108 protein-coding genes and 1 other RNA gene (2 of these 109 cut by a window edge) are annotated in these 115,343 nt (G+C 54.4%); 67 read left to right on the top strand and 42 right to left on the bottom strand.

All coding sequences use genetic code 11. From position 1 onward, the window contains the following. From AC6I8N_RS15325 to smpB, 7 genes are all read right to left on the bottom strand, one after another. Positions 1-1,597, bottom strand: partial view of a hypothetical protein gene (locus tag AC6I8N_RS15325; RefSeq protein WP_497829412.1) — the 5' portion only. It extends 782 nt beyond the left edge of the window; the window shows 1,597 of its 2,379 coding nt (coding positions 1-1,597); it begins with the start codon at positions 1,595-1,597; the stop codon falls past the left edge of the window. Next, positions 1,597-2,349 (bottom strand): SDR family NAD(P)-dependent oxidoreductase, encoded by a 753-nt coding sequence (locus AC6I8N_RS15320; protein WP_497829411.1) that lies wholly within the window; start codon positions 2,347-2,349, stop codon positions 1,597-1,599. The genes AC6I8N_RS15325 and AC6I8N_RS15320 overlap by 1 nt, the downstream gene beginning before the upstream one ends. Next, positions 2,350-3,642, bottom strand: a complete 1,293-nt coding sequence (locus AC6I8N_RS15315; RefSeq protein ID WP_497829410.1) for an FAD-binding oxidoreductase — start codon at positions 3,640-3,642, stop codon at positions 2,350-2,352. Next, the gene (locus tag AC6I8N_RS15310; RefSeq protein WP_497829409.1) at positions 3,636-5,114 is read right to left on the bottom strand and encodes a UbiA family prenyltransferase; all 1,479 of its coding nucleotides are present in this window, start codon (positions 5,112-5,114) and stop codon (positions 3,636-3,638) included. Before AC6I8N_RS15310 ends, AC6I8N_RS15315 begins: the two co-directional genes overlap by 7 nt. 333 nt (positions 5,115-5,447) lie before the next feature. Beyond that, positions 5,448-5,768 (bottom strand): hypothetical protein, encoded by a 321-nt coding sequence (locus AC6I8N_RS15305; RefSeq protein WP_497829408.1) that lies wholly within the window; start codon positions 5,766-5,768, stop codon positions 5,448-5,450. Positions 5,769-5,932: 164 nt separating this feature from the next. Further along, positions 5,933-6,313, bottom strand: a transfer-messenger RNA (tmRNA) gene (ssrA, locus tag AC6I8N_RS15300). 43 nt (positions 6,314-6,356) lie between these two features. After that, positions 6,357-6,839, bottom strand: a complete 483-nt coding sequence (smpB, locus tag AC6I8N_RS15295; RefSeq protein ID WP_021184401.1) for an SsrA-binding protein SmpB — start codon at positions 6,837-6,839, stop codon at positions 6,357-6,359. Between the two features lie 159 nt (positions 6,840-6,998). Between smpB and AC6I8N_RS15290 the strand changes: the two genes are divergently transcribed. Both AC6I8N_RS15290 and AC6I8N_RS15285 read left to right on the top strand, forming a co-directional pair. After that, a complete protein-coding gene (locus tag AC6I8N_RS15290; RefSeq protein ID WP_013510141.1) occupies positions 6,999-7,433 on the top strand; it encodes a type II toxin-antitoxin system RatA family toxin in 435 nt (144 codons plus the stop codon). Continuing rightward, positions 7,426-7,716 carry an RnfH family protein gene (locus tag AC6I8N_RS15285; protein WP_497829407.1) on the top strand — a complete coding sequence of 97 codons (291 nt, stop codon included), beginning with the start codon at positions 7,426-7,428 and terminating at the stop codon, positions 7,714-7,716. Before AC6I8N_RS15290 ends, AC6I8N_RS15285 begins: the two co-directional genes overlap by 8 nt. Positions 7,717-7,768: 52 nt before the next feature. On the opposite strand, the gene bamE is transcribed toward AC6I8N_RS15285, so the two are convergent. The 3 genes from bamE to nadK all read right to left on the bottom strand — a co-directional run bounded on the left by bamE (position 7,769) and on the right by nadK (position 10,931). After that, the gene (gene bamE, locus AC6I8N_RS15280; protein ID WP_021184399.1) at positions 7,769-8,116 is read right to left on the bottom strand and encodes an outer membrane protein assembly factor BamE; all 348 of its coding nucleotides are present in this window, start codon (positions 8,114-8,116) and stop codon (positions 7,769-7,771) included. A 189-nt stretch (positions 8,117-8,305) separates the two neighbouring features. Next, on the bottom strand, positions 8,306-9,967 hold the full coding sequence (recN, locus tag AC6I8N_RS15275) for a DNA repair protein RecN (protein WP_497829406.1): 1,662 nt from the start codon (positions 9,965-9,967) through the stop codon (positions 8,306-8,308). Between the two features lie 85 nt (positions 9,968-10,052). Then, on the bottom strand, positions 10,053-10,931 hold the full coding sequence (gene nadK / locus AC6I8N_RS15270; protein WP_021184397.1) for an NAD(+) kinase: 879 nt from the start codon (positions 10,929-10,931) through the stop codon (positions 10,053-10,055). 122 nt (positions 10,932-11,053) lie between these two features. Between nadK and grpE the strand changes: the two genes are divergently transcribed. After that, positions 11,054-11,632: a nucleotide exchange factor GrpE gene (grpE, locus tag AC6I8N_RS15265; protein WP_208723784.1), complete on the top strand. Its 579-nt coding sequence runs from the start codon at positions 11,054-11,056 to the stop codon at positions 11,630-11,632. Positions 11,633-11,678: 46 nt separating this feature from the next. Here the strand turns inward: grpE and ung are convergent, their stop codons facing one another. After that, complete coding sequence (gene ung / locus AC6I8N_RS15260; protein ID WP_021184395.1) at positions 11,679-12,356, bottom strand: uracil-DNA glycosylase; 678 nt, start codon at positions 12,354-12,356, stop codon at positions 11,679-11,681. A 266-nt stretch (positions 12,357-12,622) separates the two neighbouring features. Here ung and grcA point away from each other — a divergent pair, with 266 nt between their 5' ends. Beyond that, positions 12,623-13,006 carry an autonomous glycyl radical cofactor GrcA gene (grcA, locus tag AC6I8N_RS15255; protein WP_497829405.1) on the top strand — a complete coding sequence of 128 codons (384 nt, stop codon included), beginning with the start codon at positions 12,623-12,625 and terminating at the stop codon, positions 13,004-13,006. A 207-nt stretch (positions 13,007-13,213) separates the two neighbouring features. Here grcA and srmB read toward each other — a convergent pair whose 3' ends face one another. After that, complete coding sequence (gene srmB, locus AC6I8N_RS15250) at positions 13,214-14,542, bottom strand: ATP-dependent RNA helicase SrmB (protein WP_497829404.1); 1,329 nt, start codon at positions 14,540-14,542, stop codon at positions 13,214-13,216. Positions 14,543-14,698: 156 nt separating this feature from the next. Here srmB and trmN point away from each other — a divergent pair, with 156 nt between their 5' ends. After that, positions 14,699-15,448 (top strand): tRNA(1)(Val) (adenine(37)-N(6))-methyltransferase TrmN, encoded by a 750-nt coding sequence (gene trmN, locus AC6I8N_RS15245; protein WP_497829403.1) that lies wholly within the window; start codon positions 14,699-14,701, stop codon positions 15,446-15,448. On the opposite strand, the gene nadB is transcribed toward trmN, so the two are convergent. Further along, positions 15,433-17,052: an L-aspartate oxidase gene (gene nadB, locus AC6I8N_RS15240; RefSeq protein WP_497829402.1), complete on the bottom strand. Its 1,620-nt coding sequence runs from the start codon at positions 17,050-17,052 to the stop codon at positions 15,433-15,435. The genes trmN and nadB overlap by 16 nt on opposite strands. 444 nt (positions 17,053-17,496) lie before the next feature. Between nadB and rpoE the strand changes: the two genes are divergently transcribed. From rpoE to acpS, 11 genes are all read left to right on the top strand, one after another. Next, positions 17,497-18,075, top strand: coding sequence for an RNA polymerase sigma factor RpoE (gene rpoE, locus AC6I8N_RS15235; protein ID WP_010617748.1), 579 nt, complete (start codon positions 17,497-17,499; stop codon positions 18,073-18,075). A gap of 27 nt (positions 18,076-18,102) precedes the next feature. Further along, positions 18,103-18,759: an anti-sigma-E factor RseA gene (rseA, locus tag AC6I8N_RS15230; protein WP_497829401.1), complete on the top strand. Its 657-nt coding sequence runs from the start codon at positions 18,103-18,105 to the stop codon at positions 18,757-18,759. Further along, on the top strand, positions 18,759-19,715 hold the full coding sequence (gene rseB / locus AC6I8N_RS15225; protein ID WP_021184388.1) for a sigma-E factor regulatory protein RseB: 957 nt from the start codon (positions 18,759-18,761) through the stop codon (positions 19,713-19,715). Before rseA ends, rseB begins: the two co-directional genes overlap by 1 nt. After that, positions 19,712-20,176 (top strand): SoxR-reducing system protein RseC, encoded by a 465-nt coding sequence (gene rseC / locus AC6I8N_RS15220; RefSeq protein WP_497829400.1) that lies wholly within the window; start codon positions 19,712-19,714, stop codon positions 20,174-20,176. The genes rseB and rseC overlap by 4 nt, the downstream gene beginning before the upstream one ends. 217 nt (positions 20,177-20,393) lie before the next feature. Continuing rightward, complete coding sequence (lepA, locus tag AC6I8N_RS15215; protein WP_021184386.1) at positions 20,394-22,193, top strand: translation elongation factor 4; 1,800 nt, start codon at positions 20,394-20,396, stop codon at positions 22,191-22,193. Positions 22,194-22,202: 9 nt separating this feature from the next. Next, on the top strand, positions 22,203-23,174 hold the full coding sequence (gene lepB / locus AC6I8N_RS15210) for a signal peptidase I (protein WP_497829399.1): 972 nt from the start codon (positions 22,203-22,205) through the stop codon (positions 23,172-23,174). Between the two features lie 109 nt (positions 23,175-23,283). Further along, positions 23,284-23,964 (top strand): ribonuclease III, encoded by a 681-nt coding sequence (gene rnc / locus AC6I8N_RS15205; RefSeq protein ID WP_021184384.1) that lies wholly within the window; start codon positions 23,284-23,286, stop codon positions 23,962-23,964. Positions 23,965-24,009: 45 nt separating this feature from the next. Continuing rightward, positions 24,010-24,915: a GTPase Era gene (era, locus tag AC6I8N_RS15200; RefSeq protein WP_021184383.1), complete on the top strand. Its 906-nt coding sequence runs from the start codon at positions 24,010-24,012 to the stop codon at positions 24,913-24,915. Between the two features lie 3 nt (positions 24,916-24,918). Beyond that, the gene (recO, locus tag AC6I8N_RS15195) at positions 24,919-25,647 is read left to right on the top strand and encodes a DNA repair protein RecO (RefSeq protein ID WP_497829398.1); all 729 of its coding nucleotides are present in this window, start codon (positions 24,919-24,921) and stop codon (positions 25,645-25,647) included. Positions 25,648-25,706: 59 nt separating this feature from the next. Then, positions 25,707-26,438: a pyridoxine 5'-phosphate synthase gene (pdxJ, locus tag AC6I8N_RS15190; RefSeq protein WP_021184381.1), complete on the top strand. Its 732-nt coding sequence runs from the start codon at positions 25,707-25,709 to the stop codon at positions 26,436-26,438. Next, positions 26,438-26,818, top strand: a complete 381-nt coding sequence (acpS, locus tag AC6I8N_RS15185; RefSeq protein WP_021184380.1) for a holo-ACP synthase — start codon at positions 26,438-26,440, stop codon at positions 26,816-26,818. The genes pdxJ and acpS overlap by 1 nt, the downstream gene beginning before the upstream one ends. On the opposite strand, the gene AC6I8N_RS15180 is transcribed toward acpS, so the two are convergent. After that, positions 26,815-27,063, bottom strand: a complete 249-nt coding sequence (locus AC6I8N_RS15180; RefSeq protein ID WP_208723793.1) for a YfhL family 4Fe-4S dicluster ferredoxin — start codon at positions 27,061-27,063, stop codon at positions 26,815-26,817. The two genes, acpS and AC6I8N_RS15180, sit on opposite strands and share 4 nt — an antisense overlap. 426 nt (positions 27,064-27,489) lie before the next feature. On the opposite strand from AC6I8N_RS15180, the gene AC6I8N_RS15175 reads away from it, so the two are divergent. Further along, positions 27,490-27,825 carry a glycosyltransferase family A protein gene (locus AC6I8N_RS15175; protein WP_497829397.1) on the top strand — a complete coding sequence of 112 codons (336 nt, stop codon included), beginning with the start codon at positions 27,490-27,492 and terminating at the stop codon, positions 27,823-27,825. Positions 27,826-28,050: 225 nt separating this feature from the next. Here the strand turns inward: AC6I8N_RS15175 and AC6I8N_RS15170 are convergent, their stop codons facing one another. Next, on the bottom strand, positions 28,051-28,890 hold the full coding sequence (locus tag AC6I8N_RS15170; RefSeq protein ID WP_021184377.1) for a MurR/RpiR family transcriptional regulator: 840 nt from the start codon (positions 28,888-28,890) through the stop codon (positions 28,051-28,053). A gap of 201 nt (positions 28,891-29,091) precedes the next feature. Here AC6I8N_RS15170 and yfhb point away from each other — a divergent pair, with 201 nt between their 5' ends. Further along, positions 29,092-29,730 (top strand): phosphatidylglycerophosphatase C, encoded by a 639-nt coding sequence (yfhb, locus tag AC6I8N_RS15165; protein ID WP_497829396.1) that lies wholly within the window; start codon positions 29,092-29,094, stop codon positions 29,728-29,730. 52 nt (positions 29,731-29,782) lie between these two features. After that, positions 29,783-30,280, top strand: a complete 498-nt coding sequence (gene tadA / locus AC6I8N_RS15160; protein WP_021184375.1) for a tRNA adenosine(34) deaminase TadA — start codon at positions 29,783-29,785, stop codon at positions 30,278-30,280. Here the strand turns inward: tadA and mltF are convergent. Continuing rightward, positions 30,277-31,737, bottom strand: a complete 1,461-nt coding sequence (mltF, locus tag AC6I8N_RS15155) for a membrane-bound lytic murein transglycosylase MltF (protein WP_497829395.1) — start codon at positions 31,735-31,737, stop codon at positions 30,277-30,279. The two genes, tadA and mltF, sit on opposite strands and share 4 nt — an antisense overlap. 269 nt (positions 31,738-32,006) lie before the next feature. On the opposite strand from mltF, the gene purL reads away from it, so the two are divergent. Then, the gene (gene purL / locus AC6I8N_RS15150) at positions 32,007-35,897 is read left to right on the top strand and encodes a phosphoribosylformylglycinamidine synthase (protein WP_497829394.1); all 3,891 of its coding nucleotides are present in this window, start codon (positions 32,007-32,009) and stop codon (positions 35,895-35,897) included. A 227-nt stretch (positions 35,898-36,124) separates the two neighbouring features. Here the strand turns inward: purL and AC6I8N_RS15145 are convergent, their stop codons facing one another. Continuing rightward, positions 36,125-36,343, bottom strand: coding sequence for a hypothetical protein (locus tag AC6I8N_RS15145; protein ID WP_152521885.1), 219 nt, complete (start codon positions 36,341-36,343; stop codon positions 36,125-36,127). 133 nt (positions 36,344-36,476) lie between these two features. Between AC6I8N_RS15145 and AC6I8N_RS15140 the strand changes: the two genes are divergently transcribed. From AC6I8N_RS15140 to glnB, 4 genes are all read left to right on the top strand, one after another. After that, a complete protein-coding gene (locus AC6I8N_RS15140) occupies positions 36,477-37,904 on the top strand; it encodes a sensor histidine kinase (protein ID WP_021184372.1) in 1,428 nt (475 codons plus the stop codon). 3 nt (positions 37,905-37,907) lie between these two features. Then, entirely contained in the window at positions 37,908-38,576 is a 669-nt protein-coding gene (gene qseG / locus AC6I8N_RS15135; protein WP_497829393.1) for a two-component system QseEF-associated lipoprotein QseG, read from the top strand. Beyond that, complete coding sequence (glrR, locus tag AC6I8N_RS15130) at positions 38,576-39,907, top strand: two-component system response regulator GlrR (protein ID WP_021184370.1); 1,332 nt, start codon at positions 38,576-38,578, stop codon at positions 39,905-39,907. The genes qseG and glrR overlap by 1 nt, the downstream gene beginning before the upstream one ends. Before the next feature lie 78 nt (positions 39,908-39,985). Then, entirely contained in the window at positions 39,986-40,324 is a 339-nt protein-coding gene (glnB, locus tag AC6I8N_RS15125) for a nitrogen regulatory protein P-II (RefSeq protein WP_007886217.1), read from the top strand. Positions 40,325-40,385: 61 nt separating this feature from the next. On the opposite strand, the gene hmpA is transcribed toward glnB, so the two are convergent. Continuing rightward, complete coding sequence (gene hmpA / locus AC6I8N_RS15120; protein ID WP_208723800.1) at positions 40,386-41,570, bottom strand: NO-inducible flavohemoprotein; 1,185 nt, start codon at positions 41,568-41,570, stop codon at positions 40,386-40,388. A gap of 338 nt (positions 41,571-41,908) precedes the next feature. On the opposite strand from hmpA, the gene glyA reads away from it, so the two are divergent. Next, the gene (gene glyA / locus AC6I8N_RS15115; RefSeq protein WP_013510106.1) at positions 41,909-43,162 is read left to right on the top strand and encodes a serine hydroxymethyltransferase; all 1,254 of its coding nucleotides are present in this window, start codon (positions 41,909-41,911) and stop codon (positions 43,160-43,162) included. A 184-nt stretch (positions 43,163-43,346) separates the two neighbouring features. On the opposite strand, the gene AC6I8N_RS15110 is transcribed toward glyA, so the two are convergent. From AC6I8N_RS15110 to AC6I8N_RS15090, 5 genes are all read right to left on the bottom strand, one after another. Further along, entirely contained in the window at positions 43,347-44,363 is a 1,017-nt protein-coding gene (locus AC6I8N_RS15110; protein ID WP_497829392.1) for an ABC transporter ATP-binding protein, read from the bottom strand. Next, positions 44,356-45,360, bottom strand: coding sequence for an ABC transporter ATP-binding protein (locus AC6I8N_RS15105; RefSeq protein ID WP_497829391.1), 1,005 nt, complete (start codon positions 45,358-45,360; stop codon positions 44,356-44,358). The genes AC6I8N_RS15110 and AC6I8N_RS15105 overlap by 8 nt, the downstream gene beginning before the upstream one ends. A gap of 16 nt (positions 45,361-45,376) precedes the next feature. Continuing rightward, positions 45,377-46,228, bottom strand: a complete 852-nt coding sequence (locus AC6I8N_RS15100; protein WP_497829390.1) for an ABC transporter permease — start codon at positions 46,226-46,228, stop codon at positions 45,377-45,379. Then, complete coding sequence (locus AC6I8N_RS15095; protein WP_021184365.1) at positions 46,225-47,163, bottom strand: ABC transporter permease; 939 nt, start codon at positions 47,161-47,163, stop codon at positions 46,225-46,227. The genes AC6I8N_RS15100 and AC6I8N_RS15095 overlap by 4 nt, the downstream gene beginning before the upstream one ends. Before the next feature lie 90 nt (positions 47,164-47,253). Beyond that, on the bottom strand, positions 47,254-48,846 hold the full coding sequence (locus AC6I8N_RS15090; RefSeq protein WP_497829389.1) for an ABC transporter substrate-binding protein: 1,593 nt from the start codon (positions 48,844-48,846) through the stop codon (positions 47,254-47,256). A 296-nt stretch (positions 48,847-49,142) separates the two neighbouring features. Here AC6I8N_RS15090 and AC6I8N_RS15085 point away from each other — a divergent pair, with 296 nt between their 5' ends. The 5 genes from AC6I8N_RS15085 to AC6I8N_RS15065 all read left to right on the top strand — a co-directional run bounded on the left by AC6I8N_RS15085 (position 49,143) and on the right by AC6I8N_RS15065 (position 53,933). Next, a complete protein-coding gene (locus AC6I8N_RS15085) occupies positions 49,143-50,138 on the top strand; it encodes a GntR family transcriptional regulator (protein WP_021184363.1) in 996 nt (331 codons plus the stop codon). Then, complete coding sequence (locus AC6I8N_RS15080) at positions 50,125-50,820, top strand: creatininase family protein (protein WP_021184362.1); 696 nt, start codon at positions 50,125-50,127, stop codon at positions 50,818-50,820. Before AC6I8N_RS15085 ends, AC6I8N_RS15080 begins: the two co-directional genes overlap by 14 nt. Positions 50,821-50,851: 31 nt before the next feature. Beyond that, positions 50,852-51,931, top strand: a complete 1,080-nt coding sequence (locus AC6I8N_RS15075; RefSeq protein WP_497829388.1) for a ketopantoate reductase family protein — start codon at positions 50,852-50,854, stop codon at positions 51,929-51,931. Further along, on the top strand, positions 51,931-52,695 hold the full coding sequence (locus AC6I8N_RS15070; protein ID WP_021184360.1) for an SDR family NAD(P)-dependent oxidoreductase: 765 nt from the start codon (positions 51,931-51,933) through the stop codon (positions 52,693-52,695). The genes AC6I8N_RS15075 and AC6I8N_RS15070 overlap by 1 nt, the downstream gene beginning before the upstream one ends. 101 nt (positions 52,696-52,796) lie before the next feature. Next, complete coding sequence (locus AC6I8N_RS15065) at positions 52,797-53,933, top strand: 3-phenylpropionate MFS transporter (RefSeq protein ID WP_497829387.1); 1,137 nt, start codon at positions 52,797-52,799, stop codon at positions 53,931-53,933. Here AC6I8N_RS15065 and csiE read toward each other — a convergent pair. Beyond that, a complete protein-coding gene (csiE, locus tag AC6I8N_RS15060; protein ID WP_021184358.1) occupies positions 53,930-55,198 on the bottom strand; it encodes a stationary phase inducible protein CsiE in 1,269 nt (422 codons plus the stop codon). The two genes, AC6I8N_RS15065 and csiE, sit on opposite strands and share 4 nt — an antisense overlap. Positions 55,199-55,355: 157 nt before the next feature. Here csiE and AC6I8N_RS15055 point away from each other — a divergent pair, with 157 nt between their 5' ends. Next, a complete protein-coding gene (locus AC6I8N_RS15055) occupies positions 55,356-55,982 on the top strand; it encodes a DUF1007 family protein (protein ID WP_415175662.1) in 627 nt (208 codons plus the stop codon). Continuing rightward, the gene (locus AC6I8N_RS15050; RefSeq protein ID WP_497829386.1) at positions 55,973-56,953 is read left to right on the top strand and encodes a nickel/cobalt transporter; all 981 of its coding nucleotides are present in this window, start codon (positions 55,973-55,975) and stop codon (positions 56,951-56,953) included. The genes AC6I8N_RS15055 and AC6I8N_RS15050 overlap by 10 nt, the downstream gene beginning before the upstream one ends. A gap of 53 nt (positions 56,954-57,006) precedes the next feature. Here AC6I8N_RS15050 and suhB read toward each other — a convergent pair whose 3' ends face one another. Further along, the gene (gene suhB / locus AC6I8N_RS15045) at positions 57,007-57,810 is read right to left on the bottom strand and encodes an inositol-1-monophosphatase (RefSeq protein WP_021184355.1); all 804 of its coding nucleotides are present in this window, start codon (positions 57,808-57,810) and stop codon (positions 57,007-57,009) included. A gap of 118 nt (positions 57,811-57,928) precedes the next feature. Between suhB and trmJ the strand changes: the two genes are divergently transcribed. The 5 genes from trmJ (at position 57,929) to sseB (ending at position 62,794) form a co-directional block, all read left to right on the top strand. After that, positions 57,929-58,672: a tRNA (cytosine(32)/uridine(32)-2'-O)-methyltransferase TrmJ gene (gene trmJ, locus AC6I8N_RS15040; RefSeq protein ID WP_208723811.1), complete on the top strand. Its 744-nt coding sequence runs from the start codon at positions 57,929-57,931 to the stop codon at positions 58,670-58,672. Between the two features lie 133 nt (positions 58,673-58,805). Further along, entirely contained in the window at positions 58,806-59,303 is a 498-nt protein-coding gene (iscR, locus tag AC6I8N_RS15035; protein ID WP_021184354.1) for a Fe-S cluster assembly transcriptional regulator IscR, read from the top strand. 89 nt (positions 59,304-59,392) lie between these two features. After that, the gene (locus AC6I8N_RS15030; protein WP_497829385.1) at positions 59,393-60,565 is read left to right on the top strand and encodes an IscS subfamily cysteine desulfurase; all 1,173 of its coding nucleotides are present in this window, start codon (positions 59,393-59,395) and stop codon (positions 60,563-60,565) included. Positions 60,566-60,633: 68 nt separating this feature from the next. Beyond that, complete coding sequence (gene pepB / locus AC6I8N_RS15025; protein ID WP_415175658.1) at positions 60,634-61,920, top strand: aminopeptidase PepB; 1,287 nt, start codon at positions 60,634-60,636, stop codon at positions 61,918-61,920. A gap of 106 nt (positions 61,921-62,026) precedes the next feature. Beyond that, positions 62,027-62,794, top strand: a complete 768-nt coding sequence (gene sseB / locus AC6I8N_RS15020) for an enhanced serine sensitivity protein SseB (RefSeq protein ID WP_021184351.1) — start codon at positions 62,027-62,029, stop codon at positions 62,792-62,794. An 80-nt stretch (positions 62,795-62,874) separates the two neighbouring features. Here the strand turns inward: sseB and sseA are convergent, their stop codons facing one another. Continuing rightward, the gene (sseA, locus tag AC6I8N_RS15015) at positions 62,875-63,717 is read right to left on the bottom strand and encodes a 3-mercaptopyruvate sulfurtransferase (protein WP_021184350.1); all 843 of its coding nucleotides are present in this window, start codon (positions 63,715-63,717) and stop codon (positions 62,875-62,877) included. A 258-nt stretch (positions 63,718-63,975) separates the two neighbouring features. Between sseA and ndk the strand changes: the two genes are divergently transcribed. The 11 genes from ndk (at position 63,976) to AC6I8N_RS14960 (ending at position 76,721) form a co-directional block, all read left to right on the top strand. After that, the gene (ndk, locus tag AC6I8N_RS15010) at positions 63,976-64,407 is read left to right on the top strand and encodes a nucleoside-diphosphate kinase (protein WP_007884899.1); all 432 of its coding nucleotides are present in this window, start codon (positions 63,976-63,978) and stop codon (positions 64,405-64,407) included. Between the two features lie 169 nt (positions 64,408-64,576). After that, on the top strand, positions 64,577-65,746 hold the full coding sequence (gene rlmN / locus AC6I8N_RS15005; RefSeq protein WP_013510084.1) for a dual-specificity RNA methyltransferase RlmN: 1,170 nt from the start codon (positions 64,577-64,579) through the stop codon (positions 65,744-65,746). Positions 65,747-65,824: 78 nt separating this feature from the next. Further along, on the top strand, positions 65,825-66,559 hold the full coding sequence (gene pilW / locus AC6I8N_RS15000; RefSeq protein ID WP_208723816.1) for a type IV pilus biogenesis/stability protein PilW: 735 nt from the start codon (positions 65,825-65,827) through the stop codon (positions 66,557-66,559). Further along, positions 66,549-67,574: a cytoskeleton protein RodZ gene (gene rodZ / locus AC6I8N_RS14995; RefSeq protein WP_497829384.1), complete on the top strand. Its 1,026-nt coding sequence runs from the start codon at positions 66,549-66,551 to the stop codon at positions 67,572-67,574. The genes pilW and rodZ overlap by 11 nt, the downstream gene beginning before the upstream one ends. Before the next feature lie 38 nt (positions 67,575-67,612). Then, a complete protein-coding gene (ispG, locus tag AC6I8N_RS14990; RefSeq protein ID WP_013510081.1) occupies positions 67,613-68,734 on the top strand; it encodes a flavodoxin-dependent (E)-4-hydroxy-3-methylbut-2-enyl-diphosphate synthase in 1,122 nt (373 codons plus the stop codon). A gap of 103 nt (positions 68,735-68,837) precedes the next feature. Then, positions 68,838-70,112: a histidine--tRNA ligase gene (gene hisS / locus AC6I8N_RS14985; RefSeq protein WP_497829383.1), complete on the top strand. Its 1,275-nt coding sequence runs from the start codon at positions 68,838-68,840 to the stop codon at positions 70,110-70,112. Between the two features lie 38 nt (positions 70,113-70,150). Continuing rightward, the gene (locus AC6I8N_RS14980; protein ID WP_021184346.1) at positions 70,151-70,768 is read left to right on the top strand and encodes a YfgM family protein; all 618 of its coding nucleotides are present in this window, start codon (positions 70,151-70,153) and stop codon (positions 70,766-70,768) included. Positions 70,769-70,787: 19 nt separating this feature from the next. Beyond that, on the top strand, positions 70,788-71,969 hold the full coding sequence (gene bamB, locus AC6I8N_RS14975) for an outer membrane protein assembly factor BamB (protein ID WP_208723819.1): 1,182 nt from the start codon (positions 70,788-70,790) through the stop codon (positions 71,967-71,969). 156 nt (positions 71,970-72,125) lie between these two features. Next, a complete protein-coding gene (der, locus tag AC6I8N_RS14970) occupies positions 72,126-73,616 on the top strand; it encodes a ribosome biogenesis GTPase Der (RefSeq protein ID WP_021184344.1) in 1,491 nt (496 codons plus the stop codon). 51 nt (positions 73,617-73,667) lie between these two features. Further along, positions 73,668-73,895 carry a zinc ribbon domain-containing protein gene (locus AC6I8N_RS14965; protein ID WP_021184343.1) on the top strand — a complete coding sequence of 76 codons (228 nt, stop codon included), beginning with the start codon at positions 73,668-73,670 and terminating at the stop codon, positions 73,893-73,895. Between the two features lie 396 nt (positions 73,896-74,291). Further along, positions 74,292-76,721 carry a glucose/quinate/shikimate family membrane-bound PQQ-dependent dehydrogenase gene (locus tag AC6I8N_RS14960; protein ID WP_497829382.1) on the top strand — a complete coding sequence of 810 codons (2,430 nt, stop codon included), beginning with the start codon at positions 74,292-74,294 and terminating at the stop codon, positions 76,719-76,721. 70 nt (positions 76,722-76,791) lie between these two features. Here AC6I8N_RS14960 and AC6I8N_RS14955 read toward each other — a convergent pair whose 3' ends face one another. From AC6I8N_RS14955 to xseA, 3 genes are all read right to left on the bottom strand, one after another. Next, positions 76,792-77,148, bottom strand: coding sequence for a protealysin inhibitor emfourin (locus AC6I8N_RS14955; RefSeq protein WP_497829381.1), 357 nt, complete (start codon positions 77,146-77,148; stop codon positions 76,792-76,794). After that, positions 77,124-78,137 carry a M4 family metallopeptidase gene (locus AC6I8N_RS14950; RefSeq protein WP_497829380.1) on the bottom strand — a complete coding sequence of 338 codons (1,014 nt, stop codon included), beginning with the start codon at positions 78,135-78,137 and terminating at the stop codon, positions 77,124-77,126. The genes AC6I8N_RS14955 and AC6I8N_RS14950 overlap by 25 nt, the downstream gene beginning before the upstream one ends. Positions 78,138-78,249: 112 nt before the next feature. Next, entirely contained in the window at positions 78,250-79,623 is a 1,374-nt protein-coding gene (gene xseA, locus AC6I8N_RS14945; protein ID WP_497829379.1) for an exodeoxyribonuclease VII large subunit, read from the bottom strand. Positions 79,624-79,793: 170 nt separating this feature from the next. Between xseA and guaB the strand changes: the two genes are divergently transcribed. Next, complete coding sequence (guaB, locus tag AC6I8N_RS14940) at positions 79,794-81,260, top strand: IMP dehydrogenase (RefSeq protein WP_013510071.1); 1,467 nt, start codon at positions 79,794-79,796, stop codon at positions 81,258-81,260. 72 nt (positions 81,261-81,332) lie between these two features. After that, entirely contained in the window at positions 81,333-82,913 is a 1,581-nt protein-coding gene (gene guaA / locus AC6I8N_RS14935) for a glutamine-hydrolyzing GMP synthase (protein ID WP_415175170.1), read from the top strand. Positions 82,914-82,972: 59 nt separating this feature from the next. On the opposite strand, the gene AC6I8N_RS14930 is transcribed toward guaA, so the two are convergent. Then, the gene (locus tag AC6I8N_RS14930; protein WP_497829378.1) at positions 82,973-83,866 is read right to left on the bottom strand and encodes an oxidoreductase; all 894 of its coding nucleotides are present in this window, start codon (positions 83,864-83,866) and stop codon (positions 82,973-82,975) included. A gap of 228 nt (positions 83,867-84,094) precedes the next feature. Here AC6I8N_RS14930 and AC6I8N_RS14925 point away from each other — a divergent pair, with 228 nt between their 5' ends. Further along, a complete protein-coding gene (locus AC6I8N_RS14925) occupies positions 84,095-84,877 on the top strand; it encodes a DUF3750 domain-containing protein (protein ID WP_415175168.1) in 783 nt (260 codons plus the stop codon). Positions 84,878-84,893: 16 nt separating this feature from the next. Here the strand turns inward: AC6I8N_RS14925 and AC6I8N_RS14920 are convergent, their stop codons facing one another. From AC6I8N_RS14920 to ppk1, 6 genes are all read right to left on the bottom strand, one after another. Beyond that, positions 84,894-85,073, bottom strand: coding sequence for a GDFGVC terminal motif YodC-like protein (locus tag AC6I8N_RS14920; RefSeq protein WP_021184335.1), 180 nt, complete (start codon positions 85,071-85,073; stop codon positions 84,894-84,896). A 76-nt stretch (positions 85,074-85,149) separates the two neighbouring features. Then, on the bottom strand, positions 85,150-86,583 hold the full coding sequence (gene mgtE, locus AC6I8N_RS14915; protein ID WP_497829377.1) for a magnesium transporter: 1,434 nt from the start codon (positions 86,581-86,583) through the stop codon (positions 85,150-85,152). A gap of 119 nt (positions 86,584-86,702) precedes the next feature. Further along, positions 86,703-86,888 carry a YfgG family protein gene (locus tag AC6I8N_RS14910; protein ID WP_036626450.1) on the bottom strand — a complete coding sequence of 62 codons (186 nt, stop codon included), beginning with the start codon at positions 86,886-86,888 and terminating at the stop codon, positions 86,703-86,705. Between the two features lie 193 nt (positions 86,889-87,081). Continuing rightward, positions 87,082-87,681 carry a tellurite resistance methyltransferase TehB gene (gene tehB, locus AC6I8N_RS14905; RefSeq protein ID WP_021184331.1) on the bottom strand — a complete coding sequence of 200 codons (600 nt, stop codon included), beginning with the start codon at positions 87,679-87,681 and terminating at the stop codon, positions 87,082-87,084. 12 nt (positions 87,682-87,693) lie between these two features. Then, positions 87,694-89,217 carry an exopolyphosphatase gene (gene ppx / locus AC6I8N_RS14900; RefSeq protein WP_021184330.1) on the bottom strand — a complete coding sequence of 508 codons (1,524 nt, stop codon included), beginning with the start codon at positions 89,215-89,217 and terminating at the stop codon, positions 87,694-87,696. A gap of 5 nt (positions 89,218-89,222) precedes the next feature. Next, positions 89,223-91,283: a polyphosphate kinase 1 gene (gene ppk1, locus AC6I8N_RS14895; RefSeq protein WP_208723829.1), complete on the bottom strand. Its 2,061-nt coding sequence runs from the start codon at positions 91,281-91,283 to the stop codon at positions 89,223-89,225. A 182-nt stretch (positions 91,284-91,465) separates the two neighbouring features. On the opposite strand from ppk1, the gene AC6I8N_RS14890 reads away from it, so the two are divergent. The 3 genes from AC6I8N_RS14890 to pstB are packed head-to-tail and all read left to right on the top strand — an operon-like array spanning position 91,466 to position 95,922. Beyond that, positions 91,466-93,547, top strand: coding sequence for an ABC transporter permease subunit (locus tag AC6I8N_RS14890; protein WP_497829376.1), 2,082 nt, complete (start codon positions 91,466-91,468; stop codon positions 93,545-93,547). After that, the gene (gene pstA, locus AC6I8N_RS14885; RefSeq protein ID WP_497829375.1) at positions 93,544-95,142 is read left to right on the top strand and encodes a phosphate ABC transporter permease PstA; all 1,599 of its coding nucleotides are present in this window, start codon (positions 93,544-93,546) and stop codon (positions 95,140-95,142) included. Before AC6I8N_RS14890 ends, pstA begins: the two co-directional genes overlap by 4 nt. A gap of 12 nt (positions 95,143-95,154) precedes the next feature. Continuing rightward, positions 95,155-95,922 carry a phosphate ABC transporter ATP-binding protein PstB gene (gene pstB, locus AC6I8N_RS14880; protein WP_208723832.1) on the top strand — a complete coding sequence of 256 codons (768 nt, stop codon included), beginning with the start codon at positions 95,155-95,157 and terminating at the stop codon, positions 95,920-95,922. Positions 95,923-96,023: 101 nt separating this feature from the next. Here pstB and purN read toward each other — a convergent pair whose 3' ends face one another. Further along, the gene (gene purN / locus AC6I8N_RS14875; RefSeq protein ID WP_021184325.1) at positions 96,024-96,662 is read right to left on the bottom strand and encodes a phosphoribosylglycinamide formyltransferase; all 639 of its coding nucleotides are present in this window, start codon (positions 96,660-96,662) and stop codon (positions 96,024-96,026) included. Further along, on the bottom strand, positions 96,659-97,699 hold the full coding sequence (gene purM / locus AC6I8N_RS14870) for a phosphoribosylformylglycinamidine cyclo-ligase (RefSeq protein ID WP_013510051.1): 1,041 nt from the start codon (positions 97,697-97,699) through the stop codon (positions 96,659-96,661). The genes purN and purM overlap by 4 nt, the downstream gene beginning before the upstream one ends. Before the next feature lie 241 nt (positions 97,700-97,940). On the opposite strand from purM, the gene upp reads away from it, so the two are divergent. The 3 genes from upp (at position 97,941) to hda (ending at position 100,717) form a co-directional block, all read left to right on the top strand. Next, the gene (gene upp / locus AC6I8N_RS14865; protein ID WP_021184323.1) at positions 97,941-98,567 is read left to right on the top strand and encodes a uracil phosphoribosyltransferase; all 627 of its coding nucleotides are present in this window, start codon (positions 97,941-97,943) and stop codon (positions 98,565-98,567) included. Positions 98,568-98,638: 71 nt separating this feature from the next. After that, complete coding sequence (gene uraA, locus AC6I8N_RS14860) at positions 98,639-99,922, top strand: uracil permease (protein ID WP_208723836.1); 1,284 nt, start codon at positions 98,639-98,641, stop codon at positions 99,920-99,922. A gap of 87 nt (positions 99,923-100,009) precedes the next feature. Continuing rightward, the gene (gene hda / locus AC6I8N_RS14855; protein ID WP_021184321.1) at positions 100,010-100,717 is read left to right on the top strand and encodes a DnaA inactivator Hda; all 708 of its coding nucleotides are present in this window, start codon (positions 100,010-100,012) and stop codon (positions 100,715-100,717) included. On the opposite strand, the gene arsC is transcribed toward hda, so the two are convergent. After that, on the bottom strand, positions 100,714-101,061 hold the full coding sequence (gene arsC, locus AC6I8N_RS14850; RefSeq protein ID WP_497829374.1) for an arsenate reductase (glutaredoxin): 348 nt from the start codon (positions 101,059-101,061) through the stop codon (positions 100,714-100,716). The genes hda and arsC overlap by 4 nt on opposite strands. A 2-nt stretch (positions 101,062-101,063) precedes the next feature. Then, positions 101,064-102,530, bottom strand: a complete 1,467-nt coding sequence (bepA, locus tag AC6I8N_RS14845; RefSeq protein ID WP_021184319.1) for a beta-barrel assembly-enhancing protease — start codon at positions 102,528-102,530, stop codon at positions 101,064-101,066. A 706-nt stretch (positions 102,531-103,236) separates the two neighbouring features. Between bepA and AC6I8N_RS14840 the strand changes: the two genes are divergently transcribed. The 4 genes from AC6I8N_RS14840 (at position 103,237) to AC6I8N_RS14825 (ending at position 107,612) form a co-directional block, all read left to right on the top strand. Then, positions 103,237-103,842: a DsrE family protein gene (locus AC6I8N_RS14840; protein ID WP_036626447.1), complete on the top strand. Its 606-nt coding sequence runs from the start codon at positions 103,237-103,239 to the stop codon at positions 103,840-103,842. A gap of 34 nt (positions 103,843-103,876) precedes the next feature. Further along, the gene (locus AC6I8N_RS14835) at positions 103,877-104,485 is read left to right on the top strand and encodes a DsrE family protein (protein ID WP_021184315.1); all 609 of its coding nucleotides are present in this window, start codon (positions 103,877-103,879) and stop codon (positions 104,483-104,485) included. 372 nt (positions 104,486-104,857) lie between these two features. After that, positions 104,858-106,450, top strand: a complete 1,593-nt coding sequence (locus AC6I8N_RS14830; protein WP_497829373.1) for a sensor domain-containing diguanylate cyclase — start codon at positions 104,858-104,860, stop codon at positions 106,448-106,450. Between the two features lie 103 nt (positions 106,451-106,553). Next, positions 106,554-107,612, top strand: coding sequence for an AI-2E family transporter (locus AC6I8N_RS14825; protein WP_021184307.1), 1,059 nt, complete (start codon positions 106,554-106,556; stop codon positions 107,610-107,612). 34 nt (positions 107,613-107,646) lie between these two features. On the opposite strand, the gene bcp is transcribed toward AC6I8N_RS14825, so the two are convergent. Together bcp and AC6I8N_RS14815 are read right to left on the bottom strand one after the other, a co-directional pair. Then, complete coding sequence (gene bcp / locus AC6I8N_RS14820) at positions 107,647-108,114, bottom strand: thioredoxin-dependent thiol peroxidase (protein ID WP_021184306.1); 468 nt, start codon at positions 108,112-108,114, stop codon at positions 107,647-107,649. A 145-nt stretch (positions 108,115-108,259) separates the two neighbouring features. Next, the gene (locus AC6I8N_RS14815; RefSeq protein WP_021184305.1) at positions 108,260-108,814 is read right to left on the bottom strand and encodes a glycine cleavage system transcriptional repressor; all 555 of its coding nucleotides are present in this window, start codon (positions 108,812-108,814) and stop codon (positions 108,260-108,262) included. Positions 108,815-108,957: 143 nt separating this feature from the next. On the opposite strand from AC6I8N_RS14815, the gene dapA reads away from it, so the two are divergent. The 6 genes from dapA to ypfH all read left to right on the top strand — a co-directional run. Beyond that, positions 108,958-109,836, top strand: coding sequence for a 4-hydroxy-tetrahydrodipicolinate synthase (gene dapA / locus AC6I8N_RS14810; RefSeq protein ID WP_013510033.1), 879 nt, complete (start codon positions 108,958-108,960; stop codon positions 109,834-109,836). Between the two features lie 13 nt (positions 109,837-109,849). Continuing rightward, positions 109,850-110,881 carry an outer membrane protein assembly factor BamC gene (bamC, locus tag AC6I8N_RS14805; RefSeq protein WP_021184304.1) on the top strand — a complete coding sequence of 344 codons (1,032 nt, stop codon included), beginning with the start codon at positions 109,850-109,852 and terminating at the stop codon, positions 110,879-110,881. Between the two features lie 143 nt (positions 110,882-111,024). Continuing rightward, positions 111,025-111,738: a phosphoribosylaminoimidazolesuccinocarboxamide synthase gene (gene purC / locus AC6I8N_RS14800; RefSeq protein WP_013510031.1), complete on the top strand. Its 714-nt coding sequence runs from the start codon at positions 111,025-111,027 to the stop codon at positions 111,736-111,738. Positions 111,739-111,909: 171 nt separating this feature from the next. Then, entirely contained in the window at positions 111,910-112,776 is an 867-nt protein-coding gene (gene ypfJ, locus AC6I8N_RS14795; RefSeq protein ID WP_497829372.1) for a KPN_02809 family neutral zinc metallopeptidase, read from the top strand. Next, on the top strand, positions 112,773-114,734 hold the full coding sequence (locus AC6I8N_RS14790) for a tRNA(Met) cytidine acetyltransferase TmcA (protein WP_497829371.1): 1,962 nt from the start codon (positions 112,773-112,775) through the stop codon (positions 114,732-114,734). Before ypfJ ends, AC6I8N_RS14790 begins: the two co-directional genes overlap by 4 nt. A gap of 73 nt (positions 114,735-114,807) precedes the next feature. Then, positions 114,808-115,343 carry the 5' portion of an esterase gene (ypfH, locus tag AC6I8N_RS14785; protein ID WP_497829370.1) on the top strand. Its footprint extends 163 nt past the window's final position, so only the first 536 of its 699 coding nucleotides appear in the window; it begins with the start codon at positions 114,808-114,810; its stop codon lies beyond the right edge, outside the window.

Below are 115,343 nucleotides of genomic sequence, written 5' to 3'. Positions count from 1 at the left end.
AATTGATCTGCTCACCAAACGAGTAAACGCCTCCACCGATTGGTTTTAGTGGTTCGTTTGATGGCGTGGGGGTGTTTCGGTGCTTAAGGTACAAATAACCACCCGAAAATGCGGTTGGTTCATAATTGGACAGCAAAATAGGCCAGCTTGCACCATCCTCAAGCGTCGGTAACCTATTATCAATAGGTTGAACGTTGAAGATAACATTATCTGGTCGATTGTCTCCAAGAAGGTGCATCTTATTTAATTCGGCCAGTTTAGGGGTGTAGACCGAATAACTTTGCAGGATAGGGCGTGGGTCCCACTTATTTCCAGACGCGAGCAGATAAGATTGATCGTAGGAATAAATATCAACGGTTCCTTCCAACTTCGGAATGGCTCCAAGCTTATTCAGTTGGTTTATCCGATCGTTAAAATCGTTTGTCAGTGCCTGGGGTGTCGATACGCGCTGTTTTAGCCCATTCCATGCGCCGGAAAACGTGTTCTTGGTATTGGCTCCAATGCTTTCAATGGGGTTTTGGGCATAGGAAAAATCGATGTAACCCCACACCAGCAAACAGACTGCGAGGAGGGGGGGGGCGATTCTGGTTGAGAGTAGCGTTCCTGCCAATAATGCTCCCAGCAGAATCATCGCTCCAGAAATGTTCGCATGACTGTCATGTCTGACGAAGCCCGCTTTTAAAGCCAAAAAGAGGATGCCTAAAAAAACAAATGCAACAATCGTTCGATCGTAATAAGAACCCCGCGTGCCACGTAGCAGAAAACCAACAAGGGCGACTGTCGCCAGCAAATACATAATGTATTCACGCGAAGTCCCTTTTATTGCCATAGCTTCGGTGTAACCGCTAACAATGGGTGCCATCCCGATAAAATAACCCGCAAGACCGGTTAACGGTTGTCCGGAAAGCACCCAAAAAACCATCATCGAAACTAAAATTGTTGCGCCAATCAGAAGACAGAGTTTCCATTGCCTTCTTTTCACCAGCAAAGCAAACGCAAGAAAAGAAATTCCTATGCATGCAGCAAGCGTCGAGCCTTTAATCAGTGGCAATAAACCAAAGGGCACAAACAAAACTGCGTTGAGAGCGAAACCTTTTGATCCTGCAACCTGCTTTGCATCGAATGCCATTGCCCAGTGATAGACCTGAATACCTACCAACATTGTATAAAAGAAGAATAGAGCATCGCGGCTATATGTTAATGCGCTCAGGGTAACCAGTAATGCAATTTTTAAAGCCCATCCCGCCGTCCTGAAGTTAAGCCAGACAGCAACGGCAAAGGAAACTGCCAGAACGAGCGACCCCCAGATCATCAAGTGATCGGTGGCTGGAAGATAGCTTCTTGTATAAATTGAAGAGTATGGGCCGAAGGTAAAGACGATGTCTTTGCCGAAAGACATTCCCTGAGCAGTTGCCTCGTTCATCCCATACATCCATGATGGGTCGAGACCTGACCATGGCATTCTTGGCGACAAAGGAACAATAACCACAATTGCTACCAACAGTAGAGCCAGTAAAAATACGGCATCCTTTATAGCACGGTTATTAATAAGGCTGGCGCTTCTTCCTGAAGCCGTATTAGGTTTCAATCCTGACATTAAATATCCAACCTTTTAAATACGAAATGTGGCAAATTGCGAATAACCATCATGATTACTGACCAAATTTTTGGCGTGTATATAACACGTTGCCCGCTTTCAATGCCGCGTACAACCTCCGCTGCCACGCGATCAACGGGGGCGAGTTTGGCACCGGATTGTTTGAGATGTGCGGTCATTGGTGTATCGGTTGGCCCTGGTTTAATTAAAACCACCTTTACATTCGTATTTGCAAAGCGGTGTTGTAAACCTTGTACATAGCCTGCAACCAACCCTTTAGCGGCACCGTAGGTATAGTTAGATTTCCTGCCTCTGTCACCCGCGACTGAACCGATAATCGCGAGCGTTCCACTATTGGCCTTTTGCATCTGCATGGCAAACGCCTCGGCAAACAGCACCGGCGAAATACCATTGACATCCAGAGCTTCCCGACACAGGACGAGATCATTCTGACATGCTTCCTGGTCAGGTAGGGAGCCGTGCGCAATAAGTGCCACATCAACATTGCCTGACTGGTAGATTTGATGAATCAGCTCTTGAATTTGGCCCGCATCGAGAAAATCTACCTGAAGGTTGGTAATTACTGCATCCGGGGTACGCACCTTGAGATCTGAAGCAATACGTTCGGCTTTTTCCTGATTCCTGCTGACCAAAACAATCTCTGATGGATTCTCTTTCGCCCACAGTCGTGCGCATTGTTCAGCAATCGCAGAAGTAGCACCAATGATGGCGATTTTTTTCTTAAGCTTCATTCAACTTCCCATTAGGCGGCGTGAGAGGCCAGAGCTGATGCCCGGGTCTCGGTATTGGATAAATTCAGCCAGGCGTGGATAGCCAGCTTCGAACAATTCTTTCGGCATGCGCGCATCCTTGGCGAGATAGATACGGCCTTTCGCTTCACGTACGATGGCATCCAGTCGCTCGAACAGTTTGCGCGTGCGATCTCCATGGTTTGGGAAATCCAACGCCAGAGTGACCCCCGGCTGTGGAAAACTCAGCATACCAAGGGGCTGTCGGTTACCAAAAGTTTTGAGTACTGCGAGGAAGGAGCCATCTCCAGAGCGTGCTATCTCTTTCAACATCGCCTGAACTGCATCTTGTCCCACTTCGCGTGGTACCACACTCTGGTACTGATAGAAACCTTTGGGACCGTACATCCGGTTCCAGTGCAGCACATTATCGAGGGGATAGAAAAAGGGCTCGTAATGAGCGAGTTCCCTTTTTGCCTGCCACTTTTTGAGGTGGTAGTAGGTCATATTGAAAGGACGAAGTGTCAGGCGGTTAACCATTGAGACCGGGGGCACGATGGGCATCGTGAGTTTGCCAGCCTTCGGTTCCTTACGATCCTTTGTATCAGCCGGATTTCCGCGCATGAATAAACCGCGGCCGCCGCCTTTTGAGATACAGTCGATCCACGAAACGGTATGCTCCCACTGGGCTTCTGACGTGTCCGACAGTCGGAAAAACTCATCAAGGTTGTCAAACGCAATGGTCTCGGTATCGACCCATGGACCCGCAACCGGACGAAGCTGTATTTCGGCTGAAGCGATCACGCCAGTGAGACCAACGCCACCCACCGTGGCGGAAAACCATTCAGGATGCTGGTCTGGGCCACATTCGATCGTTTCGCCATTGGTCCGGATCAGGGTCAGACTTTTAATGTGATCCCCGAATGAACCCACCACATGGTGGTTTTTACCATGTACATCATTGGCGATGGCTCCGCCAACGGTCACCAACTGAGTCCCTGGCGTAACGGGCAGAATCCAGCCACGCGGAATCATCAGCCTCTGAATGTCCTGGAGCAAGACTCCAGCTTCGCATACCAAACGCCCTGTGCTTTCATCAAAGGCGATAAAGTGGTCAAGTCCGGTTGTTATCCAGATCTCCCCCTGCGGATTTAGGCATACATCGCCATAGCTGCGTCCCATGCCATGAGCCAGACCGGGAGTGGTGAGAGAAGCCTGTATCTGACCACGGTCACTCAATGCCACCACGTTGTGTTCTTCACGAGACAGGCGACCCCATGAGTTTATCGTTACCATGAAACCCCCACTGTGCCGGCAACCAAAATAGCGGCAAATATAATACCCGCGCTGAGACTGGCACGATCTTTCACTGCAAAGACCAGTGGGTCATCGTGCATTTTGCCTCGATGGGCTTGCATCCACATCCAGCTTACCCAAAACAACATGACAGGTACGGCTCCCCAAATCAGTTCAGGAGCGGCGTACAATTTCAGCACAGCATCGCTGTTCAGATATAGCGCGAGTACCAAAACAGATGAGTAACCAGCCACAATCCCCATAGTCTGAATCAAAGGTGCATCGGCGGTATGGTATCCACGGCCATGAATTTTCTCTTTTCCGCTGAGCAGTTGAAGTTCCAATTCTGCATAACGTTTAACGAATGCGAGAGAAAGGAATAGAAATACCGAAAAAGCCAACAGCCAGAATGAGAGATCGTGACCAACAGCCGCCGCACCAGAAACAATTCGCAAGGTATACAGCATTGCCAGAGTGAGGCAATCAACCAACATCAGTCGTTTGAGTAGCCATGAGTAGGCGCAGGTCAGGGCGAAATAGAACAGCAGCCAGAATAAAAAGTGTTTCCCTACTAACCCGGCTACGGCCAGACTGATGATCAGTAGCAGTGGCGCAAGCAATACGCCTATCCAGGCGGGTATCAGGCCTGACGCAAACGGTCGGTTTCGTTTTCGGGGATGTAGGCGGTCGCTGTCAAGATCGAGTAAATCGTTGGCGATATACACTGATGAAGCGCAAAGGCTAAACGCAATGAATGCCAACAGCAGAGAAAGCCATGCCTCACCATTGCTCACATCATGTGCTGCAAACAATGGCACTAAAAGGAGAAGGTTTTTTAGCCATTGGTGAATTCGTAACATCCGACGCCATGCGGAAAAGCCGATTTCTCGTTTAGGAAATACGCGTTCAACCGTTGCAATATCCTGGGCCTTTTTCACCAGTTCGTTTGACCCATTAACAACGATGGCTTTATGCGCTTGCGACCATACCGGTAAATCCGTCGAGGAATTTCCAGCGTAATCATAGCCATGTTGTTGGAAGCGTTGCACTAAAGCAGCTGCTTTGTGTTCCCCGGCAATATTCGACACCCCATCGCTGGCAATAACTTCGTCGAAAATGCCTAAGTGTTCCGCAATACGGTCTGCAATCGATTTATCAGATGCCGTACACAAAACCAGATATCGGCCCTCTTCACGCTGTTGCTTGAGCCATTCAAGTAACTCTTCGTTGTATGGGAGAGTCTTAGGAGTAAATTCAGCTCGTGAAGCAAGGTGCTGTTTTAGACAAGCCTTGCCCTTTAATAGAAGGAATGGAATGCGGAGCGTTTCAAACGGGCTATCCCTAAACACCCTTAATGCAGATTCGTGCAGCATGTCGGAATGGATTAACGTACCATCCAAATCCACTACAAGTGGTTTCCCAATCAAAACAACTCTCCCAGCGATAGATTTTAAGAAGGCGAATGACCTCATAAACTCTTCATTCTAAAACAATGGGGAGGGGAACGTCATCATTTATGCATGCTTTGATGGCTGAGTTAAATCAATAATCGGTACTCTTTTTTACGTGTTTATTAAGCGGTATTAGAGGTAGACATCACCGTCTCCCCGAAAAAATTAAGCTACAAAAAGACCGCTGAGATAAGATTGTGCGCATTTCGGATTTCATTGCATGAGCGATAGATAGGTCGGAATAAATTGATGATGTGATTGTTGTATGATGTCGACTTAAGTCAAATTCATACCGAGTTGTAGGGTGTACCTATTTATTGTTATCACCACTTACAGCGTTTAAAACGAGGCATCTCAGGGGATAGTCTGTTGATTTAACATATACGCCCGCATAAGGCTGATTTGATGCTGTAACATCAATCGCCTGAAATGTATGGGATGGCCTTTCAACTCTGCCTCTCGTAGTAATGTTGTTTTTTCGTGGTAGATGATGATGTTGCAGACAAGTGCAGCGCGTTGCAGTTTTTCAAGAGAGAAGGGAGTGCGTTCATCGTTTCCCATTCCGACCGAGGTAGCATTAATAACGAGGTCATGATGTGTGGGGGCATTTGAGCCCAGTTGCACCGTGATGTCTTTCTCATCATGAACGTCGACAGAGCTACCATTTGGCTGCACTGATTTGCTCCCATTTTGTGCAGCTTGCTTGAGTACATTTCACTGGTAGCGATGGTTTCACCACTACTGGCCTTCGGGACAAAACAAAAAAGCCCGCAGAGCTTGCGCTTTGCGGGCTTTCAGGACTTCGTCAGATGACTCTGGTAATCACTGACGGAGAATTTTGGTGGAGCTGGCGGGAGTTGAACCCGCGTCCGAAATTACTACGCCGTCGGCACTACATGCTTAGTCCAATCTTTACATTCGCCTGTCAGCTGCGGATGGACACGCTACTAACAAACTAGCCTGATTGGATTTAACGCTTCAACCCCAGGCAGGGCATCCACGCGATCTCTTTTGGGTTTGACCTCTCTTGATCCCCGTCCTAAGAGCGGAGGCTAGGGAGAGAGGACACCTTCAGTTTCTTAGGCTGATTAAGCTGCGAGAGCAGCAGGTGCGAAGTTTTCGTCGTTTGCGACTATTTTTTTGCGGCTTTTTTACGAGGCCTACCGCACCTCGGCATGCACCTAAGGGTTCACAATCCCGTCGAATCCAGAATCAGCCCCAGGAACTAACTATTATAGCAAAAAATTCTGCTGATTCCATCCCTTAGCGGTTGGAATTTTTCATGATTCGCGCTTTATCCAGCTTCCACTCGCGCTCTTTGATGTCATCGCGCTTATCATGTTCTTTCTTACCGCGTGCCACACCAATCTTCAGTTTGGCCCAGGCATTTTTCCAGTAAATCGACAGCGCGACCACGGTATAACCTTCACGGTTGACGCGGCCATACAGTGAATCGAGTTCACGCTGCTTCAGCAGCAGTTTGCGGTTGCGGGTTGGGTCGCATACCACATGCGTTGAGGCCACCGCCAGCGGCTGAAAAGTTGCGCCAAACAGATAAGCTTCGCCATCGCGCAGCAAAATGTAGCTGTCGCTGATGTTGGCTTTGCCGGCGCGGAGAGATTTTACTTCCCATCCTTGTAACGACAATCCCGCTTCGAACTCTTCTTCAATGAAGTATTCATGGCGAGCGCGTTTATTGAGGGCAACAGTGGCTGAACCGGGTTTGTGAGCTTTTTTCTTTGTCATAGTGCGGCGTAGTCTACATCACTCAGTCTGTGGACGCATCCCCTGTCCTGCGGGGCGGTAAAAAACGGGTTATTTTAGCACAGCTGGCATACCCGTGAATTTTTGTTTGGTAGCTGAAAATGATATTATTTAACGGTTTTGTGATGAACAGGAACCATTATGGCCCAGATTAGTCGTTCCGCGCTGGTCCCCTATAGCGCTGAACAGATGTACCAGCTCGTGAATGATGTGGATTCGTATCCAGAATTTCTACCGGGCTGCACCGGCAGTCGGGTGCTGGATAACAGCGGAAACCAGATGACGGCCGCTGTTGATGTCTCCAAAGCAGGCATCAGTAAAACTTTCACAACGCGTAATACCTTAACCAGCAACCAAAGCATTCATATGCAGTTGGTCGATGGTCCCTTTCGCAAGCTGAGCGGCGGATGGCGATTTGTCTCGCTGGGCGATGATGCCTGTAAGGTTGAACTGAGTCTGGATTTTGAATTCACCAATATGTTGGTAGAAATGGCTTTTGGTCGCGTCTTTAAAGAACTGGCCAACAGCATGGTGCAGGCTTTTACCCAGCGCGCCAAAGAGGTTTATCGTGCCTGATATATCGGTTGAGGTGGTTTACGCATTACCGGAAAAACAGTACCTGCGCACGGTGACGCTGGCAGAAGGGGTGACGGTTGAAGAGGCGATTAAAGCCTCGGGTCTGTTGTCATTGCGCAAAGATATCGATCTGAAAAGCAATAAAGTCGGCATCTACAGTCGTCCGGTGAAGTTGGATGATCTGTTACAGGATGGCGATCGGGTAGAAATCTATCGTCCATTGATTGCCGACCCTAAAGAGATGCGACGCCAGCGGGCAGAACGAGCTGCTGAAAAGAAATAGCGAAATCGCAGAAGCAAAAAAGGCGCTCATGCGCCTTTTTTGTTGCAACTCATCAGCCTTCACTACCCGTGAGACGTGGTTTGTTGTCGATGTTGGTCAACACGCCGTTGCTGTCAAATGTCAGCGTCAGAGTTTGCTGTCTTACGCGCTCATGACCCGGCTCTTCACGGAAGATGTAGTACCAGACATTGCTGCCAAAAGGATCGCGCATCATCGGTGTTCCGAGGGTATACGCCACCTGCTGCTGCGTCATGCCAGTGTGGATTTTAGCCACATCGTTGGCGACCAGATAGTTCCCCTGATTGATATCCGGGCGGTACACAACACGCTCAAGAGTGGAACATCCGGCGGTCATCATCAACATTACCACTGCCGCGGCAGTCAGCATTTTACAGCGCATCTATACATTCCTTTTCTGGGGCCAAACGCCTTTTCATCAGGCTGTTTTTTTGCCATCAAATTCTGAACTCTGCCTGCGGCAGGCTTTATTACTCTGGCGACATAAGTTGCCGATGATAATAAACCTTTTCGCTATTTGAAACCTCTACAGAGCAAGCATATGACCACCGGGCCGGAAAAAAGTGCGGTATCAGGCTGCTAAAAGTTCTTTCGCGTTTGCCAGCGTGTTGCGTGTAACTTCACTACCGCCCAGCAAACGCGCCAGTTCTTGCAGACGTGCCCGTTTATCCAGCGGCTGCATGTGCGTTTCGGTCATCGCGCCATCAGTCTCTTTACTGACGAAGAAATGTTGGTGGCCGCAACCAGCCACTTGTGGCAGATGCGTTACACACATCACTTGGGTTGATTCACCCAACTGGCGCAACATCTGGCCGACAACCGCAGCGGTAGGGCCGCTAATGCCGACATCCACTTCGTCGAAAATCATCGCCGGGGTTTCCATTTTCTGCGCGGTGATGACCTGAATAGCCAGCGCGATACGTGACAGTTCGCCCCCTGAGGCCACTTTACCCAGCGGTTGCAACGGTTGTCCTGGGTTAGTTGTGACGCGAAAATCGATCCGGCTGGCGCCCTCGGCGGTCAGTTGATCCGGGTTAAACTCCAGAACAATGGCGAATTCACCGTGTGGCATCGCCAGCGTACGCATACTTTGGGTAATTAAATGCGTCAGCTCGCGGGCTGCCCCTTCACGTTGCTGATGCAGCATTTCGGCACTTGCCAGGGCTGCCTGGTGATGAGCGCCAACGGCAGCCTGCAACGTTTCCTGATCGCTTTCCTGCTGCGAGAGTTGCTCTGATTCATCCAACAGTTGTTGATAGAGTACAGGCAGCGCTTCGGGTGTAACGTGGTGCTTGCGTGCCAAAGCAATCTGCCGGGACAGGCGTTGTTCCAGTTCGTGCAGGCGATTGGGGTCGAGATCCAGACGATCGCAATAGTGGCGCAGTTCATCACTGGCTTCACTCAATTGAATCGCGGCTTCTTCGAGTAGGTTAAACACACCGCTGACTTTATCATCCAGGCTGACCAACTCGCTCAACATCTGGCGTGCGCTATAAAGCAGGCTTTGCATGTTGGTGTCGTCGCTGTCGGCCAAAATTTGCAAGGCCTGTTGGCTGGTGGAAAGCAACTGCCCGCTGTTAGCCAGACGTTTATATTCTTCATCAATTTGCTCGAACTCGCCGGGCTGAGGCGCAAATTCATTGAGTTCTTTCAACTGGTACTGCAACAGTTCGCGCCGTGCTTCACGTTCCTGTGATAACTGTTGATGTTGAGCCAGGGCGCGGCAACTCTGGTGCCAGTGCTGATAATGGACACGCATCTGAGCCAGTGCATCGTCGTGTGCGGCGTAGGCATCCAGCAGATGCTTTTGGTGATCGGGTTTGAGCAGCAACTGGTGAGCATGCTGGCCATGAATCTGGATGAGAAGTTGGCCGAGTTCGCGCAGTTGAGAGAGAGGGACCGACGTGCCGTTAATAAAACCACGAGAACGGCCATCGGCACTGATCACACGGCGTAATAAACATTCGTTGCCATCGTCCAGCTGGTTTTCTGCCAGCCAGCGTTGGGCCGAAGGGGAGGCTTTCAGTTGAAAGCGCGCGCAAATATCTGCGCGACTCGCCCCCTGGCGTACCATATCTGCTTCAGCACGGCCACCAAGGCACAGACCAAGTGCATCAATAGCGATAGATTTTCCTGCGCCGGTTTCACCGGTGATCGCCGTCATGCCACGATGAAAATCGATTTCCAGTTCACGAACGATAGCAAAATTACTGATGGTCAGTTGTGCCAGCATACATTCACCTGTATAGAAAAACAGATATGGTTTTTCATACAGTATAAACTGGTTTTTTATCCAGTAAAGTGGTGATGGGTGATTTTCAGAACAATTTTTTTGACCAGCCGAGTTTTGAGCTTAATGTGTTGAAGTAATTGTAATTTTTTGGGTGGATTAGATTGAGGTGATTGGCACTGCGCCGAATCAATACGTCCTCCCCCTCTTGAATCGGTAGCGCAATTTGGCTGTCGCAACTGATCTCCAGGTCGCTGCGTAAGGAAGAGAAACGCAGGCGGATGGTGCTACTGCTGTTAATCACTAAAGGACGTGCCGACAAGGTATGTGGAAACATTGGCACCAGGACAATCGCTTCCAGCGAAGGCGTAAGAATCGGGCCGCCAGCGGAGAGCGAATAGGCTGTTGAACCCGTGGGGGTTGAAATGATCAGGCCATCGGAACGTTGTGAAAAGGCAAATACTTCATCGATATAAACTTCAAATTCGATCATATGTGCCACTTTTCCCGGATGCAGCACCACTTCGTTGATGGCACTGCCAATACGCGGGGAGCAATCTTCTTTGCATACCTGCGCCTCCAGTAAAAAACGACTTTCGATGAAATAGTCGCCTTCCAGGACATCGTCCAACTGCTGTTGCGCGTTGTCAGGATCAAGGTCGGTCAAAAAACCGAGATTTCCGCGGTTAATGCCAATCACTTTGATGTCATAACGCGCCAGCACGCGTGCAGCGCCAAGCATATTACCATCGCCACCGACAACAACGGCCAGATCGGCGCGTTGGCCAATTTCCGCCAGTGAACCGGTCTGTACATCTTTTAGCGAAAGTTCGCGTGCAATTTGCTGCTCGACAATCACCTCATAGCCTTTTGCCGTCAGCCAGCGCCAGAGCATTTCATGGGTGGTTAACGCAGTAGGATGACGCGGATGGCCAACAATCCCAATGCAGTTAAAGTGTTTATTCATTTGAGCTGGTGTTCCTCATAAGCCAAAACGGCCAGGCAATGTGATGGGTTCTCTTGAAACCGTCAAACTGATCCCCATAATAAGCGAACAGCGAGATGAATGTGCAAAACGCGGAGAAATTCATGAGTAGTAAAGAACAGAACACCCCAAACGAGCAAGTCTCAGACGAAATTCAACAGGATCAACAGCACGCGGACGCAGAGACAGCAACTGAGGTGGATCCGCGTGATGAACGTATTGCGCAACTGGAGGCTGAATTGGCTCAGTCGCAGTCTGGCGTGCGTGATGCGCAACTGCGTGCGCAGGCGGAGATTGAAAATATCCGTCGCCGTACCGAAATGGATGTGGAAAAAGCGCACAAATTTGCGCTGGAAAAATTTGCCAACGAGCTGCTGCCGGTGATTGATAGCCTGGAGCGTGCGTTGGAAGTGGCAGACAAAGAGAATTCTGAGCTGGCATCAATGATTGAAGGCATCGAACTGACGCTGAAATCACTGCTGGGTGCGGTGCGTAAATTTGGTGTCGAAGTGGTAGGTGAAACCAACGTACCATTCAACCCTGATGTACATCAGGCGATGTCGATGATGGAATCTGAAGAGGTTGCACCGAATCACGTCATGATGGTGATGCAGCGAGGCTACACCCTGAACGGTCGCCTGCTGCGCCCGGCAATGGTTGCTGTGGCAAAAGCGAAAAGCTGATTTCTCGCACAATAGTTAACGGCCGCCTGACGCGGCCGTTTTTGTTTTACGGTAACACTGGTGTCCAGTCGATGGGTGTTTGTCCTGCCTGGCTGAGCAATGCATTGGCTTGTGAAAAATGCTTGCTGCCAAAAAAACCGCGATGCGCGGAGAGTGGCGAGGGATGCGGTGCTTTCAACACATGATGGCGCTGACGATCGATGATGCTACCTTTCTTCTGCGCATGTGACCCCCACAGAAGAAAAATCACCCCTTCACGATGCTGATTGATAGCGCTAATGACATTGTCGGTAAAGGTCTCCCAACCAAAGCGGGCATGGGAGTGCGCCTGACCCGCCTGCACCGTTAGCACGGTATTTAATAACATCACCCCTTGTTTCGCCCAGCTTTCCAGAAAGCCGTGCTGTGGACGTATAAAGCCGGGAATATCCTGTTCCAGTTCTTTGTACATGTTCAACAACGAAGGGGGAATGGCGACGCCGGGCAGCACTGAAAAAGCCAGTCCGTGCGCCTGATTAGGGCCGTGGTACGGATCCTGGCCCAATATCACGACTTTAACATCACCCAGTTCGGTCAGTCGAAAGGCGTTAAAGACATCTTTTTGCGGCGGATAGACAGTGACGCCCGCAGCACGCTCGTTGGCGACCGCTGTCAGCGTCTCAACAAAATAAGGTTTCTGTTTCTCTTCAGCCAGCACATCGTGCCAGGTCAGCTTCTCGCTCATTATTGACTCCCTGCCAAAAAAATTGCGCTTAGCTTAACGCGTCCTGGCAGGGAGCAGAAGGTTAAAAAAAATTGAGAATTTACAAAAAAATTTAAATGAGAAAATTATTTCAAATCAATTTATTAGGTGTCGAGGCCGAGAATCTGGCTGGATGAAATTGATGCAGGTCAAAACGGCTGGATTGTTGCAGTGCTATACCTGAGCATCACAAAATTTCGATAACCACGCTGTTCGCCTGCGGCAGCGCCAGGCTCAGGAGGCCATCTATGACTACCGGTATTCAAATTACTAAAACCAAAAACCCAAAATTGCTTAACTCTTTCTGGTTGCTGGATGATGAAATGCTCGAAGCGCGCTGTCTGTGTGCTAAAGGTGATTTTTCAGAAGATCAGGTCGTTGCTATCAGCGATTTGGGTGAAATCGCTTACCGCGAAATTCCGCTGGAGCAAAAACCGGTGGTGCGTATTGAAGGTGGTCAGCATCTGAACGTTAACGTCCTGCGCCGTGAAACTCTGGAAGATGCCGTGAAACATCCGGAGAATTACCCGCAGTTGACCATTCGCGTATCAGGCTATGCGGTGCGTTTTAATGCCCTGACACCAGAACAACAACGTGATGTGATCACCCGCACTTTCACCGAAAGCCTGTAATTCGGCTTTTTGTACCACTGACGAAAAGACACACAGTAATAAAGGCCGTGCTGGTGCATACCGGTGCGGCCTTTTCATTTTGGTCAGCGAGTCAGATGGCTTAGTTCATCGAGCCTGAGTAAAGAAGTAGAGTGAAGTGTCTGTTTTGGGCAGTCAAAAATAAAAAAACCGCCTCAAATGAGGCGGCATTTTCGTCAGGGTGCTGATTTATTCCGCACTCTGTCCCGATGTCCCGGAGCCGCTCGGTTTGCGGCGTTTACCGATATTTTTAGTATCGCGGTGACGTTTCTTCACACGCGGTTTCTCGGCTTCTTTCTCTTTCTGCTCCTGACGCTTCGCAAGCACTTTTTTCGACGGTTTACCGGTGACTTTTGCGCTTGGTGCACGCGATTCTGGGCGCAGCTCATCGATGGTACGAGGTTTCAACGGCTCATTAATATAGCGGCTGATCTTACCCAGCAACACATGGTCATGCGCTTCAACCAGTGACAGCGCGGTTCCTTTGCGTCCGGCGCGTGCGGTGCGTCCGATACGGTGCAGATAGGTATCCGCAGTACGCGGCATGTCGTAGTTGAAGACATGGCTGACGTCTTCGATATCAATCCCGCGTGCAGCAACGTCGGTCGCTACCAGCACGTTAACGCGACCATCATTCAGACGCTTCAGCGCTTCGTTACGCTTAGCTTGCACCATTTCGCCTTCGAGATAGCTACAGCGAATGCCAGCTTCATGCAGCCAGGTCACCAACTCATGCAGGCGTTCACGCTTACGTACAAACACAATCGAGCGCGTCACTTCCGGCTGCTTCAGCAGGTGCACCAGCAATTTGGTTTTATGCTCAACATCGTCGGCACGGTAATACCATTGCTGAATTTTCTTACGCTCACGCTGGCTGGGATCGGCATCAACCGATACCGGATCGTTCAGCAGACGCTCGGCAAAATCTTTAATGCTGTCGCCTTCCAGCGTGGCGGAGAACAGCATCGTCTGTTTACGCCAGCGGGTTTCACCCGCGATAGTTTCGATATCCTGGGCAAAGCCCATGTCCAGCATGCGATCAGCTTCATCCAGGATTAGCGTTTCTACTGCACGGCAATCAAAGTTCTCTTCTTTGATGTATTGCAGCAGACGACCAGTGGTCGCGACTACGATGTCCTGATTTTCGCTGAATACCTCAGCGTGGTTCATATAGGCAACGCCGCCGGTGATGGTGGCGATATCCAGATGCGTGTGTTTCGCTAAGTCACGCGCGTGGTCGGCAACCTGCATCGCCAGTTCACGCGTGGGCGTTAAAATTAAAATGCGCGGCGGGCCTGATTTTTTACGTGGAAAATCGATCAGGTGCTGCATAGCCGGCAGCAGATAGGCTGCGGTTTTCCCCGTTCCGGTCGGCGCTGAACCCAGTACGTCACGGCCCTCCAGAGCGGCAGGGATGGCCTCAGCCTGGATGGCTGTTGGGCGCGTGAAGCCTTTTTCCTGCAGGGCATCCAGCAGGCTTTCGTCGAGTTCGAGTTCGGAGAATGTGGTTACGGTCATGGTCTACCTCAGTTTGGGGCGCTGATTATAGACAGAACAAACATAATCTTCATCTGTTTGTGTGCCAACTCGCCATGCCAGGAGATGTTTTCCCAGCTCTGTCACGTTACACTGAAGCTCTGCCATTGGGCAGGATTTGTTGAGTGGTTGCAGAGAATGACAGAAACGACGCCGCATCCGCGGCCTCAGTTACAAAAAAATGGTTTTACGTTTAAGCGATTTTTTATTGCCCACGATCGCTGTGCAATGAAAGTTGGCACCGACGGTATTTTGTTAGGCGCATGGGCACCGGTGGCGGGTGTGCGACGCGTGCTGGATATTGGTAGCGGTAGCGGCCTGATAGCCTTAATGATTGCGCAGCGAACGCCGGATGATGTGCAGATAGATGCGGTTGAGCTGGATGCTGATGCAGCACAACAGGCGCAGGAGAATGTGCAGGCCTCCCCCTGGCCATCGCGGGTAACAATCCATCAGGCAGATATCGTGCAATGGGCCGATGCTTGTGAACAGCGCTATTCCCTGATCGTCAGCAACCCACCTTATTTTGCTCCCGGTGTAGCCTGTGCCACGCCGCAGCGTGCGACCGCGCGTTCGACCGACACCCTGGATCATCATACTTTGTTGCGCTGTGCCGCCCAGTTAATAGAAGAAGAAGGGTTCTTTTGCGTGGTGCTGCCAGAATCACTGGGCCAAAGTATGATTGAACATGCGCAGCAAGATGGCTGGCATCTGCGTTTTCGTTATGACGTTGCTGAGTATGCTCAGCGCCCGCCTCATCGTGTGCTATTGGGCTTTTCCCCCTGCATGGGAGAACAACTGATAGAGCGGTTGGCGATACGCGATGAAAACACCCAATACTCGGAAGACTGGTGCAGCCTGACGCGTGATTTCTACCTGTTCATGTAGTGAGGCGGAGCCAATACCGTAGGAACCGCATCCGGCAGCAAATCCGGATAGTCCGGCGTATAGTGCAGGCCTCGACTTTCTTTACGTTCCAGCGCACAACGCACCATCAATTCCGCAACCTGCACCAGATTACGTAACTCCAGCAGGTTGTTGGACAGGCGAAAATTCGCGTAGTACTCGTCTATCTCCTGTTGGAGTAAGTTGATACGACGTAATGCGCGCTCCAGCCGTTTGGTGGTGCGCACAATGCCCATGTAATCCCACATAAACAGCCGCAACTCGTGCCAGTTATGTTGAATCACCACGCGCTCATCGGCGTCATCCACGCGGCTTTCATCCCAGGCAGGCAGGTGATTAACCTGTTCTATACCGGGTAGCCGGCGGATCACATCTTCGGCGGCAGACCAGCCATAGACCAGGCATTCCAGCAACGAATTCGAAGCCATGCGATTGGCGCCATGCAGGCCGGTATAGCTCACCTCACCAATCGCATACAGGCCATCGACATCAGTACACCCCTGCTGATCAACCATCACTCCGCCGCAGGTGTAGTGAGCCGCCGGAACGATCGGGATCGGCTCTTTGGTCAAATCGAGGCCGAAAGTCAGCAATTTTTCATAGATCATCGGGAAATGCGCGCGAATGAAACTGGCCGGCTGATGGCTGATGTCGAGATACATACAGTCCACGCCAAGACGTTTCATCTCATGGTCAATGGCTCGCGCTACGATATCGCGCGGTGCCAGTTCGGCACGGGGATCAAAGTCAGGCATAAAGCGCGTGCCATCCGGGCGCAGTAGCCATGCCCCTTCGCCTCGTAATGCTTCAGTCAACAGGAAATTTTGAGCCTGTGGATGGAACAGACAGGTGGGGTGGAATTGATTGAATTCCAGATTCGCTACCCGACAACCCGCACGCCAGGCCATAGCAATGCCATCGCCGGATGCGACATCCGGGTTGGTGGTGTATTGATACACTTTGGCGGCCCCGCCGGTTGCGAGGATCACCGCGCGCGCCCGGCAGGTTTCAACCTGCTCACGGTTACGGTTCCAGATCCAGGCCCCGACAACCCGACGAGGTCCGGGTACGCCGATTTTATCGGAAAGAATCAGGTCAACAGCATTGGTACGTTCAAGAATGCGGATGTTGGGATGACTGAGGGCCTGGCTAACCAGCGTGGTTTCTACCGCGCGACCGGTGGCGTCAGCGCTGTGCAAAATGCGACGATGGCTGTGGCCTCCCTCGCGTGTCAGGTGGTAGCGAGCTTCACCATCAGCTTGCGGTTCTTTGTCGAAGGCTACGCCATTATCAATCAACCATTGCACGCAGTCGCGTGCGTTACTGGCGATAAAATTGACGGTAGCACGATCGCATAACCCCGCTCCGGCAATCAGTGTATCCTCCACATGCGATTCAATGCTGTCGGTTTCATCGAACACCGCTGCGATGCCGCCTTGTGCGTAGAGCGTTGAACCTTCATTCACCTGCGCTTTACTCAGGACCGTAACCTGATAATGCGGCGCCAGGCGCAGCGCCAGTGACAGGCCAGCAGCGCCGCTGCCGACGATAAGTACGTCGCACTGATAATCGGATTGGGAAGTCATGATGTTTAATTTACTAAACAAAAGGTGTTCAGAGCATAAGCCCGGATGCCAACTCTGTGAAGTATTTTAAACAGGTTTTGTCGAGGAATTCGGCGTTTCCCGGCGATAATTGCGCGATTTCAGTAAGTTATGTCTGAAAATAACCTTTACGTGTTTTTTATACCAAACTTACTGGAAATTCAGGTAATAAAGATGAAAATCGTGGCGTCATAGGTTACTCTGCCAGCGATTATCGGTGCCGGAAATGAGGCTGCCAGCGCGGCAAATCGCTACACTGAAAGACAATCAACAACAACAGCGTCTGGGTTCCGATACGGAAAATTTTCAGGTCGTGGTGAACTTCATGCCAGAATATGACTCTAAGCGCATGCTTGCTCAGAACAATGAGATGTGCTGGCAGTTCATTTACGCATAAAAAAAGAGTTTGGGGAGACATTACCTCGGATGAGCGAGCAGTTAACGGATCAGGTTCTCGTTGAACGGGTTCAGAAGGGAGATCAAAAGTCATTTAACTTACTGGTGATTCGATACCAGCATAAAGTGGCGAGCCTGGTTTCACGTTATGTCCCATCGGGCGATGTGCCAGATGTGGTACAGGAGTCTTTTATCAAAGCGTATCGCGCACTGGAATCATTCCGTGGCGACAGCGCGTTTTACACATGGCTGTACCGTATTGCGGTGAACACAGCAAAAAATTATCTGGTGGCTCAGGGGCGCCGTCCGCCGTCGAGTGATGTTGACGCAATTGATGCGGAAAACTTCGAAAGTGCGGGTGCATTAAAAGAAATTTCGAACCCTGAGAACTTAATGTTGTCTGACGAACTGAAACAAATTGTTTTTCGTACCATTGAGGCGCTTCCTGAGGATCTTCGTATGGCAATCACCCTCAGAGAACTGGATGGGTTAAGCTACGAAGAGATTGCCGCCATCATGGATTGCCCGGTCGGTACAGTACGTTCTCGTATCTTCCGTGCGCGAGAGGCTATTGATAACAAAGTTCAACCGCTTATCCAACGTCAGTGATAACGGCTACTGGAAGGGTACCAAAGCATGCAGAAAGAAAAACTTTCCGCTTTAATGGATGGTGAAACTTTAGATAACGAGCTGCTGGCGTCGTTATCAAAGGATGTGAATCTGCAAAAAAGCTGGGAAAGCTACCATCTAATCCGCGACACCCTGCGGGGCGATGTGGGTGAAGTGCTGCATTTTGATATCTCCGCGCGCGTGGCGGCAGCCATCGAAAATGAACCGGTACGTAAAGTGACTTCGCTGATTCCGGAAGCACAACCCGAACCGGTGCGCTGGAAGAAAATGCCGTTCTGGCGTAAGTCCGGTTCCTGGACTGCGCAACTGGCGCAGGTTGGCGTAGCAGCCTGTGTATCGTTGGCGGTGATTGTCGGTGTTCAGTACTACAATCAGCCTGCGGGTAGCAACGCAACCGAATCGTCTGATTCGCCAGTGTTTAATACGCTGCCGATGATGGGCAAGGCTTCACCGGTTAGTCTGGGTGTGCCGTCTGATGCGTTTGATACCAACAGTTCAAACCAGCAGGTGCAGGAACAGCGTCGTCGTATCAACGCGATGCTGCAAGATTATGAGCTGCAACGTCGTCTGCATGCCGATCAAGTTCAGTTTGAGAAGAACGATCCGCAACAGGCGCAAGCGAATGTTCCCGGTAATCAGTCGTTAGGAATTCAGCAGCAGTAATGAAGCAGCTTTGGTGTGCCGTTAGCCTGCTGGCAGGCAGCCTGCTTTATACATCTACCGCCCCGGCGCAGACTTCTGCGTCCGGGGCGTTGTTACAGCAGATGGAGCAAGCCAGCCAGTCCCTCAATTATGAATTCGCTTACATCAATGTCTCCCGGCTTGGCATTGAGTCCTTGCGTTATCGCCATGCGGTTATCGACAATCGTATCTTTGCTCAATTGTTGCAGATGGACGGGCCACGTCGTGAGGTGATTCAGCGTGGTAACGATATCAGCTACTTTGAACCCGGCCTTGATCCGTTCTCCTTGCCCGGCAACCATATTGTGGATGCCCTGCCACCGTTGATGTTTGCCGACTTCTCACGCCTGAGCGATGCCTACGATTTCATTCCCGTTGGTCGGTCACGCATCGCTGATCAGTTGTGTGAGGTGGTACGCATCGTCTCACGCGACGGTTCGCGCTACAGCTATGTGGTGTGGCTGGATGTTGATACCAAGCTGCCGTTACGCATTGACCTGCTGGATCGTGATGGCGAGACGCTGGAACAGTTCCGGGTTATCAGTTTTGCCGTTGATGAAGGTGTGCGCAATCTGATGCAGGGGCTGGAGAAAGCAAATCTGCCGCCAACATTATCATTACCGGCGGGCGATAAAGTGCAGCTCAACTGGCAACCAACATGGCTTCCGGCAGGAATGACCCTCATCTCTCAGAGTCGCCGAGATATCCCGGCGCTGAATAAAACCGTTGAATCCCGTCTCTACAGCGATGGCCTGTTTAGTTTTGCGATTAACATTACTCCCGCAGATAAAAACAGCGTGGCGCAGACATTGCGCACTGGGCGTCGTACGGTGCAGACTGAAGTGCGCAATAATAACGAGATTACCGTGGTGGGTGAGATTCCACCGACCACAGCAAAACGTATTGCGGACAGCATTGATTCGGGATCAGCAAAATGATGAGAGAATGGGCCACTGTGGTGGCGTGGAAAGAGGGTATCGCGACGCTACATACCGAAGCGAAAACCTCCTGCAACAGTTGCTCGGCGCGTAAAGGTTGCGGCAGCCATATGCTGAATAAGCTGGGGCCGAAAAATGCGCATGTGATGGAGATCGCCAGTGCCGAACCGTTGCAGCCAGGTCAGCGTATCGAATTGGGGATTCGCGAAAGCAGTTTGTTAGGCTCAGCACTGCTGGTTTATATGACGCCGCTATTTGGCCTGTTTTTGGTCGCAGGTCTGTTTCAGATGCTGTTCCATAGCGATCTGGCTTCCGCCTGTGGCGCACTGTTGGGTGGCGTGGGTGGCTTTATTGTGGCAAAAGGCGTTTCATCGGTGTTTGGTGAGCGTGAGGCTTTTCAGCCGGTAATCCTCAATATTGCTTTGCCTCCTGATGCCATGCGGGTTGAAACTGAAGTTTGATACTTGCCGGGCCGCGTCGAACGCGGCCTTTTTCACGGCGTTTAGCCGCTGAAATCTGTTGCGATTCCCCGCAGTTCCATTCTTTAACGCAAGGCGTTAACAGTGTAATATGCGTCGTCATTAATGAGGCTGACAGGTTTCCAGGTAAAACTCCATTTCCTGAAGATGTCTGTGCTCAAGTATTCAACTGATATTCTACGTGAAGATATTCATATAAATGAAGCACATACGAAATTTCTCCATCATCGCTCATATCGACCACGGCAAATCGACGCTGTCAGACCGTTTGATTCAAATTTGTGGTGGCCTGAGCGATCGTGAGATGGCGGCGCAGGTTCTGGATTCAATGGATCTGGAGCGTGAACGCGGCATTACCATTAAGGCGCAGAGTGTAACGCTCGATTACAAAGCGCTGAACGGTGAAACTTACCAGCTCAATTTTATCGATACTCCCGGACACGTTGACTTCTCTTATGAAGTATCCCGCTCTCTGGCGGCCTGTGAAGGGGCGTTACTGGTGGTCGATGCAGGCCAGGGCGTAGAAGCACAGACGCTGGCGAACTGCTATACCGCCATGGAAATGGATCTGGAAGTGGTACCGGTATTGAACAAGATCGACCTGCCTGCGGCCGACCCGGAGCGCGTGGCGGAAGAGATTGAAGATATCGTCGGTATTGATGCGACTGACGCCGTACGCTGTTCAGCGAAGACCGGCGTGGGTGTTCCGGATGTGCTGGAACGCCTGGTGCGCGATATTCCGCCGCCGGAAGGCGATCCAGAAGGCCCATTGCAGGCGCTGATTATCGACTCATGGTTCGATAACTATCTTGGCGTTGTGTCACTGATTCGTATTAAGAACGGCACCCTGCGCAAAGGCGATAAAGTTAAAGTGATCAGCACCGGTCAGGTGTATAACGCCGATCGTCTGGGGATTTTCACCCCGAAACAGGTTGATCGTACCGAGCTGAAATGTGGCGAGGTAGGTTGGCTGGTTTGTGCAATCAAAGACATCCTCGGCGCACCGGTGGGCGATACCCTGACGCTGCAACGTAACCCGGCGGATAAAGCGCTGCCAGGCTTTAAAAAAGTGAAGCCGCAGGTCTATGCCGGTCTGTTCCCGGTCAGCTCTGATGATTATGAAGCTTTCCGCGATGCGCTGGGCAAACTGAGCCTGAACGATGCGTCACTGTTCTATGAGCCAGAAAGCTCCACGGCGTTGGGCTTTGGCTTCCGCTGTGGCTTCCTTGGCCTGCTGCATATGGAGATCATCCAGGAACGTCTGGAGCGTGAATACGATCTCGATCTGATCACCACCGCACCGACCGTGGTGTATGAAGTGGAAACCACAGATGGCGAAGTGGTGTATGTTGACAGCCCGTCTAAGCTGCCGCCGCTGAATAATATTGAAGAACTGCGTGAACCGATCGCCGAGTGTCATATGCTGCTGCCGCAGGAGTTCCTCGGCAACGTCATTACGCTCTGTATCGAGAAACGTGGTGTTCAGACAAATATGGTTTACCACGGTAACCAGGTTGCGCTGACTTACGAAATCCCGATGGCGGAAGTGGTTCTCGACTTCTTTGACCGTCTGAAATCAACGTCGCGCGGCTATGCTTCACTGGATTATAACTTCAAACGTTTCCAGGCCTCTGACATGGTGCGTGTCGACGTGCTGATCAACTCAGAACGTGTCGATGCGCTGGCGCTGATTACTCACCGTGATAACTCGCAATATCGTGGCCGTGAGCTGGTGGAAAAGATGAAAGATCTGATCCCACGCCAGCAGTTCGATATCGCGATTCAGGCAGCAATCGGCAACCACATTATCGCTCGCTCAACAGTCAAGCAGCTGCGTAAAAACGTTCTGGCGAAATGCTATGGCGGTGACGTAAGCCGTAAGAAAAAACTGTTGCAGAAGCAGAAGGAAGGTAAGAAGCGAATGAAGCAGGTCGGTAACGTTGAACTGCCGCAGGAAGCATTCCTTGCCATTCTGCATGTCGGTAAAGACAGCAAATAAGGAACCTCAATGGCTAATATGTTCGCCCTGATTCTGGCGATCGCGACGCTGGTAACGGGTGTTATCTGGTGTATTGATCGTTTTAAGTGGGCACCGGCGCGTCGTGCGAAGCAGGTTGCCGCACAGGCGCAGGCAGGTAATACGCTGGACAGCAAAACGCTGGCGAAAGTCTCTCCGCAACCCGGTTGGGTGGAAACCGCAGCGTCGGTTTTCCCGGTGCTGGCAGTGGTATTTATCGTTCGGTCATTCGTTTATGAGCCATTCCAGATCCCGTCTGGTTCGATGATGCCGACTCTGCTGATCGGTGACTTTATCCTGGTGGAGAAATTTGCCTACGGCCTGAAAGATCCGATCACCCAAACGACGCTGATCCCGACCGGTCATCCACAGCGCGGCGACATCGCGGTATTCAAATACCCGAAGGATCCGAGCATGGATTACATCAAACGGGTAATTGGTCTGCCGGGCGACAAAGTGGTTTACGATCCATACAGCAAAACCCTGACGGTGAATCCGGGGTGTGGCAACGGAAAATGTGACACTGCGCTGCCAATCACCTATACCAATATCGAGCCAAGCAGCTTTATTCAGACCTTCAGCGGTTTTGATGGCAACGAAACCGGTAATGGTTTCTTCCAGGTACCGCAGGGCGAAACGATGCGCGGCGGCTTACGTCTTGGTACACGTAAAGAGACGTTGGGCAACGTAACGCACGATATCCTGTTGGTTAACGAAGCACAGAGTCAGGCGAGCATGTATTACCAGCAGCCAGGCCAGCCTCAGTCGACCTGGATTGTGCCGCAGGGGCAATATTTCATGATGGGCGATAACCGTGATAACAGCGCCGACAGCCGCTACTGGGGCTTTGTACCCGAGCGCAACCTGGTTGGTAAAGCGGTCGCTATCTGGATGAGCTTTGAGAAACAAGAAGGACAGTGGCCTACCGGCGTGCGCTTAAGTCGCATTGGCGGTATTCACTGATAAACGGTTGGCTCCCTGTGGGGAGCCACTGCACACGAAACGGAACGTGTTGGAACCTCAGCCCTGTTTCGTATGCAGAGTGACAGAAGCACAAAAGAACTGGAATCGCATGAACCCCATCCTCATTAACAAGTTGCAGCGCAAACTGGGCTACACTTTTACTCATCCGGAATTGTTGCAACAGGCTCTGACTCACCGCAGCGCCAGCAGTAAACACAACGAGCGTCTTGAATTTCTTGGCGATTCAATTCTCAGCTATGTCATTGCTAATGCGCTGTATCACCGCTTTCCGCGGGTTGATGAAGGCGACATGAGCCGTATGCGTGCGACACTGGTACGTGGAAATACGTTGGCAGAAATGGCGCGTGAATTTGATCTTGGCGAGTGTTTACGTCTGGGGCCAGGTGAACTGAAAAGCGGCGGCTTCCGTCGCGAATCGATTCTTGCTGATACGGTGGAAGCGCTGATTGGCGGCATTTTCCTCGACAGTAATATTCAGACCGTCGAAAAGCTAATTCTCGACTGGTATCAAACGCGACTGGAACAGATCAGTCCGGGCGATAAACAAAAAGATCCAAAAACGCGCCTGCAAGAGTTTTTGCAGGGACGCCATCTGCCGCTGCCTTCGTATCTGGTAGTGCAGGTGCGTGGTGAAGCCCACGACCAGGAATTTACCATTCACTGTCAGGTGAGTGGCATGGCTGAGCCGGTGGTGGGCGTAGGTTCCAGCCGCCGTAAAGCAGAACAGGCCGCCGCCGAACAGGCGTTGATTAAACTCGGCCTTGAATAGTCACATCGCAGCACCCTGACCGGTGCTGATTAAGTCAGGACTCGAATGAGCGAACACGAAACTTATTGCGGCTTTGTCGCGATTGTTGGCCGACCCAACGTCGGCAAATCCACCTTGCTGAACCAGTTGCTGGGGCAGAAGGTGTCGATCACCTCGCGCAAGCCGCAAACCACGCGTCACCGCATCATGGGTATCCATACTGAAGGGCCATACCAGGCTATCTATGTGGACACGCCCGGATTGCACATGGAAGAGAAGCGGGCGATTAACCGCCTGATGAACCGTGCTGCCAGCAGCTCCATCGGTGATGTTGAACTGGTAATTTTCGTGGTTGATGGCACACGCTGGACGCCAGATGACGAAATGGTACTGAACAAGCTGCGTGACGGCAAAGTGCCGGTGGTACTGGCGGTGAACAAGGTGGATAACATCCAGGATAAAAGCATCCTGCTGCCACATCTCCAGTTCCTCGGTCAGCAGATGAACTTCACGGATATCGTCCCAATCTCGGCTGAGACGGGTAAAAACGTTGATACCATTGCGGCCATCGTGCGCAAGCGTCTGCCCAAAGCGGAACATCACTTCCCGGAAGAGTACATCACCGACCGTTCGCAGCGCTTTATGGCGTCCGAGATCATCCGTGAAAAACTGATGCGTTTCCTCGGTGCAGAGCTGCCGTATTCCGTTACCGTTGAGATTGAAAAGTTCGAGACTAACGAGCGTGGTGGCTATGATATCAGCGGCCTGATTCTGGTCGAACGCGATGGTCAGAAGAAAATGGTGATTGGCAACAAAGGTGCCAAAATCAAAACCATTGGTATCGAAGCGCGTAGAGATATGGAAGAGATGTTCGAGGCCAAAGTTCACCTCGAGCTGTGGGTGAAGGTGAAATCTGGCTGGGCGGATGACGAACGTGCGCTGCGCAGTCTGGGTTATGTAGACGACCTCTAACCGATGGAAGGCTGGCAACGCGCCTTTGTGCTGCATAGTCGCCCCTACAGCGAAACCAGCCTGCTGCTCGATCTGTTTAGCGAAAGCGAAGGGCGTGTGCGTGTCCTTGCCAAAGGCGCACGTTCACGTCGTTCACAACTCAAGGGGGCGTTACAACCTTTTACCCCCTTGCTGGTACGCTGGGGCGGGCGCGGCGAAGTCAAAACGCTGCGCAACGCTGAAGCGGTATCTCTGGCACTCCCCCTGAGTGGCATCACGCTCTACTGCGGTCTTTACGTCAATGAACTGCTGTCGCGGGTGCTGGAGCAGGAAATCCCTTTCTCTGACCTCTTCTTCGATTACCTGAATTGCATCCAGGCGCTTGCCGCCATCAGCGGCACGCCGGAGCCAGCCTTGCGTCGTTTCGAACTGGCGCTGCTCGGACATCTGGGATACGGCGTTGATTTCCTGCACTGCGCGGGCAGTGGCGAAGCGGTGGATGATGGTATGACCTACAGCTACCGTGAAGAGAAAGGTTTCATTGCCAGCCTGGTGGTCAATCAGCGTAGTTTTACCGGTCGCCAGTTGCGGGCGCTGTGGTCACGTGAGTTCCCTGATGCCGATAGCCTGCGTGCCGCCAAACGCTTTACCCGAATGGCGCTGAAGCCCTATCTGGGTGGCAAACCGCTTAAGAGTCAGGAACTTTTTCGCCAGTTTGTACCGAAAAAGAAGCCGGATGCGTCGAGCGAATGATGCCAGTCCTGCCGCTGCGCGGTACACTGCAAACACACTAAACCTAGTTAAGGATTGTCATGGCTGAGTTGCTGTTAGGGGTCAACATTGACCACATCGCCACCGTGCGTAACGCGCGTGGCACGAATTATCCCGATCCGGTGCAGGCTGCATTTATTTCTGAACAGGCGGGCGCGGATGGTATTACTGTACATCTGCGTGAAGACCGCCGTCATATCACCGATCGTGACGTCCGTATTCTGCGCGATACTATCCAGACGCGTATGAATCTGGAAATGGCGGTGACCGATGAGATGGTTGGCATTGCCTGTGACATCAAACCACACTTCTGCTGCCTGGTGCCGGAAAAACGTCAGGAAGTGACCACTGAAGGCGGTCTTGATGTGGCGGGTCAGCAGGACAAAATCAATGCCGCGGTTAAACAGCTGAGCGAGGCGGGGATTCTGGTGTCATTGTTTATCGATGCCGATCACCGCCAAATCGAAGCCGCCGTGGCGAGCGGTGCACCTTACATTGAAATTCACACCGGTGCGTATGCAGAAGCACCCGAAGGTCTGGCACGCGATGCGGAGCTGGAGCGTATTCGTAAAGCAGCCACCTTTGCAGCCAGTCTCGGCCTGAAAGTGAATGCCGGGCACGGTCTGACCTACCATAACGTGCTGCCTATTGCGGCGCTGCCGGAAATGCATGAACTGAATATCGGTCATGCCATTATTGGTCGCGCGGTGATGAGTGGTCTGGCTGAGGCGGTCAAAGAGATGAAGTTACTGATGCGGGAAGCGCGTCGTTAATGGCCATTCTCGGACTGGGCACCGATATTGTTGAAATCGAGCGCATTGCCGGGGTGATTGAACGTTCCGGCGACCGACTGGCGCGTCGTGTGCTGAGCGAAGCCGAGTGGCAGCAATATCAAACGCATCAGCAGCCAGTGCGTTTTCTGGCGAAGCGTTTTGCGGTGAAAGAAGCCGCAGCCAAAGCGTTTGGCACCGGCATCCGTGGTGGTCTGGCGTTCAATCAGTTTGAGGTTTATAACGATGCGCTGGGCAAACCGGGGCTGCGTTTTTTCCAGCATGCCGCTGACATTGCCCGTCAACTCGGGGTGCAGCATGTGCACGTCACGCTGGCGGATGAGCGCCATTACGCCTGTGCCACGGTGATTATCGAGAATTAGTGGTGTAGCTCCACAAATTTCTCCCACAGCGCCTCGCGGCTTTCGGGGTGCTGTGGATCGGGAATGATGGTGTTATCAATGGGGCACACGCTCAGGCACGTTGGTACATCATAATGACCGACACATTCGGTGCAGCGGTCGCTATCGATCTGGTAAATGGCATCCCCGAGGCTGATGGCCTGGTTAGGGCACTCCGGTTCGCACATGTCACAGTTGATACAACGCTGGGTAATCAGTAAAGCCATGATCTGTTGAATTTCTGGTTAATCGGTAGTAATAAGCCGCGCACCTTACCATAATTTAATCTTTGCCCCAAACTGAAGTCCGTTTTTTCTTCATCAGTTTTGCGCTAGCGCAAAACGCTGACATCTATTTAATTTCAGTGATAATGTGATGAATTTTACGGTAAGTTTTTATCAGGCGAATAATCTCAATGTTTTTTCATGTTTACTAATGAAAGCATAATGGATGTTTTGAGTTAGCATCTGTGGCATCAAGGATGAGTTAGATGTATTGAAAATGGATGCCTCGGCTGAATTAATCAGGCAGCGTCACGCTGGTGATAAGTCCTATATTGATTTAAGTTATATAATCCACTTTATTGCAATCAGGAATCTATCGATTCCGTCTTATCGCTGTTGAAAGAGTATGAGACCTATCCAGATGGGTTATTGGATCGGGTTGAGTTTATTATTGTAGATGACGGCTCACCAATTACCTACGATATTCCTGAGCTGAATATTAATTTCACCTGGTTGCGTATTACGACTGATATTAAATGGAATCAGGGTGGGGCGCGTAATCTGGGGGTGACCTATGTCAAATCTGATAAAATCTTATTATCGGATCTCGACCACGCTTTTCCGGCAGCCACTCTGACTTCTTTGGCGAACATGGACGACGTTTCTACAAACTGTGTCGCAAGCGTGCGGATGGGACTTACTATAAAGGCCATGCCAATCTTTTTTTATGAGCCGCGCCCGCTTCTTACGCTTTTATGGTTATGATGAAGAATATTGTGGTCACTATGGCGCAGAAGATTATCGATTTGTGAAATACCAGAAATATCAGGGTTCGCAACAACGTTATATGCAAAGGATATTTGGTGTTATGAACGCTCTCTGGATAGAGCAAAAATCTACCACAGTTTAGAGCGCGATTTATCGCGCTTTCTGACCACAACGTCAAAATCAAAAGCGCGATAAATCGCGCCGCTACATATCCGGCACGGTTTACACCAGTTTTTTCACCAATTCTTCGCTATGACGAATATGGCTGGAGGCGCGTTCCGGGTCGTTCTGCACCAACGCCATAAACAACAGGTCGGTCAGGGCGAGTTGGGCGCTGGTTGAGGAAATTGCCGCACTACGCGTACTTTGTTCCTCCGCAACGGTATACAGACAATGGGTAGCGCACTGCTGCAAGGTATTGGGGGTAAAGCCGGTAAATGCCAGCACATCCGCGCCGGTCTGAGCCGCTTCCTGCGCTGCCAGGTTGATTTCGCGCCGTTCACCGGTGTACGAGATGGCGAGCAACACATCCCCGGCAGTCATCGCCTGCACACTGGCAAGCAACGCATGCATATCCTGCTCGGCCACCGCGTTGATGCCAATTTTCATCAACTTCCACGAAAAATCTTTGGCGACCAAACCGGATGCACCAATTCCCACCAGCAGAATGCGATTGGCATTTTTCAGCAACTGCAATGTCTGAAGCAGCATCTCTTCACTGTTAATATCCAGCGTGGCGCGAATCGCCGAGATTTTCTCCGCCAACAGTTTTTCACCCACCACTTTCAGTGGGTCATCGCTGAGAATATGGTTGTGCACGGTGATGGCATCACGATCGGCCAGCGACTCACTCAGGGCCAGCTTTAATGCCGGAAAACCTTTATAGCCCAGTTTCTGGGCAAACTTGACCACGCTGGACTGGCTGACGCCGGATTCTTCCGCCAGTTTTTGCGAACTCAGATGCCGTGCGCGATCTGGCTGCGACAATAAAAAATCCGCCAAACGACGCTCGTTAAGCGCCAGGCGCGGATAAAGCTGACGAATCCGCAGCAATGAACTCATGTCCGATCCTTAATTCAGAACGTAAGGCGTTTTTAGTCTGATCCCGGCGACCAGGAATGTCGCATGACAGACTACCGACCAAGAGAATAAACTATTCAGCTGGCATTGTAGTCATTGGAATTAAAAATGACACTTTTCACCCCCGACCGCGGATGCTGGCTACACTGTAAGGCACATGCGGCAGAATACCAGGAGAGTAGGTTGACAAAGGGTACGCAACGACGCGTGGTGTTTTTTGATCTCGACGGCACGCTACATCAGCAGGATATGTTCGGTACGTTTATGCGTTATCTGCTGAGACATCAGCCGCTGAATCTTTTGCTGGTGCTGCCATTGTTGCCGGTGATCGGCGCAGGATTGCTGTGGAAAGGCCGTGCCGCACGTTGGCCGATGAGCTTGTTATTATGGGCGATCACCTTTGGCCACAGTGAAAAGCGTCTGTTGCAGCGCGAAGCCGAGTTTGCCGATTGGTTTCGTCAGCGCGTCACCGCATTTCCGGTGGTACAGCAACGCCTGACAGATTATCTCAGTAGCGATGATACGGATGTCTGGTTAATCACCGGCTCCCCCCAATCGCTGGTGGAGCAGGTCTATTTCGATTCGTCATTTCTGCCGCGTGTGCAGCTGATTGCCAGTCAGATGAAACCAGGCCGTGGTGGACGGGTGCTGACGATGCGTTGTCTGGGGCATGAAAAAGTGGCGCAGCTGGAGGAGAAAATCGGTACACCTCTCCAGTTATACAGTGGCTACAGCGACAGCAAACAGGACAACCCGCTGTTGTTCTTTTGTCAGCACCGCTGGCGTGTCACCCCGCAGGGTAACCTGCAACAACTGGAATAACCCATCGTTTCCGTTATAATGCGCCGCCTTTACAACCCGCAGGAGCTGCCCGGTGAACCCACAGACAGATGAATACTGGATGCGTCACGCATTGCGTCTCGCACGGCTGGCGTGGGAGCAAGGTGAAGTGCCGGTTGGCGCGGTTCTGGTGCAGGGCGATACGGTGATTGGTGAAGGCTGGAACCGACCTATTGGTCAGCATGATCCTACGGCACATGCGGAAATCATGGCGCTACGTCAGGGCGGCAAAGTGCTGGAAAACTATCGCCTGCTGGATACTACCTTATACGTCACGCTTGAACCCTGCGTAATGTGTGCCGGGGCGATGGTACACAGCCGGATTACCCGGCTGGTCTATGGCGCAAAAGATGAAAAAACCGGTGCTGCGGGTTCACTGCTGGATGTGATTGGTCATCCCGGGATGAACCACCAGATTCAGATCGATTCTGGTGTGTTGGCGGAGGAGTGCGCAGCGATGCTGAGTGACTTTTTCCGCATGCGCCGCGAGCAAAAGAAAGCACTGCGCCAGGCGCAGCGCGACGCCGGTTAATTCATCGCAATTTTGGGTTCGACTGCCGGGTAACCGGCCCCCAGTTCTGCTTCCATAGCGGATTGTTGTGCCAGCCGCTTCTCCTGTTCCTGTAAGTAACCCTCCAGGCTTATCTGATACTTACGGATATTCTCGACGTAATTGTACGCCTCATGGCCGCGCGCATAGCCGTAGGTGGTCTGGGCGTAGTAACGCTTCTGGCTCAGCATCGGTAAACGCAACTTCACGTCAGCCCAACTGTCCGGGTTGCCGCCTTGTTTGGCGGTCAGCTTACGTGCATCCAGCATGTGGGCGTAACCCATGTTATAGGCAGCCAGCGCAAACCAGATACGTTCATCGTTCGGGATGGTCGTGGGGACCTTTTCAATCATTCGTTGCAGATATTCACTGCCGCCACGAATGCTTTGCTCGGGGTCGAGCCGATCGGCAACGTCGAGGCTATCGGCGGTATTGCGCGTCAGCATCATCATACCGCGTACGCCGGTAGGCGAGGTTGCCTGCGGATTCCAGTGCGACTCCTGATAAGAGATAGCTGCCAGTAAGCGCCAGTCGATGCTGGAAGCATACTTTTCAAATAACGGCTTAATATCCGGCAACGTGTTGTCGATGGCACGCAGGAAGGTGCGGGTATCGACATAATCAAAGGTGCCGACGTGACCGAGGTACTTCTCTTCCAGTCGCGCCATCGTGCCTTCTTCACCCATCTGGCTATAGAAGTCGAGCATCGCCGCGTTCAGGCTGTCATCCTGCTCATCGCGTGGCAGATACCAGGTGACCGGCTCTTCGTCGGTGATATCAAAGGCGACCGCCAGCTGGGGATGGATGCGTTGGAGCAGGCCGATCGTGACTGAATCCCCCACGGTGTAATCCAGCTTGCCATCCGCCACGGCTTCCAGCAGCGCTTTTTGCCCCTGATCGGCAGCAATTGACCAATCGAGATCGGGATAATGGTCAGCTTTAGCGGAACGCAAAGTTGACAGGTACGCCGATCCGGACTGCACAACCAGCCGGCCTTTCAGGTCACCGAGATTTTTAGGTCGCGGCTTATCAATGCGGTACACCAGCTGTTGCGATACCGAATAGTAACTCGGTCCGGTCTGATAACGGGCGATGCGATCGTTGTTGTAGATCAGGCCCGCCGCCAGCAAATCCGCTTTACCATCATCGAGATCGTCAAACAGGTCACCGAGATTCGGACGTACCGTTACCTCAAGTTTGACGCCCAGATAATCGGCGAAGCGTTTCGCCAGCTCGTAGTCCATACCGGCTGGTGCATTATTGACGGTGTAGTATGTCAGCGGGGAGTTAACGGTACTGATGCGCAGCACTCCCCGTGATTTGATCTGCGATATCGCGTCTTTACCACCCCCGTACCAGGGGATAGAAGGCCACAGTGCCAGCGCAAGCAGCACGGTGATCAGACCGATGAACAGATAGTTTAATTTCAGGCGTTTCAAATAGTTGTCTCTCGCTGGCTCTAAGGCCTCTGTCTTTAATAGGCAGTATTGATCTTCTTTGAACTCCCAGAGCGAAGGGCATTTTGCGCAACAAAGTGAGTCGGAGCAACTTATATAGCAAGATTTGCGCAATTTTCAGGCAAATACTAAGACTCATAAATTCTGCGCAAACGGTTTCGTAACCGGTGCCGTTTCTCTATAATACGCCCCGTTTTCCCTGTTGCGCCCAATGAAGCGTCGCCCGGCGCTTCGAAGACGAGAGATCTTTAATGATGGAAATTCTGCGTGGTTCGCCCGCCCTGTCGGCATTTCGTGTAAACAAACTGCTGACCCGCTTTCAGGACGCTCATCTGCCGGTGAGTGATATTTACGCCGAGTACGTCCATTTTGCCGATGTCAGCGCGCCGCTGAGTGCGGATGAAAAAGCCCGCCTGCAACGTCTGCTGAAATACGGTCCGTCTCTCGCCGAGCATGCGCCACAAGGGCGTCTGTTGCTGGTGACGCCGCGTCCAGGCACCATTTCACCCTGGTCTTCCAAAGCGACCGACATCGCTCACAACTGCGATCTGCCGCAGGTGCTCCGTCTGGAGCGCGGTATGGCGTTCTACGTACAGGCACCTGAACTGACCGAAGCACAGTGGCAAACTCTCGCCAGCCTGCTGCATGACCGCATGATGGAGACGGTGTATGGCGATCTCAACGATGCGCAGCAGCTGTTTGTGCACCATGAACCGCAACCACTGAAAAGCGTGGATGTGCTGGGTGGTGGTCGTCAGGCGCTGGAGCAGGCCAACACGACGCTGGGGCTGGCACTGGCCGATGACGAAATCGACTATCTGCTGGATGCCTTCACTAAACTGGGCCGCAACCCGAACGACATTGAACTCTATATGTTCGCGCAGGCGAACTCAGAGCATTGCCGTCACAAAATTTTCAACGCCGACTGGATTATCGACGGTGAAAAACAGCCGAAATCGCTGTTTAAAATGATCAAAAACACCTTCGAACAAACCCCGGATCATGTGCTGTCTGCTTATAAAGACAACGCAGCGGTGATGGAAGGTTCTGAAGTCGGCCGCTACTACGCCGATGCTGAAAAAGGTGAATACAACTTCCATCAGGAAGAAGCCCATATCCTGATGAAAGTAGAAACTCATAACCACCCGACGGCGATTTCGCCGTGGCCGGGTGCCGCGACCGGTTCCGGTGGCGAAATCCGTGACGAAGGTGCAACCGGTCGTGGCGCGAAGCCAAAAGCGGGCTTGGTGGGCTTCTCCGTTTCCAACCTGCGTATTCCGGGCTTTGAACAGCCGTGGGAAGAAGATTTCGGTAAACCAGACCGTATCGTCACCGCGCTGGATATCATGACCGAAGGCCCGTTGGGCGGCGCAGCATTTAACAACGAATTCGGTCGTCCGGCCTTGAACGGCTACTTCCGTACGTATGAAGAACGTGTTAACAGCCACAACGGTGAAGAGCTGCGTGGCTACCACAAGCCCATCATGCTGGCGGGCGGTATTGGTAATATCCGTGCCGACCATGTCCAGAAAGGCGAGATCGTTGTTGGTGCCAAGCTGATTGTACTGGGTGGCCCGGCGATGAACATCGGTCTGGGTGGTGGTGCGGCATCGTCGATGGCTTCTGGCCAGTCTGATGCCGACCTCGACTTCGCTTCCGTTCAGCGTGACAACCCGGAAATGGAACGTCGCTGCCAGGAAGTGATCGACCGCTGCTGGCAGTTGGGTGAAGCTAACCCGATTCTTTTTATCCACGACGTTGGCGCGGGCGGTCTGTCTAACGCCATGCCGGAGCTGGTGAGCGATGGTGGCCGTGGTGGACGCTTCAATCTGCGTGATGTGCTGAGCGATGAGCCAGGCATGAGCCCGCTGGAAGTGTGGTGTAACGAATCGCAGGAACGTTATGTGCTGGCGGTTGCACCAGACAAATTGCCGCTGTTTGATGAACTGTGCAAACGCGAGCGCGCACCTTACGCGGTGATTGGTGAAGCCACTGAAGAACAGCATCTGAGCCTCGCCGACAGCCATTTCGATAACAAACCGATCGACATGCCGCTCGACGTGCTGCTGGGTAAAACGCCGAAGATGACGCGTGACGTAGTCCGTCAGCAGGCACAAGGCGAAGCGTTGCAGCGTGACGGCATCACCATTGCCGATGCGGTAAACCGCGTGCTGCACCTGCCGACAGTGGCCGAGAAAACCTTCCTTGTCACCATTGGCGACCGTACCGTGACCGGTATGGTGGCGCGTGACCAGATGGTTGGTCCGTGGCAGATCCCGGTTGCTAACTGTGCAGTGACGACGGCCAGCCTCGACAGTTACTACGGTGAAGCTTTCGCCCTGGGCGAACGCGCGCCAGTGGCGTTGCTCGACTTCGCAGCTTCGGGCCGTCTGGCGGTGGGTGAAGCGCTGACTAACCTGGCGGCCACGGCAATCGGTTCGCTGAAGCGCGTTAAGCTCTCTGCGAACTGGATGTCGGCTGCTGGTCATCCGGGTGAAGATGCCGGTCTGTATGAAGCGGTGAAAGCGGTGGGTGAAGAACTTTGCCCGGCGCTGGGTATCACCATCCCGGTGGGTAAAGACTCCATGTCGATGAAAACCCGCTGGCAGCAAGGCAATGAACAACGCGAAATGACTTCACCGCTGTCGCTGGTGATCACCGCGTTTGCCCGCGTTGAAGACGTGCGTCGTACCGTCACCCCGCAGCTACAGGCGGACAAAGACAACCTGCTGTTACTGGTGGACCTCGGCAACGGTGCCAACACCCTGGGCGCGACTGTGCTGTCACAGGTTTATCGTCAACTGGGCGACAAACCGGCCGACGTGCGCGATGCACAGCAACTGGCTGGCTTCTTCAACGCCATTCAGGCGCTGGTGGCAGAGCAGAAACTGCTGGCCTACCATGACCGTTCCGACGGCGGTCTGCTGGTGACGCTGGCTGAGATGGCGTTTACCGGCCACTGCGGTGTTGAGGCGGATATCGCCGCACTGGGCAGCGATGCGCTGGCCGCGCTGTTTACCGAAGAGTTGGGGGCGGTGGTTCAGATCAATGCAGCCGATCGCGATGCAGTGCTGAAGACCTTCGCTGACCACGGTCTGGCGACCAACGTACATGTGATTGGTCAGGCGCTGCCGGGCGATCGCTTTGTTATCCGTTCTGGTGAGCACGCGGTGTACAGCGAAAGCCGTACCACGCTGCGTACCTGGTGGGCAGAAACCACCTGGCAGATGCAACGCCTACGTGATAACCCGGCCTGTGCCGATCAGGAACACGACGCGAAGAAAAACGACAACGATCCGGGCCTGAACGTCCATCTGACCTTCAAACCAGAAGAAGATGTGGCAGCACCGATGATCGCCACCGGTGCACGCCCACGCGTCGCCGTGCTGCGTGAGCAGGGTGTGAACTCGCACGTTGAAATGGCAGCCGCGTTCCATCGTGCTGGTTTCACCGCCGTTGACGTCCATATGAGCGATCTGCTGGCGGGCCGTCGCGGTCTGGAAGAGTTTCACGCGCTGGTGGCTTGTGGCGGCTTCTCCTACGGTGACGTGCTGGGTGCCGGTGAAGGCTGGGCGAAATCGATTCTGTTCAACAGCCGCGTGCGCGATGAGTTTGAAAACTTCTTCCATCGTCCACAGACGCTGGCGCTGGGCGTGTGTAACGGTTGCCAGATGATGTCCAACCTGCGCGAGCTGGTGCCGGGCAGCGAACTGTGGCCACGCTTTGTACGTAACCAGTCAGAACGTTTTGAAGCGCGCTTCAGCCTGGTGGAAGTTGCTGCCAGCCCGTCGCTGCTGCTGGATGGTATGGCCGGTTCGCGTATGCCGATCGCCGTGTCGCACGGTGAAGGTTTTGTTGAAGTGCGTGATGGTGCCCATCTGGCCGCGCTGGAAAGCAAAGGTCTGGTGGCGCTGCGCTTCGTCGACAACTTCGGTAAGGTGACGGAAACCTATCCGGCCAACCCGAATGGCTCGCCGAACGGTATCACCGCCGTGACCAACGAAAGCGGTCGCGTCACCATTATGATGCCGCACCCGGAGCGCGTATTCCGTACCGTGAGCAATTCCTGGCACCCGGCAGAGTGGGGCGAGGACAGCCCGTGGATGCGTATTTTCCGCAACGCACGTAAGCAGTTGGGTTAACCGCACCGCTTGTAGCAGCGCAATTTATCGTGCATCAGGGGCGTCCATCAGGGCGCCCTTTTTTATTGAATGTCGGAAAATGGCGACACCGCTACGGTTATCATGTCGCCAAAAAGTGACATTTAACTCATTGATATTATTAGTGGTAATTTTTACCCCTGAAACCCGTTGCTAATTAGCGACACTTTACCGGACCGGACGGTAAAAATTTCCCGCCAGTCGGACATTCACTCGGGCATTTGTCTGATAATAAACACTATTTTATTTTTGGCACGATACTTGCTATAATCTTTGCGTTGCTCATTCTCCTGCTTATGATTGCCCCGCATTGCGGTTGAGCTCATAAAAACTGAATGACGCACCAAACGGTGCCTGCCGTCCACCCAACCGATAATCGCTTGCTTTGCAACGTTATCAAGCATCGGACGTAACGTTGAGTTAGGCACCACCTTATTCCTGCGCGAGGCATTCGGCGTCGCGCTTAACGGCAGGCATCGCGCCTGCCGTTTTCTTATCTGTACTTTCTTCCGCTGTCAGACTCCGCTAGCATTCCTCAGTCAAATTTTAAGGAAATCTGTTGTGAAGAGATGGCGTCTGTTTCCCCGATCGTTGCGTCAACTGGTGTTGATGGCGTTCCTGCTGGTGCTGCTGCCCTTGTTGGTGCTGGCCTGGCAGGCATGGGAAAGCCTTTCGGCGCTGAGTAATCAGGCTGCGGATACCAATCGCAACACCTTTACCGATGTGCGTCGAAGCGAAGCGATGGCACGTACGGCCATCGAACTCGAACGCAGCTATCGGCAATATTGTGTGCTGGGTGACGAGACCCTGGCCCATTTGTACCAGTCGCAGCGGGTGCGCTACGACCAGATGCTGAGTAGCCACGCGGCCAGCCTGCCGGAGTTACCCGCGTTCAAAGTCTTATCCGCGACACTGCCACAGCTGGAAACGCTGCAATGCACTAATGGCAATCCGGCAGCCCCCGCTGCGGCGGCGTTGGAACGTTTCTCCGATACTAATGCGCAGATGGTCCAGGCCACACGCGAAGTGGTCTTTTCCCGTGGTCTGCAATTGCAGCGAGAAATTGCCGATCGCGGTCAGTTTTTTGGCTGGCAGGCACTGATATTGTTTCTGATCAGTCTGGCATTGGTGCTGCTGTTTACCGGGATGATTATTGGTCCGGTCAAGCGCGTCGAACGTATGATCAACCGGCTGGGCGAAGGGAAAGCGCTGGGCGACAGTGTCAGCTTTGGTGGCCCGCGAGAAATCCGCTCCCTCGGCCAACGGATCGTATGGTTAAGCGAACGCCTTAGCTGGCTGGAGACGCAGCGGCATGAGTTTCTACGCCACCTGTCACATGAGCTGAAAACACCGCTTGCCAGCCTGCGTGAGGGTACGGAGCTGCTGGCCGATCAGGTGGCCGGTCCATTGAACAGTGAGCAGCAGGAAGTGGTGGCGATCCTCGATACCAGCAGTCGTCATCTGCAACGCCTGATTGAGCAATTGCTGGACTACAACCGCAAACTGGCGGATGGCCCAATGGCGCTGGAAACGGTGGCGCTGGATAGCATCATCGATACCGTGGTGAAGGCACATTCATTGCCCGCCCATGCCCGGCAGATGAATACCCACGTTGATTTGCAGGTGAACCATTGCCTGGCGGAAACCACCCTGTTGCAACGGGTGATCGATAACCTGTATTCGAACGCCGTGAACTACGGTAGCGAATCCGGTAACATCTGGCTGCACAGCCAACAGAAGGGCGATGAGGTGTGGATTGAGGTGGCAAACACCGGCACACCCATTCCGGCTGAGGAGCAGGCGATGATTTTTGAGCCTTTTTATCAGGGCAGCCAGCAGCGCAAAGGGCCAGTTAAAGGCAGCGGGCTGGGCTTAAGCATTGCTAAAGATTGCCTGCGCAGGATGCAGGGTGATTTGCAATTGGTGACGCGCAAGGATGCGGATGTCTGTTTTCGTATTATTTTGACTACCACCGCCGGGAATGCCTGATCAATGAAATTATCCCTCAGTAACTTACTCGCAGCTGGATTGATGGTCTTTGGCCTGGCGGGCTGCCATGCACCGACCAACAACAGCGCCCTGCGTGAAGATGCAACGCTGCCGGAGCCGCAGGTGCGGCTGCCGGACTATCTGGCAACCGATTGTGGCAACATCTGGCAAATCAATTATCTTGCCGCGATGAATAACCCTTTGTATTGGCAACGGGCGATTGATTGTGCTGAGCGGCTCTCCCCGGCGGAAGCCCGAGCGGAGGCGCGCCGCTGGCCGGTGCAAAGCTGGTCACGCGCCTTTAAGCAGGGCGTATTGCTGGCGAATGGCAACGTGACGCCTCAGGAGCGCCGTGATTATGTGGAGACGCTGGATAGCTATAGCACCGCGTTTCCTGCTGCCGTTCGTCCACTGATTCAATTGTGGCGCAGCAATCAGGCCGCGCAGCTTGAACTGAGCGAGGCGCGAGGCCGCTATACGCGTCTGCAACAGAGCAGCGACGCTGAACTGGATAGCCTGCGTCAGCAGCAACGCACGCTGCGTAAATCGCTGGATGACACGCAACACAAGCTGGAGCGTCTGACTGATATCGAGCGCCAGTTGTCCTCGCGTAAGGCACCCGACAGCAGCGACAGTGCCCACAGCAGCAGTACCAATGAGGAGCAGCCCTAATGAAACAGGCCGCACGATTATTGCTGGTGGATGACGATCCTGGTTTACTCAAGCTGTTGGGAATGCGTTTGAGCAGTGAAGGCTATCAGGTAGCGACTGCGGCCTCCGGCCCGGAGGCGTTACGCCATCTGCAAAAAGAGAAGGTCGATCTGGTAATTAGCGATCTGCGGATGGATGAGATGGATGGTCTGGCGCTGTTTGGCGAAATTCAGAAGCGTCATGCGGGGTTGCCCGTCATCATCCTGACCGCGCATGGCTCGATCCCGGAAGCCGTCTCAGCCACCCAGCAGGGGGTATTCAGTTTCCTCACCAAACCGGTGGATCGTGACGCGCTGTATAAAGCCATTGATGAGGCGCTGGCACAACGCGCCCCGGCCAGCGATGACAGTTGGCGGGAAGCGATCGTGACACGTAACCCGTTGATGTTGCGACTGCTGGAACAGGCACATATGGTGGCGCAATCTGACGTCAGCATTTTGATCAACGGCCAGAGCGGTACGGGTAAAGAGGTGCTGGCGCAGGCGATTCATGCCGCCAGCCCGCGTGCCAGCAAACCCTTTATCGCCATCAACTGCGGGGCATTGCCGGAACAATTGCTGGAATCGGAGCTATTCGGCCACGCCAAAGGCGCATTTACCGGGGCGGTGAGCGCGCGTGAAGGGTTATTTCAGGCGGCGGAAGGCGGTACGCTGTTCCTTGATGAAATTGGTGATATGCCGCAGGCATTGCAGGTTAAGCTGCTGCGGGTGTTGCAGGAACGTAAAGTGCGCCCGCTCGGTAGCAACAATGATGTCAGTATCAATGTGCGGATCATTTCCGCCACCCATCGTGATCTGCCCAAAGCGATGGAAAAGAAGAGTTTCCGCGAAGATCTTTACTATCGCCTCAACGTGGTGAATCTGAAGATCCCGGCGCTGCACGAACGTGCCGAGGATATTCCGCTGCTGGCGAATCATCTGCTGCGCCAGGCTGCCGATCGCCATAAACCTTTTGTGCGCAGTTTCTCGGTGGATGCCATGAAACGCCTGGTGGGTGCAAGCTGGCCGGGCAATGTGCGTCAGTTGGTGAACGTGATCGAGCAATGCGTGGCGTTGAGTACCTCGCCGGTGATTGGCGATGCGCTGGTGGAGCAGGCGCTGGCGGGTGAAAATACGGCACTGCCGACCTTTGTCGAAGCGCGTAACCAGTTTGAGCTGAATTATCTGCGCAAGCTGCTACAAATGACCAAAGGAAATGTGACCAATGCGGCGCGTCTGGCTGGACGCAACCGCACTGAATTCTATAAGCTGCTGTCGCGCCATGAACTGGACGCCAGCGATTTTAAAGAGTAGCTTGCTGCGGCTGCGGCAGAAACACTTATACTATCTGTTACCCGTCCGGCCACGGAGGGAGTGAAAAAAGGATCTGTCATGAAAAAGATCGATGCAATTATCAAACCATTCAAACTCGATGATGTACGTGAGGCGTTAGCCGAAGTTGGCATCACCGGGATGACGGTCAGCGAAGTGAAAGGTTTTGGTCGTCAGAAAGGTCACACCGAGCTGTATCGCGGTGCTGAGTATATGGTCGACTTTCTGCCGAAAGTAAAAATCGAAATGGTGGTGGGCGACGATATCGTTGATACCTGCGTTGAAACCATCATGAAAACCGCGCAGACCGGCAAGATCGGCGACGGTAAAATCTTTGTCTTCGATGTTGCGCGTGTGGTGCGTATCCGTACCGGCGAAGAGGACGAAGAGGCGATCTAAGCCCCTCGAATTGCTGAAAAGCCCGCAATGTTCCGCGTTGCGGGCTTTTTTATTGCAGGATTTACAACACCTTATGCGGGCCAAATACCTCGTAATGAATACGATCCGCATCGATGCCGGCATCCAGCAACTGGCGAGCGACAAACTGCATAAACGCCAGCGGGCCACACAGCCAGAACTGACGGTCTGCCTCGCCCAGAGCGGCAGAAGCGGAGCCTAAATCCATCAATCCCGCCGCATCGTAACGCCCCGTCTCTTCGGCAGCGGGCTGGCGATACCAGATATGGCTGGCAAAATGCGGCAGGCGGCTGCCCAACGCTTTGACTTCTTCAACAAACGCATGTTGTTTGCCATCTTCCGCCGCATGCAGCCAGTTAACTGCCGCCGGATGCGTCTGTGCAGCCAACGTGGCGAGCATTGCCAGCATTGGCGTTTGACCGACACCCGCCGAGATCAGCGTGACGGGTGTGGTCGGTGTCACTTGCAGGAAGAAATCACCCGCCGGTGCCGCGCACTGCACCACATCACCGACTTTTGCCCGATCGTGCAGCCAGCCGGACACCGTGCCCAGATCTTCACGTTTCACCGCAATGCGGTAGCACTGACCATTTGGCTGATGCGTCAAGGAGTACTGGCGGTGTTGCAGATTTCCTGTGCTGTCCGGGCGCAGACTGATCGCCAGATACTGACCTGGCAAGAAATCTGCCACTGCCTCGCCATCGACGGGGGCCAGTTCGAAACTTTTAATCACGCTGCTTTGCTGCTGAATGGCGCGGATGCGGAAATCACGCGCGCCACGCCAGCCGCCGATTTTCGCCTCTGACGTGCGATAAAGGGTTTCTTCACGCTGGATAAACACCTCAGCCAATACCCCATAGGCTTTACCCCAGGCCTGTAAGACTTCCTCGCCGGGGTTCAGCAGTTCCTGAATGGTCGCCAGCAGATTCTCACCCACGATAGCGTACTGCTCCGGCTGAATATTCAGGCTGACGTGCTTCTGGGCGATTTTTTCGACCGCGGGCAACAACACCGCAAGGTTCTCCAGATTGGCGCCGTAAGCACAGATGGCATTGAACAGCGCTTCACGCTGATTACCGCTGCGCTGGTTGTTCATGTTGAACACGTCTTTGAGTTCCGGGTGCTGCGTCAGCATTCGCTGATAGAAATGGCCGGTGAGCTGGGGGCCTAATTGGGCAATGGCGGGCAGGGTCGATTTAACGGTAGCGATGGTTTGCGCGTCGAGCATGGTGAATCCTCATGGCAATTTAAAAGATGTATTTTAAATGCATCTTATGATCCAGGCGCAGGGGTTGTAAATCCCCCTGATCGTTGCGGGATCTTTCGCCTGCTCTGGAATCCGCCTCGCAAACCTGAAATTTTTTCCGCTTCATGCTGAGGAAATATCGTGATTCACAGGGTTGCAAAAATGCGTAAAAAACCCGTTCCAGCGCCTTGCCAATCGTTTGCGTAAAAAGAAAGGATTGCGGCTACCGTCACCTGCCAAAACGGTTTACACTGTTGGCCTTCGCCCCTTAGCGGGGCTTAAACTGCCGTTAAAAAAGTTAGCTGAGTCAGGAGATGCGGATGTTAAAGCGTGATATGAACATTGCCGATTATGATGCCGAGTTGTGGCAGGCGATGGAGCAAGAGAAAGTGCGTCAGGAAGAGCACATTGAACTGATTGCTTCTGAAAACTACACCAGCCCACGCGTTATGCAGGCGCAAGGTTCACAGCTCACCAATAAATACGCGGAAGGGTATCCGGGCAAACGCTACTACGGCGGATGTGAATACGTAGATATCGTTGAACAGCTGGCTATCGATCGCGCCAAAGCGCTGTTTGGCGCAGATTACGCTAACGTACAGCCGCACTCCGGTTCTCAGGCTAACTTTGCGGTGTACACCGCGTTGCTGCAACCGGGCGATACCATTCTGGGTATGAACCTGGCGCACGGTGGTCACCTGACTCACGGTTCTCCGGTTAACCTGTCCGGTAAACTGTATAACGTGGTGCCATACGGCATCGATGAAACCGGTAAAATCGACTACAACGAACTGGCTGAACTGGCGAAAACCCATAAGCCGAAAATGATCGTTGGCGGTTTCTCGGCATACTCTGGTGTGGTTGACTGGGCAAAAATGCGTGAAATCGCTGACAGCGTTGACGCCTGGCTGTTCGTTGACATGGCTCACGTTGCTGGCCTGATCGCTGCTGACGTCTATCCGAACCCGGTTCCGCATGCACACATCGTAACCTCAACCACCCATAAAACCCTGGCGGGTCCGCGTGGCGGCTTGATCCTGGCGAAAAACGGTGACGAAGAGCTGTACAAAAAACTGAACTCCGCGGTGTTCCCGGGTGGTCAGGGTGGCCCGCTGATGCACGTTATCGCTGGTAAAGCGGTTGCGTTCAAAGAAGCGATGGAGCCTGAGTTCAAAACTTACCAGCAGCAAGTAGCCAAAAACGCCAAAGCGATGGTGGAAGTGCTGCTGGAGCGCGGTTACAACATCGTTTCTGGTGGCACCTACAACCACCTGTTCCTGATTGACCTGGTGAGCAAAAACCTGACCGGTAAAGAAGCGGATGCCGCGCTTGGCCGTGCCAACATCACCGTCAACAAAAACAGCGTGCCGAACGATCCGAAAAGCCCGTTTGTGACCTCTGGTATCCGTATCGGTACCCCGGCGGTAACCCGTCGTGGCTTTAAAGAAGCGGAAGTGCGTGAACTGGCAGGCTGGATTGCTGACGTGCTGGACAACATCAACGACGAAGCCACCATCGAACGTACCAAACAGAAAGTGCTGGATATCTGCGCACGTCTGCCGGTTTATGCCTGATAAGGCCTGAGTTCGAACCGATAGAAAGGATGGCGTTAAGCCATCCTTTTTTTATGCCTTGTGAATGACATCCGTGGTCGCGGCGCGATTTATCGCGCAGGTTAACATCACAGAAGACAGCGCGATAAATCTCGCCGCTACAAATGAATACAACTACGCTGGCTTCCATCGACTGTGAACTTTCTTATGCCCCGGATTCAACCGGTGCCAGATGGCAGGCCACGCGCTGCCCCTCCGCTTTGGTCGCCAGCACGGGACGTTCTATGCGACAGCGTTCAGTAACATAAGGACAGCGGGTATGAAAGCGACAGCCCGATGGTGGGGAAAGTGGGCTGGGTAGTTCACCCATCAGGCTAACGTTTTTACCGCGATCGCAGGGATCCATGCTCGGTGCGGCACGCAGCAAGGCCTGGGTGTAAGGATGCAACGGCGTATTGAAAAGCGTTTCCGTATCGGCGACTTCCACCACCTCACCGAGATACATCACCGCCACCCGGTGAGAAATATGCCTGACCAGCCGCAGATCATGGGCGACGAATAACACCGTCAGATTGAGTTTTTGCTGCAAATCCAGCAGCAGGTTAACCACCTGCGCCTGCACCGAAACATCCAGCGCCGACACCAGCTCATCGGCGATCAACACCTGCGGCTCCACAGCCAGCGCGCGGCTGATACCAATGCGTTGACGTTGCCCACCGGAAAATTCATGTGGCAGTTTGTCGATAGCGTCGAGCGGAAGACGAACCAGCGTCATCAATTCACGAATGCGGGCGGGAATCTGCTCTTTGGGACACATGTTGTGTACCGACAGCGCCTCGGTTAGTACCTGTCCGACAGTCATGCGCGGGTTCAGCGAACTGTAGGGATCCTGAAAAATCATCTGCACCTGACGGTTAAAACTACGCCGCGCTTTGCCGCGCAGCGTGGCGATGTCTTTACCATTGAAGTAGATTTTACCTTCATTGGTTTGCAGCAGTCCGACCATTGTTCTTGCCAGCGTTGACTTGCCGCAGCCCGACTCACCCACCACGCCGAGCGTTTCTCCCGGCAGCAGATCCAGCCGGACACCGTTTAGTGCCTGGACAAACTTACGTGGCTTGCCCTGAATTTTTTCGAAGATCGACTGTGCCACCGGAAAGTGCACAATCGCTTCCTCGACGCTGACAATCGGTAGCGCTCGCTGCGCGATCACTTCACTCATTTCCGACCCCTTCCGGCAACCTCAGGTTCGCGTGATGATGACAGGCAACCTGATGATGTGGATTTATCACCTCAGACGCAGGCAGTTGCCTGAGACAAACGTCAGTTTTATAACGACAACGTGGGCTGAAGCTACATCCCGCTGGCAGATCGAGCAGGGAAGGGGGGGTGCCCTCAATCGACAGCAGCGGTTGGCGTTCACCACCATTTTGCGGCACGGAGGCGATCAACCCCTGAGTATATGGATGGCGGGGCTGACGGAAGATCTCCTCTACCGGAGCAGTTTCGACGATCCGTCCCGCGTACATCACCGCCACGCGATCGCATAACTGGGCGACTACGCCAAGGTCGTGGGTGACAAAAATAATCCCCATATCGAGCTGATCGCGCAGATTAAACAACAGGTTGAGGATTTGCTCCTGAATGGTGACATCCAGCGCGGTGGTCGGTTCATCGGCCAGCAGCAGACGTGGATTCCCTGCCAGCGCGATGGCGATCATCACGCGTTGGCGCATCCCACCGGAAAACTGATGCGGGTAATCGTCAAGCCGGAGTTCCGGGGCAGGGATCCCAACCTGCGTCAAAAGCTCAATGGCCCGCTGACGCCGCTGCCTGCGCTTTAAATCGGTGTGCGCGCGCAGGCTTTCCTCAATCTGCCGCCAGACGGTGAGCACCGGGTTCAAGGCAATCATCGGTTCCTGGAAAATCATGGCAATCTCCCCCCCACGAATGTTGCGCAGCTCGGCAGCTTTCATGGTTGAGATTTCACGTCCCTGCCATTTGACGGAGCCGGAAACCTCCGCGCTGCTCGGCATCAGACGCAGCAGCGAACGCAGCGTAACGCTTTTGCCGGAACCGGACTCACCCACTAACCCGAGAATTTCCCCCGGCAGAAGGTTAAAGCTCACCTCCTGAATGGCCCGCAGACTACCGCGAGAAGTATGAATCAGGGTATTGAGTTGATTCACCTCCAGCAAAGGGGATGTTTTACCGGGCATAATTCGCTCTCATGTTTTAACGGCTGCCGGGGCGCAGCCAGTCCGATAGCAGGTCACCAAACAGGCTAAATCCCAGCCCGGTCAGCACGATGGCGATACCGGGGAAGATGGTTATCCACCAGGCGGTGTCCATGAAATTCTTGCCGGAGGCAATCAATACCCCCCATTCGGCTGTCGGTGGCTGCGCACCGAGGCCAAGATAACCGAGGCTGGAGCCGAGCAGAATAGCCAGCGCCATATCCGTCATCCAGTACACCAGCGTGGTGGTGATCACGTTTGGTAGCACATGGCGGAAGATAATCCTTGGCGTGCTGTAGCCCATTACTTTGCCTGCGGCGACGTATTCAAGGCGTTTTTGGATACTGACTTCACCGGCGATAAGTTTGGCGTAAAACACCCAATAAATAATGCCAACGGCGATATACATGCTGTTCAGGCCCGGACCCAGAATCGCGACAATGGCGATCACCAAAACCAGCAGCGGGAAGGTGACCACCGCATCCACGATGCGCTGAAACAGCATTTCGGCAACGCCGCCGAAATAACCCACCAACAGTCCGACCAGGGTGCCAAACAACATCGGAAACAGCGTGGTGAAAAACGCGATTTGCAGGTCGATACGGTACGCGAAGACCACGCGTGAAAAGATATCGCGGCCAAAGTTATCGGTACCAAAAATATGTTGCAGGCTCGGCCCCTTCAGGATCGCGCGGTAATCAAATTTCAGCGGATCGGCGGTGGCAACCAGATGCGGAAAGAACGCCATCAGCAGGCTGAGGGCGAGAATGGCGCAACCCAGCAGCGACGGCCACGGCAGATGCTTTCGCCAATGACGCGTGAGGGAGCGTCGGGCAATCAATTCACTCATCGCGCTCTCCTCGGATCAATCATGACCTGCACGATATCGGTCAGCAGGAAAATCAACGACACCAGCACCGACAGCACGATGACCAGCCCCTGAATCATCGGGTAGTCGCGGCTGAAAATGCTATCAACCATCAGGCGCGCAATGCCGGGCACGGCGAAGACAGTTTCGGTGATCACCGCGCTGCCAATGGTGGTGCCGATATTCAGCGCAAACAGGCTGAGCATCGGGATCAGCGAATTGCGTAACACATGCCGTAGCAACACCACGCGATTGCTAAGACCTTTGGCACGCGCAAAGGTGACATATTCCGCGTCCAGTACCGCGATGATCGAGTTGCGAAGGCTACCAATCAGTACCGAAGTGATGCTGACCGCCAGCGTCATTGCCGGAAGAAACAGATGCCAGAGGCGTTGTCCCCAGCTATCGCCGTAGCCACCGACCGGGAACCAGTGCAACTGGGCGGCGAATACCGTCAGCAGCACCAATCCGATATAAAACGAGGGCATCGACAACGTCACCTGTGACGCGCCGCGAATGGTGATATCGGTGGCGCTGTTGCGTTTGAGGGCAGAGATAAAGGCCAGCGGGATGGCCATCAGCAGCGCAAACAGCGCGGCCATGCCGGTCAACAGCAAGGTCACGGGCAAACGCTCGGCAATGACCGTGGTCACCGGGGCGTGCATGGCATAGGAGTTGCCAAGGTTACCGCTGGCGACCTGGCGTACAAAGAAGACGAACTGTACCGGCAGCGGTTGACTCAATCCCAGCTCTTTATTGATACGCGTGACGTCGGCGTCCGTTGCGCGGTCGCCAATCATCGCGCTGGCAGGATCGCCAGGCAGCAGACGCACGATGGTGAAGGTGACCACCAAAATCACCAGCAGCGTCGGAATAATCAGCAGAATGCGTTTGAAAATATAATTCAGTTCGGTCAACGCGTGCTCCCAAATCCAGCGTACAGGCGCTGTAGCCTACGCGGGTACAGCGCCAGATGCCTGGATTTCACTCGATGTAATAAAGGCGAATTATTTCTTCAGCCAGGTTTCAGTGAAGATGTTATTCCCCAACGGGATCTGGACAAATCCTTCGACATTTTTCTTCAGCGCCACCGGATAGGAGCTTTCATACAGCGGGATGGTGGGGCCGGTGCTGTTGTAGATATCCTGGATGCGTTTGTATTCTTCGGCACGTTTCACTGGATTAGTTTCCTGCTGCGAAGCTTCAAACAGCGTGTCTAATTCATCACTCTTCCAGCCGGAATGCAGTGCCTGAATATTCTTCGAATACGCGTAGTAGGAGGTGATCTCGTTGGGGTCAGCGATGTCATCGGTCCACGGACCAATACGGGTGCTGAAATTCCCCTTACGATAGTTGGCGTTCAGCGTGGCGTTATCCATCTGGTTAATGGTCAGTTTGACGCCAATCTGTGCCCACATCTGTTGCAGGCCGGTCGCGATGCTCAGGCTGTCTTCATTACCCGCCAGAATATTCATGCTGGTGCTAAAGCCATCCGGGTAACCGGCTTCTTTCATCAGCGCCTGCGCTTTCTCAACATCCACGGGCCACAACGGCTTGGTGCCCGAGTTGAGTGGCGTGGAGGTCGACATAAACGAGGTCATTGGTTTGCCGAGTCCAAAGGTCACCAGTTGGATGATGCCTTCTTTGTCGGTGGCGTAGTTCAGCGCTTCACGCACTTTGGGATTCGCCAGTGGGTTCGGCTTGCCATCTATCTCCGGGCGCGCGTTCACGCTGGCGACTTCCACGCGGGTGGAGGGGAACAACGCCATATTTATTGCCGGATTTCCCTGCAACTCTTTAACGCGTGAGTAAGGGATAAACTCGGCACCGTCCAGTTCACCGGATTGCAGCTTCAGGATGCGTGTCGCATCGTCGGGGATGATTTCGAACTTGATGCTGTCGAGGTAGGGCAGCGCTTTGCCGTCAGCGCCTTTCTCCCAATAGTACGGGTTGCGTACCAGCGTCATGGTGGAGTTATGTTGCCATGACTTGAGGATAAACGGACCAGAACCCACCGGATGCTCGGCAAACGCCGCGGCTTTGTCGTGGTCAGTCGCGCCGGGTTCCGCTTCGAACAATTTCTCCGGCATGATCGCGGTGTTGAACACTGTCAGCGCGGTGAGAATGGCGGGATCGGTATGCGACAGATGGATCACCACGGTATGCGGATCGCTGATGGTGACGTTAGCGATGGCGCTCACCAGAAATTGCCACACGCCATTACCCGGTTTGGCTGCTCGCTCCAGTGACCATTTCACGTCTTCAGCGGTGATCGGTGAACCATCAGAAAATTTGGTGTCAGGACGCAGAGTCAGGGTCAGGCTTTTACCATCCTCCGACAGCTTCCACGCGGTAGCCAGGCCCGGTCGAATGCCTTTGCCATCGTTAGTCGGCAGCAGCAGGGTGTCGTAGAGGTTAGAGAGAATCCAGATATCGTTATTGCTTTCGTTCAGGATAGGTTCGAGGAAATTACTGTCAGCGTAGCGACCATAGATCAGGGTACCGCCGCGCTGTACTACCTCCGCCGCCTGAGCCGCCAGGGTACTGAATGCACCCGCTGCCAGTAAGGCGATTAACGTTAATTTAGGCATAACTTTCATGACCTTGCCCCTCTGTTTGTAAGTCAGAAAAATGTTTGTCAGGCCCTCAAATGCCCCCCGAAAACTGCGGAGAGCGGAGCCGGCAAAAATGGCGGTAATGATTGTGTTCTAGTTAACTGGTACGATAATTGATGTATTGCTCACAAACTGTCAATAATCAGCGCAAAAAAAATGCAAAAATAAGAATTGGTTATAACAGTAAGTTATTTCGTCATGATTTTTTTGCTTGATGACTTGAATTGATGTAAAAAACAGCATAATTGTATTAACAGGCTAGTACACTGACCAGGCAGGTTATGGAATTCCACCTCGATCGTGACTCTTCAATCCCGTTGGGAGCGCAGTTGCGCGGGATAATTGAATACGCCATTACGTTTGGCGCGTTGAAACCTGGCGAACAGCTACCCTCGGTGCGCGACATGGCTGAACAGGTAGGCGTTGCGCCGATGACCGTGGCGCAGGTATATCGCGAACTCAAAGCGGCCGAGCTGGTGTACAGCAAGCCAGGCGCCGGTACCTTTATCGCCGATGCGGCGCTTGCGGTGGGATCGTCAGAACTCGCCCTTGACGAGTTGCATCAGCATCTTGATGCATTTATCAACAGCGGAATGTTGCTCGGTTTAAACGCGGCAGAACTGGGGGCGTTGGTCAGCAGTCGGTTTGCGGAACGACAACGCCAGCTCAGGAAGAAGACGGTATTTTTTATTGGCAACTTTATCGATGCGGCGCGGGATTATGCACACTGCATCGGCGAAACGCTGGGTGAAATCGCGCAGGTAGAAGCGACCACGCTCACCGATATAAAAAACGACCTGTTACTCCGTCAACGTGTTGCCAGTGCCGATCTGTTGCTGACCTTTGCCCATCGTCGGCGTGAGGTCAGCCAACTGATTCCGGGGCTGCCGTTGCTGAATATCAGTTTTATTCCGTCCGAAGCTACTCGCCGTGCGTTGGCTTCGCTCGATCCACTGACGCGCACGCTGGTGGTGTCGATTTTCCCGGAATTTACCGCGTTAATGACGTCTGGCGTGGCGCGCTTTGCGCCTCATGTAACCCAGGTCACCGTGGTGCAAAGCGATGATCCTCGTCTGGGTGAATTATTAAAAGAGACCGATGCCCTGGTGTATGCCACCGGCGTTCAGGAACTCACCGCCCGGTTGGGAGAGCACCAACGTTCTTTTGAGTACCGCCATGTTCCTGATGCAGGAGAGATTCAACGGGTGGTTGTGCCGTTGCTGCAACAGGATATTTTACACGCGTCCAACACCGGGGACCGTAATGAAAATCAGTGAAATGAACTGGCAGCAGTTAGCCCACTATCTCACCACCGACGACCGGGTGATTGTGCCGCTCGGCAGTACTGAGCAGCACGCGCTACTCAGCCTGTCAGTGGATTCAATTCTGGCTGAGAGAGTCGCCGCAGAGGCCGCAGAGCCTTACGGCATTCCTGTCTTCCCGGTGATGCCGTTCGGTATGACGCCGGCGTTTAGCGACTATCCCGGCACCATCAGTCTGAGTATGCAAACCTATGTGTGCCTGTTGAATGACATACTTAATAACCTGAAACGGCAGGGGTTTCGCCGCATTTTGTTTATCAACGGGCACGGTGGTAACGCACCGGCGCAGAACATCATCAGTGAATGGATGGTGACCAATCCGGGGGTGACGGTTCAGTTGCATAACTGGTGGAATGCGCCGAAAACCTGGGAAAAAGTGATGTCTATCGATCCGGTCGCGTCACACGCCTCCTGGATGGAAAACTTCCCCTGGACGCGTTTGCCGGGCGTGACCCAGCCGCAGCAGCAAAAACCGATGGTTGATTTGGTGGCGCTGCGGAAACTGGACCCAACGCGTGCCAAAGCGTATCTCGGTGACGGCAACTACGGCGGCTATTATCAGCGCGCCGATGAGGAGATGCTCGCTATCTGGCAAACCGCACTGGCGGAAATTCGCGAGATTATTGACGCGCTCTAGCCGGTGATGCGCGACTTGCCCGGAGGTACGGATGTCAGTTGTCACTCAGCCAGAAACCGCAATTTCCCCCGCAGTACCGCAATCCCAGGATCCTCTGGTTATTTGGGGGACGGGGGCGATTGGTGGCGTGATCGGTGCTGCGTTTATCGCTGCCGGTCAGACGGTGATTTTTGTCGATAATGTGGCAGAGCATGTTGCCGCGATTAATCTTCAGGGGCTGCGCATTACCGGTCCCCTCGGTGAAAAAGTGGTGCGGGCGCAGGCATTTTTGCCTGAGCAACTTACCGGTCACTATCGCTGCGTGCTGCTGGCGGTAAAATCCCACCATACCGCTGGCGCTATCCAACAAATTGCACCGCACCTCGCGCCCGAAGGTTTTGTGGTATCGCTACAAAACGGCCTCAACGAGCGGGTTATCGCCGATAGCATCGGCGTTGATCGTACCGTCGGCGCTTTCCTGAATTTTGGCGCAGACTTCCTGGAACCCGGCGTGATCCACCACGGTGGTCGCGGCGCGGTGGTAATTGGTGAGTTAGACGGCATCACCCGCCCACGGACTGAAATGCTCTACAGGCTGCTGCTGAACGTGGACGCTGCGGCGATCCTCACACCAAACATTTGGGGATTTCTGTGGGCGAAGATGATCTACGGTGCGCTGTTGTTCGCCACGGCATTAACCAATGACAGCATTGCCGATGTCCTTGCGATGCCACGTTTCCGACCCGTGCTGACAGCGCTGGCACAGGAAATCGGCAGCGTGGCCCATGCGCAGCATATCGTTTTGCAAGGGTTTGATGGCTTTGATCCTGCGGCGTTTCTGCCTGATGCCAGCCCTGACCACACCCGACAATCCTTTGACGATATGGTGGCGCATAACCGCCGTTCAGCGAAATCTCACTCAGGTATCTGGCGTGATTTGGCGGTGCGCAAACGCCAGACCGAGATTGACGCGCAGATCGCTCCGGCTATCGCGATTGGTCTGAGCGTTAATGTACCGATGCCATTTACCTCGCGTCTGGTGCAACTGATTCACGAAGTGGAGCAGGGGATGCTGCCGCAAACTCAGGCAACCTTGGCCTTGCTGGAAAGTAACGAAACGGGAGCATCCTGATGCAAGACCCTTTTGATTATTCCCGGCGCACGGTGCTGGTGACCGGCGCCGCGCAGGGATTTGGCCGCGCGATTTGTCTGGCCTTCGCCGCACGCGGGGCACAGGTCATCGCCTGTGACATCCAGCAGGCGCAGGTCGAGGAGACGGCTGCGTTATGCGGCGAGGGGACGCTGGCGTTTACCGTTGACATCAGCTCGCCCGAGGCAGTTAACGCGCTGTTTAGCACGCTGGCGTCGCACCAGCTTCAGGTCGATACGCTGGTCAACAACGCGGGCGGCGTGGTGGGACAATCAGGTCAACCGCTCGAAACCGTCACCTTCGCACAGTGGCAGGCGATAGTTGATGTGAATCTGAATGGGGCGTTTTTAATGTCCCAGGCGGCGGTGGCGGGGATGAAGGCGCGGCAATTTGGTCGCATCATCAATATCTCCAGCCGGGCCGGGCTGGACGTCAGCCTTACCGGTATCCAGGCCTATGCCAGTGCCAAGGCGGGACAGATTGGCCTGACACGTCAGTTGGCGCACGAGTTGGGGCCGTGGAACATCACCGTCAATAACGTGGCACCCGGATTTATTCGCAGCAATCCCTCCACCGAGAAGCAGTGGGAGGCAATGGGCAGCGCGGGCCAGCAGCGGCTGGTGGACAATATTGCCCTGCGACGACTCGGCGTGGCCGAGGATATTGCCCATGCGGTGCTGTATTTCGCCTCCGACTGGGCTAACTGGGTCACCGGGCAAGTTCTCAGCGTCGATGGTGGCCGATAGTTCATTACATAAAAACTAAAACTCATTATTTCCTTTTTCCCACGGCTCTGACAAAGTACCGCGCAAAATAATAACGTTAATAATTACCCTGCGGAGTTTGTATGACCATCGGATCGGCTAAGTGGCTGGGACTGAGCTACTTCACCTACTTTTTCTGTTACGGCATCTACTTACCTTTCTGGAGCGTCTGGCTCAAAGGTTTAGGATTGGATGCGGAAAAAATCGGTCTGATGATTGGTTGCGGCATGGTGGCACGTTTTGTCGGCAGCCTCTTAATTGCTTCTCAGGTGAAAACCCCTTCCCATTTGATTCGCGCGCTACGCCTGCTGGCGCTGATGACCTGCCTGTTCGCGCTGGGATTTTGGCTCGGTGGCCAGTGGCTATGGCTGCTGTTGGTGATGATTGGCTTTAACCTGTTTTTTTCTCCGCTGGTGCCACTGAGTGATGCGCTGGCCGCCACCTGGACACAGCAAATTGGCCTCGCCTATGGGCCGGTGCGTTTATGGGGATCGCTGGCGTTTGTGATTAGCTCGGCGTTGACCGGAATGCTGGTCAGTGAGTACTCCTCGCAGGCGATTCTGGTGCTGCTCTCGGTCGGGGTGCTGGCGATGCTGTCCGGCATGATGTTGCCACCCAAAACGCAACCACAGGGCGATGCACGCCAGGGGGCGAGTGGTGGCTGGTCTGCCTGGCGTAACCTGCTGCGGGAAAATGCCGTCTGGCGCTTTATGTTGTGTGTCACCCTGATGCAGGGCGCACACGCCGCTTATTACAGCTTCAGTGCTATCTGGTGGCAGGAGTCTGGCTATTCAGCCAGCACCGTGGGGTATCTCTGGTCACTCGGGGTGGTGGCGGAAATTGTGGTCTTTGCCCTCAGCAACCGGCTATTTCGCCGCTGGACGGCGCGCGGCCTGCTGCTGCTTTCCTGCGTGTGTGCGCTGGTACGCTGGACGTTACTCGGGGCCAGCACCGCATTGCCACTGCTGATTGTGGCGCAGATTCTGCACTGCGGCAGCTTCACCGTTTGCCATCTGGCGGCGATGCGCTTTATTGCGGCGCGTAAGGGCGCAGAGGTGATCCGTTTACAGTCGCTGTATTCGGCGCTGGCGATGGGCGGCGGCATTGCGGTGATGACCATGATTTGTGGCGTGCTGTTTACCCCTTTGCAGGGGCATCTGTTTTGGGTGATGGCGCTGGTGGCGTTGCCTGCCTTGTTCCTGCGCCCCCGTTCTGCTTAAGACTCGAGTAACTGGCGGATACGCTGCTGCTGATGTTCGCTCAGCGGCAGTTCGGCGTGAATCAATGGCGGTGAAAACAGCGGCAGCGAGGTCGCATAAGGGGTAATCACCAGCGCAATATCACGCGGCGCACCTTCCTGCCTGAATTGCAGCATATCCTGATAGGTGATGTTAATTGGCAGCAACGTCAGCTCACGGATTTGCTGTTCCAGCAATTGCTCCAGGCTGGCATCCTCGCCAGTCAGCAGCAGCACCTGTTTCTCCTGCAAGGCGCTCTCCTGCATCAGCCAGGCACCGAACAACACCGCCACCAGGCTCACTTCTTCCGCACTGAAACGCGTGGCAAATTGCGCCGCAAAGTCATCGAGCGCGGCGCGGGTGGTGCGCAGCAAGCGTGGATAGAGCCGGGCGACATCCAGCGCCACGCTGTTATCAATGCCGATGGCAAAATGGCTACGGTCCAGCGCTTGCGCCAGATGGGTAAACAGTTGCTGCTTCAACTCTTCCTGATTACTGATTTGCGTCAGCGCCAGTTTTTCAAAGCGGATGATTAACGCTTCCACAGCCTGCATCAGGATTTGCGCCTGCGGATGCTGCAACTGCGTGCCATCCGGTGCGTGAATCAGGCTAAACAGTAGCGTCCAGAAGTCGGCCTCGCTGGCATCGGGCGCGAGGTGGCAACGTTTTTGCCAGTGATGAATCACATCATCGGCGGCCTCGCGCTCTGCCTTTTCGGCCAGCCAGGCGCGCTGCGCATCGTTGAACAGCGCCATCTGCCGCTGGCACAGGGCATACTTCATGTAGATTTGCAGAAATAACCGATCGCGCTGACTAAAGTTCCGGTTGAGTCGCAGGCTACAATGCTGGATCAGCGCCTGTAAGTTGGTTTCATCCCACAGCGCTTTTTCGATTTTGAGCACCTTAAGGCGTTGACGCAGCACCGGGGCGAAGTGTTCACAAACAAAATCCTGCGACAGGCGCAGAGCGCGTCGCAACCAATGGAGCAGGCATAAACGCCTGTCCAACTCCGTTCCATGTACGCGAAAGCTACCATCGACCATCTGGTGTAGTTCCAGTTGATGATAACGCTGTATCTCGTCACTGACATCCGCGATATCCTGTCGGGCGACAACAGGGTCCACGCCATTTAACTGGCAGAGCTTTTCAAGCGTCAGCGCGGGAGCGGGCAGAAACAGCAGCAGTAGCAGATGGCAGCGACGTTGGGAACGGCTGAAGAGTGGTGCAGAGGAGGTTGCAGAACTCATCAATAGTCATTCCAGCAGGTCATTTTTGAGCTAAGAATAGCCAACTCCGCGCGGTAACCCTGCACTTTGTCGTGACTTTTATTCAGAGCTTTAAAGCGGGTCACAGTTTTTCTGGACCACTGGAATCTGAACCTTTTAATTGTTACTTTATAACGTTATGAAAATTGCGCTTTTTACCCTGATGCTGTTGGTCAGTCACATGGCCTGGTCACATCCACACAGTTTTATTGATATGAAAACCGAGCTTCTGACCGACAATGACCATCTTACCGGCTTCAAAATGGTCTGGACCATGGACGAGATCACCTCTGCCGATCTGCTGTACGATGCCGGTAAAGCCGAGCCGGGCAGCGTGGTGTGGAAAAAACTGGCGGCGCAGGTGATGGCCAATGTGTTGGGTCAGCACTATTTCACCGAAGTGTGGCAGGGGAAAAATCGGGTGAAATTCCTCAATCTGCCAAAGGAGTACCAGCTATCGCGCAACGGTAACAAAGCGGTGCTGGAGTTCATTTTGCCTCTGGGCGAACCGCAATCTCTGAGTAACACGCAGTACCGCATTCTCACCTTTGATCCGAGCTACTTTGTCGATATGTATTACGACAACGCTCAGGCGCTCACTCTGCCGGACGCGCTGAAATCGCGCTGCCAGCTGGATTTACACACACCAAAACCGGATGACTCGCTGAAACAATACGCGTTGTCGCTGGATAAAGCCGATGCGCCGCCAGAAGATATGGATCTGGGGCAGCAGTTCGCGCAGACGGTAACGCTGACATGTCATTAATTTCTCTGCCTTCCGGCTCCCGCCGTTTATGGCCGCTATGGTTGCTGGCGTTGGTGTTGCTGTTGGCGGCTGGCATGGTGTGGCAATTCTGGCCACAAATCCTGCTACAAAGCGTGCTGTGGCAAAAAGTCTTAAATCGCGAGATGACGCAACTGCTACAACAGGTGGCGGAGCAACCCCACCAGGCGGGGGTGACCCTGATGCTGTTTAGTCTGGCTTATGGTGTGCTGCATGCCCTGGGCCCCGGTCACGGTAAAGTGGTGATCAGCACCTTCCTCGCGACCCATCCGGCGCGCCTGAAAACCAGTATGAAGCTGACGTTGCTGGCGGCATTGTTGCAGGGGGGCGTGGCGATCGGTCTGGTGACGGTGATGCTGGTGGTGCTACAAACCTCATCGCGCACCCTGCATCTGGGGAGCTACTGGCTGGAGAAGGGCAGTTACCTGCTGGTGATGGCATTGGGAATTTGGGTTGGATGGCGTGCGATCCGCGCCTATCGTGCGGCGTTAAAACCGGTGCCGAAAATGCAGATCCATGCTATCCGCCCCCACCATCAGCATGATGACAACTGCAGCTGTGGCCATGCTCACTTGCCGAGTGCTGCACAGATGGAACAAGCCGTTAGCGGCAAAACGCAGGCGCTGGTGGTGTTCTCGATGGGGCTACGTCCTTGCTCGGGGGCCATTATGATGTTGCTGTTTGCCAAAGTGATTGATGTGTATCTCTGGGGAGTGGCCTCGGCGATTGCGATGGCGATGGGCACGGCAGTGACCGTATCGGCGATGGGATTGTTGGTGCAGCGTTCGCGTAAACTGGCGGAGAAACTGGGCAGTGCCAGTGCGACAGCGCAAGGGGTGAAAGTGTTGATGCCATTGCTGGCGTTAGTCGGCAGCGTGGTCTTACTGGTCGCGGGGGCGTTACTGTGGCAAAGCGCCCAGCCGATGATGAGCAGCGGCCTGCGGCCATTTTAACCATCGACTATAACGTAACGGCGCAATAAATCGCGCCGTTACGGGAAAAGCAATTAACGCTTCAGCGCTTCGCTCAGTTCGTCACGCATGGTGGACAGCAGCGCTTTCACCACACGCGGATTACCGGCAACGATGTTACCTGACATCAGGTAGCCATGACCGCCAGTAAAGTCAGTTACCAGGCCGCCCGCTTCGCGTACCAGCAGTTCACCGGCAGCGAAATCCCACGGTTTCAGACCAATTTCGAAATAGCCATCTACACGACCCGCAGCCACGTAAGCCAGGTCCAGTGCCGCAGAACCGGTACGACGGAAGTCAGCACACTGGGTAAACAGTTTGCCCACCACATTGATATAAGACTGAGAATGCTGCTTCAGTTTGAACGGGAAGCCGGTCGCCAGAATGGTGCCATCCAGATCGCGAGCGGTGCTGCCGCGCAGACGGTAGCCGTTCAACTGAGTGCCCTGACCGCGTACAGCGGTGAACAGTTCATTACGCATTGGATCGTAAACCACCGCAACTTCGGTGCGACCTTTAATGCGCACAGCGATAGAAACGGAGAAGTGAGGGAGGCGTTTGATAAAGTTGGTGGTGCCATCCAGCGGATCGATTACCCATTGAATGTCCTGATCGTCACCCGCCAGTTCACCGCTTTCTTCGGTGATGATGGTGTGTTGCGGGTATGACTTGCGAATCACTTCGACAATCAGACGTTCTGCGTCACGGTCAACATTAGTAACGAAGTCGTTGCTGCCTTTCTGGCTGGCTTCGACAGCGTCCGGGGTTTCATAATTCTTTGCAATTAAATTTCCGGCCTTGCGCGCAGCGCGCACGGCGATGTTGAGCATCGGATGCATCGGTATCTCTCGCTGGATGTTAAAGAACAGGGAAAACGGCGCGGAGTATAGCAGCGCATTCGGTAAATGTCCTGTTTTATGTTAGCATCGCGCCATCATTTTCTTACCTGCTTCTATTATGCTGCAAAATATCCGAATTGTACTGGTGGAAACCTCCCACACCGGCAACATGGGCTCGGTAGCCCGTGCCATGAAAACCATGGGTTTGAGCAATCTGTATCTGGTCAACCCGTTGGTCAAACCTGATTCTCAGGCCATCTCTCTCGCCGCAGGTGCCAGCGATGTGATCGGCAATGCGCAGATCGTGGACACCCTCGATGAGGCGATTGCGGGTTGTAGCCTGGTGGTTGGCACCAGCGCACGTTCGCGTTCTTTGCCGTGGCCGATGCTGGATTCGCGTGAATGCGGTATCAAAAGTGTCGAAGAGGGGCAGCAGGCACCGGTCGCGCTGGTGTTTGGCCGTGAGCGTGTTGGCCTGACCAATGAAGAGTTGCAGAAGTGCCACTATCACGTCGCGATTCAGGCGAACCCGGAATACAGTTCGCTGAACCTCGCGATGGCGGTACAGATCATCGCTTACGAGGTGCGTATGGCCTGGCTGGATGCGCAGGAAAAAGCGACGCCGCAGCCACAGTTTGAAGAGTCGCCTTATCCGCTGGTCGATGATCTGGAGCGTTTTTATCAGCATATGGAACAGATGATGCTGAACAGCGGCTTTATCCGTGAAGGCAATCCCGGTCAGGTGATGAGTAAACTGCGTCGCTTGTACACCCGCGCGCGCCCGGAACGCGATGAGCTGAATATTCTGCGTGGCATGCTGGCGTCGTTTGAAAAACGTAAAGGTAGTGAGGGTAATAGTTGAGTAAATTGCTTGGTTAAATAGTTGAGCAAATTACTTGGTTAAATAGTTGACCAATTTACTCAGGAATGTCAGACTAGCGGCCATTCATCAGATACCCGCCGATAACCGACGGACGCTTACGAGGTTGTATGCTATGAGACTGACATCCAAAGGACGTTATGCCGTTACCGCTATGCTGGACGTTGCCCTGCACTCGCACGAGGGGCCGGTGCCGCTGGCTGACATTTCTGAGCGTCAGGGCATTTCGCTCTCCTATCTGGAGCAGTTATTCTCGCGTCTGCGTAAGCACGGTTTGGTTGCCAGTGTCCGTGGTCCGGGCGGCGGTTATCTGTTAGGTAAAGATGCTGGCGCGATTGCCGTAGGTGCGGTGATCACCGCCGTTGACGAATCCGTTGATGCCACCAAATGCCAGGGCAAAGAAGGTTGCCAGGGCGGTGAACGTTGCCTGACTCACGTTCTGTGGCGTGACCTGAGCGAACGCATCAGCGAATTCCTCAACAACATCACTCTGGCAGAACTGGTCAACAACCAGGAAATTCTGGATGTTGCTGACCGTCAAAACGCCATCGACAATCGTCGCTTCCAGACTCACCGCGTGCAGGAAACCATCAACGTTAACCTGCGTGCGTAATCCGCTCTCTTTCGGCCTTTCCTGCTAAGGCAGGGAAGGCTGAATCATGCTATAACGTCGTATGATTTTTTATACGGAGCTTTAGCGCAATGAAATTACCGATCTACCTGGATTACGCGGCAACGACGCCTGCGGATCCGCGTGTCGCCACCAGAATGATGCAGTTTCTCACCCTGGATGGCACGTTCGGTAACCCCGCTTCCCGTTCTCACCGATTTGGCTGGCAGGCTGAAGAAGCCGTTGATGTGGCACGCAACCAGGTTGCGGAGCTGGTCAATGCCGATCCGCGTGAAATCGTTTTTACTTCCGGCGCGACTGAAGCTGATAACCTCGCCATCAAAGGTGCGGCACAGTGCCATCAGGCGCGCGGCAAACACGTCATTACCAGTCAGACCGAACACAAAGCGGTGCTCGACAGTTGTCAGCAACTGGAGCGCGAAGGGTTTGAGGTCACTTATTTGCAACCCGGCCGTGATGGCATCGTGACTCCCGACATGTTGGCTGCGGCGCTGCGTGACGACACGGTGCTGGTTTCGTTGATGCATGTAAATAATGAAACCGGCGTAATTCAGGATATCGCCGCGCTTGGCGCTTTGTGTCGCCAACGTGACATCCTGTTCCATGTCGACGCCACGCAAAGTGTGGGCAAGTTGCCCATTGACGTGAGTGTCCTGCCGGTGGATTTGATGTCCTTCTCGGCACACAAAATTTATGGCCCAAAAGGTATCGGTGCGCTCTGGGTTCGTCGCAAACCGCGTTTGCAGATTGATGCGCAAATGCATGGCGGCGGTCATGAGCGCGGCATGCGTTCGGGTACATTGCCGGTGCACCAGATTGTCGGCATGGGCGAAGCCTATCGCATTGCGCGTGAAGAGATGAGCAGCGAAGTTGCGCGACTAGCGGCACTGCGTCAGCACTTGTGGCAGGGCATCAGCGCGCTGAGCGATGTCACGCTGAATGGATCGCTGGAGCAGGGCGCACCAAATATCCTCAATATCAGTTTTGCCCACGTTGAAGGTGAATCGTTGATTATGGCGCTGAAAGATCTGGCGCTCTCTTCCGGTTCCGCCTGTACCTCGGCCAGCCTCGAACCCTCTTATGTGCTACGCGCGATGGGCGTTGAGCAGGAGCTGGCACACAGCTCGCTGCGTTTTTCGCTCGGACGCTTTACCACCGAAGAGGAAATTGATTACGCCATTGAGCTGGTCAACAAAGCGGTAACCCGTCTGCGGGCGCTGATGCCTGCGGCAAATTCTCGCTAATTATCGTTTAACAGCATCCTTCCGCCGGTCTGGCGGAAGGTGATAACTCACGCATACGGAGCCTCGCGATGACAACACAACCGATGACGATTACGCTCAGCTCCCAAGCCGCCGACGCGCGCTGGGGTGACAAAGCGTTGCTGAGCAGCAATGACAGTGGCATGACGATTCATCTCACCGGCGCAGATGTGCTGCTGAGCATTCAACGCGCGGCGCGCAAACTCGATGGTCAGGGTATTCGCCATGTCGCCTTAAGCGGCGAAGGCTGGGACCTGGAGAAATGCTGGGCGTTCTGGCAGGGCTACCGTGGCCCGAAAGGATCACGTCAGGTGGAATGGCCGACCCTGAGCGAGCAGGATCAGAACGAATTTGATCGTCGCCTGAAGATCGTGGATTGGGTACGTAACACCATCAACCTGCCTGCTGAAGATCTCAGCCCGGAGCAACTGGCGCACAGCGCGATTGATCTGATTTCTGCTGTCGGCGGCGACGCAGTGAGCTATCGCATCACCAAGGGTGAGGATCTGCGCGAGCAAGGTTATCTCGGCATTCATACCGTTGGTCGTGGCTCAACCCGCGCACCGGTTCTGCTGGCGCTGGATTTCAATCCGGGCGGTGACGAAAATACCCCGGTTTATGCTTGCCTGGTGGGTAAAGGCATCACCTTTGATACCGGTGGTTACAGCCTGAAGCAGAGCGGCTTTATGGACTCGATGAAGTCCGATATGGGCGGGGCAGCAACGGTTACTGGCGCACTGGCGTTGGCGATCTCGCGCGGTCTGAATAAACGCGTGAAGCTGTACCTGTGCTGTGCCGACAACATGGTCAGCGGCAATGCGTTCCGTCTTGGCGATATCATTCGTTACCGCAACGGCAAAACCGTTGAAGTGATGAACACCGATGCGGAAGGGCGTCTGGTGCTGGCCGATGGCCTGATTGACGCCAGCGAGCAGAAACCGGAACTGTTGATTGACGCAGCAACCCTGACCGGTGCAGCCAAAACTGCGCTCGGTAACGATTACCACGCGCTGTTCACTTTTGATGACGTGTTGGCGCAATCGCTGCTGGGTAGCGCGGCCAGTGAAAACGAAGCCTTCTGGCGTCTGCCGCTGGCGGAGTTCCACCGCAGCCATCTGCCGTCAAACTTTGCTGATCTCAATAACATCGCCAGCCCGGCACATTCCGCCGGTGCCAGCAGCGCGGCCGCGTTTCTGTCGCACTTCGTCAGTCAATATCAACAGGGCTGGCTGCATATCGACTGCTCAGCGACCTACCGCAAAAGCGCGGTTGATCAATGGTCAGCAGGCGCAACCGGCCTCGGGGTTCGCACCATCGCGAACTTGTTACTGAAATAATGTCCCGTTAAGGCACATTACGTAGCGGCGCGGGTTTGAAAATGACGCGCGATAAATCGCGCCGCTACGGAGCAGTGCAGACACGTATTTTTGGAAAAACCAAACCATGAGTAACCGTCTTGAAGAGGTGCTGAAACTGGCTGCCACCGAGCCTGCGCACCGCCCGGAGTTCTTTCAGTTGCTGCTTGAAGCCGATGTCTGGGTGCCGGGTGAAAGCAGTGCGCAGCAGTTCGACGCCACCACACCGGTCGATCTTCAGCACTGGGAAAAGGAAGACGGCGGTAGCGTCATCCCCTTTTTCACGTCTGAACAGGCGATGAGCGAAGCCATCAAAGATGAGCAACCTTACCTGCGTCTGCCGGTACGCACCTTGTTTGAAATGACGCTGGGTGAAACCTTGTTCCTCAACCCGAAACTCCCGGCAGGGAAAGAGTTTTCACCGGGCGAAATTGCGCATCTACTGGGTGAAGAGGGCAGCGCGCTCAGCCAGCAAACGGTACTGGAAGGCGGCCATGCCTTGCTGCTCTCCGAAGTGGCTGAGCCACCGGCGCAGATGGTTGACTCACTTACCCAGCTGTTTGCCAAATATAAACAGGTACGACGCGCGTATATTGCCAGCATTCGTGAGCAGGCCGATGAGACGCCAAATCTGTTGATTGGCATCGAGGCGGATAGCGATATTGACGCGATTATCCAGGCGGCGGGCAGCGTGGCGACAGATACGCTCACCGACGATGTGCCGATCGATCTCTGTGAAGTGGTTAGTGGCGAGCATGGCGTCAGCCATTTCTTCACCGCCCACATTACCCCTTTTTACGAGCGCCGCTGGGGCAGCTTCCTGCGCGATTTTAAAGGCAGTCAGCGCATTATCTAAAACCGAATTCTCTGTAGCGGCGCGATTTATCGCGCGGATTTTTCTGGCACCGCGCGCGATAAATCGCGCCGCTACGATGATTATTTCTCGATTGGGAGATCGTCGCGACTTCCCCATTCACCCCAGGAGCCGTCGTACAGGGTAACATCCCGCACGCCAAGCGATGTCAGCGCCAGAATCACCACCACCGCCGTCACGCCTGAGCCACAGCTGGCGATGATCGGTTGATCCAGCTTTACGCCTGCCTTCTCAAATTCCGTACGCAGTTCTGCGGCGGGTTTCAGTGCGCCATTCGCCACCAGATTGTTCCACGGCACGTTACGGCTGTTGGGGATATGGCCACGCAGCAGGCCGGGACGCGGCTCGTCGACTTCAGCATTGAAGCGATTCGCGGCGCGAGCATCGACAATCTGTGCGCCGCCCTCATGGCTGATCAACAACACATCGGTCAACCGTTTCACCTGGGCGCTGTCATACTTCGCCTCAAACTCCCCTTCAGATAAGCTTACCGGGCCGGTCGCCAGCGCGTAACCTGCCGCTTTCCAGCCGGCCAGGCCGCCCGCGAGGATCGACACATTAACGCAGCCAAAGGCGCGTAACATCCACCAGGCGCGTGGTGCTGAGAACAGGTTGCCTTCGTCGTAAACCACCAGATGTTTATCCTGGCTGACGCCCAGTTCGCGCATCGCCACGGCAAAGGCCTCGGCACGCGGCATCATGTGTGGGTAAGGGCTGGTATGATCGGACAGGGCTTCGATATTAAAGAAAGGGGCGTTGGGCAGATGCCCGGCCAGATACTCTGCCTGGATATCACGTACCGCTTCCTGGCCGGGTGGCAACATGCGCGCATCCAGCACCTGTAGGGTTTCCTCGGTGTAATGTTCTTTTAACCAGTCAGCAGACACAAACAGGGGAGCTGTCATAGCAACCTCTTCTCATCAATCGGGAAAGACTCAGTGTCCGGGAATGTGGACGCTATCTCAAGGGTTAGTAAGGAGAAAGTTGGGGATGGTCATCCGGGTATGGCACATTTTTGGTCGGCTTGCCCCGACAAAAATCAATTATTTTCAATAATTCCTCTGATCGACGATAGGCAACGCCCGATGATGTCCCTATAATCGCCCCGTTTTCTTACCGGGCGGGTTCCCGGTTTCTTCAGGATGCTAAATATAGAGGTCAACATGGCAATCGAACGTACTTTCTCAATCGTTAAACCAAACGCTGTCGCCAAGAACGTGATTGGTGCAATCTACAACCGTTTTGAAAGCGCGGGCTTCAAAATCGTTGGCGCTAAAATGCTGCACCTGACCAAAGAGCAGGCTGAAGGCTTCTACGCGGAGCACAAAGGCCGTCCGTTCTTCGACGGTTTGGTTGAATTCATGACCTCTGGTCCGGTTGTGGTTTCTGTACTGGAAGGTGAAAACGCTGTTCAGCGTCACCGTGATCTGATGGGTGCAACCAACCCGGACAACGCGCTGGCAGGCACTCTGCGTGCTGACTACGCAGACAGCTTCACCGAGAACGCCACTCACGGTTCAGATTCAGCAGAATCCGCTGCGCGTGAAATCGCGTACTTCTTCGCTGAAAACGAAGTCTGCCCGCGCACTCGCTAAGGTGGCGTAAGGTTTACACCTTTTAACCCGGTGTAAATCTGTTCCCCTGGCATCATGCCGCAGATGTAGTACAATTATGCGCCCTTGTTGAGCCTGCTCAGCAAGGGCGCTGTTTTTTTCCTATTCTTAACCAGAGCCATAACGTGTAACAACGAGGCCAGAGAACATTATGTCCGAACAGATTGTGACGCCGTCGTCCGCTTCCCCCGTGGTTGTCTCCCCAAAAAACGAAAAAATTAACCTGCTGGATCTCAACCGTCAGCAAATGCGCGAATTCTTTGTTTCGCTGGGTGAAAAACCATTTCGTGCCGATCAGGTAATGAAGTGGATGTATCACTACTGCTGCGATGATTTCGAGCAGATGACTGACATCAACAAAGTGCTGCGTGGCAAACTGATGCAGCTCACTGAGATTCGCGCCCCGGAAGTGGCTGAAGAGAAGCGATCCAGCGATGGCACCATCAAATGGGCGATCCGCGTGGGCGACCAACTGGTGGAAACCGTGTACATCCCGGAAGATGACCGCGCTACGCTGTGCGTTTCTTCCCAGGTAGGTTGTGCACTGGAGTGCAAATTCTGTTCGACGGCGCAGCAAGGTTTTAACCGTAACCTGCGCGTATCAGAAATTATCGGTCAGGTGTGGCGTGCGGCGAAAATTATCGGTGCCGCCAAAGTGACCGGCCAGCGTCCGATCACCAACGTGGTGATGATGGGCATGGGCGAACCGTTGCTGAACCTCAACAACGTTGTACCGGCGATGGAAATCATGCTGGATGACTTCGGTTTTGGTCTGTCCAAACGTCGCGTAACCTTGTCGACCTCAGGTGTGGTTCCGGCGCTGGATAAGCTGGGCGATATGATTGACGTCGCATTGGCAATCTCACTGCACGCACCGAACGACAAGCTGCGCGATGACATCGTGCCGATTAACAAGAAATACAACATCGAAACCTTCCTCGCGGCGGTGAAACGTTACCTGGCGAAGTCGAATGCGAACCAGGGACGCGTCACTATCGAGTACGTGCTGCTGGATCACGTTAATGACAGCACTGACGATGCCCATCAGTTGGCCGAATTGCTGAAAGACACGCCGAGTAAAATCAACCTGATTCCGTGGAACCCCTTCCCGGGTGCGCCGTATGGCCGCAGCTCCAACAGTCGCGTTGATCGTTTCTCTAAAGTCTTGATGGAGTATGGTTTTACCACCATCGTGCGTAAAACCCGTGGTGACGATATTGATGCCGCCTGTGGTCAGTTAGCGGGCGATGTTATCGACCGTACCAAACGTACCATGCGTAAAAAGATGGCTGGTGAAGCCATCTCTGTGAAGGCGCTCTGAAACTCCGCGCCTGGTGATATTCACCAGGCGCAACTCATGTCAGTCTCTTCCGCCTGAATCACTCAGGGAGAACGGACAATGAGTAAGGGATTACCGGCAGTGTTATTGGCAGGCTTTGTTGTAACCGGTTGTGTCAGTGAGCCCGCGCATCAGGGCGCGGCAGATATTCGTTTGCAGCTTGGATTGCACTATCTGGCGGTGCAGGATTTTCCGTCTGCGCAGCGTAATTTGCTGCGAGCACAACAAGCTGCGCCACAGGACTATCGTGTTCCTTTGGCGCTTGCACGCGTGGCTCAGGCGCAGCAGAATATCGCGCAAACGCGTTGGTACTACCAGCGCGCGCAGCAACTGGCTCCTGCCAACGGTTACGTCGCTAACAATTACGGTGCGTTTCTCTGCGGTTTGAGGCAGTATGACGAATCGCATCAACAGTTTAAGTTAGCGGCTGATGCGCAGGAACCCGACGCCCGTCACGATGCATTATTATTTTCGGGCTATTGTTACCTGCAAGCTGAAGATAATGCCGCTGCGCGGGGGCAATTAACTCGCGCGTTGGATGAAGCACCGGAGCAGGGCAGGCAACTGCTGACGGAGGCGGAAAGGCAGTTTGATCAGCAAGCGTGGAACAAGGTTTCACTGCTGTTAGAGGTTTATGACCACAGGCTGCCTGCCAGTGCAGACAGTTTATGGTTACAGATACGTTTCGCCGCGCAACAGGGAAACGCTGCTGACGTTACACGTTATGGCGACCGGTTGGCGCGAAGTTTTCCACAATCGATACAGTACCAGCGTTATTTAGCTAATGAATACTGAAGCCACTCAAGAGAAATCTGCAGTACATTCCACAGGTGAACGCCTGCGACTGGCCCGTGAGCAGATGGGGCTGACCCAGCAAAACGTCGCCGAACGCCTGTGCCTGAAACTTTCCACCGTACGTGATATTGAAGAGGACAAGTCGCCAGCCGATTTAGCCTCCACTTTCCTGCGCGGCTACATTCGTTCCTACGCGCGTCTGGTGCATGTACCGGAGGACGACTTGTTGCCGATGATGGCGAAACAGGCACCGGTGCGTGCCGCCAAAATCGAGCCGATGCAGAGCTTCTCCTTGGGTAAACGCCGGAAGAAACGTGATGGCTGGCTGATGATCTTCACCTGGTTGGTGATCTTTGTCGTCATCGGTTTAACCGGTGCCTGGTGGTGGCAGAACCATAAAGCCTCTCAGGAGGAGCTGGTATCGATGGCTGATCAGAACGGCAGCAACAGCGATAACAGCCAGTCAATTCCGTTGGGCGATAACAGCAGCAACGACACCACTGCCGATGCCGATACTAACGGTGCCGGCACGCCAGTGGATAACGGTGCGGGTGCGGTAGCTACCCCGGACTCCTCCGCTCAGGGCAGCACTGCGCCAGCAACAACGCCTGCTGCGCCAGCCGCACAAAGCAATGACAACGCGGTGGTATCCCCGAGCCAGGCTCCGGTCGATACTACACCGCCACCTGCGACCTCTCCTGCGCCGGTCAATAGCGTGGAAGGTCAGTTGCCCACCGGTGGCGCTGGCGTAAGCCAGGCACCGAGTGATCCAAACGCGCTGGTGATGAACTTCAGTGCCGACTGCTGGCTGGAAGTGACCGACGCGAGCGGTAAAAAGCTGTTCAGCGGCCTGCAACGCAGCGGGGGTAAACTCAGCCTTGCCGGTCAGCCTCCGTATCGTCTGAAAATTGGTGCGCCAGCGGCTGTGCAGGTGCAATATCAGAATCAGCCCGTTGATTTGAGTCGTTTTATCCGTAATAACCAGGTTGCTCGTCTGACCGTGGGTGCGCAATAACGCGCACCTCACCTGCCGGGCAATTGTGGAGAGAGAATATGCATAACGAAGCACCCATTATCCGTCGCAAATCAACGCGGATTTACGTCGGCAAGGTGCCAGTCGGCGATGGTGCGCCTATTGCCGTTCAGTCGATGACCAACACCCGCACCACGGATGTTGAAGCGACGGTCAATCAGATCAAAGCGCTGGAGCGCGTGGGCGTTGATATCGTCCGTGTCTCAGTGCCGACGATGGATGCGGCGGAAGCCTTCAAACTGATTAAGCAACAGGTCAATGTGCCGCTGGTGGCGGATATTCACTTTGACTACCGCATTGCACTGAAAGTCGCGGAATACGGTGTCGATTGTCTGCGTATTAACCCAGGCAATATCGGCAACAATGAGCGTATTCGTCAGGTAGTGGATTGCGCACGTCACTACAACATTCCGATCCGTATCGGCGTTAACGCCGGTTCACTGGAAAAAGATTTGCAGGAAAAGTACGGCGAACCCACGCCGCAGGCGCTGCTGGAATCGGCGATGCGCCATGTGGATCACCTCGATCGTCTCAACTTTGATCAGTTCAAAGTCAGCGTCAAAGCCTCGGATGTCTTCCTCGCGGTGGAATCTTATCGCCTGCTGGCGAAAGCCATCGATCAACCGCTGCACCTCGGGATCACTGAAGCGGGTGGCGCGCGTGCTGGTGCGGTGAAATCCGCTATCGGTTTAGGGCTGCTGCTGTCTGAAGGAATCGGCGATACGCTGCGTATTTCGTTGGCGGCCGATCCGGTGGAAGAAGTCAAAGTCGGTTATGACATCCTCAAATCACTGCGTATTCGCTCACGCGGCATCAACTTTATTGCCTGCCCGACCTGTTCGCGTCAGGAGTTTGATGTGATCGGTACAGTGAATGCGCTCGAGGAACGCCTTGAAGACATCATCACGCCGATGGATGTCTCGATTATTGGATGCGTGGTCAACGGACCAGGCGAAGCGACCGTCTCCACGCTCGGTGTGACCGGCGGTAATAAAAAAAGTGGTTTCTACGAAGATGGCGTGCGTCAGCGCGACCGCCTCGACAATCAGGACATGATCGACCAGCTGGAGGCGCGTATTCGTGCCAAGGCATCGATGCTGGACGAAAGCCGTCGCATCAACGTGCAGCAGCTGGAAAAATAAGGGAAGGTACGCATCCGCGTACCCGTTTGTGATTGAACCTGTGCGGTTTCATCCTCATAAGGTATGATGCCGGACAGGTTTTTTTGTCTTAAGAGATTCTAACGTGGCGAAGAATATTCAAGCGATTCGCGGGATGAACGATTACCTGCCAGCAGATACGGCAATCTGGCAGCGTATTGAAGGTACGCTCAAGCAGGTGCTGGCCAGCTATGGTTTCAGTGAAATTCGCCTGCCGATCGTTGAGCAGACTCCGTTGTTCAGCCGCGCGATTGGTGAAGTCACCGACGTGGTTGAAAAAGAGATGTACACCTTTGAGGACCGCAATGGCGAAAGCCTGACGCTGCGTCCTGAAGGCACGGCGGGCTGCGTGCGCGCCGGTATCGAACACGGTTTGCTGTATAACCAGGAGCAGCGTCTGTGGTACATGGGCCCGATGTTCCGTTATGAGCGCCCCCAGAAAGGTCGTTACCGTCAGTTCCACCAGATGGGGGCGGAAGTGTTTGGTCTGCAAGGACCCGATATTGACGCGGAACTGATTATGATGACCGCGCGCTGGTGGAAAGCGCTGGGTATCGCCGACCATGTCCAACTGGAGCTGAACTCTATCGGCTCCCTGGAAGCGCGTGCCAACTACCGTGACGCGCTGGTGGCCTTCCTCGAAAAGCACAAAGAGGTGCTGGACGAAGATTGCAAACGCCGCATGTACACCAATCCACTGCGTGTGCTTGATAGCAAGAATCCGGACGTCCAGCAGCTGTTGAATGATGCGCCGACGCTGGGTGACTTCCTTGATGAAGACTCCCGCGCGCACTTCAGTGGTCTGTGTGCTCTGCTGGATGATGCCGGTATCAAGTACAGCATCAACCAACGCCTGGTGCGTGGTCTCGACTATTACAACCGTACCGTGTTTGAGTGGGTGACCAGTGCGCTGGGTTCACAAGGCACAGTGTGTGGTGGTGGTCGCTATGATGGCCTGGTGGAGCAACTGGGTGGCCGCGCGACGCCAGCCGTTGGTTTTGCCATGGGTCTGGAGCGTTTGGTGTTGCTGGTTCAGGCCGTTAACCCGGAATTTGAACCGACGCGCATTGTTGATGTCTATGTTATCGCTTCGGGGCAGGGCGTACAGTCTGCCGCGATGCAACTGGCGGAAAAACTGCGTGATGCTGACCCCCAATTGAAGCTGATGACCAACTTCGGTGGTGGTAACTTCAAAAAGCAGTTTGCCCGTGCAGACAAGTGGGGCGCGCGCATTGCGCTGGTGCTGGGTGAAGATGAAGTGGCAACCGGGCAGGTAGTGATTAAAGACCTGCGTACCGGCGATCAGCAGACGCTGGCCCAGAGTGAAGCCGCCGCGACGTTGCGCACGCTGTTGCAGTAAGCGTGCATCGCAACAGCCATTTTTAGGAGAAAGATTGCGTGGAAGTTTACAGCAACGAAAACGAACAGGTTGATGCGCTGCGTCGCTTTTTTGCCAACAATGGCAAGGCGCTGGCGGTAGGCGTTGTCATCGGTATCGCAGCATTGGGCGGCTGGCGTTTTTGGGCCAGCCATCAAGCAGGCGCCGATAAAGCAGCCTCAGCACAGTATCAGCAGCTGACCAGTGCCATGCAGGCTGATAAGCCGCAAACGCTGGAAGCGGTTGCCAGTTTTGCCAGTGCAAACAACAACACCTACGGTGCGCTGGCGTCTCTGGACCTGGCGAAGCAGTACGTTGAGACCAACCAGCTGGACAAAGCCATCGCTCTGTTGCAGAGCGGGCTGAAAGATACCAAAGATGCCAACCTGCAGGCGGTAATTAACCTGCGTCTGGCACGCATTCAACTGCAACAAAATCAGGCCGATGCCGCACTTTCTACCCTCAACAATGTTAAGGGTGATGGCTGGACAGCTATCGTAGCGGACATTCGTGGCGAAGCGCTGCTGAGCAAAGGCGACAAGCAGGGCGCGCGTGATGCCTGGAGCAAAGGTGCGGAGTCGCAAGCTTCTCCGGCACTGAAGCAAATGTTGCAGATGAAGATGAATAACTTAAGTTAAGCCAGTCAAGAGAGCGCACATGGAATTACGTAAATACCTGCTGCCAGGGCTGATTTCAGTCACCCTGCTCAGCGGTTGCTCGCTGTTCAGCGGCGAAGAAGATGTAGTGAAAATGGCCCCGCTGCCGAAGGTTGAAAACCAGTTTACGCCGCAAACCGCGTGGAGTACCTCGGTTGGCGATGGTGTGGGTGATTTCTACTCCAATCTGCATCCGGCCTGGCAGGACGGTACCGTCTATGCGGCTGACCGCTTTGGCGTGGTGAAAGCGCTCGATGCCAGCAACGGCAAAGAAAAATGGAAAGTGAATCTCTCTGAGAAGACCGGCTTCTTCTCGAAAAACATCTCCGCTCTGCTGTCAGGTGGTGTCACCGCGAACGGCGATCACATCTTTATCGGTAGTGAACGCGGTCAGGTCTTTGCACTGAACACCAGCGATGGCAGCATTGCCTGGCAGACGAAGGTCGCGGGTGAAGCGTTGTCGCGTCCGGTGGTCAGCGATGGCCTGGTACTGATTCACACCAGCAACGGTCAGTTGCAGGGACTGGATCAGGCCACCGGTGCCATCAAGTGGAGCGTCAACCTGGATATGCCAGCGCTGTCACTGCGTGGTGAATCCGCGCCAGCGGTTGCCTTCGGCGGTGCGATTGTTGGCGGTGACAATGGTCGCGTCAGCGCAGTGATCATGAACCAGGGGCAGTTGATTTGGCAGCAGCGTATTTCGCAGCCAAGTGGTGCGACTGAGATCGATCGTCTGAACGATGTCGATACCACGCCGGTGATCGTCAATGGCGTGGTTTACGCGCTGGCCTACAACGGCAACCTGACGGCGCTGGACCTGCGTTCAGGCCAGATTATCTGGAAACGCGAAATCGGTGGCGTGAAAGATCTGATTGTTGATGGTGGCCGTATTTACCTGGTTGACCAGAATGACCGTGTCGATGCACTGAACGCCGATGGCGGTGTGGCTATCTGGCGTCAGAGTGAGTTGCTGCACCGTAACCTGACTTCCCCGGTGCTGTTTGACGGCTACCTGGTGGTGGGTGACAGTGAAGGCTACGTGCACTGGATCAATACGCTGGATGGCCGCTTTGTGGCACAGCAGAAACTCGATAGCTCCGGCTTCCAGACCGAGCCGGTGGTGGCGGGTGACAAGCTGCTGATTCAGTCAAAAGACGGTGAGGTTTACGCCATCTCCCGTTAAGGGCCTGGTCTGGCTGTAGGTTACGACGGCTCCTGATTGTTCAGGGGCCGTTTCGTTTTTATGGTATTCTTAGCGCCTTCAGCCTGAACCTTACGGCAAATGCCGTTATAATCACGCCATTCGGGCGATTAAATTTTAAAAACTGAGGCAAGTGTTATGGTACCTGTGGTCGCGCTGGTTGGGCGTCCCAATGTGGGAAAATCTACGCTGTTTAACCGCTTAACGCGCACCCGTGATGCGCTGGTGGCGGATTTTCCTGGACTGACTCGCGATCGCAAATATGGTCGCGCCGAAGTTGAAGGGCGCGAATTTATTGTTATTGATACCGGTGGTATCGATGGCACCGAAGAAGGCGTTGAAAACCGCATGGCGGAACAATCGCTGCTGGCGATTGAAGAAGCGGATGTGGTGTTGTTCCTGGTGGATGCCCGTGCGGGTGTGATGCCAGCCGATCAGCAGATCGCCAATCACCTGCGGGCGCGTGAGAAGGCCACGTTCCTGGTGGCGAACAAAACGGACGGGCTTGATCCGGAAGCGGCGGTGCTGGATTTCTACGCGCTCGGCCTCGGTGAGATTCATGCAATCGCGGCTTCTCATGGTCGTGGCGTGACATCGTTGCTGGAAACGGCACTGCTGCCGTGGATGGACGAAGTGGCACCGCTGGAAGTCAGCGAAGAGGACGAAAACGAAGCCTACTGGGCGGCGTTAGCGGCAGAAGAGAACGGTGAGACGCTGATCGATGAGGAAGAAGATGACTTCGACCCGACCACGCTGCCAATCAAACTGGCTATTGTGGGCCGTCCTAACGTGGGTAAGTCAACACTTACTAACCGTATCCTCGGTGAAGACCGTGTGGTGGTGTATGACATGCCGGGTACCACGCGTGACAGCATCTACATCCCGATGGAACGTGACGATCGTGAATATATTCTGATCGACACCGCCGGTGTACGTAAACGCGGAAAAATCACCGACACCGTGGAGAAATTCTCGGTAATTAAGACCCTACAGGCGATTGAAGACGCTAACGTAGTGATGCTGGTGATTGATGCGCGTGCGGGCATTTCCGATCAGGACCTGTCGCTGTTGGGCTTTATCCTGAACAGTGGGCGCTCACTTGTCATCGTGGTCAACAAATGGGATGGCCTGTCGCAGGAAGTGAAAGATGAAGTGAAAGAGACGCTGGATTTCCGTCTGGGCTTTATCGACTTCGCGCGTGTGCACTTTATCTCGGCCCTGCACGGCAGTGGTGTGGGTAACCTGTTTGAGTCAGTGACCGAAGCTTACGATTGTTCCACCAAGCGTGTGAATACCTCGATGCTGACGCGCATCATGAATATGGCTGCCGAAGACCATCAGCCGCCGCTGGTGCGTGGTCGTCGCGTGAAGCTTAAATACGCGCATGCCGGTGGTTATAACCCGCCGATTGTGGTGATTCATGGTAACCAGGTGAAGGATCTGCCTGATTCCTACAAACGTTATCTGATGAACTACTTCCGCCGTTCACTGAACGTTATGGGTACGCCGATTCGTATTCAGTTCAAAGAAGGGGATAACCCCTATGCAGGCAAACGTAACCTGCTGACGCCAACGCAGCAGCGTAAACGTAAGCGTCTGATGGCGCACCTGAAAAAGAACAAGAAATAAGATGATGAGGGCCAGATTGGCCCTCATTTTTTTATCTGTCTGGAGAACGATATGAGCGCCCATTGCCCCAACTGTCAGCAATTACTCACCCACAGCGATGCGGGATTCGATTGTCGCCACTGCGGCAGCCATTTTGGTGAGATCGCCATCTGCCCGGATTGCCATCAACCGTTGCAGGTGCTGAAAGCTTGTGGCGCAGTGGATTATTTTTGCCAGCACGGCGACGGCCTGATTTCGAAAAAGCGGGTGACGTTTATCCCCGACGTTGCCGAATCGTAGCGGCGCGATTTATCGCGCAATTCCGCGCTCGATGTAAGAAAGCCCCCGCGCAATAAATCGCGCCGCTACGGAAATATGCTATTTCAGCTTCTTAAATTTTAATAAGTTACGACTGGATTTGTAGCAAAAATGCTATTACCCAGTAACTCCTGCGTTATGGATGTTCACTTTTTAATGTACCAGGTGGTACAATCCTGCCGCCTTGTGACGAACATCAATAGCGCTTCGCTGTGTCCTTCCTCACAAGACTGCATCTCGGGCGTCGCACCCGTACCAATAGTTCTAAAATAAAGACGTAAACGAAACGATTCCTGCCACAGGCAGGGCACGGGATCTGTGACCGGAAAGCACCCATATCTGGCACCTGCGCTTTATTTTTTCAGGAGAGTTTGTGTTATGGCAGAAAATCCCGCTCGCCCCTGTAAAGGGTTGAGCATCTGGTCTGTATTGTTCGGACTGGTCCTGTTGGCCGTTGGCCTGTTCTTCGCCATCGGCGGTGGTAAGCTGGTTTCTCTTGGCGGCAGCTGGTACTTCCTGATCAGCGGTATTGTTATGCTGCTGTCGGCGGTTCAATTCTTCCGTCGTAAATCTTCAGCCGTTACCCTGTTTATTCTGGTCTTCGCTGGCACCCTGATTTGGGCGCTGGTGGATGCGGGTTGGGTATTCTGGCCGCTGGTTTCACGCCTGATGGTCCCTGCTGGCCTGATGCTGCTGGCGTTCCTGACCTGGCCTGCATTGCGCAAAGCTGAGGGAAAAACCTCGCTGGCTAAAGTCTCTTACGCGCTGTCTGCGGTGATTGCCGTGGGCATGGTGGTGACCTTTGTTCAGATGTTCCAGCCTCATCCGACCGTGGCTTATGAAGGCAAAGAGCTGCCGCTGATTCCTGTGGATAAAGCGAAACAGCAGAAAGACTGGGACAATTACGGTAACACCCCGGGTGGTAATCGCTTTGTGGCGTTGGACCAGATCACGCGTGATAACGTCAAGGATCTGCAAGTCGCCTGGACGTTCCACACCGGTGATACCCCGATCAGCCCGACCGGTAACGGCGCGGAAGATCAGGAAACCCCGTTGCAGGTTGGCAATACCCTGTACCTGTGTACGCCACACAATAACGTGATCGCGGTTGCGGCTGATACCGGTAAGCAGATCTGGAAACGTGAAATCAACGCCCAGTCTCAGGTGTGGAACCGCTGCCGTGGCCTGGCGTACTTTGACGCGACCAAACCGCTGACGCAACCGACTCAACCTGGCTCAACGCCGGTGACCCCGGTGACTCTGGCGGCGGGTGATACCTGTCAGCGTCGCATCCTGATGAACACCATCGATGCGCGTCTGATTGCTATCAACGCTGACAACGGTGAGTTCTGTGAAGATTTCGGTAACCACGGCGTGGTGGATCTGAAAGCGGGCCTCGGCAACGCACCAGACCCGCAGTATCAGCTGACTTCCGCGCCTGCGATGGCAGGTACCACTGTAGTGGTGGGCGGTCGTGTTGCTGATAACGTGCAAACCGACATGCCGGGCGGCGTACTGCGTGGCTTCGACGTCATCACTGGCCAGATGCGTTGGGCGTTTGACCCAGGCAACGTGGACCCGAATGCCGTACTGATGCCGGGCAAAGACTATACCCGCAGCACCCCGAACTCCTGGGCACCAATGTCCTACGATCCGGCGATGAACACCGTGTTCCTGCCGATGGGTAGCTCGTCTGTTGACCTGTATGGTGCAGATCGTACCAAACTGGATCACAAATACGGCGCATCTATTCTGGCGCTTGATGCGACTACCGGTAAAGAGAAGTGGGTTTACCAGACCGTCCATAACGATCTGTGGGACTTCGACCTGCCGATGCAGCCGAGCCTGGTTGACTTCCCGATGAAGGATGGTACCACTAAGCCTGCGGTCGTGATCGGTGCGAAAACCGGTATGATCTGGGTACTGGACCGCATGACCGGCAAGCCTTTGACCAAAGTTGAAGAACTGCCGATGCCGCAGGGCCACATCCCGAACGAGCAATACACCAAAACCCAACCGCACTCGGTAGAAATGCCGAACATCGGTAACCAGACCCTGAAAGAGTCTGATATGTGGGGTGCTACGCCGTTCGACCAACTGATGTGTCGTATCAGCTTCAAATCCATGCGTTACAACGGCCTGTTTACCGTGCCGGACACCGATGTGTCCCTCAGCTTCCCGGGTTCTCTGGGTGGTATGAACTGGGGTAGCATCTCGTTTGATCCGAACAACCAGTACATGTTCGTCAACGATATGCGTCTGGGTCTGTGGGTGCAGATGGTTCCGCAGGACACCAGCAAAGCAGCTACCAGCAATGGTGGCGAAGCGGTGAACACCGGTATGGGTGCGGTGCCGCTGAAAGGCACACCGTATGCAGTCAACAAAAACCGCTTTATGTCTCCGCTGGGTATTCCGTGCCAGGCTCCGCCGTTCGGTACCATGTCTGCGATTGATATGAAGACCCGTCAGATTGTGTGGCAGGTGCCGGTAGGTACGGTGCAGGATACCGGTCCGTTCGGTATCAAGATGCACGCTCAGATGCCTATTGGTATGCCGACGCTGGGTGGCTCTCTGGCAACGCAGGGTGGCCTGGTATTCTTCGCCGGTACTCAGGATTACTACCTGCGTGCGTTTGACAGCTCAACCGGTAAAGAAGTGTGGAAAGCCCGTCTGCCAGTAGGTAGCCAGGGTGGCCCGATCAGCTACGTGTCTCCGAAAACCGGCAAACAGTACATCCTGATCTCCGCAGGTGGTGCTCGTCAGTCTCCGGACCGTGGTGATTACGTGATCGCCTACGCTCTGCCGTAACCGTCACTGCCTAGGCCAGTGCCTGCTGGCCGGGTAAACGAAAAAAGGACCGACATCGCCGGTCCTTTTTTTATGCCTGTTCGCCATCTCGCCACAGCGCTTCCAGCTCGGGTGGCGCAACCTGCTCAGGAATCAGTATCACAATCGTTCCTGACTGCTGATGGGTGGCATAACTGATTTGCAGGCGAAAATAGCGTTGATCGCCACGCCCCATGCTGGCAGCCTGATCTTCTGGTTCGCCCAGTGACATCGCCTGCTCAAGCACGCTGCATACCCGGTGTTTTTGCGGTTCAGGCAATTGCGCCAGGGCAAAACGGCGTTCGCCACGTAAACGTGGGATAAAAGCCAGCCCGCCTTCGCGGGCCAGTTCAATAATCGCATCATCGGTGAGTGGGGGAATGTTCACATCACACCTACCTCCTGCCATGCAGATTGAATTGCATCCGCCACCGAGCGATTAAAGCGTTTGCTGGCATGCTGGATGGTAAAGCCAGCAAAGGTGCTGAAATTCGCATCCTGCGGCAGGCTACGGTCGCATAACGTGTCGTACCATGCCTGACCCGCCAGTTCCCAGGCAAAACCGCCCAGCGCTTTGGCAGCGAGATAAAATGCCCGGTTAGGAATCCCGGAGTTGAGGTGTACGCCACCATTATCATCACGGGTTTCGATGTAATGGGCCATATCGGCAGGTTGCGGATCTTTTCCTAACATCGGATCGTCATACGCCGTGCCAGGCGCTGACATGGAGCGCAGGCCGCGTCCGTTGATCCCTTTTGCCAGCAACCCTTCTCCGATGATCCAGTCGGCCTGATCGGCGGTTTGCTGCTGGTGAAATTGTTTTACCAGCGAACCGAACACATCCGACATCGACTCATTCAGCGCACCCGACTGTGAGAAATAAACTAACCCGGCTTCGCTTTCGGTCACGCCGTGGGTTAACTCATGCGCCACTACGTCGATGGCGATGGTAAAACGATTAAAGATCTCACCATCGCCGTCACCGAACACCATTTGCTGGCCGTTCCAGAACGCGTTCTGATACTCCTTGCCGTAATGCACGGTACCGTCCAGTTTTAACCCCCGGTTATCCAGCGAGTTACGTTGATAGATTTGCCAGTAGAAATCGTAAGTGATCCCGAGATAGTTCCAGGCTTCTTCTGCTGCCACGTCACCGTTGCCAGGCTGGCCTTCCTGGCGTAACAGCGTGCCGGGCAGATTTTGCGTATGTTCGGCATCGTAAATCGCACGCACTACCTGGCCGGGTGTGGTCGCGCTGTTGGGGGAGGTGGTGCGTTTGTGTTCGGCCATCAGATGTTGAACATGGGTCAGCGTGCGGCGTGCATAATCCTGCTGTGGCGCGGAGCCATGCGCAATAATATTGCGCAACATGTAAGGCGGAATCACGCTGTAAGGCATATCAGACTCCCTGACAGATGAATGTGTCAGAAAGTATAGCAAGGCCCGTAGCGGCACGATTTATCGCGCGTTTTTTTCAGGCTTCGCGCACGATAAATCGCGCCGCTACGGATCAGGTTCGGGGTTTACGTCCGGTTTTATTTTGCGGGGTAAGGGCGGTCACTTCACTTTCCACCCAACCATCATCCAGCCGGGTGCGTAGCAGATCGCCTTTGCTCAGCTGCTGCATTTTCTTCACCACATGGCCCTGGGTATCCGTGGTGACGCTAAAGCCACGCGCCAGGGTCGCCAACGGGCTGACCCCTTCAAGCTGTGCCGCCAGCGTGCCGAAGCGCTGACGATGCTGATTTAACTGGTTCTGCATTCCCTGTTGCAGCCGATATTGCCACTGCTGTAGCTGTTGCTGAGCACGCAAAATACGTGGCTGTGGCTGCTGTGCGTTCAGGCGTTGTAGCAGACGATCCTGTTGACGACTGGCGCTACGCAGACGCTGATCCATTGCGTCATGGAGTTTCTGCTGCAATTGCAGCAGGGCGGTGTTTTGTCGTGCCAGCCGCAGTTGCGGGTGTTGCTGCTGCAAGCGATGCAGAATACGCGTGTAGCGGCGCTGCTGCTGCGCCAGATAGTAATCCATCGCCATTTCCAGGCGTTGCTGCTGAGATTGCAGACGGCGCAACAATTCCAGCTGATTACGGCTCACCAGCTCAGCGGCGGCTGAGGGGGTTGGCGCACGCAGGTCGGCAACAAAATCGGCGATGGTGACATCAGTTTCGTGGCCGACTGCGCTGACAATCGGCAAGCGGCTGGCAAAAATGGCGCGCGCCACGCGTTCGTCGTTGAAGCTCCACAAATCTTCCAGCGAACCGCCACCACGTCCGACAATCAGCACATCACATTCATCGCGCAGGTTTGCCAGTTCAATGGCGCGCACAATCGCAGCGGGGGCATCCACTCCTTGCACCGCGGTGGGATAAATCACCACCGGCAGGGAAGGGTCACGACGGTGCAGCACGCGCAGCACATCGTGCAGCGCCGCGCCGGTTGCCGATGTGATCACCCCAACCTGGCGTGCCGGGTCCGGCAACGGTTGTTTAAATTGCTGATCAAATAAACCCTCTGCCGCCAGCCGGGTTTTCAACTGTTCGAACTGCTGCTGCAACAAGCCTTCACCGGCCGGATGCATGCTTTCGATAATCAGTTGATAGTCGCCACGCGGTTCGTACAGCGTGATACTGGCACGCACCAGCACCTGCTGACCGTGCTGGGGGCGAAAGGCCACCCGACGGTTGCTGTTACGGAACATGGCACAGCGTACCTGGGCACCATCATCCTTCAGGGTGAAGTACCAGTGGCCGGATGCCGGTTGGGTAAAGTTGGATATCTCAGCACTGAGCCACACCAGGCCCATTTCATTTTCCAGCAGTTGACGCACCGTGGTATTCAGGCGGCTGACAGTAAAAATATTGGCGGTTGGCGGTAGCGACATGTGATGGAGATCAAATATCAAATCAGAGGGTTAATTAACCGATACTACATGGCTGGTACAGGGGATCAAGAGTTTTTCTGAAAAAACACTGGAGGCAACCGATTTCGGCCTGTATAATGCCGCGGCAATATTTTATCTGTTCTCATTCACCCCCAGGTTGAGATATTGCCATGCTACGAATCGCTAAAGAAGCACTCACATTTGACGACGTTCTGCTCGTTCCTGCTCATTCTACCGTTCTGCCTAACACGGCCGATCTCAGCACCCAACTGACGAAAAACATTCGTCTGAACATCCCTATGCTCTCCGCAGCGATGGACACCGTGACCGAAGCCGGTCTGGCGATCGCGCTGGCACAGGAAGGTGGTCTGGGCTTTATCCACAAAAACATGTCAATTGAGCGCCAGGCGGATGAAGTTCGCAAGGTGAAGAAACACGAAAGCGGCGTGGTCACCGAGCCACAAACCGTGCTGCCGACCACCACCCTGGCGGAAGTGAAAGAACTGACCGAGCGTAACGGCTTTGCCGGTTACCCGGTGGTTAACGCCGACAACGAATTGGTAGGTATCATCACCGGTCGTGACGTGCGTTTCGTGACCGATCTGAGCCAGCCAGTTTCTGCGGTGATGACACCGAAAGAACGCCTGGTCACGGTGAAAGAGGGCGAAGCCCGTGACATCGTGTTGCAGAAAATGCACGAAAAACGCGTTGAGAAAGCGCTGGTGGTGGATGACAGCTTCCACCTGCTGGGTATGATCACCGTTAAAGATTTCCAGAAAGCCGAACGTAAACCGAACGCCTGTAAAGATGCGCAGGGCCGTCTGCGTGTGGGTGCGGCGGTAGGTGCCGGTGCGGGCAACGAAGAGCGTGTTGATGCGCTGGTTGCGGCAGGCGTGGACGTTCTGCTGATCGACTCCTCACACGGTCACTCTGAAGGTGTGTTGCAGCGTATCCGTGAAACTCGTGCGAAATACCCGGACCTCGAGATTATCGGCGGCAACGTTGCCACCGGTGCTGGTGCTCTGGCGCTGGCGCAGGCGGGTGTGAGCGCGGTGAAAGTGGGTATTGGCCCTGGCTCAATCTGTACTACCCGTATCGTAACCGGCGTAGGTGTTCCGCAGATCACCGCCGTTTCTGACGCGGTAGAAGCGCTGGAAGGTACCGGTATTCCGGTGATTGCTGATGGCGGTATCCGTTTCTCTGGCGACATCGCAAAAGCAATCGCAGCCGGTGCGGCGGCAGTCATGGTCGGCTCTATGCTGGCGGGTACGGAAGAATCTCCGGGTGAAATCGAGCTGTATCAGGGCCGTTCATTCAAATCCTACCGTGGCATGGGTTCACTGGGCGCGATGTCTAAAGGTTCTTCAGACCGTTACTTCCAGACCGATAATGCCGCCGACAAACTGGTGCCGGAAGGTATCGAAGGTCGCGTAGCCTATAAAGGCCGTCTGAAAGAGATCGTGCACCAGCAGATGGGCGGTTTGCGCTCCTGTATGGGTCTGACCGGTTGTCCGACTATCGATGACCTGCGCACCAAAGCTGAATTTGTGCGTATCAGCGGCGCAGGCATTCAGGAGAGCCACGTCCATGACGTGACCATCACCAAAGAGTCGCCGAACTACCGCTTGGGTTCATAATCCCGTAAGATTTACCGCCCGGCTTTAGCCGGGCGCTTTTATTATTAAGTCCATCCCAATGGAAACGCCGCAATGACGACTGAAAATATTCATAAACATCGCATTTTGATCCTCGATTTTGGTTCTCAGTATACGCAACTGGTCGCGCGCCGCGTGCGTGAGCTGGGCGTCTACTGCGAACTCTGGGCGTGGGATGTCACCGAAGAGCAAATTCGTCAGTTCAACCCGAACGGCATCATTCTTTCTGGCGGCCCGGAAAGTACCACCGAACTGAACAGCCCGCGTGCACCGGAATACGTTTTCAACGCTGGCGTGCCGGTGCTGGGCGTGTGCTATGGCATGCAGACCATGGCGATGCAGTTGGGTGGTAAAGTTGAAGGCTCCAGCGAACGTGAGTTTGGTTATGCGCAGGTTGAAGTGACAACCCCGAGCGCGCTGATTCGTGACATCGAAGATGCCATCAGCGATGCAGGCAAACCGCTGCTGGACGTATGGATGAGCCACGGTGACAAAGTGACTGCCATCCCGGCTGACTTCGTTACCGTCGCCAGCACCGAAACCTGTCCGTTTGCCATCATGGCCAACGAAGAGAAGCGTTTTTACGGCGTGCAGTTCCACCCGGAAGTGACTCACACCCGTCAGGGTCTGCGAATGCTGGAGCGCTTTGTGCGCGATATCTGCGGCTGTGAAGCGCTGTGGACCCCGGCAAAAATCATCGAAGATGCGGTTGAGCGTATTCGCGAGCAGGTTGGCGAAGACAAAGTCATCCTTGGCCTGTCTGGCGGTGTGGATTCTTCCGTCACTGCGATGCTGCTGCACCGCGCGATTGGTGACCGTCTGACCTGTGTATTCGTCGACAACGGCCTGCTGCGTCTGAACGAAGCTGACCAGGTGCTGGAGATGTTTGGCGACCATTTCGGGCTGAACATTGTCCACGTAGCGGCGGAAACGCGTTTCCTTGAAGCGCTGGCGGGTGAAAACGATCCGGAAGCCAAACGCAAAATCATCGGTCGCGTATTCGTTGAAGTCTTCGACGAAGAAGCGGGCAAACTGACTGACGTAAAATGGCTGGCACAGGGCACCATCTATCCGGATGTGATTGAATCGGCGGCTTCTGCCACTGGCAAAGCGCATGTCATCAAATCGCACCACAACGTCGGTGGCCTGCCGAAAGAGATGAAGTTAGGTCTGGTCGAGCCGCTAAAAGAGTTGTTTAAAGACGAAGTGCGCAAAATCGGTCTGGAGCTGGGCCTGCCATATGCCATGCTGTACCGTCACCCGTTCCCGGGTCCAGGCCTTGGCGTGCGTGTACTGGGCGAAGTGAAGAAAGAGTATTGTGATCTACTGCGTCGTGCCGATGCCATCTTCATTGAAGAACTGCATAAAGCTGACCTGTATAACAAAGTCAGCCAGGCGTTCACCGTGTTCCTGCCGGTCCGTTCCGTGGGTGTGATGGGCGATGGTCGTAAATACGATTGGGTAGTGTCACTGCGCGCAGTCGAAACCATCGACTTTATGACCGCACATTGGGCGCACCTGCCGTATGACTTCCTTGGTCGTGTCTCCAACCGCATCATCAACGAAGTGAACGGTATTTCACGCGTGGTTTATGATATTTCAGGTAAACCACCGGCAACCATTGAGTGGGAATAATCCCCGCTCCAGTTGCATAATCATCCTGAGCCCGCATTATTGCGGGCTTTTTTGTTTCATCAACCCGGTCCGTCACTGCCCGCCGCCAGCAGCGGCACCACCACATCGCTAATCGGGGTAGCGATACCGTGGACACGGCCATAGCGCTGTACGACGCCGTTGCGGATGTCCCATTCCAGCGGGCGATCGGCCTGGCGATCCGCCAGAATCGAGGTGCCTAAATCCACCGGTGCACGATGGAAGCCATCGACAATCTCCTGTGGCACCGCATCACTCAGATTCGCGCCTTCTGCGCGTGCTACCGACAGACATTCGCGCAGATACGCCAGCGCCAGTTCAGTGATATCAGGACGCGAAAACATTCCGGCACGACGATTTGCCAGCACCATCAACCCGGCGACCGCGTTCTGCAATAACTTACGCCAGGCAATCGATTTAAAATCGTCTGAGATATCGACCTGACAGCGGGTATCGCGCAACGCGGTCACTACCAGGTGGGCCTGCGGGGTCGCCGGCAGAGTCAGGCGGGGTTTGGCGCGCAGCCACACCGAGGCGTCAGGTTCACGTTGCGCAGGGAACCACACCACTGAGGGCAGAACCGTGGCACCTGCGACAAAGGGGGCTAACTGTGTTGGCTGTTCAACACCGTTTTGCAGCGCGCAGACGACCGTCTGTTCGTGGCATAACGCAGTCAGCCAGGGTGCGGTGGCTGCAATCTGCGTCGTTTTGACAGCGACGAAAACCAGATCGAAGGGCGCTGCTACTGCCGCCGGATTTGTCAGTACCGGGCCAGGCACAATGATGTTGCCTTCATCGGTACGCAGCTCCAGTTGCGGATGAGCCGTGCGTCCAAAAATGGTTGGCGTGCGTCCCACCTCATGCAGTACTGCCGCAATGGTGGTGCCAATGGCACCGGGGCCAATCAGCGCAACAGTGGGATTTTCGTTTTTCATTATGATTACCCTTTTATGAATTTGATGGTCACCCATACTGCATGGTAATGATGACAAAATAACGTAGCAGACTTTTAATTCTCCATCGTCAGCGCCTCCTTACGTAGTGTCACAATCATCCACGCCAACCAGCACCGCTTGAATATCCCACCGCATAGTTAGTGAATACAAACTCACCATTTCGTTGCAAGATAATCAGACGTTTTTTTCACCAACAGGATTTCCTTAATGCTGCCATTGAAAGCCGTTGTCTTCACGTTTTTATGTGTTGTGTTGCTCTCGCTGGGAGCCAGTCTGGCGCAGGCTAACCGCAGCGGTGAGCTCTCCAGCGAACGCGGGGGCTGGTGGTCGGCACGGCGAGATTCTGCTGGCATCGCCCCCGATCCGCGCGTCTATGCTGCACAAGCCATTGTTCAGGTCTATGCCGCCCCCACCTATGGCTGGAAAGGGGCGGTGGCGGTCCATCCGTGGATTATTTTTAAACGCGCTGGAGAAACACAGTACAACCGCTATGAAGTGATCAGTTGGGGGAGTGACGATAAAGTGCGGCACAACGCCAATCTCCCCGATGGCTACTGGTATGGTGCACGGCCAAGATTGCTGGTCGATCATCGCGGGGCGGCAGCGCAGGCGATGATTCCGCAGATTGAAGCCGCGATCAAATCCTATCCCTGGCCGCAGACCTACCATGCCTGGCCGGGCCCGAACAGCAACACCTTCCTTGCTCATATTGGTCGTGAAGTACCGGCACTGGCGCTGGATTTGCCTGCCAACGCGGTCGGCAAAGATTATCGCCCTTTATGGCGGCCAATCGGGTTGCCGCCATCGGGGCGTGGGATTCAGGTATCAGTGCTGGGGGTGGCGGGGGTGACTCTCGGCGCGGAAGAAGGGTTTGAACTCAATATTCTGGGGTTGAATATGGGGCTGGATTTTACCCCATTGCGTCTGCGACTGCCTTTTATTGGCGGCATTGGCAGCGACAACGTGCAGCAGGATAATCCGCCGGGCTAATCCCCGGCGAAGCCCATCAACACACGCCGAAGTCACCGTCTTCGTGATAGAGATTGACGGTGTCGGCTTTGATCGCAATTTCCTTTTTGGTGGCATCATCAATTCGGGCGCACCACAGGGTATCGCCGTCAACGCGTAGCACCAACATTTTTGGACCACCGGTTTTCGACTGCACAAAATCATCCACGTTAAACATCGTATTCTCCTGCGAGGTTAAGGTATGGCTGATTCTAGCTGGCAGATAGCGCCCCTGCGCATTAGGTTGTGCGAAATTACGTGTGCAACAAAAACAGGGTGGCGAGGCCGAGGAAAATAAAGAATCCGCCGGTATCGGTGATGGCGGTAATCAGCACGCTGGAGCCGACCGCCGGATCACGTTTCAGCTTGGTCATAATGAGCGGGATCAGCACCCCCATCAGCGCGGCCAGCAGCAGGTTCAGCACCATCGCCAGCATCATAACGCCACCTAACGCCAGATTATCGTACATCATCCAGGTGACGGCCCCCATGATGCCGCCCCAGAACACGCCGTTAAGCAGCGCAACACCCAGCTCACGTATAATCAGAAACGAAAAGTTGCCCGGCTCCACCTGATGCAGCGCCAGTGCGCGCACAATCATGGTGATGGTCTGATTGCCGGTGTTGCCGCCAATGCCGGCGACAATCGGCATCAGGGTAGCCAATGCCACCAGTTGTGAAATGGTTTCTTCAAACAGGCCGATAACGCGGGATGCAACGAAAGCGGTGCAGAGGTTAATCGCCAGCCATGCCCAGCGCTTGCTCACTGCTTTGCGTACTGGCGCGAAGACATCCTCCTCCTGACTGATACCGCCCATTTTACGGATATTGCTCTCATTCTCTTCATTGACGAGGTCAATCACGTCTTCAACGATAACGCGGCCGATCAGCTTGCCTTTGGCGTCGGTAACGGCGGCAGAAATCAGGTTATAACGCTCAAACGCGCCAGCGGCATCTTCGGCTTTATCATTGAGCTGGAAGGTGGTCGGCGTGGCATTCATCACCGCGTCCACCCGCGTTTCTGGCGGATTGAGCAGGATGGTGGTGAGTGGCAGTTCACCCAGCAGTTGATTGGTTTTATCCGTGATAAACAGCTTATCGGTACCATCCGGCATGGTCTGACGTCGGCGCAGAAAGCGTTGTACGGTGCCGAGGGTGACATCGGCGCGCACCGTCAGAATGTTGAAATCCATAATACGACCAACCCGATCGCGATCGAACTCCACCACGCTGAGAACATGGGCGCGTTGGCTGGGATCGAGGGTGGTCAACAGACGGCCGGTAAGATCACGCGGCAGATAACGCGCCAGATAAGCCTGATCGTCAATATCCAGCGGCTGGATCGCGCGCAGAATTTCGCGATCGGTCATGCTTTCCGTCAGACTGGCCCAGACGGTTTCGGACGCTTCCACCAACACCCGACCGCGCTGTTCACAGGGCACTAAGCGCCACAACGCCTGGCGTTCCTCCTGCGGCAGCGCCTCAAGAATATCGGCCAAATCCGCGGCGTGCAGCATCTGCAAATCGCCTTCCAACTGATGACGCCACTCGCTGATTTCTTTCAGTTTGCTGGCAGGCAGGTCAACCGACTTATCCAGCAGGACATCAACCAGGTCGTGTTGCGTGAGCAGCAGGTTAAGAATGCGATGGCGGGTTTCAGTCAGTTGTTGCGCGGGCGTGGCAGACATAACGCGTCCTTTGTGTCTGTAAATGTCAGTTCGAAGTGTAGTGCGTTACGGGTAAACAGGACGTAACAAACATCATCGTCGCAATGGACAATGTGGCGGCGCAGTGACTCGCAAATTCCTTAACGCGTGTCGTTACTGCTTTGTGTCACCGGATCAGATGTGGCTTTCTTTTGCTGATGATGCTCAATGGCACCAGGGATGGTAAAAATCAGACGGCCAACCAAAATAAAAAAACTGATCAGCAAAACAATACGTGTCATCGAACCGGTTTTGGGACGTCTTCGTGCGGGGAAAGCGTTATTCACGCGGGGTGTTTCCTGTTGATACCCTTCTGGGCGATTGCAACATTTAGTCATACTTAGATCGCTAAATCAATCGCTGGGTGAAAAATGAGCAGAAAAGGTTAAAAATACCCACCCAACACGTAGCGGCGCGATTTATCGCGCAATTTCGTGCGCGTTGCAGGAAAAACCCGCGCGATAAATCGCGCCGCTACGGTCAGTAACTTGCCTTTTGTGCCAGCAACGTGGCGAAACGGCAGCGGATGCGCTGGCCGTTTTCATCACGGCGATGCAACTCACCCACATGTTCGTTGTATTTCACGATATGCCAGTTGCGATAGTAGTGGCTCAGTTCGCCGGATTTAAAGGTGAACGGGAAATCCAGCGGGTTGGGATAGTCATCGGTACTCATCGCCGCGACGATCAGGTTATAGCCATATTTCACCGTGCTGGCCTGCATATCAGCAATCAACTGCGGGATGCTCTGCGGTTGCAGGAACATCATCACCACGGTGGACAGCACCAGCTGATACTCGCCGTTGAAGCGCACCTGATTCAGATCACAGGACTCAGCGCGGATATTTTGCAGCTGCTCCTCATGGATAATCTGCTGCAACCGCGCCAGACTCTGCGGATTGCTGTCCCAGCCGGTCACATCAAAGCCCTGCTGGTTGAGAAACAGGCTGTTGCGGCCCTGGCCGCACCCCAAATCCAGCGCTTTACCGGGCGTTAATTTGGGCAGCGCTTCCAGCACTTCCGAATGCGGTGGTGTCAGGCCATATTTTTCCGCGAAATAGTTGTCAGGACGAATGCTCATAGTAACCCGCGTTTACTCCTCTTGCAGAATCAGGTTCCAACCGGTCACTTCATTCCAGTAGCTTTGCTCGCGCTCCAGATCCAACTGCACCAATGTATTCTGGCTAAAGTAGCCAGACGGGAAGGTGAGCGTCCAGTGGCCGTCATCGGTGGACAATTTCAGCGAATCCGGACGCGTGGTCGCCTGGCGCTGATTGTTCAGCAGGGTGCCGAGACGCAGCAGGAAAACCAACGGTAAGAATTGCTTCTTTTTAAACAGGGTGAAGCGCGGCATCTCATCCATCTTCACCGCTTTACGATGGAAGCGTACCAGCATCGCCAGCAGCATCTGTTGATCCTGGTTAAAGCCCGGCATGTTGGTGTTTTGCAGGATATAGGCCGAATGGCGCTGCATACCGCTATGGTTAATGGTCAGCCCGACTTCATGCAGCAGCGCCGCCCATTTCAGCAGGGCAGAAAGCTGCGGGTTAGCCAGTTTGGGATTCTGATCGAGCCATTGCAGATAAAGTTGTTCAGTGGTTTCCAACACGCGGCGAGCCTGATCGCTGTCGATAGCGTAGTGGTTTGCCAGACTCTGGGCGGTGCGGCTACGAATGTCCTGATGACGGAAGCGACCTTCCATTTCATACAGCACGCCTTCGCGCAGCGCACCATCCGACAGACGCAGCTCGCGAATGGCCAGCGCATCAAACACGCCACACAAAATCGCCAGGCCCGGAACAAACACCACTTTGCGCTCTTCGGACAAGCCCGGCAGGCTGAGTGCAGCAAAGGATTTGTGCTTGATCACCTCGCTGTACAACTGGTCCAGCCGTTCCGGGGTAATCAGTTTCTCTTTCTCGCCCATCGCCAGCAGCACTTCGCAGGCCGCTTTGATGGTTCCTGATGCGCCCAGCGCATACTGCCAGCCATGCAGGCGATATTGCCACGACAGGGTTTCCAGCTTCTGTGCTGCTGCCAGACGGGCGCGACGAAAGTTTTCCGGCGAGATTTCCCCTTTCGGGAAGTAGAGCTGGGCAAAGCTGACGCATCCCATTCGGCGGCTTTCCACCAGTTGTGGCTCAAAATCTTCGCCAATCACCAGCTCAGTCGAACCACCGCCGATATCAATGACCAGCTTGCGGCCTTTCTCCGGCTGGGTGTGCTCCACACCCATAAAGATCAGACGTGCTTCCTCATTCCCCGAGATCACCTCAATCGGGTATGGAATGACGTCGGCCGCGCGTTGCAAAAACTCTTCCGCATTGATGGCCTGACGCAGCGTATGCGTCCCGACGATAGTTACGTTGGCTGGACTGAATCCCTGTAAACGCTCGGCAAATAACGCCAGGCAATTCAGCCCGCGTTGAATGGCTTCTTCGCTCAGCCGATTTTGTGCATCCAGCCCATCGGCCAGATGCACGCGTTGCTTGAGGCGTCCCAACACCTGCATGGCGCCATCCACCACACGGGCAATCACCATATGGAAACTGTTGGAGCCAAGGTCGATGGCCGCAAACTCCTGAGGCTTTGGCGTACTCTTATGGGATATTGGCATAGGAATTATTCAGGTTGTTCCAGTTGCTTGATGTAATCGTAAATCGCCAGTTGCGAGCGCACTTTTCTGCGGTTGCCGCGCGGCACATAACGGTTACTCAGTTCTTTGTCCACGATACGGGCTTTAACTGTATCGCTAAACAGGATGGCGATGATATCCAGCACGCGCTGTTTCAGACGCGGGTCGAGGATCGACACGGCCACTTCAATACGGTAATCGATGTTACGTGTCATCCAATCCGCAGAGGAGAGGAACACTTTTTTATCGCCGCCGCTTTCGAAAATATAGACGCGGTCATGCTCAAGGTAGCGGTCAACGATGCTAATCACGCGAATATTTTCGCTGATACCCGGTAAATCGGGGATCAGCGAGCACATGCCGCGTACCAGCAGGTTCACTTTCACCCCCGCCGCTGAAGCAGCATACAACCGATCCACCAACCCGTTATCTACCAGGTTATTAATTTTCAGCGTAATGCCCGCTGGAATTCCCTGCTGCACGTTGGCAATTTCGTTATCAATCAATTGATAAAGCATATTGCGCGAATTTTGCGGTGAAACCATTAAATGGTCGAAACTCACCGGGCGATAAGGGTTTTCAATAAAGTTAAACACCCGACGCACTTCGTTGGTGATACGAGCATCCGCCGTCAGCAAAGAGTAGTCAGTATAAAGGCGTGCGGTCTTCTCGTTAAAGTTACCGGTGCCGATATGCGCGTAGCGCACAATCTCTTCCCCTTCGCGACGCGAAATCAGGAACAGCTTGGCGTGAATTTTCAGACCCGGCGCAGAGAAGATAACGTGGACGCCAGCTTCGGTCAGACGCTTGGCCCAGTGGATGTTGGCTTCTTCATCGAAACGCGCCTGTAACTCCACCACCACCGTCACTTTTTTGCCGTTGTAGGCGGCGTGGATCATCGCATCCATGATGCGTGAGTTCTTGGCTACTCGGTAGATGTTGATTTTGATCGCCAGCACGCTCGGGTCGAAAGACGCCTGACGCAGCAGTTCCAGCACATGCTCAAAGGTATGATACGGATAGTAGAGCAGCACATCGCGGTTACGAATCGCATCAAAGCCGTTGCGGAAGCCATCAAAACCGATGTGGCGGATCTGCGGCAACGGGCGATTTTCCAGATTGCTTTTGCCCTCATTCGGGAAGCTAATAAAATCTTTAAAGTTGTGGTAACGGCCACCCGGCACCACCGAATCGTAGTTGGAGATGGAAAGTTTATGGCGCAGCATCTCCACCATTTCATCTGGCATATCCCGTTGATACACGAAGCGCACCGGCTCCGCATTCAGACGCTGCTTCAGGCTGGAAGACATCAATTCCAGCAGGCTGGATTCCATCTCCGTGACCAGATCGTACTCAGCATCACGCGTCATCTTCATCGAATAGGCGTTCAGCGCATCATAGTCGTAGAAGCCTTTAAAGATATCATCAAGGCAATAACGAAGGATATTATCCAACAGGATCATCGGTTTACGACGACGTGGCGACTCAGCAGGCAGGTTAACGAAGCGTGGCACTTTATCGGACGGAATCTCCAGCAGTGCGTAGCGTTTATCGTCCCCACGAATAATTTCTACCGCCAGGTAGGTGTAATCATCTTTCAGGAATTCGATTAAGTCGGTGTCGTGATTGACCAGAATTGGCGTGATGTGCTGACGCAGTTGATGCTTGAAATAGTAACGTAACCATACCTGCTGGTTGGGTGACAGTTGGCGTTCGTTAATCAGGAAGATCTGATTACGCGCCATTTCCAGCAGCAGATCGTTATACAGCGCATCAAATTCCTGGTCAGACTTCAGTACCCGTTGTTGAATCTTCTTCAGCAGGTGGCGTGGCGTGCTGGGTGAACCTTGTTCTTCCCCAATCAGAATGCGGCGTTTTAAATCGGCAAAGCGAACTTTATAAAATTCATCAAGGTTGTTCGAATAGATCCCGAGGAAACGCATACGTTCAATCAGCGGGTTACTTTTGTCCGCTGCTTCCTGTAACACGCGTTCGTTGAACGATAACCAGCTTAATTCTTTTTCTATATACAGCTTTTCCTGACCCATTCTGACTCCGTGATGCTGTTGCTGGACGGGATGCCCGGCGAAAAGGCGCGATTGCGCTGTTTCGCACAGTCTCCCTCACCATTATGGCGAGAGTATGGCAGGCTTGTCCAACGCCAACAGTTGTCTTATCAATCAGCTACGGGCAACATAGCGGCTTGTCTACGAGCCTAACCCTGATCTGCATGAGCATAACAAGCATTCCCGTCCACTTTAGCGATAACCGCCGCCGTGCCATTGACCGGTGGGTTAAGCGTATCGTCACCGCTTGCGGTGTGGGAATTCTGCTATTGATGTTACTGCTGTTCTTCTGGTTAATCTGGGTCGTATTACCCCTTTTTAGCACGCCAGGTGTGCAGGTGGTTGCCAGTCAACAGCTGTGGGACAAAGCCCCAGTGTTGGCGATGGGCAGTGATGGGCCGCTTGGTTGGCGTATCAGCCGTAACGAAGCACGTTTTATTCCGCTGGATGGACAACCTGCCGGACCTGCGCTGGCGTTGCAGGGCAAACCGGATGGGGTAGCGCAGAGCGCCGATCATCACAGCCTGCTGCTAAATATGCAGGGCGATCTACTGCTGATGCAGCCGGTTAACGGCGAATGGCGCTTTCCACTCGGCGATCGTCCGTTACATCTTCCCCAGGGGGCGGTGTCGCACATGGCGCTGGCTACGCTCACGGACAACCAATGGCGGATTGCAGCGCAAACCGCTGCCGGAATTGTTCTCCTGACACTGGATAACTCAAACCGCGTTGGTCAAATTCTTCTGCCGCAGCAGCAGGCCGATCGCCTGTTGCTCTCACCCGATGGCAGCGTGCTGTATACCAGCGAAGGCCGCCTGTTGCGCGTCTGGCAAGTCAGCGCGGAGGGTGCGCAATTGCGCGAAACGCAAACCCTGACGGAGAAACCGCAAAGCCTGCATCTGTTGGCTGGGGGGCGTACCTTATTGATTCAGGATACGCGCGGCGTCAGCCAGTGGTTTGCCATTGCCGGGCCGCAGGGGCCGCGTTTACAGGAAATACGCACCTTCAATGCCAGCGCGGGCGCGAGCTTAATTGTCACTGAGTCCCAGCGCCGCGTATTCGCCACCCTGAATGCGGCAGGCGAGGTTAGCTTGTTTGCCAGCAAACAGCCGGGACCGATTGTCACCCGCAAACTGGCTCCCGGCGTTCAGGCGGCTGCGTTCTCTCCACGCGGTGACACGCTGCTGCTGGAGCGGGCAGGGCAATGGCAGCGTCTGCGCCTCGACGATCCCTGGCCGGATTTTAGTTGGCGTAATTTGTGGCAAAAAATCTGGTACGAAAACTACCCGCAGCCCGATTGGGTGTGGCAATCCACCGCCGCAGGGGACAGCTATCAGGCGAAATTTAGTCTGATGCCGCTGGTGATTGGCACGTTGAAAGCGGCCAGCCTGGCGCTGCTGTTTGCTACGCCGCTGGCGCTGGCAGCGGCGATGTATACCGCATGGTTTATGACGCCGGGTTTGCGTCGTTGGGTCAAGCCGGGCATTGAGATGATGGGGGCTCTGCCGAGCGTGGTCATCGGTTTGATTGCCGGGATCTGGCTGGCACCGCACATCAGCAATGCGTTGATTGGCGTGCTGTTACTGCCACTGGTGCTGGCAGCGACCTTGCTGTTATGTGGCCTGTTAAGCCCGCGTCTGCCCGCACGCTGGCGTCAGCCGGGCTACGAAGTGTTGTTATTGCTGCCGATATTGCTGGCCGTCACCCTGTTCACGCTGTGGCTACCCACTTATATCTGGCCAAATATCGGGGAGCGTCTGGCCCATTATGAGCAACGCAACCTGCTGGTGGCCGCGCTGGCGATGGGATTTGCGCTGGTACCGCTGATCTTTACCTTAGCGGAAGATGCCTTGTTCAGTGTGCCGCTCTCACTGGGGCAAGGGTCGCTGGCATTGGGGGCGACACCGTGGCAAACCCTGACGCGGGTGGTGCTGCCGGGGGCTTCAGCGGGTATTTTTGCCGCATTGATGATCGGTTTTGGTCGGGCGTTGGGTGAAACCATGATCGTCCTGATGGCGACCGGCAATACGCCGGTGAGCGAAGGTGGCTTGTTTGCCGGGCTGCGCGCGTTGTCAGCCAATATCGCCATTGAGATGCCGGAGGCGGCAGCAGGGAGCGCCCATTATCGTATCTTGTTCCTTAGCGCGCTGATTCTGCTGATTTTTACCCTGATTATTAACACGGTGGCGGAGGTCATTCGTCAGCGTCTGCGCCAGCGTTTCAGCCAGCATGAGGGGCAGGGATGAAGGCGATGCGCCAAAATGATCGCTGGCGCTGGCTGACCGCCGGTGCGGTGGCCGTCTGCCTGTTGGCATTTACCTTGCTGATTGGGCTGCTGGCCTGGCAGGGTATGCGCGCCTTCTGGCCCCAGCCAGTCGATCAATATCAGTTCCAGCCACCCGATGGTGAACCGGTGAAGCTGCTGGGCGAGACAGTGCAGCGCCAGCAGCATGGCAGCGGCTGGCGTTATGTGGTGAAAACCGGTAATCGTGATTTTGCTCCGCCTGATTTCCGCGTCATTGACAGCCAAAACCAGGCCGAAATTCGTCAGCCGCCGGATGTGATGGTGTTGCAGCGGCGCAGCGGCGGGAATGCTTACGGCTGGTTTATCGAATTGCGTGAAAATAATGAAGTGCTGACGGCGCGCGATCGCGATGCGCTGCTGCATCAACGTTTAAAAGCGGCACATGAGCAGCTTCGTCAGGCGAGCCAGATCCGGCGTATTGATATGGCGCGTCTCAATGCCCAGTTGGAAAACCTGCAACAACAGGCGGAAGAGCAGCAACGCAAAGGGGTGTTCAGTGCGCGGCGGCAATCTGAATACGATGCCAACAGCACCGCGCTGCAACGGCGTTTTAGTGCCCTGGCTAATAAACTGAGCCAGCTGCAAAGTGAAAGCCAGCGGGATGTGCTGGTGCTGCGCGATGTGCAGGGGCAGGAGCATGTGATTCCGTTGGCGCAAATTGTCGCGGCCTGGTACCCGAATAGCATGAGCTTCGGACAGAAAGTGCAGCATTTCTTCAGCCAGGTGTGGCAATTCGTCAGCAATAATCCGGCGGCGGGCGAAAGCGAAAGTGGCGCGCTACCGGCAATTTTTGGCACCGTGCTGATGGTACTGCTGATGTCGGTCATCGTTATGCCGCTTGGCGTGGTGGCGGCACTCTGGCTGCATGAATATGCTGGACGTAATGCTCTGACCCGGCTGGTACGAATTGCGGTGGTCAATCTGGCGGGTGTGCCATCGATTGTGTACGGCGTGTTTGGCCTTGGCTTTTTTGTCTGGCTGATTGGCGGCACTATCGACCAATTGTTTTACTCACGCGCACTGCCAAACCCGACATTTGGCACCCCGGGTTTGTTATGGGCGGCGCTGACGCTGGCGTTGCTGACGTTGCCGGTGGTGATCGTCGCCACCGAGGAAGGATTATCACGCATTCCGGACAGCCTGCGACAGGGATCGCTGGCGCTGGGAGCCACTCAGGCGGAAACCCTGTGGCGCGTGGTGTTGCCACTGGCAGTGCCAGCGATGTTGACCGGTTTGATTCTGGCGGTCGCGCGTGCGGCCGGGGAAACCGCCCCATTGATGCTGGTTGGCGTGGTGAAGATGGTGCCGGAACTCCCGGTGGACGCGGTATTTCCGTATTTACATCTTGACCGCAAGTTTATGCACCTCGGTTTTCAGATTTACGATCTGGCATTTCAAAGCCCGAATATCGACGCTGACCGCCCGCTGGTTTATGCCACCGCCCTGTTGCTGGTGGTAATTATCCTGTCGCTCAACCTGCTGGCGATGGTGTTGCGCCACCGCCTGCGTGAGCGTTACCGGCTTATGACGCATTAAAAGGTTCTCCACATGACCCCTGATTACGACATTGCCCTCAAGGTTAATCAGCTTTCGCTGTGGTATGGCGAGCGCCAGGCGCTGAATAACATTGACCTGCAACTGCCGAAGAACCATATCACGGCGCTGATCGGCCCTTCCGGCTGTGGCAAATCGACGTTGCTGCGTTGTTTTAATCGCATGAATGATGTGATTGATGGTAGCCGCATGGAAGGGGAGATTTGGCTGGGGCAGCATGCCATTATGCAACCGGAGCAGGATCTGGCTGCACTGCGTCGCCGTGTCGGCATGGTGTTTCAGCGACCTAACCCGTTCCCCAAATCAATTTATGAAAACGTGGTGTATGGCCTGCGTTTGCAAGGGGTGCGTGACCGCCGGATATTGAATGAAGCCTGCGAACGTGCGCTACGCGCGGCGGCGTTATGGAGTGAAGTGAAAGATCAGCTGGGGCAAAACGCGTTAACCCTCTCGACCGGTCAACAGCAACGGTTGGTGATTGCACGCGCGATCGCCATTGAACCGGAAGTCTTATTGCTGGACGAGCCAACTTCCGCGCTCGATCCCATCTCCACGCTGGTGATTGAAGAATTAATGACGACGCTCAAGCAGCATTTCACGCTGGTGCTGGTAACGCACAACATGCAGCAGGCGGCGCGCGTGTCCGATTACACCGCGTTTATGCATAACGGGCAGTTGGTGGAGTTTGATGAGACGGATCGGATCTTCACTTCACCGCAAGCGCGGCGTACGGAAGATTACATTACCGGTCGATTTGGTTGAGGAAAATACAAAGAACAAGCGCGATAAATCGCGCCGCTACGGAGGGTTGCAAATACGGTAGCGGCGCGATTTATCGCGCGAAGTCAGTATTGAATCTGAGATCAATCGTGAGCGTAGCCCTGCGGTGGCAGCGGTTGATCATCCAGCCAGGCCGCACCCTCGCGCATCTGCAAACGTCCTTCCACAAACCAGCTAATCACCAGCGGATAGATGGCGTGTTCCTGGTGCTGCACGCGGGCGGTAACATCCTCTTCCGTATCATCGGCAAACACCGGTACGCGCGCCTGTAAAATAATCGGCCCGCCATCCAGTTCATCGGTGACGAAATGCACCGAAGTACCATGCTCTGCGTCGCCATTCTCCAGTGCCTGACGATGGGTATGCAGGCCGGGATATTTTGGCAACAGGGAAGGGTGGATATTGACCAGACGGTCATGATAATGCGCGACAAATGCCTGGCTGAGGATACGCATATATCCCGCCAGCACCACCAAGTCAGGGGCGTAAGCATCAATCTCCTGCATCAGCTGGCGATCAAAGGCGTCACGGTCAGCGAATTGACTGGCAGCCAGCGCATGAGTCGGCACACCGGCTTCCTGCGCACGGGTTAACCCCAGCGCCGAGGATTTATTACTGAAAACGGCAGCCACGCTGCCGTTAATACGCCCGCTTGCGCAGGCGTCAAGGATGGACTGAAGATTGCTGCCGTTGCCGGAGATCAGTACAACCAGTTTTTTCATGGGTTGATAACCACACGCTCTTCAGAATCAGACGCTTTGATCACACCAATCTTCCACGCCTGCTCACCTGCGTCAGTCATCAGCTGTACCGCTTTATCAGCTTCGGCTGCGCTCAGCGCAATCACCATGCCCACGCCACAGTTAAAGGTGCGGTACATTTCGTGACGGCTAACATTACCAGCCTGCTGCAACCAGTTGAACACTGCCGGCCACTGCCAGCTGCTTTCTTCCAGCACCGCCTGAGTGTTATCCGGCAGTACGCGCGGAATGTTTTCCCAGAAGCCACCACCGGTCAGGTGCGCAATGGCGTGCACATCAACCTGTTCGATCAGGCTCAGGATGTTTTTCACGTAAATGCGGGTCGGTGCCAGCAGATGATCGGCTAGCGGTTTGCCTTCCAGCTGTTTGGTTTCCGGGTTAGTCTGGCTGACTTCCAGGATCTTACGTACCAGCGAGTAACCGTTAGAGTGCGGGCCACTGGAACCCAGCGCGATCAGAACATCGCCATCCTGCACTTTCGAGCCGTCGATGATCTCTGATTTTTCCACCACGCCGACGCAGAAACCCGCCACGTCGTAATCTTCGCCGTGATACATGCCAGGCATCTCTGCGGTTTCACCGCCAACCAGCGCACAGCCTGATTGCAAACAACCTTCAGCGATACCGGTGATCACCGAGGAAGCGGTGTCGACATCCAGTTTGCCGGTGGCATAGTAGTCGAGGAAGAACAGCGGCTCAGCGCCTTGCACCACCAGATCGTTCACGCACATCGCCACCAGATCGATACCGATGCTGTCATGGCGCTTAAGATCCATCGCCAGACGCAGCTTGGTGCCGACGCCGTCGGTGCCGGAGACCAGCACTGGCTCGCGGTATTTCTGCGGCAGCGCACAAAGCGCGCCAAAGCCCCCCAGTCCACCCATCACTTCCGGGCGGCGGGTCTTTTTCACTACGCCTTTAATGCGGTCAACCAGAGCGTTACCTGCGTCAATATCAACACCGGCGTCTTTGTAGCTGAGAGAGGTCTTGTCGGTCACTGCGGAATCCCCACGCGAGTTGCGGTTGGTGGTTAAAATAAAGCGGCGTAATTCTACCAGCGCAGGCAAACGTTTGCGAGTCCCATCTCACGCCCACTTTGCACGGCATCGCTTTTTCGCTAATCCTTAATCTCAGATGCTGGAAGGCGTTGTATTGACCAATGACATATGGCGTAGCAGGAAAAAGGCGGTATAATCCCGCGATTTTTTTTTAGCTCAACTCAATTCCGGGAGAACAATCATGAAGATCGTGGAAGTCAAACACCCGCTGGTCAAACATAAACTGGGCCTGATGCGTGAGCATGATGTCAGTACTAAACGCTTCCGCGAACTGGCGTCAGAAGTTGGCAGCCTGCTGACTTATGAAGCCACTGCCGACCTGGCAACCGAGCGCGTTACGATTGAAGGCTGGAATGGCCCGGTAGAAATCGAACAAATCAAAGGCAAAAAAATTACCGTCGTACCGATTCTGCGTGCCGGTCTGGGCATGATGGAAGGCGTGCTGGAACACGTACCGAGCGCGCGTATCAGCGTGGTCGGCGTTTACCGTGATGAAGAGACGCTGGAGCCGGTACCGTACTTCCAGAAACTGGTTTCCAACATCGAAGAGCGCATGGCGCTGGTGGTGGATCCAATGCTGGCAACCGGCGGCTCGATGATCGCGACTATCGACCTGCTGAAAAAAGCCGGTTGTAACAGCATCAAGGTGCTGGTGCTGGTGGCGGCACCGGAAGGTATTGCCGCGCTGGAAAAAGCGCATCCGGATGTTGAACTCTATACCGCTTCAATCGACAAAGGCCTGAACGAGAAGGGATACATTATTCCTGGTCTCGGCGATGCCGGCGACAAGATTTTCGGAACCAAATAAATAAAGCAGCCGGCCAGAGAGTCGGCTTTTTTTTGGCAAAAATGCACCACACAACTCAAGGGGATCACTGAATGACTCGTCGCGCCATCGGCGTTAGCGAACGACCGCCGCTACTCAAAACCATTCCACTCAGTCTGCAACATCTGTTCGCCATGTTTGGCGCAACCGTGCTGGTGCCGATTTTGTTTCACATCAACCCGGCCACGGTGCTGCTGTTTAACGGGGTAGGGACGCTGCTGTATCTCTTCATCTGTAAAGGGAAAATCCCGGCTTATCTCGGCTCCAGCTTCGCCTTTATTTCTCCGGTGCTGCTGCTGTTACCGTTGGGCTATGAAGTCGCGCTGGGCGGCTTCATCCTCTGCGGTTTCCTGTTCTGTGTTGTTGCCCTGATAGTGAAAAAGGCGGGCACCGGCTGGCTGGACGTGATGTTCCCGCCTGCGGCAATGGGTGCGATTGTGGCGGTGATCGGCCTTGAGCTGGCGGGCGTGGCGGCCAATATGGCTGGTCTGCTGCCTGCTGAGGGCACCTCACCTGATGGCACCACCGTGTTTATTTCGCTGGTGACGCTGGGTGTTACCGTGTTTGGCTCCGTGCTGTTCCGTGGCTTCTTTGCCATTATCCCGATTCTGATTGGTGTGCTGGTTGGCTACGCGCTTTCTTCTTTTATGGGCATCGTAAACTGGGCGTCGGTTGAGAATGCGCCGTGGTTTGCACTGCCGACGTTCTATACGCCACGTTTTGAGTGGGCGGCGATGTTGACCATTCTGCCTGCGGCGCTGGTGGTAATCGCCGAGCACGTTGGTCACCTGGTGGTGACGGCGAATATCGTGAAAAAAGATCTGATCCGCGATCCGGGCCTGCATCGTTCCATGTTCGCCAACGGCCTTTCCACCATGATCTCCGGTTTCTTTGGTTCAACCCCCAACACCACCTACGGTGAGAACATCGGCGTCATGGCGATCACCCGTGTCTACAGCACCTGGGTGATCGGCGGGGCGGCAATCCTGGCGATTCTGCTCTCCTGCGTCGGCAAACTGGCCGCCGCGATTCAGGCGATTCCGGTGCCAGTGATGGGTGGCGTGTCACTGCTGCTGTACGGGGTGATCGGTGCTTCAGGTATTCGTGTGCTGATTGAATCCAAAGTGGATTACAACAAAGCGCAGAATCTGATCCTCACTTCGGTAATCCTGATCATCGGCGTCAGCGGTGCCAAAGTGCATATCGGTGCCGCCGAGCTGAAAGGTATGGCGCTGGCGACCATTGTTGGCGTGGCACTCAGCCTGATCTTCCGCGTAATCAGCTTGTTACGTCCGGAAGAAGTGGTTCTGGATGCTGAAGAGCAACGCGAACCCTAAGCGCGTTTGCCGGGCAGGGAAGCCCGGTTCATCTCTGGCAAGGATCGTGATAGACTTGCCCCGTTTTCTGCCCGTTCATACGCTGAGGTGCTTCTGAACACGCCGGCACAGCTTTCACTGCCACTTTACTTACCTGATGACGAAACCTTTGCCAGCTTTTGGCCTGGGGAAAATCCGTCCCTGTTAGCCGCACTTCAGGGTGCGCTGGTGCAACAACACGGCAGCTATCTCTATTTCTGGTCGCGCGAAGGTGGTGGCCGCAGCCATCTGCTGCACGCTGCTTGTGCCGAAATGTCGGCACGCGGTGAAGCGGTCGGCTATGTCCCACTGGACAAACGCACCTGGTTCGTACCGGAAGTGCTGGAAGGGATGGAGCATCTGGCACTGGTGTGCATCGATAATATCGAGTGCATCGCCGGGGACGCCGAGTGGGAGATGGCGATCTTTGATCTCTATAACCGCATTCTGGAAATCGGCAAAACCCGTCTGTTGATCACCGGCGATCGCCCGCCGCGCCAGCTCAATCTCGGGTTGCCGGATCTGGCATCACGTCTCGACTGGGGCCAGATTTACCGTTTACAGCCATTGTCGGATGACGACAAGTTGCAGGCGATGCAATTGCGTGCCGGGATCCGCGGCTTTGAATTGCCGGAGGATGTCGGGCGTTTCCTGTTGAAACGCCTCGACCGCGAAATGCGTACTTTGTTTGAAACCCTGGATCGACTGGATCGCGCCTCCATCAGCGCGCAGCGTAAACTCACCATTCCCTTTGTTAAAGAAGCGCTGGGGCTTTAAATAATCTCCAGCACCGCTTCGGGCGGGCGGCCAAGGCACGCCTGTTCACCGTTGATCACAATCGGGCGCTCGATCAGTTTGGGATGCTCAACCAGCGCCTGGATCAGCTGATCCTCGCTAAGACCGGGTTCAGCTAACCCCAGCGATTTATACTGATCTTCTTTGCGGCGCATCAGCTCGCGTGCACTCGTCATACCCAGTTTTTTCAGCAACGCTTTCAGCGTTTGCGCATCAGGCGGTGTTTCCAGATACAGCACCACGTCCGGCTGCACTCCCTGCTGTTGCAGCAGCGCCAGCGTCTCGCGGCTCTTGCTGCAACGTGGATTATGATAAATGGTCACCATGATTAAGATCCTTTTTGATACTGTTGGAAGCGTTTTTGCAGCTCTCTGAATTGATCAATGCGCGCGTCATAACGCGCCTGTTTCAGGCTACCGAGCGGTACCTGGGCGCTGGCGCTGCTAAGCGCTCTGATCGCCTGATCCATCTGACCATTTAACGCCAGGCCCTCCGCGCGTGCCGACAACTCCTCATCCTGTAAACCCTGGGCTGCCGATGCCTGCGCCAGCAGATCCCAGCCGTTAGGATCGTTGGGATTCGACCAGGTATAACGATGAAGAATACGGCTGGCATTGGCCGGTTGTTTGGCTTCGACATAGGCATTGGCGAGGTTGAGCTGAATCACCGGATTGCTGTTGCTGCCCTTGGCGCTGCTCAACATCTTGATGGCCTGTTGTGGCTGATTCAGACCGATGTCGATATCGCTCATGATATCGAGAAACCAGACATTATCCGGTTGTTTAGTCAGCATCGGGGAGATGATTTTCTTCGCGTTTTCAAAGCTTTTCGCCTGTAAAAACTGCACCGCTTTGCCGTATTGCGAAGCCTGCTGTTCGCGGGTATTACCCTTGGCGTATTGATCGAGCAGGTCATCTGTCAGTTGGTTTTGACCGGTGGAATACATGCCAAGTGCGCGTACCTTCGCCATATAAAAATCCTGCGATGATTGCACCACCACCGGTCGCATCTGGTTCGCGCGGTTGCGCGCATCCGCCAGGCGGCTATCGGGCAGGGGGTGAGTCAGCAGAATTTCCGGGGGTTTGGAGGAGAAGCGGCTCTGGTCAGCCAGTTTTTGCAGGAAATTTGGCATCGCCTGGGGATCAAACCCGGCACGCTGCAACACCTGAATGCCGATGCGATCGGCCTCCTGTTCATTCGCTTGCGTAAAGCTGATCATACCCTGTTGGGTTCCGGCGAGGGTACCCATTAACCCGGCCATACCCGCTTGCGGGTTAGCAATAGCCAGCAGAATCGAGCCAAGCGCACCGACCCAGGTCAGCGGTGCATTGCGTTTTTGCTCTTCCATCGCACGCGCCAGATGGCGCTGGGTGACGTGCGAAATTTCATGCGCCATCACCGATGCCAGCTGGCTTTCATTATCGGTAAAGCGGAACAGCGCCGAGTGCAGCACCACGTTGCCACCGAAGAAGGCGAAGGCGTTCAGCTCATCATTCTGGATCAGATAAAAATGAAACGGTGTACGCACCGAATCGGCGTGCGCCACCAGCCGCTGTCCGAGTTGATTGATATATTGATTTAACAGCGGATCGTTGATCAGTGGTGCACTGGCCCGCAGCTGTCGTACATAGAAATCACCGATCTGTAATTCCTGGTTAATCGACAGCGTTGCGCCTGCTGTGGTGCCAATATCGGGCAGAGAGTCGCTCACGTCAGCCCTGACGCTCAGCACTGGCGTGAGAAGCAGCGCAGGAATAAGGGCTGCCAGCGCTGATTTTTTCAACCGGTTAAACATGCCTTGATCCTGTAAAAAGTGTCCGGAAATTGGACCGTTAAGTGGTGCAAATGTTCTGTAAAGCCATTCAGTTAACGCACATTCGTAGCGGCGCGATTTATCGCGCAGTTTTGAAAGACGCGCGATAAATCGCGCCGCTACCAATGTTGGGATGATTGTTTATCTTAACCACCCGCAGCATACAAGCAAGCAAAGCAGGGGGATGTGATGAATGCAAAATGTTGCTGTTGCCTGTTGATAAAAGCAGCAAAAATTTGAATAAAGCGACCTGGACGCCAGCAGGCTGTTTTCGGTTGGCTCAGATTAAAGATTGGTAAAGTTACTCAAAATTATTGAACCTGGCATAAGTTTTTCCAGGTTTTCTCTGAAAAACAAGCTATCTAAGCCCGAACTGGCCCATTTTATTCATCGACATTCTTTATCATGCCGCAAAAGGTTAAATGCGGCACTGTACATTAAGACGGCCATATTTTAAGTCGGTGTTTGTCATGACAATGCCTGTTACCGGCAAAACTTCCGACCAGCTATTTTTCAACTCCTCGCTCAGGCTCCATCAAGGTTGTTATTCAATTAGTCTCGCTAATTATTTTTCCTGCAAGTAAACCGTGCGCGGGCAGTAAATCCGCCTGCTTTAGGCGTTGTCCTGGTGTGGTATAGATAACGTACTTTGTTCAAACGGACTTTCCATGCCTGCCGGAGTGTCTCTATGCGTACTGCTGTCTCCTGGGCCCTGATCGCGATTGTTGGGGGTTTTGTCGGTGCTGTCGTCAGCAGAAGCGATGACATCTATCAACGTGTAATGAACCACTTTTCTGCTCCACCAGCGGACCCGGAAGGTTTCTGGAGTACCCCAGGTATCGAAGGGTACGGCAAGATCCATTACGAAGCCGATGCCGCTTTTAAACCTGTGCCTGGACTGAGCAACAAGATCGTCTTTCAGCTCACTAAAAACGAAGGTGATATTGCCCGGCCTAATCTCGGCCTTGAGCGCGTAGCAAGGGTGGTTAATCTCTACATCGCCTCGGGCGTACCGGCCGATCAGCTGCATTTTGTGGTATCGGTCACCGGAGATGCCACCCCGGCGATGCTGGATAACACGCATTTCAAACAATTTTATGGCACCGATAACCCCAATCTGCCGCTGATTGCGGAGTTGAACAAGCAAGGGGTAAAGGTGTCGGTGTGCGATCAGTCGGTGGCGTTTCATCATTATCCCAATGACTGGATCGATAAATCGGTGATTCACGCGCTCTCCAGCCCGACCACGGTGTCGACGCTGCAAAATCAGGGTTATGCGTGGTTGCAAATGTAAACAGGCATTTTGATGATGGTTGAGGAGAAGTGAAATGCGTCCAGCGACATACATTGTTGTGGCAGCACTGGCCGGTTTTGTTGGCGGCAATGTGCTCCAGATTCCCGATATGGTCGATAAATTCAGCGACCGCTTTGCGGATAAGAAAACCGAACCGGCCGATTTCTGGAGCACGCCAGCAATCGCGGGTTACGGCAAGATCCACTTTGTTGACACGCCTGCATACAATCCGGCCAGCACGCCTGGTTTGAGCAATAAAATCGTGTTCCAGATTAACCGCAGTGAGGGGGATATTCGCCAGCCAAATCTCGGGCTGGAGCGGGTGGCACGGGTAACGAATCTTTATTACGCTGCCGGTGTGCCGTTGGAGCAACTGAACTTTGTGGTGTCGATCAATAGCGATGCAGTCCCCGCAGCGCTGAACAATGAACAGTTCCGCAAAGCCTACGGCGTGGATAACCCTAACCTGAAGTTGATCAGCGAACTGGAAAAAGCCGGGGTCAAGGTATCGATTTGCGATCAGTCGGTGGCTTTCCATCAACTGGAGCGTGAATGGATTGACCCGATGGTGACGCATACCCTCTCCAGCGGCACCACCGTGGCGACGCTGCAAAACGAAGGTTATGCCTTCCTGATGCTGTAATTTTCCCCAGACGGCAGCATGCGCTGCTGTCATCTTGTTCGTTCTTCAGCGGGTTGACTCAGGCTGCTGACCCCGATTTGCTACAACTGCACGTCGGAATGGGCTAACTAGGGCACCCAGTCGAAAGCCATCGCGAAATTTTGTGCGATTGACGATTATCCCGGACCGTTTCCCTTTTACGATATAAACGGATTAATTGACTAATTAGCGCCAGATAAAAGCAAAAGAATTGAGGTGTCGGCGGGATGCTTAGTGCTCAAATTGGGTTGTGGGTGTACAATTCTCCGTTACCTCACCAGGGTAAGTACGTCCAACAATAACAAGACTGCCAGGCACACCAATGATGAACAGACTCCTGATGGCGGGTGCGCCATGTTAACGCGCATCTGGCCTAAAACTGATCTGCGCACGCTAATCATGCTGCTGGCGATCACCAGTATTGTTATCACGCTCGCTAATGCGTTGTACGCAACATGGCGGGTGCAACGCATGGTCCTGATCGAAAGCACCCTCGAAGCCAATCGCGCTTATGCCACCAAACTGGCTTCCACCACTGAAGTCTTCTTTCAACTGGCTGAATCACAGTTGCACTACAGCGCGACAAAACTGGGCAATGATTTTGATAACTCTGAGCTGGCTCAGGAAGAGGTGAATCGCCTGCGCGAGCAAACCAACAGCTTCAACTCGGTGGCGATAGTCGATACCGATGGCGTAGTGAAAGCCATTTCACCGGAATCGATGATGTTAAAAGGTATGCATCTCACCAGTCAGGCATCGCGTGAAGCCCTGGCGAAACGCCAACCTATGGTCAGTAAACCGACGCTTTCGGTAGCGAATAACCTGATTGTGTTTATTTCCTGGCCAATCTGGAGCAACGATGGACGCTATCTGGGCTACATTGGCGGCACGATTTATCTGAAAAAGAAAAGTATTCTCAATGCGTTACTCGGCGAGCAGTTTTATCGCGATGGCACGCATGTCTATGTATTGGATCGTAATGACCAGGTGCTGTATCACCAGAACAGTCAACTGATTGGTAAAACGGTACCGGGGATTATCAGTGACCAGGAGCGTCAGAATCGGACTAACGGTTCATTGCAATTGATGGATGAAGAGACATCGAAGTTGGCCGGTTATGCGATTGTGCCTACCACCGGCTGGATGGTGGTAGCGCTGAAACCGACCGACGTGACGCTGGCACCGCTCTCCGGCCTGTTGTTGAAAGTGTTGAAAAACTCGGTGCCTTTTGCGTTGTTAACCCTGCTGGCGGCAGTCATTCTTTCGCGTCTGATTGCCTTACCGCTGTGGCAATTGGCGCGTAAGGCCAGCCAGATGGATACCCAAAGCGTGTCCGGTGAGATCAATGGTATCCGCGCCTGGTACTTTGAAGCCGCGCAGGTTAAACGCGCGATGCTGACCGGTATCGGTCTGGTGCAGGATAAAATCGGACGGCTGAAATCCGAAGTCCAGACGGATCCGATGACAAATTTGCTTAACCGACGCGGCCTCGGTGCGGTGCTGGATTACTTCCTTGCCATGCGTCAGCCGTTTACAGTGCTGGCGCTGGATATTGATCACTTCAAACGGGTCAACGACAACTTTGGTCATGACGTGGGTGACGAGGTGATCAAAAAAGTGGCGCAGGCGTTGCGAAGCAGTGCTCGTCAGACCGATGTGGTTTGCCGTAATGGCGGCGAAGAGTTTTTGATGTTGCTGCCGGGGACTACGCCGGAAGAGGCGAGAATCATTGCCGAAAGGTTGCGTCAAAGCATTGCTGATAGCTGGATTGATGCGGTGGGGAATATCACCATCTCGGTGGGTATCGCGCTGTGGCAGCCGGACAACGGCTCACAGGAGCAGAGCCTGAAACAGGCCGATGCGGCCTTGTATCAGGCGAAAAATGCCGGACGAAATTGTGTGATGCTGGCCGGGCAGGATGCGCTGGTCAGTAGTATTACGCGTTAAAGAGACATTATGGATTTGTAGCGGCGCGATTTATCGCGCAGATTTTTCCCGTATAGTGCACGGGTTTGCGCGATAAATCGCACCGTTACGGGAAAGGAAAGGTATGCTGGCTCTGCTTATTCAATGGTACAGACGTCGCTTTAGCGATCCCCAGGCAATTGGCCTGGTGGCAATTTTGCTGGCGGCGTTTCTTATCCTCTTCTTCTTTAGTGGCTTGCTGGCCCCGCTGTTGGTGGCGCTGGTGCTGGCGTATCTGCTGGAGTGGCCAACAGTCCGTTTAGAGCGGGTGGGATGTAGCCGCACCTGGGCTTCCAGCATCGTGCTGGTGCTGTTCGGCGGTATCGTGCTGGTGATGGTGTTGATTGTTGCACCCGTCGCATGGCAGCAGGGCATCAACCTCACCCGCGATCTCCCCAATATGCTCAACAAACTTTACCTGTTTGCCGCCGGACTGCCGAAGCGTTATCCGGCACTGGTGGATGCGGGCATCATCGACATCGTGGTTGAAAACTTACGCAGCCGCCTGACCGGGCTAGGTGAGTCGCTGGTGAAATATTCACTGGCGTCGTTGGTTGGGCTGATGACGTTGATGATTTACCTGGTGCTGGTGCCGCTGATGGTGTTTTTCCTGTTGAAGGATAAAGAGCAGATGTTAAATGCGGTGCGTCGCGTATTGCCGCGCAACCGTGGCCTGGCAGGCGTGGTGTGGCAGGAGATGAACCAACAGATCACCAACTATATTCGCGGCAAAGTGCTGGAGATGGTGGCGGTGGGCGTGGTGAGCTGGCTGGCGTTTCTGCTGCTCGGCCTTAACTACGCGCTGCTGCTGGCGGTGCTGGTTGGGGTATCGGTCCTGATCCCTTATATCGGTGCGATGCTGGTGACCATCCCGGTCATTGGCGTGGGGCTGTTCCAGTGGGGCCTGGGCAGCGACTTCTGGACCATGTTTGTGGTTTATCTGGTGATTCAGGGGTTGGATGGTAACGTCCTGGTACCGATTCTGTTCTCGGAAGCGGTCAACCTGCACCCGCTGGTGATCATTCTGTCGGTCGTGATTTTCGGTGGGTTGTGGGGCTTCTGGGGCGTGTTCTTCGCCATCCCACTTGCTACGTTAATCAAAGCGGTGGTTCGGGCCTGGCCGGAAGAAACTATCGTGAATTAAAGAAAACGGGTGCGTGGTACGCACCCGTTGCTCATCAGGCTGACTGGAGGTAATCCAGCACGATGTCGTGGTGGTTAGACGTTTTGAAATCGTCGAACACCTTCTCCACCTTGCCATTACCATCAATCAGGAAGCTGATGCGGTGAATGCCGTCGTAGGTTTTACCCATAAAGGTTTTCTCACCCCAGACGCCAAACTGTTCGCATACCTGATGGTCTTCATCAGACAGCAGCGTAAAGTTCAGCAGCTCTTTTTCGGCAAAACGCGATAGCTTCTCCGGTTTGTCAGTGCTGATACCCAGCACTTCCACACCGACCTTTTTCAATTCATCCATGTTGTCGCGCAGGCCGCAGGCCTGTACGGTGCAGCCCGGCGTCATGGCTTTCGGGTAGAAATAGACCAGAACGCGCTGTCCCTGGAAGTCGGCCAAATTTACTTGTTCGCCATCCTGATCGGGCAAGCTAAATTTCGGTGCGGTATCACCGGCTTTCAGTGGATTCATCACAACTCTCCATTTTTTTCTTCATGCTGTGGGTAATACACCATCAGGGCCAAAAGTGCCAGGTGGAGTTTACCGTCAGGGTTATTTCCGCACACTGTTTATCCAATCCGGACAGAGTGTGTGACGAAATAACCCGGAGGTCGCATCAGTGCGGTACGGCATCATCCGCCACGCTATATAAGCGAATCGTACCCTGGGCGTGCAGTTCCTGACAGAGTTGATTAAACGCCGGTTCGATACGCGCGCCTTCAGCGCTGTGCGCCGTCATCTGAATATACAGGGTAGGCGGTACACCATCCTGCGCCGGTTGAATGCGCGAAACCAATTCAGCAATGTTCATTTGATGTTTATCGAACAGGTCGGTAAACCGCTCGATGATATGCGGGGAATCCGGAACTTCAACCTGAACCCAGACGGTGGCCGGCATTGGTGGCGTGGCGCGCGCATTGGTGCGCTTCATCACGATCAACAACTCCAGCTCAGCCCCTTTCATCGGCAGGGTGGATTCAATCAGGGTAATGGCATTCCAGCTTCCGGAGAGCAGCATAATAAAGGTGAATTCATCACCGAGCATCGCCAGGCGACTGTCTTCGATGTTGCAGCCGCAGCTGCTGACATGGCGGGTGATGGTATTCACAATACCCGGACGATCAACGCCCAATGCGGTGATCACCAGATGGTGAGGCTGTGGCTGCGACAAAATGACATTTCCTGTGTGTTCGCTAATAACCATAAGGTAAACATAAAAAAAACTGCTGACAAGCGCGGGAATGGCGTGGCTCGCTTGCTTTTCCCACAGCGTAAAACGTACCATGAAGCACTTGTTTGTCGAGGGGATCGCCCATGTTCACCGGAAGTATTGTTGCGCTCGTAACGCCAATGAATGACAAAGGCAATGTCTGCCGCGCGAGTTTGAAAAAACTGATTGATTATCATGTCGCCAGCGGCACCGCGGCGATTGTTTCTGTTGGCACCACCGGCGAATCAGCCACCCTCAGCCATGAAGAGCATGGCGATGTGGTGATGATGACCCTCGAACTGGCCGATGGCCGTATTCCGGTGATTGCCGGAACCGGCGCAAATGCCACCGCTGAAGGGATCTCGCTCACCAAACGCTTTACCGGCACCGGTGTGGTGGGTTGCCTGACCGTAACCCCGTATTACAACCGTCCGACGCAGGAAGGCTTGTTCCAGCACTTCAAAGCGATTGCGGAAAGCACCGATCTGCCCCAGATGCTGTATAACGTGCCTTCACGAACTGGTTGCGACATGCTGCCGGAAACCGTTGCGCGTCTGGCCGAAATCAAAAATATTATCGGAATCAAAGAGGCAACCGGGAACTTATCGCGGGTTAGTCAGATCCAAGAGCTGGTTGATGATGAATTCATTCTGGTAAGTGGCGATGACGGCACCGCGCTGGACTTCATGCAACTGGGCGGTAAAGGCGTTATTTCGGTCACGGCCAACATTGCGGCTCGTGAAATGGTTGAACTGTGCGCACTGGCGCAGCAGGGCAACTTCGCCGAAGCGCGTCGCCTGAATCAGCGTCTGATGCACCTGCACCAGACGCTTTTCTGTGAACCCAATCCTATCCCGGTGAAATGGGCCGCGAAACAACTAGGATTAATCGCGGATGACACGCTGCGTTTGCCAATGACGCCGCTGACCGAAGCCGGTCAGAGCAAAACGGCGCAGGCATTGATCAAAGCGGGTCTGCGATAATTAGGGAGAATCAATGCGTTATACAGTGAAGCGCTCGACGCTGGCGACTGTGGTGGGTTTGTCCACCCTGATGCTGCTGTCAGCTTGTTCCAGCGATCAGCGTTATAAGCGCCAGGTCAGTGGTGATGAATCTTACTTGCAGGCGCCTGAACTGCATGATTTAAAAGCCCCGGCGGGAATGATTCTGCCTGTGCAGAATGGTGATTATGATGTACCGCATGCCGTTGCCAAAGGCGCGGTAGGTAAAGAGCTGGATATCCGTCCGCCTGCCCAGCCGCTGGCGCTGATGAACGGTACACGCGCGCAGTTCACCGGCAATACCGGTGTTCTGGCAGTGGAAAGCAGCCGTGGCTCCATCTGGTCTCAGGTGGTGAACGTGGTGCAGTCGTACAAATTCCCGATCGCCCAGCGTGATGATGCTGCCCAGCAGCTGACCACCGATTGGGTGCAGTGGAACCGTGCGGATGAAGACAACCAGTATCGTGGCCGTTACCAGGTCAGCGTGCAGAATCAGGGCTATCAGCAGGTGCTGACGGTGCGTCTGCTTGAGCTGCAACAGTCAGGTCAGACGGTGACGACGCCGGTTCAAATCCAGCGCTACACCGCGCAGATGTTGAACGACCTCAGCACCGGTATGGATAAGATCGATACCGCAGCTCAGGATGCCGCAGCCGGTCGTGGTGTAGGCCAGATTGCCGTTCAGAGTGGTGCTGATGACACTGGCTTGCCGTTGTTGATTCTGCGTTCACCGTTCAACCTGACCTGGCAGCGTCTGCCAGCGGCGCTGAAGCGCGCAGGCATGGAAGTGACCGACAGCAATCGCTCGCAGGGCAGTCTGAACGTCACCTACAAGCAGCCGGGCAGCGGCGCGTGGGATGACATTGGTGCGAAAGATCCGGGCTTACCGAACGGCGATTATAAATTGCAGGTCGGTGATCTCGATAACCGCAGCAGCCTACAGTTCATTGATCCTAAAGGTCATGTGCTGACCCAGTCGCAGAATGATGCGCTGGTGGCGGTGATGCAGGGCGCACTGAACAAATAAATTGCCTCAGGCCGGAGAATATCCGGCCTTTTTTTTGAGATTTTGGCATAATAGCGCCCGGCGAGGTAAACGATTGCGTATTGCCGCCGTGCAGTGGGCAACCGCTGTTGAACACGGGTTCTTTCATGTTTGGAGTTAACAAGATGCAAAAGCGAGCTGAGTTGTATCGCGGTAAAGCGAAAACCGTATACAGCACCGACAATCCGGATCTGCTGGTACTTGAATTCCGCAACGATACGTCAGCAGGAGACGGTGCACGAATCGAGCAGTTTGATCGCAAAGGAATGGTGAACAACAAATTCAACCATTTCATCATGACCAAATTGCAGGAAGCGGGCATTCCGACCCAGATGGAAGCGCTGCTGTCGGATAACGAAGCGCTGGTGAAAAAGCTGGAGATGGTGCCGGTGGAATGCGTGGTGCGCAACCGTGCGGCAGGGTCACTGGTTAAACGTCTGGGCGTGGAAGAGGGCATGTTGCTCAATCCGCCGCTGTTTGATCTCTTCCTGAAAGATGACGCCAAACACGACCCGATGGTGAACGAATCTTACTGCGAAACCTTTGGTTGGGTGAGCAAAGAGAATCTGGCGCGCATGCGTGAGCTGACCTACAAAGCGAACGACGTGCTGAGCAAAATGTTTGATGACGCCGGTCTGATCCTGGTCGACTTCAAACTGGAGTTTGGTCTGTTCAAAGGCGAAGTCGTACTCGGCGATGAGTTCTCACCAGACGGTGCACGTCTGTGGGACAAAGAGACGATGGACAAAATGGACAAAGACCGTTTCCGTCAGAGCCTGGGCGGCCTGATCGAAGCCTATGAAGAAGTGGCGCACCGTCTGGGCGTGAAACTGGATTAATTAATCGGTAACCATTGACGGCACCCCATGTAGCGGCGCGATTTATCGCGCTGCTTTTTTTTGTGCCGCGTCCCGAATAGCAGGATAAATCGCGCCGTTACGCGCTGGTGCTTCCTCCTGCCGCCATCTAAAATCATGCAAAGCCAATTTTGATCAAAACAGGAGCATGCCATGCGCTGGCAGGGACGTCGCGAAAGCGACAATGTGGAAGACCGACGCGATCAATCGCCGGGTTACAGCGGAGGTCGACAGATCCGTCTGCCGCGTGGTAAAGGCGGCATCATCCTATTAATCATCGTGGCGGTGGCCGGTTACTACGGCTATGACCTGACGGCGCTGCTTGAAGGTGGCGGCAATCTGACGCCCACCACGCAACAACAGCGTCAGGCGAAACCGGCACAGGATGAAGCCGCAAAATTCACCTCGGTGATCCTGGCGACCACTGAAGATACCTGGGACAAACTGTTTCAGCAGATGGGCAAACAATATGTGCCGCCGAAACTGGTGATGTATCGCGGTGCCACGCGCACCGGCTGTGGTACTGGCCAGTCGGTAATGGGACCTTTCTACTGCCCGGCGGATCAGACCGTCTACATCGACTTGTCTTTTTACGATGACATGAAAACCAAACTCGGTGCGGGCGGAGATTTTGCTCAGGGCTACGTGATTGCGCATGAAGTGGGTCATCATGTGCAGAAATTGTTGGGGATCGAACCCAAAGTACGTCAGATGCAGCAGGGCGCCAGCCAGGCGCAGGTTAATCAATTATCGGTGAAGCTGGAACTCCAGGCCGACTGCTTTGCCGGTGTCTGGGGCCATTATATGCAGCAACAGAACATCCTCGAAGTGGGGGATTTGCAGGAAGCGCTGAATGCAGCTGAGGCGATCGGTGATGATCGCTTGCAACAAAAAAGCCAGGGGCGGGTGGTGCCTGATAGCTTTACCCACGGTACGTCGCAGCAGCGTTATACCTGGTTCAAACAGGGTTTTGACAGCGGCAACCCTGGTCAATGCAACACCTTTGCCAGCAAAGGATGAACCTGTGTGAAGTCAGCACGGCGATGCAGCGGGCAGGCATTCGCCGTCTGTGCGTGATCAGCGGCAGCAGCGCATGGACGAGCCAGCAGGCTGCCCAGTGGCGCAGTACCTTAGCAGGTGACTGGCTATGCATCGGCGAACAAACCGATCTCAGCGCGACATCCCATGCCCCAGCGGCGTTACGCACGTTGCTGGGACGGGAATTCCTGCACGCTATTTTTGATGCCCGTCATGGCTTCCATGCCGAAGCGTTTGCCGCGTTGGCGGGTACCCTGAAAGCCGGAAGCTGGCTGTTGTTGCTGACGCCGCCGTGGCAGGCATGGGCCAGCCAGGCGGATGCCGACAGCCTGCGTTGGGCGGATGTCTCCGTCGCGATCGCCACGCCGCATTTCACCCGTCAATTACAACAGAGCATGCTTGATGATCCCCAGGTGATGTTGCTGCGGGAAGGCTATCCCGCGCGTGCACCGCAGGCGATCGCCTGGCCGGAGTGGCACTGTCGGGCGCCGCAACAACAGCAGCGTATCCTGCAACAATTACTGGCCATGCCCACCGGGGTGGCGGTTATCACCGCCGCGCGTGGGCGTGGCAAATCTGCGCTGGCGGGTATGCTGGCGCGAGAAAAACGCCCCTGCCTTGTCACCGCCCCCGCGAAAGTCTCCACCGACGTGCTGGCGCAGTTTGCCGGTGAGCATTTTCAGTTTATCGCCCCGGATGCGTTATTGGCGATCAATCCTCCTCCACAGGCGGAGTGGCTGATTATCGATGAAGCGGCGGCGATTCCGGCACCGCTGCTTGCAAAGCTGGTGGCACGCTTTCCGCGTGTGTTGCTGACGACCACGGTACAGGGTTATGAAGGGACCGGGCGCGGTTTTATGCTGCGCTTCTGTGCCTCGTTGTCGGATGTACATTATTTCGCGCTGGATGAGCCACTGCGCTGGTCGCCGCACGATCCGTTAGAAGCCTGGCTCAGTCATGTCCTGTTATTTGAGGACGCGCAGGAGAGTGCGCCGCCGTCTGCGATCTCGTTGTTTCCCGCCGCGCCGGAACAGCATGCCGAAGCCCTGGCTGCGGGGTATCGCTTGTTAGCCAGTGCCCACTATCGTACTTCGCCGCTCGACTTGCGGCGGATGCTGGATGCTCCCGGTCAGCGTTTCTGGCTGGCGGGTACGCCAGACAACGTTCAGGGGGCGTTGTGGTTGGTAGAGGAAGGTGGGCTGGATCCCGCGCTGGCCTGGTCAGTATGGGCAGGGTTGCGTCGTCCCCGTGGAAACCTGGTGGCACAATCGCTGGCCGCCCATGCCGGTTTCGTTGAGGCTGCCACCTTGCGATCGCGACGCATCAGCCGTATCGCGGTGATGGCGGCGCAGCGGCAGCGTGGTATTGGAACCGCGTTGGTCGCGACGGCCCGTCAGCAAGCGCAGGGTTGCGATTATCTCTCGGTGAGTTTTGGCTATACCGAGGCTTTGTGGCGTTTCTGGCAGCGCTGCGGTTTTATCCTGGTACGCATCGGTTCACAGCGCGAAGCCAGTAGCGGATGTTACGCCGCGATGGCGATGCTGGCACTGACGCCAGCAGGCGAAATGTTGCAACAGCAGGCGGCCCGCAGGTTGGCGCGTGACTGGCCGTGGCTGCAACAGTTGATTGAACTGAATCTGCCGCTGGAGCCGGAGGGGGAGCAGCAACCCGATGACGATGATCTGGCGTTGCTGGCCGGTTTTGCCTGGGCACAACGTCCGTGGGAGGCCAGCTACGCGGCTTTGCAGCGCCTGATACGACAACATCCACAGCCGTTGTTGCACGCCATACTTGTGCAAAAACAAGCGCTGAGTCAGGTGGGGAGTGGTGGGCGCAAAGCCTTGATGGCGCAGCTACGGGCTGAGGCGGCTCAGGCGCTGACAGACAGGGATGCCAGTGCGGCATCTCGCTGGCAACAACGGCTCGCGTCATTGCAATAAATCCATTATCTCGTTCAAATTTTCCCAATATCACTGTGCTCACAGCGGCGTATAGTGATCACAGGAGGATATTATGGCACTACATTATGTGATTGTTCAGCAACCGAGCACCGACCCCGCGCAGCTGTTTCTGCTGTACCACGGTGTCAACGATAACCCGGACTCGATGGCGCAGATCGGGAGTTGGTTTGCGCGTGCCTTCCCGGAAGCGCTGGTGGTGGCGGTGGGGGCACCCTTGCCCGGCAGCGTACCGCTGGGGCGTAAATGGTATGCCGAAATCCCGGCGCACGATCGTTCCGAACAGCAGGGCGTCGATGGGGCGATGCCGGAATTTATTGAATCGGTGCGCCACTGGCAGCAACAAAGTGGGGTCCGACCGGAAGCCACGGCGCTGATTGGTTTCTCGCAGGGTAGCACCATGGTGCTGGAAGGCGTGAAGGCCCAGCCGGATCTGGCCGGACGCGTGGTGGCGTTCAGTGGACGTTACGTGACGTTACCGGAACGCGCCAGTACCCGTACCACTATCCATCTGATTCACGGCGACTATGATGATCAGATCCCGATGCAGCATGCTGAGGACGCGGCGCAGCGTTTAACGGCATTGGGCGG

Source organism: Pantoea sp. X-Soil-TKNS-1279, assembly GCF_059730565.1.
Note: the sequence above shows the minus strand (reverse complement) of the source record. Positions and strands in the feature narration are given on the sequence as shown.

Excerpts from the sequence above, each read along its gene's own strand:
- AC6I8N_RS15320 (WP_497829411.1), bottom strand. The coding sequence starts at position 2,349 with ATGAAGCTTAAGAAAAAAATCGCCATCATTGGTGCTACTTCTGCGATT.
- AC6I8N_RS15315 (WP_497829410.1), bottom strand. The coding sequence starts at position 3,642 with ATGGTAACGATAAACTCATGGGGTCGCCTGTCTCGTGAAGAACACAAC.
- AC6I8N_RS15310 (WP_497829409.1), bottom strand. The coding sequence starts at position 5,114 with ATGAGGTCATTCGCCTTCTTAAAATCTATCGCTGGGAGAGTTGTTTTG.
- smpB (WP_021184401.1), bottom strand. The coding sequence starts at position 6,839 with ATGACAAAGAAAAAAGCTCACAAACCCGGTTCAGCCACTGTTGCCCTC.
- AC6I8N_RS15290 (WP_013510141.1), top strand. The coding sequence starts at position 6,999 with ATGGCCCAGATTAGTCGTTCCGCGCTGGTCCCCTATAGCGCTGAACAG.
- bamE (WP_021184399.1), bottom strand. The coding sequence starts at position 8,116 with ATGCGCTGTAAAATGCTGACTGCCGCGGCAGTGGTAATGTTGATGATG.
- recN (WP_497829406.1), bottom strand. The coding sequence starts at position 9,967 with ATGCTGGCACAACTGACCATCAGTAATTTTGCTATCGTTCGTGAACTG.
- nadK (WP_021184397.1), bottom strand. The coding sequence starts at position 10,931 with ATGAATAAACACTTTAACTGCATTGGGATTGTTGGCCATCCGCGTCAT.
- grpE (WP_208723784.1), top strand. The coding sequence starts at position 11,054 with ATGAGTAGTAAAGAACAGAACACCCCAAACGAGCAAGTCTCAGACGAA.
- ung (WP_021184395.1), bottom strand. The coding sequence starts at position 12,356 with ATGAGCGAGAAGCTGACCTGGCACGATGTGCTGGCTGAAGAGAAACAG.
- grcA (WP_497829405.1), top strand. The coding sequence starts at position 12,623 with ATGACTACCGGTATTCAAATTACTAAAACCAAAAACCCAAAATTGCTT.
- srmB (WP_497829404.1), bottom strand. The coding sequence starts at position 14,542 with ATGACCGTAACCACATTCTCCGAACTCGAACTCGACGAAAGCCTGCTG.
- trmN (WP_497829403.1), top strand. The coding sequence starts at position 14,699 with ATGACAGAAACGACGCCGCATCCGCGGCCTCAGTTACAAAAAAATGGT.
- nadB (WP_497829402.1), bottom strand. The coding sequence starts at position 17,052 with ATGACTTCCCAATCCGATTATCAGTGCGACGTACTTATCGTCGGCAGC.
- rpoE (WP_010617748.1), top strand. The coding sequence starts at position 17,497 with ATGAGCGAGCAGTTAACGGATCAGGTTCTCGTTGAACGGGTTCAGAAG.
- rseA (WP_497829401.1), top strand. The coding sequence starts at position 18,103 with ATGCAGAAAGAAAAACTTTCCGCTTTAATGGATGGTGAAACTTTAGAT.
- rseB (WP_021184388.1), top strand. The coding sequence starts at position 18,759 with ATGAAGCAGCTTTGGTGTGCCGTTAGCCTGCTGGCAGGCAGCCTGCTT.
- rseC (WP_497829400.1), top strand. The coding sequence starts at position 19,712 with ATGATGAGAGAATGGGCCACTGTGGTGGCGTGGAAAGAGGGTATCGCG.
- lepA (WP_021184386.1), top strand. The coding sequence starts at position 20,394 with ATGAAGCACATACGAAATTTCTCCATCATCGCTCATATCGACCACGGC.
- lepB (WP_497829399.1), top strand. The coding sequence starts at position 22,203 with ATGGCTAATATGTTCGCCCTGATTCTGGCGATCGCGACGCTGGTAACG.
- rnc (WP_021184384.1), top strand. The coding sequence starts at position 23,284 with ATGAACCCCATCCTCATTAACAAGTTGCAGCGCAAACTGGGCTACACT.
- era (WP_021184383.1), top strand. The coding sequence starts at position 24,010 with ATGAGCGAACACGAAACTTATTGCGGCTTTGTCGCGATTGTTGGCCGA.
- recO (WP_497829398.1), top strand. The coding sequence starts at position 24,919 with ATGGAAGGCTGGCAACGCGCCTTTGTGCTGCATAGTCGCCCCTACAGC.
- pdxJ (WP_021184381.1), top strand. The coding sequence starts at position 25,707 with ATGGCTGAGTTGCTGTTAGGGGTCAACATTGACCACATCGCCACCGTG.
- acpS (WP_021184380.1), top strand. The coding sequence starts at position 26,438 with ATGGCCATTCTCGGACTGGGCACCGATATTGTTGAAATCGAGCGCATT.
- AC6I8N_RS15180 (WP_208723793.1), bottom strand. The coding sequence starts at position 27,063 with ATGGCTTTACTGATTACCCAGCGTTGTATCAACTGTGACATGTGCGAA.
- AC6I8N_RS15170 (WP_021184377.1), bottom strand. The coding sequence starts at position 28,890 with ATGAGTTCATTGCTGCGGATTCGTCAGCTTTATCCGCGCCTGGCGCTT.
- purL (WP_497829394.1), top strand. The coding sequence starts at position 32,007 with ATGATGGAAATTCTGCGTGGTTCGCCCGCCCTGTCGGCATTTCGTGTA.
- qseG (WP_497829393.1), top strand. The coding sequence starts at position 37,908 with ATGAAATTATCCCTCAGTAACTTACTCGCAGCTGGATTGATGGTCTTT.
- glrR (WP_021184370.1), top strand. The coding sequence starts at position 38,576 with ATGAAACAGGCCGCACGATTATTGCTGGTGGATGACGATCCTGGTTTA.
- glnB (WP_007886217.1), top strand. The coding sequence starts at position 39,986 with ATGAAAAAGATCGATGCAATTATCAAACCATTCAAACTCGATGATGTA.
- hmpA (WP_208723800.1), bottom strand. The coding sequence starts at position 41,570 with ATGCTCGACGCGCAAACCATCGCTACCGTTAAATCGACCCTGCCCGCC.
- glyA (WP_013510106.1), top strand. The coding sequence starts at position 41,909 with ATGTTAAAGCGTGATATGAACATTGCCGATTATGATGCCGAGTTGTGG.
- AC6I8N_RS15110 (WP_497829392.1), bottom strand. The coding sequence starts at position 44,363 with ATGAGTGAAGTGATCGCGCAGCGAGCGCTACCGATTGTCAGCGTCGAG.
- AC6I8N_RS15105 (WP_497829391.1), bottom strand. The coding sequence starts at position 45,360 with ATGCCCGGTAAAACATCCCCTTTGCTGGAGGTGAATCAACTCAATACC.
- AC6I8N_RS15100 (WP_497829390.1), bottom strand. The coding sequence starts at position 46,228 with ATGAGTGAATTGATTGCCCGACGCTCCCTCACGCGTCATTGGCGAAAG.
- AC6I8N_RS15090 (WP_497829389.1), bottom strand. The coding sequence starts at position 48,846 with ATGAAAGTTATGCCTAAATTAACGTTAATCGCCTTACTGGCAGCGGGT.
- AC6I8N_RS15085 (WP_021184363.1), top strand. The coding sequence starts at position 49,143 with ATGGAATTCCACCTCGATCGTGACTCTTCAATCCCGTTGGGAGCGCAG.
- AC6I8N_RS15080 (WP_021184362.1), top strand. The coding sequence starts at position 50,125 with ATGAAAATCAGTGAAATGAACTGGCAGCAGTTAGCCCACTATCTCACC.
- AC6I8N_RS15075 (WP_497829388.1), top strand. The coding sequence starts at position 50,852 with ATGTCAGTTGTCACTCAGCCAGAAACCGCAATTTCCCCCGCAGTACCG.
- AC6I8N_RS15070 (WP_021184360.1), top strand. The coding sequence starts at position 51,931 with ATGCAAGACCCTTTTGATTATTCCCGGCGCACGGTGCTGGTGACCGGC.
- AC6I8N_RS15065 (WP_497829387.1), top strand. The coding sequence starts at position 52,797 with ATGACCATCGGATCGGCTAAGTGGCTGGGACTGAGCTACTTCACCTAC.
- csiE (WP_021184358.1), bottom strand. The coding sequence starts at position 55,198 with ATGAGTTCTGCAACCTCCTCTGCACCACTCTTCAGCCGTTCCCAACGT.
- AC6I8N_RS15055 (WP_415175662.1), top strand. The coding sequence starts at position 55,356 with ATGAAAATTGCGCTTTTTACCCTGATGCTGTTGGTCAGTCACATGGCC.
- AC6I8N_RS15050 (WP_497829386.1), top strand. The coding sequence starts at position 55,973 with ATGTCATTAATTTCTCTGCCTTCCGGCTCCCGCCGTTTATGGCCGCTA.
- suhB (WP_021184355.1), bottom strand. The coding sequence starts at position 57,810 with ATGCATCCGATGCTCAACATCGCCGTGCGCGCTGCGCGCAAGGCCGGA.
- trmJ (WP_208723811.1), top strand. The coding sequence starts at position 57,929 with ATGCTGCAAAATATCCGAATTGTACTGGTGGAAACCTCCCACACCGGC.
- iscR (WP_021184354.1), top strand. The coding sequence starts at position 58,806 with ATGAGACTGACATCCAAAGGACGTTATGCCGTTACCGCTATGCTGGAC.
- AC6I8N_RS15030 (WP_497829385.1), top strand. The coding sequence starts at position 59,393 with ATGAAATTACCGATCTACCTGGATTACGCGGCAACGACGCCTGCGGAT.
- pepB (WP_415175658.1), top strand. The coding sequence starts at position 60,634 with ATGACAACACAACCGATGACGATTACGCTCAGCTCCCAAGCCGCCGAC.
- sseB (WP_021184351.1), top strand. The coding sequence starts at position 62,027 with ATGAGTAACCGTCTTGAAGAGGTGCTGAAACTGGCTGCCACCGAGCCT.
- sseA (WP_021184350.1), bottom strand. The coding sequence starts at position 63,717 with ATGACAGCTCCCCTGTTTGTGTCTGCTGACTGGTTAAAAGAACATTAC.
- ndk (WP_007884899.1), top strand. The coding sequence starts at position 63,976 with ATGGCAATCGAACGTACTTTCTCAATCGTTAAACCAAACGCTGTCGCC.
- rlmN (WP_013510084.1), top strand. The coding sequence starts at position 64,577 with ATGTCCGAACAGATTGTGACGCCGTCGTCCGCTTCCCCCGTGGTTGTC.
- pilW (WP_208723816.1), top strand. The coding sequence starts at position 65,825 with ATGAGTAAGGGATTACCGGCAGTGTTATTGGCAGGCTTTGTTGTAACC.
- rodZ (WP_497829384.1), top strand. The coding sequence starts at position 66,549 with ATGAATACTGAAGCCACTCAAGAGAAATCTGCAGTACATTCCACAGGT.
- ispG (WP_013510081.1), top strand. The coding sequence starts at position 67,613 with ATGCATAACGAAGCACCCATTATCCGTCGCAAATCAACGCGGATTTAC.
- bamB (WP_208723819.1), top strand. The coding sequence starts at position 70,788 with ATGGAATTACGTAAATACCTGCTGCCAGGGCTGATTTCAGTCACCCTG.
- der (WP_021184344.1), top strand. The coding sequence starts at position 72,126 with ATGGTACCTGTGGTCGCGCTGGTTGGGCGTCCCAATGTGGGAAAATCT.
- AC6I8N_RS14965 (WP_021184343.1), top strand. The coding sequence starts at position 73,668 with ATGAGCGCCCATTGCCCCAACTGTCAGCAATTACTCACCCACAGCGAT.
- AC6I8N_RS14960 (WP_497829382.1), top strand. The coding sequence starts at position 74,292 with ATGGCAGAAAATCCCGCTCGCCCCTGTAAAGGGTTGAGCATCTGGTCT.
- AC6I8N_RS14955 (WP_497829381.1), bottom strand. The coding sequence starts at position 77,148 with ATGGCAGGAGGTAGGTGTGATGTGAACATTCCCCCACTCACCGATGAT.
- AC6I8N_RS14950 (WP_497829380.1), bottom strand. The coding sequence starts at position 78,137 with ATGCCTTACAGCGTGATTCCGCCTTACATGTTGCGCAATATTATTGCG.
- xseA (WP_497829379.1), bottom strand. The coding sequence starts at position 79,623 with ATGTCGCTACCGCCAACCGCCAATATTTTTACTGTCAGCCGCCTGAAT.
- guaB (WP_013510071.1), top strand. The coding sequence starts at position 79,794 with ATGCTACGAATCGCTAAAGAAGCACTCACATTTGACGACGTTCTGCTC.
- guaA (WP_415175170.1), top strand. The coding sequence starts at position 81,333 with ATGACGACTGAAAATATTCATAAACATCGCATTTTGATCCTCGATTTT.
- AC6I8N_RS14930 (WP_497829378.1), bottom strand. The coding sequence starts at position 83,866 with ATGAAAAACGAAAATCCCACTGTTGCGCTGATTGGCCCCGGTGCCATT.
- AC6I8N_RS14925 (WP_415175168.1), top strand. The coding sequence starts at position 84,095 with ATGCTGCCATTGAAAGCCGTTGTCTTCACGTTTTTATGTGTTGTGTTG.
- AC6I8N_RS14920 (WP_021184335.1), bottom strand. The coding sequence starts at position 85,073 with ATGTTTAACGTGGATGATTTTGTGCAGTCGAAAACCGGTGGTCCAAAA.
- mgtE (WP_497829377.1), bottom strand. The coding sequence starts at position 86,583 with ATGTCTGCCACGCCCGCGCAACAACTGACTGAAACCCGCCATCGCATT.
- tehB (WP_021184331.1), bottom strand. The coding sequence starts at position 87,681 with ATGAGCATTCGTCCTGACAACTATTTCGCGGAAAAATATGGCCTGACA.
- ppx (WP_021184330.1), bottom strand. The coding sequence starts at position 89,217 with ATGCCAATATCCCATAAGAGTACGCCAAAGCCTCAGGAGTTTGCGGCC.
- ppk1 (WP_208723829.1), bottom strand. The coding sequence starts at position 91,283 with ATGGGTCAGGAAAAGCTGTATATAGAAAAAGAATTAAGCTGGTTATCG.
- AC6I8N_RS14890 (WP_497829376.1), top strand. The coding sequence starts at position 91,466 with ATGAGCATAACAAGCATTCCCGTCCACTTTAGCGATAACCGCCGCCGT.
- pstA (WP_497829375.1), top strand. The coding sequence starts at position 93,544 with ATGAAGGCGATGCGCCAAAATGATCGCTGGCGCTGGCTGACCGCCGGT.
- pstB (WP_208723832.1), top strand. The coding sequence starts at position 95,155 with ATGACCCCTGATTACGACATTGCCCTCAAGGTTAATCAGCTTTCGCTG.
- purN (WP_021184325.1), bottom strand. The coding sequence starts at position 96,662 with ATGAAAAAACTGGTTGTACTGATCTCCGGCAACGGCAGCAATCTTCAG.
- upp (WP_021184323.1), top strand. The coding sequence starts at position 97,941 with ATGAAGATCGTGGAAGTCAAACACCCGCTGGTCAAACATAAACTGGGC.
- uraA (WP_208723836.1), top strand. The coding sequence starts at position 98,639 with ATGACTCGTCGCGCCATCGGCGTTAGCGAACGACCGCCGCTACTCAAA.
- arsC (WP_497829374.1), bottom strand. The coding sequence starts at position 101,061 with ATGGTGACCATTTATCATAATCCACGTTGCAGCAAGAGCCGCGAGACG.
- bepA (WP_021184319.1), bottom strand. The coding sequence starts at position 102,530 with ATGTTTAACCGGTTGAAAAAATCAGCGCTGGCAGCCCTTATTCCTGCG.
- AC6I8N_RS14840 (WP_036626447.1), top strand. The coding sequence starts at position 103,237 with ATGCGTACTGCTGTCTCCTGGGCCCTGATCGCGATTGTTGGGGGTTTT.
- AC6I8N_RS14835 (WP_021184315.1), top strand. The coding sequence starts at position 103,877 with ATGCGTCCAGCGACATACATTGTTGTGGCAGCACTGGCCGGTTTTGTT.
- AC6I8N_RS14830 (WP_497829373.1), top strand. The coding sequence starts at position 104,858 with ATGTTAACGCGCATCTGGCCTAAAACTGATCTGCGCACGCTAATCATG.
- AC6I8N_RS14825 (WP_021184307.1), top strand. The coding sequence starts at position 106,554 with ATGCTGGCTCTGCTTATTCAATGGTACAGACGTCGCTTTAGCGATCCC.
- bcp (WP_021184306.1), bottom strand. The coding sequence starts at position 108,114 with ATGAATCCACTGAAAGCCGGTGATACCGCACCGAAATTTAGCTTGCCC.
- dapA (WP_013510033.1), top strand. The coding sequence starts at position 108,958 with ATGTTCACCGGAAGTATTGTTGCGCTCGTAACGCCAATGAATGACAAA.
- bamC (WP_021184304.1), top strand. The coding sequence starts at position 109,850 with ATGCGTTATACAGTGAAGCGCTCGACGCTGGCGACTGTGGTGGGTTTG.
- purC (WP_013510031.1), top strand. The coding sequence starts at position 111,025 with ATGCAAAAGCGAGCTGAGTTGTATCGCGGTAAAGCGAAAACCGTATAC.
- ypfJ (WP_497829372.1), top strand. The coding sequence starts at position 111,910 with ATGCGCTGGCAGGGACGTCGCGAAAGCGACAATGTGGAAGACCGACGC.
- AC6I8N_RS14790 (WP_497829371.1), top strand. The coding sequence starts at position 112,773 with ATGAACCTGTGTGAAGTCAGCACGGCGATGCAGCGGGCAGGCATTCGC.